This is a genomic window from Pseudoxanthomonas sp. SGT-18 (assembly GCF_003931645.1).
Lineage (GTDB): Bacteria > Pseudomonadota > Gammaproteobacteria > Xanthomonadales > Xanthomonadaceae > Pseudoxanthomonas.
Genome location: NZ_RRYJ01000007.1, coordinates 55,486 through 166,936, shown reverse-complemented (window position 1 = coordinate 166,936; position 111,451 = coordinate 55,486). Strand labels below are relative to the sequence as shown.

Below are 111,451 nucleotides of genomic sequence, written 5' to 3'. Positions count from 1 at the left end.
TGGCGCGGCGCAGGTGTCCGATGCCCGGGCGTCGCAGGGAGGCGCCGTCCGGAAACTGCACGCCAGGCAAGGCGTCAGTGCAGTTGGCCGTCCGCGCCGCACAGGGAGGTGCGGCCGGGCGGCATCTTTTCGCTTGCCTTGTCCGGTGGGGAAGCACCGCCGGGCTGCGATCCGCTGCCATGCGCAGCCGGTGCTGCGGCACAATCGGCGCATGCCCAATTTCGGTCCTGCCCGGCACCTGCCGGCCCACGAGTACGTCCGCGAGCGCTGGCACAACGGCGCCGGCTGGACCCGCCGCATCCTGCGCCTGCCGGCGGAGGGCAACTGGGACCTGAGCCTGTCGATTGCCGATATCGAGGAGGCAGCGGCGTATTCGTCCCTGCCGGGCGTGGAGCGCGAGCAGGTGCTGCTGTCCGGCGACGGGCTGCGCCTGGAATTCGCCGATGGCGGGCAGGCGACCCTGCTGCCGCCGCACCAGCGGTTGCGCTTTGCCGGCGACCGGGCCGTCACCGGGATCCCGCTGGATGGCCCACCCGTGCGCGCCTTCAACGCGATGTGGCGCCCGGACGTGCTGGAGGTGGACCTGCTGCACCGGCCGCTGGTGGGCGGCATGTTCTGCTTCTGCGATGCCGCCACCGCCTGGGCCGTGTACCTGCTGGGCGGGCGGGCGCGGGTGGGCGCGGACGGCGTGGAGTTCGACCTGGAAACCGGCGACAACGCCTGGCTGGCCGCGCCCGCGCGGCAGCGCTTCCTGCTGGACGGGGCTGGCGAGGCCTTGCTGCTGCGCGTGCGCCGGGCCGGGGCCGCGGCGGCGGCTCAGTAGACGTCGCGGCGGTAGCGTCCCTGCTCGCGCAGGGCGTCGCGCCGTTCCGCGCCCAGGATCGTGGCCAGGGCCGTGTCCACGGCGGGGGCCATGGTGCCGGCACTGCCGCAGACCAGGATGGTCGCGCCCGCGTCCACCCAGGCGGCCAGTTCGGCGGCTGCGGCGCGCAGGCGGTCCTGCACATAGGCGCGGTCGCCCTCGCGGGAGAAGGCCAGGTCCATCCGTTCCAGCCAGCCCGCCTCCTGCCAGCGGCGCAGCTCGTCGCCGAAGAACAGGTCGCAGGCCGCGTTGCGTTCGCCGAACAGCAGCCAGTTGCGGCGCGCGCCGGCGGCGATGCGCGCGGCCAGGTGCGCGCGCAGGCCGGCGATGCCGGTGCCATTGCCGACCAGCACCAGCGGGCGGTCCGCGGCCGGCGGGTGGAAGCCGGGGTTGCTGCGCAAGCGCAGGTCCACGGTCCCGCCCACGGGGACGTGGCGGCACAGCCAGCCGCTGCCCAGGCCGGGCGTCCCGTCCTGGCGGTACATCTCGCGCACCAGCAGCTGCAGCCGGCCCTCGGCCGGGATCGAGGCGATCGAGTATTCGCGGTGCGGGAGGCGCTGCAGGCGCGCGGCCAGGGCCTGCGGGGCCAGCCCGCGCACGCCGTCCGGATCGGGCAGCACGCTGCGCGCAAGCAGGCCGGCAAGCGGCTGCGGACCATCGCCGGCGTCCACCTGCGCGGTGCCATCCAGGCCCGTGGCCGCCAGCCACGCGGCGACCTGCTGCGACGGATGGCCGGGGCCGATCTCGGCGATGTCGCCGGGCTGCCAGGCCGGCAGCGCGCCGGAGGCCGGCTGCAGCGACAGCGCATGCACCGGGCCGCCCTGGCTGCCGGGGTTGAGCAGCTGGCGCGCGGCCAGGCGCCACGGGTGGTAGGCCGGTGCGCTCCAGTCCGCGGCCGCGGCATCGCCGCCGATGCGCGCCACCTCGTCCTGCCAGCGGCGCAGCGCCGCCTCGTCGGCGTTGTCCACCTCCACCCGGTCGAACAGCGGGAGCGCGCCGCGGTCGCGCAGCCACGCGTCCAGCTGGCGGCCGAAGCCGCAGAACGCGGCGTAGTTGCGGTCGCCCAGGGCCAGCAGCGCGTATTCCAGGTGGGCCAGGTCGCGGTCGTCCATCCGCCGCAGGAAACCCAGGGCATGGTCGGGCGGATCGCCCTCGCCGGTGGTGCTGGCCACGAACAGGGCACGGCGGGTCGCGGCCAGTCGCGTGGCGTCGACCTGGTCCAGGGGCAGCACCACCACTTCGCGACCGCCCGCGCGCAGCATCGCGGCGCTGCGCTCGGCCAGCGCGGAGGCAAAACCCGTCTGGCTGGCCCAGGCCACCAGCACCGCATCGCCGCCGGTGGAGGCCGCGCTCGCCGGCGCCGCGGACCTGCCGTTGCGCAGGCAAAGCGCGGTGGCCAGCAGCCAGGCGGCGGCGATGGCGGCCGCCAGCCAGCGGCGGTCCGCGGACGGCGCGGCCGGCCACCAGTCGTCGCCATGCAGCGGCAGCAGCAGGCACGCGCCGAGCAGCAGCAGGGCCAGCAGCGCCAGCTGGCCGAACAGCGCGGTGCGGCTGGAGCCGGAGGCGGGATTCATGCGGCCAGGTGGCGGCGGAATGCCGGGGTCATCGTTTCCACCGGGCCGGCGGGGGTGCGGCTGACGAAGCGCGCGGCCAGGCCGTGCTCCCCGGCGAAGTGCAGTCCGGCCTCGGCGCCCATCACGGTCAGCGCGGTGGCCCAGGCATCGGCGTGCATGGCGTCGGCGGCCACCACGGTGACCGCGGCCGCGGCCTGGTGCACCGGCGCGCCGCTGCGCGGGTCGAAGGTGTGGGAATAGCGCTGGCCGGCGTGCTCGAAGTGGTGCCAGCGATCGCCGGAGGTGGCCACTGCCGCGTCCTCCAGCGCCAGCACCCGCGGCGGCAGCTGCGCCACCGGGGTCTCCAGGTCGGGTTCGGCTTCCACCAGCACCTGCCAGGCGTTGCCGTCGGGCTTGCGGCCGTAGGCGCGGATCTCGCCGCCGACTTCCACCATGGCCGCGGCCACGCCGCCGGCACGCAGGCGCTCGGCCGCCAGGTCGGCACCGAAGCCCTTGGCGATGGCGGAGAAGTCCAGGGCCAGGCCGCCAGGCTGCAGCAGCTCGCGGCCGCCGGCGCGGCGTTGCAGCCGCTGCCAGCCGGTGCGCGCACGGGTTTCGGCCAGCAGCTGCGGCGGTGGCACCCGCGGCGGCCGCCCGCCGGCGCCGAAGCCCCACAGTTCCACCAGCGGGGCGACGGTGGGATCGAACGCGCCGCCGCTGGCCCGGGCCACGTCCAGGGCCGCCTCCAGCACCCGGGCGAAGGCTTCCGGCAGCGCCTGCCAGCTGCCGGCCGCGGCGCGGCGGTAGCGGCTGATGTCCGAATCCGCTTCCCAGGTGCTCATCTGCGCCACCACCTCGTCCAGCGCGCCCTGCACGATGGCGTGCAGGGCGTGCAGGTCGGTGGAGGCGCGCACGGCCACGCGCGCGCTCCAGGACGTGCCCATGGTCTGCCCGCCGAGGCTGGCCAGGCCCGCGGCGGCAGCCGGCTGCGTGGTGCCCATGGACCGGCGCTTACTGCGGCAGGACTTCCAGGGTCGCCACGTACACCAGGCGGCGCTTGCTGGCCTTCGGCACGCGGGTGTTGCCGTCCTCGGTCGACGCTTCCAGCCAGTAGCGGCCCGGCTGCGGGAAGGTGATGGCGATGCTGCCGTCCTGGCCGCTGGTCGCGCGGATCTCTTCCTGGGCGTTGCGGTAGCGGGTGTCGCCGCGCACCACCTCGACCTCCAGGCCGGCGGCCGGCTTGCCGTCGACGTGCAGGACGAACTTCGCCTCCTCGCCGGCGAACAGGTCGTTCGGATGGGTCACCGGCACCAGCTCCAGGCCCTCGCCCAGCGGCCTGATGTCGGTGGTGCGGCCGTTGGTGACGAAGGTCTCCACCCGGCCGAGGGTCTCGGTGACCTGCACGTTCCGCGCGTCGGCCGGGATCTTCGCCGCCAGCTCCTCGGGCCTGGCGTTGCGCAGGAAGCCGCCGCGCGGCGCGCCCTGGCCGGTCACCGGCTTGCCCTCGGCCCTGGCCTTCGCCTTGGCCGCCAGGCTCTCGGCGGTATCCCAGCTGGCCGACACGCCGCGGTTGACGTTGGCGATGCGGTACGTGCCTTCCTGCTGCAGGTGCAGGTCGAAGGTGCTGCGGTACTTGCCGGTGCTGGCGTTCTGCAGCGGCACCTGGCTGCCGTCCGGGGCGGTGGCGACCACGTTGTCCAGGCGCATCGGCACGTGGTCGGGGAAGAACAGCTGGTTGGAGACGGCGGCGTCGAAGGTCACCCACACGTCCTGGCCGGCGACCGTGGCCTGCGAGGGCACGAGCCACTGCTTGTGCGCGGCGGCGGAGAAGGGCAACGCCAGCGCCAGGGCGAGGACGAACGCATGTTTCTTCATCGTTGGGCTCCTTGGATTCACTTGATCGCCAGGCTGACCGCGCCGAGCTCGCTGCTGCCCTGGGCCTTGCCGGACTGGGCGCCGCGGGCCGGCCAGGTAAAGGGGATCTTCAGCAGCTCGCGGCCGCCGACTTCGCGCACCGCCTCCACCACCAGGGTGTATTCGCCGGCGGACAGCTTCTTCAGCTGCGGCGCGTTGGCGTCGACCCTGATCGTGTGCCTGCCGACCGGGCGGGTCGGGCCGGTGACGCCGTCCACCGGCAGGTCGAGGTTGCGCCCCGACTTGCGCCACCACTGGCGCAGGTCCGGCAGCCACTTGGTGCCGTGGCCCTCGGCGGTGTCCTTCAGCTGGTACCACACGGCCAGATCGGCCGCGGCCTTGCCGTCGGCGCCCTCGATCCACACCGCCACGTAGGGGCGGTGGTACTCGGCCACGTTGAGCTTGGGAATCTCCACCGAGACTTCCAGCTCCGCGGCGTAGGCCGGCAGGGTCAGCAGCCCGGTCACCGCGAACAGCAGCTTGGCGCGCATCGGTCGTACCTCGTCAATGGATGAAGATCAGGATCAGCAGCAGCGGCACCACCAGGCCCAGGCCGACCAGCGGCCAGGTCATGCGCCGCTGCCGCGCATGCAGGTGCAGCAGGAACAGGCCGGTGACGCAGAACACCAGGCAGGCGATGGCGAACACGTCGATGAACCAGCCCCAGGCCGGCCCGGCGTTGCGGCCCTTGTGCAGGTCGTTGAGGAACGAGACCAGGCCGCGCTCGGTGCGCTCGAACTCGACCTCGCCGGTGGTGCGGTCGATGCTCAGCCAGGCATCGGCACCGGGCGAGGGCATGGACAGGTAGGCCTCGTCCTGCGACCACTCCGCCGGCCGCCGCCCCGCGCCGACCGACAGTTCCTCGGCCAGCCACGCGGCCACCGCCGGAGGCAGCGGCGCGTTGCCTTCCTCCGGCGCGTCTGCCAGCGCCTGCAGCAGCGGTTCCGGCAGGCGTGCGCTGCGGTTGTCGACCTGCGGCGCGGCCTCGATGCGCGCGGCGTGGTTGAGGGTGATGCCGGTGGCGGTGAACAGCAGCATGCCCACCAGGCACACCGCCGAGCTGATCCAGTGCCACTGGTGCAGCGTGCGCAACCAGAAGCCGCGCCTGCGCTGGGCGGTCACGGGGTCGTTGCGGGTCGGAGTTGCGGGCACGTCTGCAGGGGGTCGGGGAAGGCAGGGGAGTATAGCGGTCGAGAACGATTCTCATCGGTTAACGCTCGCGGGGCCGGATGGTTGACCCAGGCCCCGCCCGCTCAGAACTGCACGTTGAGGCTCATCCAGACGCTGCGGGCCTTGTCCTTGTTGTTGTAGTCGTCCAGGTACAGCACCTCGTTGGTGCCGTCCTCGTACACGCCGTCGCCATCGAGGTCGCGGAACTCGGTGGCGTAGGTGGTGAAGTCGCGGTCCAGCAGGTTGTTGATGCGGGCATTGAGCGTCACCGCCTCGCTGATCCGCCATGCGCCGCCCAGGTGCAGCACGGTGTAGTCGCGGTAGTACAGCGGCTCCTGGGTGATGGCGTGGAGGCCGCGGTAGCGCTTGCCGCGCGATTCGGCCGCCAGGAACAGGCTGAGCGCATCGCTGACCTGCCAGTCGAAGGTGGCGTTGGCCATGTGCCTGGCGCTCTCGCCCAGCGGCAGCCCGGCCTGGGCGCCGCTGCGCTGTTCGCTGTCGGTCCAGGTGTAGTTGCCGCGCAGGGCGAAGGCCTCGCCGACCTGCCAGCGGCCGGCCAGCTCGGCGCCCTGGATCACCACCTTGTCGATGTTCACAGTGCGGGTGCTGTTGGCGTAGCCCAGGCCGGCGTATTCGCCGGTGTCCGAGCAGGCCAGGGCCAGGCCGTTGCCGCAGGGCTGCGAGGAGATCTTGTCGTCGAAGGTGTTGCGGAAGACGGTGGCGTTGAAGTCGTGGCCGTCCGGGTGCTGCCAGTAGGCGGCCAGCTCGTAGCTGGTGCTGGTTTCCGGCTGCAGCGCCGGGTTGCCGAACATCGGCGAGGTGCCCTGGCCGCCGAAGCCGACCACGCCGTCGTACAGCTGGGTGGTCTTGGGCGTCTTGAAGCCGGTGCTGGCGCCGCCCTTCAGCGTCCAGGCCGGGCTCACCGTGTACACCGCGTACAGGCGCGGGCTGACGTGGCTGCCGAACACCTCGTGGTCGTCGTAGCGGATGCCACCGGTCAGCGAAAGCCGCTCGACCGGCTTCCAGGTGTCCTCGGCGAACAGTGAGTGCATGTTGTGTTCCTGCCTGCCGCCCGGGCGTCCGGCCTCCATGCCGAAAACGCCGTCGGTCAGCTCGCCGCGCACGACCTGGGTGCCGACCACGGCCACGTGTTCGCCAGCGGCCTGGAACGGGATGTCGAGCCTGGCGTCGAGGGTGTACTGGCTGCTTTCCAGGGTGCGCGGCGGGCGCGGCAGGTAGGCCAGCAGCTGCCGGTACTGCTCCGGCGAAAGGTTGGCCTGCATGATCGCCAGCTTCTGCGCTTCGGACTGGTTGTTCCAGGCATTGGCGTTGCGGAAGCCGATCGCCGCACCCGGGGCGCAGTAGCCGCCGGCGCCGACGCTGCCGCCCAGGTTGGTGCAGGCGGCGTTCCACAGCTGCTGCAGCTGCCGGCGCTCGGCCACGGTGAAGGGCAGGGTGCGGCCCCTGTTGTCGGTCTCCACATAGGCCAGCGAGACCAGGCTGGTGCCGAAGGACCAGCTGCCCTCGTGGGTCAGGGCCCAGCTGTCGCGGGTGAATTCCTGGGTCGGGGCGTATCCGGCGCGCGGTTCGATGCGGCCGTTGTTGCCGATGCGCAGCATCGCCCCGTGGTTGTCCACGGTGCCGACCGGGTATTCCTCCACGCCCTCGTCGTTGGTGCGGATGGCGTTGTCGTATTCCTGGCGCGAGGTGTCCACGTCCAGGGTGAGGCCCTGGCTGTCGGTCGGGGTCCAGGCCAGGCTGATGCCGCCGGCCTTGTTGGTGTTGTCCACCGTCTTGCCGCCGCCGCCGAAGCCGAGGGCGCGGCTGTGGCGCTCGCCGGACGGATCGGTCACGTCGCCGTAAACCGGGTTGGAGGCGTCGCGCCGGTACCAGCTCCCGCGCACGGACAGGTCCAGTTTGCCGGGCAGCAGCGGGCCGGTGAGGTGGAAGTCGGCGGTGGAGTCGTCGCCGTAGGCATGGTCGGTCTCGAAGGTGCGGCCCAGGGTCAGCGAGCCAGCCCAGGTGTCCAGGCCCTTGCGGGTGATGATGTTGATCACCCCGCCCATGGCGTCGGCGCCGTAGAGGGTCGACATCGGGCCGCGGATCACCTCGATCCGCTCGATCGCGTCCAGCGGCGGGATGTGGTTGAACTGGTTGCCGCCAAAGTTGTTGGGGTAGATGTCGCCGTGGTTGTTCTGGCGGCGGCCGTTGATGAGGACCAGGGTGTAGTCCGGGCCCATGCCGCGCATGGAGATCGTGCCCTGGCCGGTCTTGTCGCGGGTCTCGCCGATATCCACGCCTTCCAGGTCGCGGACCGCGTCCAGCAGGGTGATGTAGGGGCGGCGGGCCAGGTCCTCGCGGGTGATGACGCTGATGCTGGCCGGAGCGTCGACGATCTTCTGCTCGAAGCCGGTGGCGGTCACCACGACGGCGTCGAGGTCCTTGGCCGCCGGCGCGGGGGCCGGATCGGCCAGCGCCGCGGGAGCGGCCAGGATCGCGGCCATGGCCAGGGGCAGGGTGGCGGGACGGGACGGGAGCAGTCGTTTCGGCATAAGGGTGGTCTGGTATGTGCCTGGGTGGGCGCATGCCTGGGCGCGGCCGGGACGGCCCGGTGGCGCGTGGGTCTGCAGGAAATGGGGGAGGCGGCCGCCCGGGACGGGTGGCGCCGGGGCATCAGGCCGTGGGCGGGGCCTGGCCGGGGTGCAGGGCCAGCGCGGGATCCGGGTGCGCGGGTCCGGCCGTGCTGGCGGCGGCGGGGCAGGGGCCGGCGGTGCGCGCACGCGCGACGGCCAGGCCTGGCCACGGCAGGGCGGCAGCGTCGCCGGAGACGGTTTGCGCGGAGCCGGTCGGGCGCGGCTTCCTGGCCGGGGCGCGGCGGTGCTCGCCCCGGGTGTCCGGGACGTCCGGGGCGGCAGCGACAGCGTGTACCGAAGGGGCGTGGTGCGGGGGAAGGCTGGCGTTGCCCGGGCGGAGAAGGAGGCCGGTGGCCAGCACCAGCATGGCCAGCAGCACGGTCAGCACCGCCACGGCCGCCGATCCGCTGCGCGGATGCGGCGGAGCCGCCACGGACGGGCGGGCCTGGACGGAGTGCTGGAGCCTGTTCACACATTTCCCCGATGCGCGGCCCTGGGCCGACCGCGGCATCTTAAACGGGAATGGTTCTCAAATGCAACGGAAAACGGGTCCCGTCTGGCTCAGGTTTCGGCCCATTGCCGCAGCAGGTTGTGGTACACGCCGGTCAGCTGCAGTACCGCGGCCTGGTCGGCGCCGCTGCGGCGCAGGGCCTGGATCGAGCTGTCCAGCTCGAACAGCAGGCGGCGGCGGCCGTCGTCGCGGACCATGCTCTGGATCCAGAAGAACGAGGCCAGGCGCGCGCCACGGGTCACCGGGTTGACCTGGTGCAGGCTGGTGGACGGGTACAGGATCAGGTCGCCGGCCGGCAGCTTCACCTCGTGCTCGCCATAGGTATCGCTGACCAACAGCTCGCCGCCGTCGTATTCCTCCGGGTCGCTGAGGAACAGGGTGCAGGACACGTCGCTGCGCAGCTGCTCGCCCTGGCCCAGGTCCATCACCGCGCCGTCGACGTGGAAGCCGTAGGTGCCGCCGCCGACGTAGCGGTTGAAGCGCGGCGGCAGGTACTTGAGCGGCAGTGCGGCGCTGAAGAACAGCGGATGCTTCGCCAGGGCGGTGAGGATGGTCTCGCCCAGCTCGCGTCGCAGCGGCGAGAACTCGGGCAGCTGCTCGTTGCGCTTCACCTGGGCGCCGAGGTGGCCGACGGTCTCGCGGCCGTCGGTCCAGTCGGCCTGTTCCAGCTTGCGCCGGAATCCGGCGACCTGGTCCCTGGTCAGGACTTCGGGGATATGCAGCAGCATGGCTTACTCCGGTGCATGGGCCGCGACCAGTGTGCGGATTTCGGGATGGGGCGAGGTGGCCAGCTCCGGCCGGATGCGTTCCAGGAACGCCGGGCTGCCATCGGCCAGGGCCTGGCGCAGCAGGGCCACCGCGGCGGCGACCTCGCCCTGATGCAGCAGGATCGAGGCCAGGTTGGCCTGGCCGCGGAAATCGCCGGCCTCTGCGGCGCGGCGGTACCAGTCCAGCGCGGCCTGCGGGTCCGCCGGCACCACGCGGCCTTCCTCGAGGTAGCGGGCCACCAGGTTCATCGACTTGGCATGGCCCAGCGCGGCGGCGCGCGCGTACAGGGCGTATGCGCCGGCTTCGTCGCGGGGCAGGCCGCGGCCGGTGGCCATCAGGTTGGCCAGATTGTACATGCCCCAGTCCAGGCCCAGCCCGGCCGCGCGCCGGTACCAGACCGCGGCCAGGGCCGGGGTGGCGGGCGTGCCTTCGCCCAGCTCGTGGCAGCGGCCGAGCATGTTCATCGCCAGGGCGTCGCCGTTGTTGGCGGCCACCTGGTACCAGAGCACGGCCGCCTCCGGGTCGCGCGCGGTGCCGCGGCCTTCCACCAGCATCTGCGCCAGCAGGGTCTGCGCCGCCACCGTGCCGGCCCTGGCCAGGCGGGCGACCTCGGCAAAGGCCTGTTCCGGGGCGTCCTTCAGCAGCCCGGCCAGGGCTTGGGCGTCGAAGGCGGGCGGTGTGGCGCTGGCGGGAGGCGTGTCCATCGGACGGGGGGCGGCAGGTGGCCTGCCGCCCCGCGGGCATCAGAACTTCACGCTGAAGGTCAGGGTCGCCGCGCGGCCCGGCGCGATGCTGGCGTAGTGCGAGGCGTAGGCGCGGGTGAAGTACAGCTCGTCGGTCAGGTTCTGCAGGTTCAGCTGCAGGGTGTAGCGCTGGCCGAAGGCATAGCTGGCCATGGCGTCCCAGCGGGTGTAGCCGGGGATCCACTTGCTGTTGGCCACGTCGCCGTACTGCTTGCTGGAGTAGGTGGCGCCGCCGCCGATGGTCAGGCCGGAGGCGAAGCTGTAGGTGGTCCACAGGTTGGCACTGTGCTCGGCCACGTTCGGGAACACGTTGCCGTTGTACGGCGAGGGCACGTAGACCCCGCCGGGACAGGTGCGGCCAGGCACGGCGCAGACGTAGCCGTTCTCCACCAGTTCGGCGTCCATCCAGGTGTAGCCACCGGACACGTTCCAGTTGTCGGTCAGCCTGCCGTTGAAGCCCAGCTCCACGCCGTCGACTTGCTTCTTGCCGGCGTTCTGCGTGGTGCCGCTGGCGACGGTGATGCGCGCGTTGTCCATCACCGTGTGGAACGCGGCCGCGGTAAGCGACAGGCGGTCGTCGAGCAGGTTCCACTTCAGGCCCAGCTCGATGTTCTCGCTTTCCTGGGGCTTGAGGTCCTGGATCGCGGCGCTGAGGCCGTCGGAGCCGTCGCCGCCGTCCATGCCCGGGGGCGTGGACGAAGTGCCCCAGGACAGGTAGATGCTGCCGTTGCGGGTCGGCTTGAACACCACGCCGGCCTGGTAGTTCAGGTAGTCGGATCCGTGCCGCAGCACGGTCGGCGCGGCGTTGGCCGACGGGGTGACCTGCACGGTCCGGAAGTCGTCGTAGCGCAGGCCCAGGTTGAGCAGCCAGGACGGCGAAAGCTCGATGGTGTCGAACAGGTAGAGCGAGGTAGTCTCGGTGTCCTGGCGCACGTCCAGCGCGCGGTTGCTGCGGGTCACCGTCTGCCCGGCCGACCAGGGGTCGTCCGGGTTGGGATGGCGGAAGTCGGTGCAGTTGTAGCCGGTGGCCGCGCCCGTGGTCGGGCAGCTGGTGTCGCCGGTCAGGAAGTTGTTGGTGCCCGGCGCCAGGATGTAGTTGCCGCGGCGCGTCTTCTCGTCGCTGTACTCGATGCCGGCGCTGTAGCTGTGGGCCAGCGCGCCGGTGCGGAAGCTGCCGGTCAGGCTCAGCTGGTCGGCCAGGGTGCGGGTGGTGGTGTCGCGGCTGTTGGTGCGGCGCCACAGGGTGCCGTACAGCAGCGGGTTGCCCTTGCTGTCGTCCGGCTGGGTCCACAGGTAGTCGTTGCGGGTCTCGCCGTAGCGCAGGACCTGGCGCAGCTTGTGCCCGCCCAGGGCGAAGCTGGCGTCGACCGTGGTGATGTCGGCGCGGGTGCGCTGGAAGTCGCGGTCCTTCAGGCCGTAGTAGTTGCTGCGGTCCGGGACCAGCGGGCGGCCGTCGCCGTTGAGCACGGCGTTGGCGCCGGACAGCGGGTTGGAGTACGGGAAGCCGCCGGCGTCGGGCAGGTCGTCGGTTTCCAGGTGGTAGTGCGACAGGATCAGCTGGGCGTCGCCGTTGAGGCCGAAGGCGAGCGAGGGGGCCACGCCCCAGCGCGAGACGTTGGCCGCGTCGCGGCCAGGGATGTCGGCATCGTGGCGCATCAGGTTCAGGCGCGCGGCGCTGCCTTCGCCGATCTGCACGTTGGCGTCGACCGTGCCGCGGCGGTAGCCGTCGCTGCCCACGCCCAGGCCGATGCTGGTTTCGTCCTTGAGCCTGGGGGTCTTGCTGACCAGGTTGATGCTGCCGCCGCCGGAGTCGCGGCCGCCGTAGGCCGAGCTGGGGCCCTTCACCACCTCGACCTGCTCGAGGTTGAACACCTCGCGGGTCTGCGAGCCCACGTCGCGCAGGCCGTCGATGAAGGTGTTGCTCTGCGCGTCGAAGCCGCGGATGAAGGGGCGGTCGCCGGTCGGGTTGCCGCCTTCGCCGGCGCCGAAGGTGATGCCCGGCACCAGGCGCAGGGCGTCCTGCAGGCTGGTGGCGCCGGTCTGCTCCAGCAGGCCCTGGGGAATGATCGAGACCGACTTGGGCGTGTCCACCAGGTCGGCGGTGAACTTGGACGAGGACGGGTTGAACCAGCTGCCGCGCACGTCGACGCGGTCCAGGTCGGTCGCGGCCGGTTCCGGGTTGGCATCGGCCGGGGTGGCGGCCTGCGCCGGCACGGCGAGCATGGCCAGCGAGGCGCCGGCCAGGACCGAGGCGCCGGGCAGGGCGGAGGTGGAACGTGGGACCGGGTGCTTGCGGGACTTGATGTAGGACACCGATGGATCCTTGGGGACAGGGGGTGGCAGGACGCGCATGGCGGCGGTACGCGGAACGGGTCGGTACGCACCGGCTGGCGGCGGCTGCCGGAATCGGGGAGGGAAGCGGATGGCGCCTGCCGCGGGGCGACCGGCGGTGCGGGCGCGGGCAGTGCAGGCTCAGGCCTGCTGGGGTGGCGCGCCGCCACGCGGTGGCCGGTACCACGGCCGGCTGGCGGCCGGGAACCGGGCCGCGGCCGCCGGTACGGCCCTGGCCGGGGGCGTGGGGGAGGCGGAAGGCTGAGGCAGGGCGGCCGGCTCAGCGCCGGCCGGGTCCGCCACCATGGCAACCGGGAGTGGCGGCAGCAGGCCCGGATCCCCGCCGTGCGCGGGGGCGTGCATGCAGGCGCGCACGAGCAGCGCCAGGGCATGGGCCTGCGCCTGGCCCGCGCTCGCGGCAGCCGCGGCCATGAGGATGGCGGCCAGCACGCCGGCGCGGGCCAGCGTGCGCAGGGGGCGGCAATGGGACTGGATGCGGCGCAAGAGGGCGGGACCGGGAAGGTTGTCCCGCCATCTTAATGAGATTAATTCCCATTCACAAGGTGAATAGGCGCGATCGTCAGCGGTCGTCGCGGGTCCAGATGCCGGTGGCGTCCAGCTTCACCGGGAACTTGGGGACCGGGGAGTAGGCCGGGGCGCACAGCGCGCGGCCGTCGCGCAGGTCGAAGCGGGCGCCGTGCAGCACGCACTCGATGCTGCCCTCGGCCGGATCCACCGAGCCGGCGGACAGCTCGTAGTCCTCGTGGCTGCAGCGGTCCTCCAGCGCGTACAGCTCGCCGTCGAGGTTGACCACCAGGATCGGGGTATCGGTGACTTCGTCGAACACGGTGCGCATCTCGCCCGGCAGCAGCTCGCCGGGGGCGCAGACGAAGGTCCAGGTCTCGCTCATGCCGCCACCCCGGCGTGCAGCGGCTTCTCCAGCACCTCGAAGCGCAGGTCGTCGCGCAGCGGGATGCCGAAGCGCTCGTCGCCGTAGGGGAAGGGCTTGTGGATGCCGGTGCGGCGGTAGCCGCGGCGCCCGTAGTAGGCGATCAGGCTGTCGCGCACGTCGATCACGGTCATGCGCATCACCGGCAGGTCCCAGTCCTCGCGGGCGATGCGCTCGGCCTCGGCCAGCACCGCCTTGCCCAGGCCGCCGCCCTGCAGCTCCGGGCGCACCGCGAACATGCCGAAGTAGCCGGCGCCGTCCTCCTCGGCCACGTGCGCGCAGGCCAGCAGCGCGCCGCCGCGCTCGGCCAGCAGCACGATGCTGCGCGGGCGGGCGAGGTCGGTGGCGAGGACGTCCGGATCGATGCGCGGGCCGTCCAGCAGGTCGGCCTCGGTGGTCCAGCCTTTGCGGCTGCTCTCGCCGCGGTAGGCGGAGGTGACCAGTTCGACGATGGCGGGGATGTCGGCGTGGGTGGCGTGGCGGAAGGTCAGTGCGTCCATCCGCGCATTCTAGGCCGGGGCGTGCCGGCCGGCAGCCCGCGGGCGGCCGTGCGCGGCGGCCCGGCGGACGGAGCAACGGGCCGGGCGCCGCCGCTCAGGCGAGCAGGCGGCGGGTCTTTTCCAGCGCGGCGACGAAACGGTCGATCTCCTCGTGCGTGTTGTAAAACGCCAGCGAGGCGCGCAGGGTCGCGGCCACGCCGTAGTACTGCAGCAGCGGATGGGCACAGTGCTGGCCCGAGCGCACGGCCACGCCTTCCAGGTCCAGCAGGGTGGCCAGGTCGTGGGCGTGTGCGCCCTCCACGAGGAACGAGATCACCGCGGCCTTGCCCGGCGCGGTGCCGAAGATGCGCAGGCCCGGGATGGCCTGCAGCGCCTCGGTGGCGTGCGCCAGCAGTTCGGCCTCGCGCGCGGCGATCGCGTTCATGCCGATCGCGTCGAGGTAGTCGATGGCCACGCCCAGGCCGACGAAGCCGGCGATGTTGGGGGTGCCGGCCTCGAACTTGTGCGGCGGGTCGTTGAACACCGTGCCGTCGAAGCTGACCTCCTTGATCATCTCGCCGCCGCCGATGAACGGCGGCATCGACTCCAGGTGCTCGCGCCGCGCCCACAGCGCGCCGGTGCCGGTGGGGCCGCACATCTTGTGGCCGGTGACGGCGTAGAAGTCGCAGCCGATGGCGGCCACGTCCAGCTTCAGGTGCGGCGCGGCCTGGGAGCCGTCGACCACGGTGACGATGCCGCGGCGGCGCGCCTCGCGGCAGATCTCGCGCACCGGGTTGAGCGTGCCCAGCACGTTGGATACGTGGGCCACGGCCAGCAGCTTCACGTCCGGGGTCATCGCGCGGTACAGGCCGTCCAGGTCGAGGCTGCCGTCGGGCAGGATCTCGGCGACCTTGATCTTCGCCCCGGTGCGCTGCGCCACCAGCTGCCAGGGGACGATGTTGGCGTGGTGCTCCATGCGCGACACCAGGATGGTGTCGCCTTCCTTCAGCCGCGGCAGCGCCCACGAGTACGCCACCAGGTTGATGGCGAAGGTGGTGCCGCTGCACAGCACGACCTCGTCGGCGCGCACGTTGAGGAAGCGCGCCAGGCGCGCGCGCGAGGCCTCGTACGCCTCGGTGGCCTCGGTGCCAAGGGCGTGCACGGCGCGGCTGACGTTGGCGTTGTGGCGGCGGTAGAACTCGTCCTGCGAGGCAACCACCGGCAGCGGCTTCTGCGAGGTGTTGGCATTGTCCAGGTACACCAGCGGGTGGCCGTGGACCTCGCGCATCAGCAGCGGGAAGTCGGCCCGCACCCGCTCCCAGTCCACCGCGCCGGGGTGGCCGGGCAGGGCAGCGTCGTGCACGGCGGAGATCCCGTTCATGCCGCCACCCCGCCGCCCAGGGCAGTGGCCAGCGCCGCGTCGAGGCGGTCCAGCAGCAGCTGGCGCAGGCCCTCGTCCTCCAGCGCGCCCAGCGGCTCGCGGCAGAAAGCCACGGTCAGCAGGCGCTGCGCCTCGGCCAGCGGCACGCCGCGCGAGCGCAGGTAGAACACCGCGTTGGCGTCGAGCTGGCCGACGGTGGCGCCGTGCGCGGCCTTGACCTCGTCGGCGTCGATCACCAGCACCGGCTGGGTGTCGACCTCGGCGTCGGCCGACAGCAGCAGGTTCTTGTTGGACAGGCTGGCGTCGGTGCCGTCGGCGCCGGGGCGGATGTTGATCCCGCCGTGGAACACCACCCGGCTGCGGCCGTCGGCGATGCCGCGCCAGAGCAGGTCGCAGGCGGTGTCGCGGGCGATGTGCTCGATGCCCAGGCGGGTGTCGACATGGCGGCGGCCGCTGCCCAGCAGCACGCCGTTGGCGGTCAGGCGGGCGCCGTCGCCCTCCAGGCGCACGTTGAGTTCGTTGCGGCTGAGCCCGGCGCCCAGCTCCAGGTCGAAGCGGCGGTACTGGGCATCGCGCGCAAGCACCGCGTCGATGCGGGCGAAGCGGGTGGCCCGGGCGGCGTCGGCCTGGACCCGGGCGTGGCGGACCAGCACGCGCTTGCCAGCATGCAGGTGCAGCACGTCGTTGGCCAGGTGGGCGTGGTCGCCGGCGCCGAGCTGGTGCTCGACGATGTCCAGCGCCGCGTCGTCGCGCAGGTCGATGAAGTGGCGCAGGTGCCAGGCGCGGTCGCCGTCCTGCGGCACGCCCACGAACACCAGGTGCAGCGGCGCGGGCAGGCGCACCCCGGCGTCCAGCCGCACCACAGCGCCGTCCTCGGCCAGGGCGGCGTTGGCGCGGGCGAAGACCTCGTCGCGGCGCTCGTAGCGGCGCAGCAGGAAGTTGGCGTCGCGCGGCTGCCCGCGCTCCAGTACCTGCGACAGCGCCTCCACGCTGGCGCCGTCCGGCAGGCCGGACAGGTCGCTGCGGGCGGCGTCGAAGCGTCCGTTGGCGAACACCAGGCGCGGGGCGGGAATGCCCTCGACCAGTGCCGGGTCGAACGCCGGCGGGGTGGTATCGGCGGGCGCGAAGCTGCGGCGCTCCAGCGCGCGCAGCGGGGTGTACTTCCAGGCTTCCTCGCGCGGGCCGGGCAGGCCGTCGGCCAGCAGCGCCTCCAGCGCGGCGCGGCGGCCCGGGCCCAGTTCCTGCGCCTCCGGCGCGCGCAGGGCATCGAAGCCCTGGCGGAACGATTCCAGCAGCGCGGCCATTACGCCACCCGTTCCGGGGCGACCCGGTCCTTGAGCCAGGCGTAGCCGTGCTTCTCCAGTTCCAGCGCCAGTTCCGGGCCGCCGGTCTGGACGATGCGGCCGTCGGCCAGCACGTGGACCACGTCCGGCTTGATGTAGTCCAGCAGGCGCTGGTAGTGGGTGATCACCAGGAACGAGCGCTCGGCGGTGCGCAGGGCGTTGACGCCGTCGGCCACGGTCTTGAGCGCGTCGATGTCCAAGCCCGAGTCGGTCTCGTCGAGGATCGCCAGCTTCGGCTCGAGCACGGCCAGCTGGAAGATCTCGTTGCGCTTCTTCTCGCCGCCGGAAAAGCCCTCGTTGACGCCGCGGTGCAGCAGTTCGTCCTTCAGGTGCAGCACGGCCAGCTTCTCGCGCACCAGCTTGAGGAACTGCATCGAGTCCAGCTCGTCCTGGCCGCGCACCTTGCGCTGGGCGTTGAGCGCGCTGCGCAGGAAGTAGGTGTTGTTCACGCCCGGGATCTCCACCGGGTACTGGAAGGCGAGGAACAGGCCGGCGGCGGCGCGCTCCTCCGGCTCCAGTTCCAGCAGGGCCTGGCCGTCGAACTCGACCGAGCCGGCGGTGACCTCGTAGCCGTCGCGGCCGGCGAGGATGTTGCCGAGCGTCGACTTGCCGGCGCCGTTGGGGCCCATGATGGCGTGCACCTGGCCCGGCTTCACCTCCAGCGAGAGGCCCTTGAGGATTTCCTTGCCGGCGACGCTGGCGTGGAGGTTTTCGATCTTGAGCATGGGATTGGGGATTCGGGATTGGGGATTCGGTATTCGGGATTGGATCCGGAAGGCGCCGGGGGCCGGAGGAAGGGGACACTCGCGCGGTCCCCGGCTCCCCGGATCGACCCCCGGAAGCGGCGGCCTCAGCCGACGCTGCCTTCGAGCGAGACTTCCAGCAGCTTCTTGGCCTCCACCGCGAACTCCATGGGCAGCTCGCGGAAGACCTGCTTGCAGAAGCCGTCGACGATCAGCGAGACCGCGTCCTCCTCGGAGATGCCGCGGCTGCGGCAGTAGAACAGCTGGTCCTCGCTGATCTTGGAGGTGGTGGCCTCGTGCTCGACCGTGGCGCCGGGATTCCTCACCTCGATGTAGGGGAAGGTGTGGGCACCGCACTGCTTGCCGATCAGCAGGCTGTCGCACTGGGTGTAGTTGCGCGCGCCGTCGGCGTTGCGGTCGACCTTCACCAGGCCGCGGTAGGTGTTCTGGCCGCGGCCGGCGCTGATGCCCTTGGACACGATCTTGGACTTGGTGCGCTTGCCGACGTGGACCATCTTGGTGCCGGTGTCGGCCTGCTGGCGGTGGTGGGTCAGGGCCACGGAGTGGAACTCGCCCACCGAGTCGTCGCCCAGCAGCACGCAGGACGGGTACTTCCAGGTGATGGCCGAGCCGGTCTCCACCTGGGTCCAGGTCACCTTGCTGCGCGCGCCGCGGCATTCGGCGCGCTTGGTCACGAAGTTGTAGATGCCGCCGCGGCCTTCCTCGTCGCCCGGGTACCAGTTCTGCACGGTCGAGTACTTGATCTCCGCGTCGTCCAGCGCGACCAGCTCGACCACCGCCGCGTGCAGCTGGTTTTCGTCGCGCATCGGCGCGGTGCAGCCCTCCAGGTAGGAGACGTAGGCGCCTTCCTCGGCCACGATCAGGGTGCGCTCGAACTGGCCGGTGTGGCCGGCGTTGATCCGGAAGTAGGTGGACAGCTCCATCGGGCAGCGCACGCCCTTCGGGATGAACACGAAGCTGCCGTCGGAGAACACCGCCGAGTTGAGCGCGGCGAAGTAGTTGTCGCCGTGCGGCACCACGCTGCCCAGGTACTTGCGCACCAGGTCCGGATGCTCGCGGATGGCCTCGGACATCGAGCAGAAGATGATGCCCTTCTCGGCCAGCTCCTTGCGGAAGGTGGTGCCCACGGAGACCGAGTCGAACACCGCGTCCACGGCCACGCCGGCCAGCTTGGCGCGCTCGTGCAGCGGCACGCCGAGCTTGTCGTAGGTCTCGATCAGCTCCGGCGGCACCTCGTCCAGCGACTTGTACTTCGGGCCCTTGGGCGCGGAGTAGTAGCTGATGGACTGGAAGTCGATCGGCGCGATCTGCAGCTTGGCCCAGTTGGGCATGGGCATCTGCAGCCAGCGGCGGTAGGCCTCAAGGCGCCATTCGGTCATCCAGTCCGGCTCCTCCTTCTTGGCCGAGAGCTGGCGGATGACGTCCTCGTCCAGGCCCGGGGGCAGGGAATCGGACTCGATCGGGGTGACGAAGCCGGCGTCGTAGCGACGGCCCAGGCGCTCGAGGATCTCGGCGTTCTGCGGCGCGGCTTCGGCGGTGGGGGTCTGCATGTCGGTGGCCATGGGGCTGCCTGGGGAATTCAGCTGGCTACCTGCACGGCGATCTGCCGGCGGGTGGCGGTGGAGGGGGGAGGAAGCGGGCGCAGCATCTGCGCCAGGGTCACGCCGCGCAGGGCATCGGCGACCACGTCGTTGATCAGGCGCCAGTTGGAGCGCACGCCGCACTGGTGGGCGATGCCGCACTGGTTGCTGCCGGCCTGGCTGCACTCGGTCATCGCCAGCGGGCCTTCCATCGCCTCGACGATCTCGATCAGGGTGATGCGGTCGGCGTCGCGGGCGAGGCGGTAGCCGCCGCGAACGCCGCGCAGGCCCTCGACCAGTCCGGCCTGGGCCAGCGGCTTGAGCAGCTTGCTGACGGTGGGTTGTTCCAGGCCGGAGTGCTCGGCCAGCTCGGCCGCACTGAGCACCTCGCCGGGACGGGAGGCCATGACGGTCAGGACGACCGTGGCGTAATCAGTCAGCTTGGTGACGCGGAGCATGGCAGAGGGCCGGGTGAAAACGTACCGAAATTGTACGCTTTCGCCCGCCCCGAGGCCAAGCCGGCACGGGTGGAACGCTTCAGCGCGGGTTGTCGGCGCCTGGCGCAGGCCCGGTCCCAGGTAGGGCGGGGGCGGCGCCTTCCCCGGCGGCAGTGCATCGGGGGCCGGCACGCCGGCCGCGCCGGGGCTGCGGAGGTAGCGGTAGATCGCGCGGCGGTCCTGCCCGTCCATGGCGCGCACGGCGATGTCCGGCATCATCGGACGGGTATGCAGGTGGGCGGGCTTGGGATGCGCGGCGGCATGGGCGAGAATCGCGTTCCAGTCGCCGCCCCGGAACGTCCATGCCCCGCAAGATCGTCGCCCGCAAGTCCCCCATCCACGGCAATGGCGTGTTCGCGGTGGAGCCCATCCGCAAGGGCGAGCGCATCATCGAGTACAAGGGCCTGCGCCGGACCCACGCCGAGGTCGACGCCGACAGCGCCGGCGACGTCGAGAGCGGGCACACCTTCCTGTTCACGCTCAACGACGACTACGTGATCGACGCCAACCACAAGGGCAACGACGCGCGCTGGATCAACCACAGCTGCGACCCGAACTGCGAGGCCGTGGTGGTCGAGCACGAGGGCGACGACCGCAGCAAGGACCGCATCTTCATCGAGGCGATCCGCGACATCCGCCCCGGCGAGGAGCTGACCTACAACTACGGCATCACCCTGGCCGAGCGGCATACGCCGCGGCTGAAGAAGATCTGGGCCTGCCGCTGCGGCTCGCCCAAGTGCACCGGGACCATGCTCCAGCCCAAGCGCTGAGGCGGGGTCACTCCGACGCCGGCAGCGCCGGGTCGCGGTCCAGCAGCACGTGGAGCTGGCCGTCGCGCACGCCGGCCGCTTCCACCTGCACCCCGCCCAGCAGGGCCGCCAGCGGCGGCTCGATGCGGTACACCGGCTCGCTGCGCGCGTAGTCGGCCAGCCAGGCGTTGAGCAGGCCGCGGGTGCCCTCGTCCAGGGCCAGGCCGGCCTGCGCGGGGCGGAAGTCCTCGATCGCCGGCTGCTCCAGGAAGAACGCCTTGCGCGCCGGGTCGTAGCGCAACGCGCTGCTCAGCTGCACCCGGCCGACCGGCGTGGGGGGGCCGCCGGCAGTGGCCGCGGCCAGGTCCAGGCCCAGGCGCATGCGCGTGCCCGGCGGCAGTTCCAGGCGCGGGTTGGACACGGTCAGTTCGAGCAGGCCGCCGAGGGCGCTGTGCCGTTGCGGGAACCGGCCCTGGAGGAAGGCCTGGGCGTCGGCCGCCTGCACGCTGACCTGGCGGCCCTCGAAACGGGGCGCGGCCAGCGCCGGCGGCAAGGCCAGCAGCGCGGCCAGCAGGACGGGAAGAGGGCGGGACAGGCGCATCGCGGATTCCTCGCGGATCGGAAGCACCATCCTGGCGCGGCGCGGTGAACCGGTCGTTAGCAGCGCACCGCCGGCGCGACGCTCAGCTCTCCTCGCGCGGATCCAGTCGCGCCAGCAGGCGCGACAGCGGCGCGGGCAGGCCGTCGAGCAGGCCATCGGCCACCGCCGGGTGGCGGCGGACGATGCCGTCGAGCAGGCGGGCGCCGATCACCAGGGCGGTGCGTTCGTCGGCGCTGAGGCCGGGGAGGCGCTGGTTGGACTCGATCACGCGCATCCAGTCGTCGCAGCAGGGCTGCTCGAACTCGATCGCGCAGCGCCCCTGGCACGGCAGTCCGCCGTTCTCCACCGGGGTCACGGTGATGCGGTAGCGCTGTGGGGATGAAGCCATTGTTGCGGGGTCCTGAAAGGGGTGTGGCCACGATAGGCCTGCCGCCACCCGGGAACGAGGCCCCTGGCCACGATGGACCGTTCCACCGCCTCAGCGCGGCGCTTGCCCCGCGCGCAGCCGCGGCAGCGGGTCGACCGCCCCGCCGCGGCCGTAGATCCCGTAGTGCAGGTGCGGCGGGGTGCCGCGCGCGTTGCCGCTATCGCCGACGCTGCCCAGCACGGTGCCGGCCTCGACCAGGTCGCCGGGTGCCAGGCCCGGCGCCCAGTCCTCGAGGTGGGCGTAGTAGTGGGATTCGTTGCCGGGCCCGCGCACCCAGACCTGGCGCCCGCCAAGGCCGCGCTCGCGCACCGCGGTGACGATGCCGCGGGTGGTGCTGGCCACCGGCGTGCCGCGCGGGGCGAAGATGTCCGCGCCTTCGTGGCGGCGGCCGGTGCCGCGCGGCGCGCCCCAGGTCGGAGCGATGCTGCCGGCGGCCACGCCCTGCACCGGGACCGGCAGCGCCTGTGGCGCCGGTTCGCGCGCCAGTTCAAGGGCCAGCCGCGCGCGCTGCACCGCCGGGTGCTGCCAGGCCCAGGCCAGCGCCAGGCCCAGCACGGACAGCCAGAGCAGGGTCCAGGCAAGGCCGGCCAGGCGCCGGGCGCGGGTGGGGCGGTGCGATCCCATGCGCCGAGCATGGCCCGGCGCGCGTGCCCGCAATGGCAAGGCCGGCGCCAACGAAAACGGGGCGGCCTTGCGGCCACCCCGTCGGAAGAAGCTGGTAAGCCCGTCGCGCCGATCAGGCGGCAGCGTCCTTGAGCTTCTTCAGCGGGCGCACCTTGACCTTGACCGTAGCCGGCTTGGCGGCGAACCACTGCTCTTCCTTGGTGAACGGATTGATGCCCTTGCGGCGCGGCTTGGCCGGGACCTTGACCGCGGTGACCTTGAACAGGCCCGGCAGGGTGAAGCTGCCGACGCCCTTCTTGCTGATCGCGCCGGAGACCGCATCCTCGACGGCGGCCAGCACGGCCTTGACGTCCTTGGCGACGACGCCGCTGGTTTCGGACAGGTGCTTGATCAGGGCGGACTTGCCCAGGACTTCCTTCAGCGGGGCGGCCTTCTTCGGAGCAGCGGCAGCCTTCTTCGGCGCAGCAGCCTTCTTCACTGCGGTCGTCTTCGCCGCTTTGGTCGCGGCCTTCTTGGCGGCCGGCTTCTTGGTGGTCTTCGCCATAAATTTCCTGTTCCGTACGTATTGGATGGTGGGCCGAGAGCATCGGCACGGCGAATGTAGGCGATGCGCGGGGCGTCGCCAAGAGGAAAAGCGCGGAAAAGCGGCAAAAAATGCCGCCTGGCGGACGGACGGAGCGCCCCGGGGCGGGTCAGCCCCCGGCCGGCGCCCCCGCGCGGCGGGCCTGCTTGCGCTCGGCGACCTTCTGCCCGGCCTCGCGCTCGCGCGCCGCACGCACCATTTCCCCCAGCCAGCCGGCCAGGACCTCGGTATAGGCCTGCTGCTCGGGCTTGCCGGAAAAGGCGTGGTCCGCGCCGGCGATGCGGCGCTTGGTCAGGGAGCGGGCGCTGGAGAACGCGGCGGCGTAGTTCTCACCGACCATGTGCGGCACGGTCTGGTCGTGCTCGGCCTCCACCAGCAGCACGTCGCCCTGGAAGTCGTGGCAGGCGCGCAGGGCGCGGTTTTCCTGCCAGGGTACGCGGCGGCGGCGGAACGCGGGCAGGTCGGGGTCGGCGTGCAGCTGGCGCTTGGGCAGCTCCCAGCCCTCGTCCTTGTAGATCGCCGGCGAGCGCAGGGCCAGCCAGCGCACCGGGCGCAGCCCGGTCAGCAGGGTGGACAGGTAGCCGCCGTAGCTGATGCCGACCACGGCGATGGCCGACGCGTCCACGTCCGGGCGCGCGGCGAACCAGTCGTAGGCGGCGACCAGGTCGGCCAGGTTCTGCGGGCGGCTGACCGTTTCCCACTGCGCCGCGGTTTCCTCGTGGCCGCGCAGGTCGAAGGTCAGGCAGACGCAGCCGATGCCGGCGATGCGGCGGGCGCGGCCGAGGTCGTGGTCCTGGCTGCCGCCCCAGCCGTGCACGAACAGCACGCCGGGCAGCGCGGGCGGCGGCGACAGCACGGTGCCGCGGACGACCTCGTCGTCGACCCTGATGTCGACCGGGTCAAGGCGGATTTCCATGGACCACAGCGTACTTCAGCACCGGTCCACGTCCTGCGAACGGATCGTGGAAGTGGACCTGCGCATGCGGCGGCGGGCGGTGGGCCAGGTCGTGGCTCTCGTGGCAGGAGGCGGTGAGCGCGCCGCGCGGCACGCGCCCGGACAGGAACGCGTCCAGCGCCACGACTTCCGCCGGCGAGGCCCCGCCCAGGCGCCAGGACTGCTCCAGCACGCCGCAGCGCCAGCGGCCGCGGGCGTCGCGCCCGGCGATGACGTCGTAGTTGCGGCGCGAGGCGTAGAAGCCCGGGTGCACCTCCGCCACCGCGGCGTCGTAGCGGCGCGCGCAGTCCAGGGCCTCGCGCTGGAGTGCGTCGCCGGCCACAGCCTCCAGCGCCTCGTAGCCGCCGGTGACCACCTGCAGGCGCGAGCCGGTGTAGACCTCAAGGCCCTCGCGGTCCGGGGCCTGCTGCTGGGTGCCCAGGTAGGACAGGACCAGGCCGGCGATGCGGACCTGGCCCACGCTGCAGGTGGTCGCCTCGACCAGGTCCTGCTCCAGCACCATGCCGTGCTGCTGCAGCTGCAGCAGGTCGAGCGCGGCCACCGCCTGTTCCAGGTGGTCGGGGTGCTCGACCCGCTGCTGCCCCTGGCCGCCGCGGGCCTGGGCCGGCTTCAGCCGGATCGCGCCGCCGCGCGCCAGCAGCTCGCGCCCGGCGCTGCCGGCCGAGTGCGGGCAGAAGGCGCTGAAGCCGTCCAGTACCACCGGGCGCAGGCGCTCACCCAGCTCCGCGCGCCAGCCCTCGGGGGCCGAGGCGCACTCGCGCGGCAGGCCGTGGGTGATCACCTTGCTGGCGATGAAGGCGTGCGGGACCACCCCGCCGAACAGGTCGTCCTCGCCAGCGATGCCCAGCCGAGCCGCCTGGGCGGCGGTAAGGGTGTCGTCGGGCACGAAGTAGGGGCGCAGCGCCGGCGGATGCGCGGGGTCGTACTCGCCGGCGTACTCCCAGCCGGCCAGTTCGGCCAGGCGCCGCGCCACCCAGGCCTGCGAGGCGCGTTCGTGGTCGCTGCGCGGCTGCCCGCCCGCGCACACCGTGACCACCGCGCGACGGCACCTGTTCGTGGGGGAAGGCATGCCGCTGGCTCTCCGCGGAAGGACGCAGGCAAGCTGCGGCCTTCGCGGTGAAACGGGCGCGAAGGATCGCCGCCCCGCTGCCACGGCGCGTGCGCGGGGTCGTGAAGCGTGCCTGTGTCCGTTTCCGGCGCTGGACCACGGGCACAAAAAAACCGGGGCATCGTTGATGCCCCGGCCCGACCGCGGCTGAGGGAGGGATCAGCCAGCGAGTGCGAACAACACGCCCCATGCCGGCAGCGTGGTCTGGCCGCCATCGATGCCGACCGCGGCGTAGCCGGGGATGGCCTGCGGCTGCCACTGGCCGTCCGGCAGCGACAGCGTGGTGGCGTTGGCGGAAAGGTTGAACGCGGCCAGCATGCGCTGGCCCTCGTGCTCGCGCACGAACGCCAGCACCGGCTCGGCGGTGTCCAGGAAGCGGATCGAGCCGCGCACCAGGGCCGGCTGCTGCCTGCGCCAGCGCATGAAGGCGCGGAACGCGTGCAGCACCGAATCCGGGTCGGCTTCCTGGCGCTCCACCGCCAGGGCGCGGTGCTCGTCCGGCACCGGCAGCCATGGCTGCACCGGGCTGAAACCGGCGTCGGGCGCGTCCTTCCACGGCATCGGCGTGCGGCAGCCGTCGCGGCCCTTGAAGGTCGGCCAGAAGGTGATGCCGTAGGGGTCGCGCAGGGCCTCGAACGGGACGTCGGCCTCGGGCAGGCCCAGTTCCTCGCCCTGGTAGATGCAGACCGAGCCGCGCAGCGAGCAGACCATCGCCGCCAGCATGCGCGCCAGCTGCGGCGGGGCTTCGGCGCCGCCCCAGCGGGTGACCGCGCGGCGCACGTCGTGGTTGGACACCGCCCAGCACGGCCAGCCCTCGGTCATTGCCGCTTCCAGGCGCTCGACCGTGCCGCGGATGTAGCCGACGCTGAAGTCGTCCACCAGCAGCTCGAAGCTGTAGCCCATGTCCAGGCGCTTGCCGGAGGTGTACTCGGCGGTGGTGGCCAGCGAGTCCTCCGAGGAGATCTCGCCCAGGGTCACCACGCCGGGGTACTGGTCCATCAGCCGGCGCAGGTCCTCGAGGAAGCCGATGTTCTCCGGGCGGGTGTTGTTGTAGTAGTGGTACTGGAACGCGTACGGGTTGTCCGGGCTGAAGCCGCGGCCCACGCGCTTATCCGCCGGCTTGGGCGGGTTGTCGCGCAGCTGCGCGTCGTGGAAGCAGAAGTTGATCGCGTCCAGGCGGAAGCCGTCGACGCCGCGGTCCAGCCAGAAGCGCACGTTGTCCAGCGTGGCCTGGCGAACTTCCGGGTTGTGGAAGTTCAGGTCCGGCTGCGAGGACAGGAAGTTGTGCAGGTAGTACTGGCAGCGGCGCGGCTCCCAGCGCCAGGCCACGCCGCCGAAGATCGACATCCAGTTGTTGGGCGGGGTGCCGTCTTCCCTGGCATCGGCCCACACGTACCAGTCGGACTTGGGGTTGTCGCGGCTCTGCCGGCTTTCCAGGAACCAGGGGTGCTGGTCGGAGGTATGGCTCAGCACCTGGTCGATCATCACCTTCAGGCCCAGGCGGTGGGCCTTGGCCAGCAGGCGGTCGAAGTCGTCCAGGGTGCCGAACAGCGGGTCGACGTCGCGGTAGTCGGCGATGTCGTAGCCGTAGTCGGCCATCGGCGACTTGAAGAACGGCGAGATCCAGATCGCGTCCACGCCCAGCGAGGCCACGTAGTCCAGCCGCTCGGTGATGCCCGGGAGGTCGCCGATGCCGTCGCCGTTGGTGTCGAGGAAGCTGCGGGGGTAGATCTGGTAGATGACGGCGCCGCGCCACCACTGGGTATCGGACATACGGGAATCATTACGGATGGGAAGCCGCACCGACGGGCGCGGCGGGGATGGAGGGCCGGGGTGGGCAATCCCTTGCCCGGGCCACCGGCGGTTCCGGTCGCGGCAGGGCTTGCCCGGCGCGCTTCCATTGGCCGCGGCTATGGTAGTGGCGCCCCCTCGCGGCCGAGCGGGGGCGCATACGTATTCATCGGGAGCGCCTTACAGCGGCACGAACCGCACGGCCTGGCCACCGCCGCGGCCCAGGCGCAGCTCCAGCACGTCGCCGGCGCCGACTTCGCGGGTTTCGTGGACGAAGGCGAAGGGCTTGTGCTCCCAGTCCGCGCCGTCGCCGTCGCGATAGATCTCGGCGCGATAGCGGCGGCCGGCATCGAGGAAGGACAGGGGCGCCTGCAGTACGCGCGGGGTGTCGTCGCCGACCGCGCCGAGGAACCACTCCTCGCCGCCGCGCGCCTTGCGTGCCAGCACCGCGTACTCGCCGACCGAACCGTCGACCATGCGGCTTTCCTCCCAGTCCACCGCCACGTCGCGGATGAACTTCAGCGCCTGCGGCTGCTTCGCGTAATGCTCGGGCAGGTCGGCGACCATCTGCACCGGGCTGTACAGGACCACGTACAGCGCCAGCTGCTTGGCCAGGGTGCTGCGCAGCTTCTGGCCGTTGCGGCCGACCAGGCTGACGATGCCCGGGGTGAAGTCCATCGGCCCGGCCAGCATGCGGGTGAACACCAGGGTGGCCTCGTGCTCCGGCGGGTTCGGCGGATCGGCCCAGGCGGCGAATTCCATGCCGCGCGCACCCTCGCGCGAGACCCAGTTCGGGTACGTGCGGCGCAGGCCGGTGTCCTTGATCGGCTCGTGGGCGTTGACCGCGATCTTCCGCTTCGCCGCGGCCTGGACCACGCGCAGGTGGTGGTTGCTCATCCACTGGCCCTCGTGCCACTCGCGCACCACCGGGCCGCCAGGCTGGTCCTGGCGCTGGATGTCACCGGCGTCGCAGACGTAGCCGGTCTTGACCACGTCCACGCCGTTGCGCGCGTACAGGTCGAAGGCCGCCTCCAGCTGGCGTTCGTAATGGCTGACCGCGCAGGCGGTTTCGTGGTGGCCGATCAGGTGCACGCCCTTGCCGGCGGCGTACCTGGCCAGTTTCGGCAGGTCGAAGTCCGGGGTGGAGCGGGTGAAGTCGAAGCCCCAGCCGTTGGCGAACCAGTTGCCGTCCCAGCCCGGGTTCCAGCCTTCCACCAGCACGCCGCGGAAGCCGTTCTTCGCGGCGAAGTCGATGTAGCGGCGGGTATTGGCGGTGGTCGCGCCGTGCCTGGGGCCGGTGCCCCAGGTCTCCTTCTCCAGGTGCAGCGACCACCACACGCCCACGTACTTGGCCGGCTTGAACCAGCTGACGTCGCCGATGGCGTTGGGCTCGTTGAGGTTGAGGATCAGGCTGGACTCGACCAGGTCACCGGCACGCTCGCCGATCTGGATCGTGCGCCACGGGGTGGCGAACGGGGTGGTGCGGTTCACCGCGCCGCCCTCGCTGGACGGGGTCAGCGCGGCGCGCAGCACGTTGCCGTCGCCACGGGCCAGGTTCATGCCGGCGTAGTCGACCAGCGCCGCCTCGTGGATGGAGACGTGCAGCCCGTCGCCGGTGCGCAGGGTCAGCGGCGTCTGCGCGGTGCCGATCTCGCGCAGCGGGGTGCGCGAGTACAGGTATTCCTCGCGGTTCCATTCGAACGCGGGGATCCACCAGGCGGTGGTGTTGTCCGCATCGGCCAGGGCGAACTCGGTCAGCTCCTGGCGGATGCGCACCTGGCGCGGTCCCGGCTCGGCCGGGAACTCGTAGCGGAAACCGACGCCGTCGTCGTAGACGCGGAACACCACGTCGATCCGTCGTGGCGGCTGGCCCGGCTCGGCCGGACGCTCGGCGAAGCGCGCGCGCAGCTCGTTGTAGTGGTTGCGGGTCAGGCGGCGCTCGCCCCAGGGCTGCTCCCAGGTCTCGTCGAAGCTGCGGCTGGAGTGGTCGATCAGCTCCAGGTTGCGCTCCAGGCGGCCGTCGCCAAGCAGGAAGCCCAGGCGCGAGGAGGCGATCACGGGCTTGCCACGGCGTTCGACGCGGTAGGCCAGGCGGTCCTCGTGCTGGGCTTCGATGGTCACCGCCAGCACCTGGCCGGGGGACTCGATCCGTGCCAGGTCGCGGGCGTGGAGGGGCAGGGCGGCTGCTGCAAGGAGTAGCAGGGCGAGCAGGGCGCGGGGGCGGCGCGGGAGACGTCGTGCGGGCATGGGGGCTTACTCCAGGACGTAGACGAGGACGGTGCGCGGCGGCACGGTGAAGCGGCCGCGCGCGGGTTCGTGGCCTGCTTCGCGCACGCGTGGATCGGCGGCGTGCGGGCCGCGCTGCAGCGGATGCAGGCGCCAGCGCTGGCCGCGCAGCTCCGGCAGTTCCAGTACCTGCGCCTGCGGCGAGGCATTGAGCAGGTAGAGGATGCCGGCGAAGCCGGCGCCCGGATGGCCGCGGCCGTCGAGCAGGCCGGCGACCACCAGCGGGTTCTGGCCGGGGCCGCTATTGGGGAAGCTGAGCCGGCGCGCGACCTCTTCGGCGGTGCGCAGCCGGAACAGGCTGGAGCTGGCGCGGATTGCCAGCAGCTCGCGCAGGGCGGCGCGGGCGAAGGCGATGTCTTCCGGGGCCGGGCGGATGGAGGGATCGGCCAGGCGCGGCGCGATCCACGGCCAGTCGGCTTCGTTGCCGCTGGCCGGCGGCAGGCCGCTGCCGAAGAAATTGTCCCCGCCGCTCCAGTCGATGCGGTTGAACCAGTCGCCGGAGTCGTAGCTGTTGCGGTCCATGGACTTGGAGCGCAGCAGGTCGATGCCGGCGTGGAAGTAGGCCACGCCCTGGCTGAGCGCGGTGGTGGCCATGCCCAGCACCTGCACCCGCGCCCGCTCGCTGGCCGGCGTGCCGGCGGGCAGGCGGTAGGCGTTGAGGTCGTAGAGGGTCTCGTTGTCGTGGTTCTCGACGTAGTTGACCACCTCGCCCGGTGCGTGGGCATAGCCGGCCGGCTGGCCGTTGTAGTCCACCTCGTGCAGCGGGCGGGGGCCGTCGACGGTATCCAGCACGTAGTCACGCAGGGTGCCGGCCAGGCCGGCACGGACCAGGTCGGCTGCGCGCAGCAAGGCGGCGCGGCTGGCCGCCGGGTCGCCGCCGGCAGTGGCCTCGTTCGGCGCGTAGCCGAGGCCGTTGAGCCAGCCCTGGCGCGCCAGCTTGTCGCGGCCGCTGTCGCCCGGGCCGCCGCCGCGCAGGGCATCGCGCGCGCGGTCGCTGAAGGTGCCGATGCCGCTGCCGCCCAGGGACAGCTGCGAGGCCTGGACGAAGCGGGCGCCATCGGCCACCTCGCCGAAGTTCCAGCCCTCGCCGATCAGCGGCACGTGGCGGCCGGCGACGGCGTCGACCCGGCGCTGCAGGGCTTCCATCGCCGCGCGCGGCTGGTGGCCCATCAGGTCGAAGCGGAACGAGTCGATCCGGTAGTGCCGCACCCACAGCCCGGCCGAGTCGATCATCAGCCGCGCCATCATCGCGTGCTCGGTGGCGGTGTTGCTGCAGCAGGTACTGGTCTCCACCGTGCCGCTGGCGTCGAGGCGGTGGTAGTAGCCGGGCACGATGCGGTCCAGCACCGAGCCGGGGTCCTGGCCGGCGGCATAGGTGTGGTTGTAGACCACGTCCATGCCCACGCGCAGGCCCAGGGCGTGCAGGGCCATGACCATGGCCCGGAACTCGCGGATGCGCACCGCGCCGTCGGACGGATCGGTGGCGTAGCTGCCCTCGGGCGCATTGAAGTGGAACGGGTCGTAGCCCCAGTTGAAGCAGTCGCGCGCGGCTTCGGCCATCACCGCGGCCTGCTGCAGCGGGCTGTCCGCCGGTGCATCGGGCACCTGCGGGGTGGTGCAGCCGGCTTCGGGCACGGAGGCGAAGTCGTACACCGGCAGCAGGTGCACGTCGGTCAGGCCGGCCCGGGCGAGGGCGCGCAGGTGGGCCATGCCGGCGCTGCCGGCGGCGGTGAACGCCAGGTAGCGGCCGCGCAGCGGTTCCGGCACGGTGGCATCACCGATGGAGAAGTCGCGCACGTGCAGTTCGTACACCGACATGTCCACCTGCGCCTGCAGCGCGGGCGGGCGCGGGGCCTGGTCCCAGCCGTCGGGCTTGAGCGCCGGGTCGTCCAGGTCGGCCACGTAGCTGCGGCGCGAATCGGTGCCGAGGCTGGCCGAGTACGGATCGGTGACGCGGTTGCGCACCAGGCCGGTGCCCGGCACGTACACGTCCACCAGCCAGGTGTAATAAGCGCCGCGCAGGTCCTGCGGCAGGCGCGCGGTCCACATGCCGGTGGCCGGATCGGCCGCGACGGCCACGCGGCGGGTGGCCGCGGCATGGTCGCCGGGGTACAGGCACAGCGAGACCTCGCGCGCGGTCGGTGCCCATACGCTGAAGCGGGTGCCGTCCGGCGCGGGGTGCGCGCCGGGCATCGGCGCATCGACCGCGGCGGCATACAGGTCGTCCAGTGCGCCGGGCAGCTGGATCCGGGTGGCGTCCAGCACGCGGCCGCGCGGGTCCTCGCGCACCAGCAGCAGGGCCTGGCGGTAAAGCGCGCGCAGGGCCTGGTCGTCCAGGTCCAGGGCCAGGGTGGCGCCGGGGGCGACATGGCGGAAGCGCCGTGCGACCGTTTCCGCCACGGTGGCGCCGGCCAGCGCTAGCTGGCCCTCGGCGCCGCGCACGCGCTGGCCGGGGATGGCCTGCGGCAGCACCTTGCCGTGGTAGAGGCGGTAACGGCCAGGGTCCGGGGCGCCGGGCCAGCGCAGGGTGCGCCGGTCCAGCCAGATCGCGCGTGCGTCGGGAACGGTGCCGGCCTCGGCGGCGAGGACCACGGCCTCGCCGGCGTCGCAGGCTGCGATGGGCAGCACCGCCGCATGCGCGGGCAGGGCGGCAAGCAGCAGGGCACAGCCGCCGGCCGCGCCAAAGGCATGGAACATGGCGCGCACGGTGCGCCGCCGCAGGCTTCGTAGCATCGCCCCTCCCAGAACGCTCCGCGTCCACGGCAGCCGGCCGCGGCGCGAGGGGCCGCACTATCCCACGGGTGCAGTGCAGCATGGGCGCGCATGCCGATGAATACGTATGCATGCGCTGTCCGACGCGTACGGCCGCCGCCTACCATGCCCCGGTACCGCCGGCCGGCGGATCGCGACGCAACGGTTCCCGGAGGGGGGATACAGCGTGATTGAACGCAAACCACGCCTGTCGTTCTGGCAGATCTGGAACATGTGCTTCGGCTTCCTGGGCATCCAGTTCGGGTTTGCCCTGCAGAACGCCAACGTCAGCCGCATCTTCCAGACCCTGGGCGCGGACATGGAGCAGGTGCCGGGGCTGTGGATCGCCGCACCGCTGACCGGCCTGCTGGTGCAGCCGGTGGTGGGCTATCTCTCCGACCGCACCTGGACCCCGCTGGGCCGGCGCCGCCCGTACTTCCTCGCCGGCGCGGTGCTGGCGACCCTGGCCCTGTTCTTCATGCCGCACTCCCCGGCGCTGTGGATCGCCGCCGGCATGCTGTGGATCCTCGATGCCTCGATCAACATCTCGATGGAGCCGTTCCGCGCCTTCGTCGGCGACCAGCTGCCACAGGAGCAGCGTGCCAGCGGCTATGCGATGCAGAGCTTCTTCATCGGCGCCGGCGCGATCATCGCCAGCCTGCTGCCGTGGCTGCTGGCCAAGGCCGGAGTGGCCAATACCGCGGCTCCGGGCGAGGTGCCGGATACCGTGCGCTACGCGTTCTACGTCGGTGGCGTGGTGCTGCTGGGTGCGATCGGCTGGACCGTGCTGCGCACCCGCGAATACGCGCCGGATGAACTGACGCGGTTCGAGCAGGCCGAGCCGCCCGCGGAGCAGGCCACTGCCGCAGTCCCGCCTGCAGGCCCGCTGCCGGCGCTGGCCTGGCTGGCCGGCGGCCTGGTGCTGGCGGCGCTGATCGCGGCCAACGGCTGGGACCGCATGCTCTACGTGCTGGCCGGCATGGCCGCGGCCTACGGCGTGCTGCTGCTGGTGGCGCGGGTGCTGCCGGCCGGGAGCATGCTGCCGGCCATCGCCGCCGACCTGCGCGCCATGCCGCGCACCATGCGCCGCCTGGCCGTGGTCCAGTTCTTCTCCTGGTTCGCCCTGTTCGCGATGTGGATCTACACCACCGCGGCGGTGGCCGGCACCCACTTCGGCAGCAACGACCCGACCTCGGCCGCCTACAACGAAGGCGCCAACTGGGTCGGCGTGCTGTTCGCGGCCTACAACGGCTTCGCCGCGGTGGCGGCCATCGCCATCCCATGGCTGGCCGCACGCATCGGCCTGCGCGGCACCCACGTGCTCAACCTGTGCCTGGGCGCGCTGGGCCTGCTGTCCTTCCTGTGGGTGCGCGATCCGCAGTGGCTGCTGCTGTCGATGGTCGGCGTGGGCTTCGCCTGGGCCTCGATCCTTTCCCTGCCGTACGCGATGCTGTCCGACAGCCTGCCGGCGGCCAAGATGGGCGTTTACATGGGCATCTTCAATTTCTTCATCGTGATCCCGCAGCTGGTCGCGGCCAGCCTGCTGGGCTTCCTGCTGCGTGCGCTGTTCGGCGGCCAGCCGCTGTGGGCCCTGGCCCTGGGTGGCGCCAGCCTGGTGCTGGCCGCGGCCTGCGTGCTGGCGGTGCCGCGCACCGCGGAGGCGCGCGCATGAATCGCTTCCTGCGCAAGGCCCTGCTGGGCACGGCGCTGGCGGTCGCCGCCGCACCGGCCTTCGCCCAGTCCATCTACGGCACCCGCGAACCGTTCGCCAGCGAGGCGGTGTACTTCGTGATGACCGATCGCTTCGTCAACGGCGATCCGGCCAACGACCACCGCGACCAGGGCGGCGAGCACCACACCTTCGACCGGCCGCTGGAGCCCTGCGACGGCGTGGTCGGCAACGTCGGCTACCTGGGCGGCGACTTCCGCGGCCTGCTCGACAACGCCGGCTACATCGCCGACATGGGCTTCACCGCGGTGTGGATCACGCCGATCGTGGACAACCCGGACCAGGCCTTCACCGGTGGCGACCCGATCACCTGCGACGGCTTCCTCACCGACCAGGGCAAGACCGGCTTCCACGGCTACTGGGGCGTCAATTTCTACCGCCTGGACGAGCACCTGCCCAGCGAGGGCCTGGACTTCGCCGGCCTGACCGCCGGCCTGCGCGGCCATGGCCTGAAGACCGTGCTGGACATCGTCGCCAACCACGGTTCGCCGGGCTGGACCATGCCGGTGCCGCAGCCGCAGTACGGCCAGATCTTCGACGCGGAAGGGCGCCTGGTGGCCGACCACCAGAACCTGCCGCCGGAACGGCTGGACCCGGCCGGCAACCCGCTGCACGCCTTCTACAACGACAAGCCCGACCTGGCCCAGCTGGCCGACCTCGATGCCGACAACCCGGCGGTGATGGACTACCTGGTTGGCGCCTACCTGCAGTGGATCGGCCAGGGCGTGGACGCGCTGCGCATCGACACCATCCGCCACCAGCCGCTGGCGTTCTGGAAGGCCTTCACCGACCGCATCCGCGAGCGCCACCCGGGCATGTTCATGTTCGGCGAATCGTTCGACTACGAGGCGGCCAACATCGCCCAGTTCACCCGCCCGGAGAACGGCGGGGTGAGCGTGCTCGACTTCCCGATGAAGAAGGCCATGGACGAGGTATTCTCGCGCCAGGCCAGCGCCGGGTTCGAACGCCTGGCCGAAGCGCTGTACCTGGAGGACGGCCCGTACGCCAACCCGTACGAGCTGGCCACCTTCTACGACAACCACGACATGCCGCGCATGGACGCCAGCGACGAGGGCTTCATCGACGCGCACAACTGGCTGTTCACCGCACGCGGCATCCCGGTGGTCTACTACGGCTCGGAGACCGGGTTCATGCGCGGCCAGGGCGAGCACGGCGGCAACCGCGCCTACTACGGCGTGGAGAACATCCAGGCCGCCCCCGCGCACCCGATCCACGCCAGCCTGCGGCGCATCGCCAACCTGCGCAAGGCCTCGCCGGCGCTGCAGCGCGGGGTGCAGCTGAACGTCGAACTGCAGGGCGACAGCGCGGTGTTCTACCGGGTCTACGAGGACGCCGGCCAGGCCCAGACCGCCCTGGTCCTGCTCAACAAGGGCGACCGTCCGCGCACGGCGACGGTCACCCGCATGCTCCAGCCCGGGCGCTGGCGCGACGGCTTCAGCGGCCAGGAGGTCAGGGTCGGGCGCAAGCTCCGGGTCGAGGTGCCGGCGCACGGCGTGCGCGTGTTCCTGTACGACGGCCCGGTGACCCGCGCCGACCTGCGCCAGGCCGCGCTGAAGGCCACGCCGCGGCAGTAAGCAGGGCAGGGGCGCCGGTTGCCGAGCGCCCTGCGGCGGTGCTCAGCCGGGCCGCCGGCTGGACTCGCGCAGCACCAGCCGCACCGGCAGCCGCTGGCTCTCCACCGGTTCGCGCTGGATCAGCCGGATCAGGCTGTCCACCAGTACTTCGCCGGCCTGCTTGGTGTCCTGCTGCACGGTCGACAGCGGCGGCTGGGCGAAGCTGGCCATGGCGATGTCGTCGAAGCCGACCACCGCCACGTCCTCGGGCATGGCCAGTCCGTCCTCGCGCAGGGCCTTCATCGCGCCCAGGGCGATCAGGTCGCTGGCCCCGAACACGCCGTCGAAGGACTGGCCGGCGTCCAGCAGGGCGCGCGCGGCCTGGTAGCCGGACTGCTCGGTGGTGATGGCATCGGCCTGCAGCTCCGGTTCCGGCTCGATCCCGGCCTCGCGTAGCGCAGCCTGGTACCCGCGCCAGCGCTCGCGGAACTCGGGGTAGTGCTCGGAGGCGTGGCCGAGGAAGGCGATCCGGCGGCAGCCGCGTTCCAGCAGGTGGGCGGTGATGTCGTGCCCGCCCTGGAAGTTGTCGCAGCCGATCGACACCCCCGGCTCCCCGGGCAGGGCCGCGCCCCAGCGCACGAAGCGGGTGCCCTGTTCGACCAGCTGCTGCAGCCGCGACTGCGATTCCAGGTAGTCGCCGTAGCCCAGCAGGATGATGCCGTCGGCCTTGTGGCTGTCGGCGAAGTCCGCGTGCCAGTTGGTCGACAGCTGCTGGAAGGAGACCAGCAGGTCGTAGCCGCGCCGCGCGCAGGCCCGGGTGATCGACCCGAGCATGGAGTGGAAGAACGGGTTGATCAGCGAGTCGTCCGGGGTCGGGTCCTCGAAGAACAGCAGGGCCAGGGTCCCGGACTGCTGGGCGCGCAGGTTGGAGGCGTTCTTGTCGACCTTGTAGTTGAGCTCGCGGGCAATGGCCAGGATCCGGCGCCGGGTCTCGGGGTTGACCGACGGGTGCCCGCGCAGGGCGCGCGAGACGGTCGGCTGGGATACCCCGGCCAGGTGGGCGATGTCGAGGGACGTGGCCTTGCCCCGGATGGTCATGCGAAACCGGCTCCTCCGAGCCCGGAACGGTGCTGCAACGGCGGGACATGATGCCACGGGGCCCGCCACTACGTCCGTCCGCCCGGCTGCGATAGAATCGGGGGCCTCGCCGCCGGCACGGTGCCGGCGCGCCCCAGGACAAGGTGGCCCGCGGAAGACGCCGGCCGAGCGTGCGACATGAGCACTACCACCGCCTACCGCTGACCGCCCCCCAGGCTGCCACGTCTGCAGGCGCCTGGTGGCGCTTTTTTTGCGGTTCGTGATTGGTGATTCGTAGTTGGGGATTCGAAGCGGCCGCCCTGGCCCCGGTCCCGATGCCATCCCAATCACGAATCACCAATCACCAATCACGGCTTCTTCCCCAATGATCACCATCACCCTCCCCGACGGCAGCCAGCGCCAGTTCGAAGGTCCCGTCACCGTCATGCAGGTCGCGCAGTCGATCGGCGCCGGCCTGGCCAAGGCCACGGTCGCCGGCCAGGTCGACGGCAAGCTGGTCGACGCCTGCGACGTCATCGACCACGACGCCACCCTGCGCATCATCACCCCCAAGGACGAGGAGGGCGTGGAGATCATCCGCCACTCCTGCGCCCACCTGGTCGGCCACGCGGTCAAGCAGCTGTACCCGGACGTGAAGATGGTGATCGGCCCGGTGATCGCGGAAGGGTTCTACTACGACATCTATTCCGAGCGCCCGTTCACCCCCGAGGACCTGGCCGCGATCGAGCAGCGCATGCGCGAGCTGATCGCCCAGGACTACGACGTCATCAAGAAGATGACCCCGCGCGAGGAGGTCATCGAGGTGTTCAAGGCCCGCGGCGAGGACTACAAGCTGCGCCTGATCGAGGACATGGGCCCGGAAGTGACCCACATGGGCCTGTACTACCACCAGGAATACGTGGACATGTGCCGCGGCCCGCACGTGCCCAACACCCGCTTCCTGAAGGCCTTCAAGCTGACCCGCATCTCCGGCGCGTACTGGCGCGGCGACTCGAAGAACGAGCAGCTGCAGCGCATCTACGGCACCGCCTGGGCCGACGAGAAGCAGCTGAAGGCCTACATCCAGCGCATGGAGGAGGCCGAGAAGCGCGACCACCGCCGCATCGGCAAGCAGCAGGACCTGTTCCACCTGCAGGAAGAGGCCCCGGGCCTGGTGTTCTGGCACCCCAAGGGCTGGGCGGTGTGGCAGGTGGTCGAGCAGTACATGCGCCGCGTCTACCGCGAGACCGGCTACGGCGAGGTGCGCTGCCCGCAGATCCTGGACGTGACCCTGTGGAAGAAGTCCGGCCACTGGGACAACTACCAGGACAACATGTTCTTCACCGAGTCCGAGAAGCGGACCTACGCGGTGAAGCCGATGAACTGCCCCGGCCACGTGCAGATCTTCAACCAGGGCCTGCACAGCTACCGCGACCTGCCGATCCGCTACGGCGAGTTCGGCTCCTGCCACCGCAACGAGCCCTCCGGCGCGCTGCACGGCATCCTGCGCGTGCGCGGCTTCACCCAGGACGACGGCCACATCTTCTGCACCGAGGAGCAGATCGAGTCCGAGGTCCGCGCCTTCCACCAGCAGGCGCTGAAGGTCTACGGCGACTTCGGCTTCGACGACATCCAGGTCAAGATCGCCCTGCGCCCGGACAACCGCCTGGGCGACGACGCCACCTGGGACAAGGCCGAGGAGGCCCTGCGCTCGGCCCTGCGCGCCTCCGGCGTGGAGTGGCAGGAGCTGCCGGGCGAGGGCGCGTTCTACGGCCCGAAGATCGAGTACCACCTGAAGGACGCCCTGGGCCGCACCTGGCAGCTGGGCACGGTGCAGGTGGACTTCATGATGCCGGTGCGCCTGGGCGCCGAGTACGTGGACGAGCACAGCCAGCGCCGGCACCCGGTCATGCTCCACCGCGCCATCGTCGGCTCGATGGAGCGCTTCATCGGCATCCTGATCGAGCACCATGCCGGCGCCTTCCCGGCCTGGCTGGCGCCGGTCCAGGCGGTGGTGATGAACATCACCGACGCCCAGGCTGAATACGTGAACGAGGTTAGGAAAAGCCTTACAAATCAAGGCTTCCGGGTCGAGGCTGATTTGCGGAACGAAAAGATCGGCTTTAAGATCCGCGAGCACACGCTGCAGCGCGTGCCGTACCTGCTGGTGGTCGGCGACCGCGAGAAGGAGAACGGCGCCGTGGCGGTGCGCACGCGTACCGGCGAAGATTTGGGCACAATGTCCGTGTCCGCCTTTGCCGATACCTTGCGTTCGCAGCAGCTGGCGTAAAAACAGATGCGTGCCGGCCCCGCGCCGGCACGTGGCCTAGACCACCCCCGGAGACTGGAATATCAGCACCCCCGAGAAGCAAAACCGGAAGAACCACGAGATCCGTGTCCCGCGCGTGCGCGTGATCGGGTCCGATGGCGAAATGATCGGCGTCCTTTCGCGCGATGAGGCCCTGCGCCTTGCCGAAGAGGAGGACCTGGACCTGGTCGAGATCCAGCCCAACGCGGATCCGCCGGTCTGCAAGATCATGGACTTCGGCAAGTTCAAGTTCGAACAGCAGAAGCGGGCCAGCGAGGCCAAGAAGAAGTCCAAGCAGGTCGAGATCAAGGAAGTGAAGTTCCGCCCGGTCACCGACGAGGGCGACTACCAGATCAAGCTGCGCAACATGCGCCGCTTCCTGGAGGATGGCGACAAGGTCAAGGTCAACATCCGCTTCCGCGGGCGCGAGATGAGCCACCAGGAGCTGGGCCGGCAGATGGCCGCCCGGATCGAGGCCGACCTGGGCGAGGACATCGTGATCGAGTCGCGGCCGCGCCTGGAAGGCCGGCAGATGGTCATGATGATCGCGCCGAAGAAGAAGTAAGCCGCGACGCGGCAGGGGGGCGGCCCGGTGGCCGACCCCGGCGAAGGGCGCCCCATGGCGCCCTTCGCCGTATCCGGTCCTGGCGTTGCCACGCCGGCGGCCCCATCGTGCTCCGGTTGGCCGGGCCTGTGCTGGCCGGTGCCGGCCGGAAGCAAGCCGGCGGCCTGCCCGGGCGGTGCCGCCGGCCTTCCGTTGGCCTGCGCACGGCTCTTGCGCCCGCCCGGCGAAACCCGCTGATTTGCAAAAGGAAAGCCAGCCGGGGCATAATGCGCGGCTCCGGTTTGCCGGAGGGCTGGCAACAGCTACAGGACCCGTCGCGGTTTCCCCTGGGGACTCAGCGACTTACCGACCGGTATGGGCAAGGATGGAAAGCGCGGGGCAACCCGCCGCCCGTGCCAGTGACAGTTCCCATCAAGGACATTCGCAATGCCCAAGATCAAGACCAACCGGGCGGCGGCCAAGCGTTTCCGCAAGACCGCCTCCGGCAAGTACAAGGCCGGCCACGCCAACCGTAGCCACATCCTCACCAAGAAGGCCACCAAGCGGAAGCGCAACCTGCGGCAGACGAACCACGTCCGCGCCGAGGATGCCGGCCGCCTGGACCGCATGCTGCCGTATCTCTGAGGAGGACTGAACAATGGCACGAGTCAAGCGTGGCGTGCAGGCGCGCCGCCGTCACAAGAAGGTCCTGAGCCAGGCCAAGGGTTACTACAACGCCCGCCGCAAGGTCTTCCGCGTCGCCAAGCAGGCGGTCATCAAGGCGCAGCAGTACGCCTACATCGGCCGCAAGCAGAAGAAGCGCAACTTCCGTTCGCTGTGGATCACCCGCATCAACGCGGCTGCCCGCGCCAACGGCCTGAGCTACAGCCGCTTCATCAACGGCCTGCTGAAGGCCGGCATCACCCTGGACCGCAAGGTGCTGGCGGACATCGCCGTGCACGATGCGGCCGGGTTTACCGCGCTGGCGGAGAAGGCGAAGAGCGCTCTGGCGGCATAAGTTGCGAACCGCACCGGGCCCGTCCGCGGGCCTGGCGCCGGTCACCGCATGCATGCATGGGGAAGGGCGCAAGTCCTTCCCCATTTGTTTTTCCGAGGGCCCGTTTTCCATGAGCGATATCCAAACCCTGGCGGCGCAGGCGCTGGCCGACATCGCCGCGGCGCAGACTCCCGAGGCGCTGGAGGCGCTGCGCGTGGGCCTGCTGGGCAAGCAGGGCGCCATCACCGCCCAGCTCAAGCAGCTCGGCGCGTTGCCGCCGGAGCAGCGCAAGGCCGCCGGCGAGGCGATCAACCGCGTACGCGACGAAGTCTCGACCGCGCTGTCGGCGCGCCGCGCGCTGCTGGAGGAGGCCGCGCTCGACGCGCGCCTGGCCGGCGAGGCGGTGGACGTGACCCTGCCGGGCCGGCTGGCCCAGCGCGGCGGGATCCACCCGATCTCCCGCACCCTGGAGCGGATCGCCACCATCTTCGGCAACCTCGGCTACGAACTGGCCGACGGTCCGGAGATCGAGGACGACTGGCACAACTTCGAGGCGCTGAACTTCCCGCCGCACCACCCGGCGCGCGCCATGCACGACACCTTCTACTTCGGCGACGGCCACCTGCTGCGCACCCATACCTCGGGCGTGCAGGTGCGCTACATGGGCGACCACCGCCCGCCGTTGCGCATGATCGCCGCCGGCAAGGTGTACCGTTCCGACTCCGACCAGACCCATTCGCCGATGTTCCACCAGGTCGAGGGCCTGCTGGTCGACGAGACCTCGACCTTCGCCGACCTCAAGGGCACGCTCTCCGAGTTCGTGCGCGCCTTCTTCGAGCGCGACTTCCAGATGCGCTTCCGCCCGAGCTACTTCCCGTTCGTGGAGCCGGGCGCGGAGGTCGACATCGCCTGGCAACAGCCGGACGGCAGCGTGCGCTGGCTGGAGGTGCTCGGTTGCGGCATGGTCCACCCCAACGTCCTGCGCAACTGCGGGATCGACCCGGAGCGCTATACCGGCTTCGCCTTCGGCCTGGGCGTGGAGCGTTTCGCCATGCTGCGCTACGGCGTCAACGACCTGCGCGCCTTCTTCGAGAACGATGTGCGGTTCCTCAGGCAGTTTGCCTGAGGGCCGTGACTGGTGATTGGTAATTGATCCGGAAAGGCGTGTACGGCCAGCCGGCCACGCAGGATCAGCAACAGGGCCATCACCGTCGCGGCACTTCCAATCACGAATCACGAACCACGAATCACGGCACCCCATGAAATTTTCCGAGAACTGGCTGCGCAGCCACGTGTCGACCCTGGCCAACCGCGACGCGCTCGCGGCGACGCTGACCGCCATCGGCCTGGAGGTCGAGGAAGTCACCGCACTGGGCGACGGCCTGGCCGGCGTGGTGGTCGGCCGCATCGTGGAAGCCGTCCGCCATCCGGAGGCCGACCGCCTGCAGGTGTGCAAGGTCGACATCGGCAACGGCGAGCCGCTGCAGATCGTGTGCGGCGCGCCCAACGCGCGCGTCGGCCTGGCCGCGCCGCTGGCGACGGTCGGTTCCAACGTCGGCGGCATGTCGATCAAGCCGGCGAAGCTGCGCGGGGTGGAGTCGTTCGGCATGCTCTGCTCGGCGAAGGAGCTGGGCCTGGACGCCGACGCTTCCGGCCTGCTGGAACTGCCGGCCGACGCGCCGGTGGGCGTGCCGCTGGCCGGGTACCTGGGCCTGCCGGACGCCAGCATCGAGATCAAGCTGACCCCCAACCGCGCCGACTGCTTCAGCGTGCGCGGCATTGCCTACGACGTGGCCGCCGCGCTGGGCAGCGAGGTGGCGCCGATGGACAACGCGCCGGTGCCGGCCGCGACCGACGCCACCGTCGAGGTCGCGCTGGAGGCCGGCGAGCGCGTGCCGCGCTTCGTCGGCCGCGTGATCGAGGGCGTGGACCCGGCGGCGCCGACCCCGGTGTGGATGGCCGAGCGCCTGCGCCGTTCCGGCGTGCGCCCGATCAGCCTGCTGGTCGACGTCACCCAGTACGTGATGCTGGAGCTGGGCCAGCCGATGCACGCCTTCGACCTGGACAAGCTGGAGGCGCCGGTGGTCGTGCGCCCGGCGCGCCAGGGCGAGACCCTGCAGCTGCTGGACGGCCGCGAGGCCACCCTGGACGGGGAGTTCCTGGTCGTGTCCGACAGCCGCGGCGGCCGCGGCGCGCGCGCCGTGGCGGTGGGCGGCATCATGGGCGGCGAGGCCACCAAGGTCGGCGCCAGCACCACGCGTGTGTTCCTCGAGGCCGCGCACTGGGTGCCTTCGGCCATCATCGGCCGCAGCCGCCGCCTGGGCCTGCACACCGACGCCGGCCATCGCTTCGAGCGCGGCGTGGACCCGGAACTGCCGCGCACGGCGATCGAGTACGCCACGCGCCTGATCCTGGATATCGCCGGCGGCCGTCCCGGTCCGGTCACCGAAGCCACCGTGCCCGGCGCGCTGGCCGCGTCGCAGCCGATCGCCCTGCGCCGCGCGCGCATCGCCCGGGTGCTGGGCACCACCATCGCCGACGCCGAGGTCGAGCGCATCCTGCGCGCGCTGGGCATGCAGGTGGTCGCCACCGGTGAGGGCTGGCAGGTCACCGCGCCCAGCCGCCGCTTCGACATCGCGATCGAGGAAGACCTGGTCGAGGAGCTGGCGCGCATCCACGGCTACGACCGCATCCCGGCGACCATTCCCGCCGGCCCGGCGCGGGTGGCCGCGCCCAGCGAGGGCGTGCTGCCGGAAGGTGACCTGCGCCGCCACCTGGTCGCGCGCGACTACCTGGAGGCGGTGTGCTTCGCCTTCGTCGACCAGAAACTGCTGCAGGCCTGGGGCTGCGAGTCCGGCACCGTGCCGCTGGCCAATCCGCTCAGCGCGGAGCTGGCGGTGATGCGCCCGCGCCTGCTGCCGGGCCTGGTCGACGCGCTGGCGCGCAACGCCGCGCGCCAGGCCGGCCGCGTGCGCCTGTTCGAGCTGGGCCGCGTGTTCGTCGAGGCCGATCCGGGCGACCGCCAGCCCGGCGCGCCCCTGCCGGCGCCGCGCGAGACGCGGCGCATCGCCGCCGTGGCCTGCGGCGAAGCGGTGGCCGAACAGTGGGGCCTGCAGGCGCGCCCGGTCGATTTCCACGACCTGAAGGGCGACCTGGAATCGCTGGCCGCCCTGGCCGGCGCGAAGCTGGCGTTCCGGCCCTCGGGCGCGCCGTTCGGCCACCCGGGCCGCAGCGCCGATGTGTACCGCACCGACCTGGAGGGCGGCGAGGTCCTGCTGGGCTGGATCGGCCAGCTGCATCCGCGCCTGGCGAAGGCGCTGGAGCTGGACGTGGACGCCTACGGCTTCGAGCTGGACCTGGAGCCCCTGCAACAGCGCCCGCTGCCGCGCGCCCAGGCCCTGTCCCGCTATCCGGCCGTGCGCCGCGACCTGGCCTTCGTGGTCGCCGAACAGGTGGCCTGGGCGGAGCTGGCCGCCAGCGTCCGCGAGGCCGCCGGCGAGGTCCTGCGCGACCTGCAGCTGTTCGACCGCTATCAGGGCCCGGGCGTGGAATCCGGCTTCAAGAGTCTGGCTATGGGCTTGATTTTGCAGGACAACACGCGCACTCTCACGGACCAGGACGCCGATGCCGTGGTCGCGCGCGTGGTCGCCGCACTGGGCAACAACCACGGCGCGAGGATCCGCGGCTGATACGGGAACAAGGGACATGGCACTGACCAAGGCGGAGATGGCCGAGCGTCTGTTCGACGAAGTCGGCCTGAACAAGCGCGAGGCGAAGGAATTCGTCGACGCGTTCTTCGACGTGCTGCGCGAGGCGCTGCAGGGCGGGCGGCAGGTGAAGCTGTCCGGCTTCGGCAACTTCGACCTGCGCCGCAAGAACCAGCGCCCGGGCCGCAACCCCAAGACCGGCGAGGAGATCCCGATCTCCGCGCGCACCGTGGTCACCTTCCGCCCCGGCCAGAAGCTCAAGGAGCGCGTGGAAGCCTTCGCGGGAGTGGCGCCGAATGCTTGATCCGGGCAGCAACCGCGAGCTTCCGCCGATCCCCGCCAAGCGTTACTTCACCATCGGCGAGGTCAGCGAGCTGTGCGACGTCAAGCCGCACGTGCTGCGCTACTGGGAGACCGAGTTCCCCAGCCTCAGCCCGGTCAAGCGCCGCGGCAACCGCCGCTACTACCAGCGCCACGACGTGCTGATGGTCCGCCAGATCCGCAGCCTGCTGTACGAACACGGCTACACCATCGGCGGCGCGCGCCTGCGCCTGGAAGGCGAGGGCGCCAAGCAGGAGTCGGCGCTGAGCAGCCAGATCGTGCGCCAGGTGCGCATGGAGCTGGAGGAAGTGTTGCAGCTGCTGCGCCGCTGAACGCGGACTCGCGGTTGCGCCGGGCAACCGGTATAATCGCCAGCCCGCCATGGCGGGAAGCTTTCCCGGGGTATAGCGCAGCCTGGTAGCGCACTTGTCTGGGGGACAAGTGGTCGTCGGTTCGAATCCGGCTACCCCGACCAAATTCAGGTACCCGAAAAGCGGCTGCCGGCAACGGCAGCCGCTTTTCGTCGTGGCCCCCGCCGCGCCACGGCAGGCGCCGGGGGCCAGGCGCGATCAGGAGCGCGGGCGGTCCCTGTGGTGGCAGGGAAGCCCTGCGGCACCTTGCCGTCCTCGTCCAGGAACTCGAGCGAGGGCGCTGCGTCGGGACCGGGTTGCATCCTGATCCGCGGGCGGCCCTGCTTGTCGGCAAGGACCACCGGGGAAGAGTCACCCGGAGTGCGGCCGACGAACAGCCGTCGGCTCTGGTGGCCGCCGGCCTGGCGCCACTTTGCAGCCAGCGCGTCGCGCTCCGGCCCGGGTGGCAGCCTGCTGGAGGCTTCCTCCGGTGGCTACCGGGGCCGGCAGGCACTCGCCGTTGGCCGGCACCAGGGTACGCGACCCATCGGCGTTGGCCATGTTGATCCGTTCCACGGTGATCCCGGTGAACTCGGCCTTGCCCTTGCGGTCTGATGCGCCAGTGAGCGCCACGGCGACGGCGACCACGGTCGTGGCGGCCAGGCAGCGCCTGGGCAGGCGGTTCTGTGCGGGCAGCTGCGCGACGGACTGCTGCATCGATCCTCCATGTCGGTGGTTGGGCGCCGACCGCGGCGGCCGCCGCGGGGGCCGACCGCGCATGAGCGTGGGTGCCGGTGCGTGACTCAAGTGCTGCTGGGCGGCGTGGACGGTATCCCGGCATGGCGCATGGCCGCGGCCGGGCGGGTTTTCGAAGTTCAACCATGGAGGGATTCGGATGCGACGCATGCTGGGCTGGTGGATGTCATTCCTGCTGGGGGCGGTGCCCGGCGCGGCGATGGCGCAGGCCGAACCACCCGTGCCGCTGGATGGCGACGGGGAGGTGGTGGACATGGCTCCGGTGCTGGTCGCCGGTGTCCAGCCCGGTCCGGGGCTGTGGCGGGTCAGCAAGGACGACCATGTGCTCTACATCCTCGGTACGCAGTCGCCGCTGCCGCGCGACATCGACTGGGACGCGCGCGAGGTGCGCGAGGTACTGGACGAAGCCGGCGCGGTGCTGGGCTCGCCGGGCCTGTCGGTCGACGCCGATGTCGGTTTCTTCCGCGGCCTCACCCTGGTGCCATCGGCGATGAAGGCGATGCGCAATCCCGGCGGCGCCACGCTCGACAAGGTGCTGCCGCCGGAGCTGTACGCGCGCTGGTTGCCATTGAAGCAGCAGTACATGGGGCGCGACCGCGGGGTGGAGAAGAAGCGCCCGCTGATTGCCGTATATGAGCTCTACAAGGCCGCGCTGGACCACAGCCGGCTGCGCCAGGGTGGTGTGGTGGGCCCGGTGCTGGCCAAGGAGTTGAAGGCGCGCGGCCTGGAGTCCACCTCGACCGTGCTCGAGCTGAAGATCGAGGACCCGCGCCAGGCCCTGGCCGACTTCCGCGGCGAGGCGCTCAAGCCGCAGGACCTGCAGTGCTTTGCCGCCACGCTCGACGTGATCGAGCAGGACCTGCCGCGGATCGCGGCGCGTGCCAACGCCTGGGCGGTGGGTGACGTGGCCGCGCTGCGGGCGATGCCGCGCAACCGCCGGCAGCTGGCCGACTGCATGGATGCCTGGGTGCAGGCCGAGGCCGCGCGCAAGCGTGGTTTCACCGACATCGAGGCCCGGATCCGCGAGCGCTGGCTGGCCGCGGTGGAGAAGGCGCTGGCCGGGCACAGGGTCTCGTTCGCCACGATGAGCATCGACACCCTGCTGTACGACCGCGAGGGCTATCTGGCAGCGCTTGCCGCGAAGGGCTACCGCATCCAGGCGCCGGACGAGCTGGTGGAGGGTGACGGGGAATCGCCGTCGGAAGAGGCGCCGGAGGCTGCGGCCACCCGCTGATACGGCAACGGCCGCTTTCGCGGCCGTCGTCGGCACCCGACCGGCATCGGGAAGGCCAGGGGGCCGGGGCCCCTTCCGGGATCAGCCGCCCGCTGCCAGCGGCAGGATGCCCACGCCCGCGGCCAGCTGCGGCCAACGGCGCAGCACCGAGGCGCGGATGCCGGCGGCGTCGATGCCGGCCTCGGCCAGCAGGTCCTCGCGGCTGGCGTGGTGCTGGAACGCGTCCGGCAGGCCCAGCTGCAGCACCGCCATGGCGATGCCTTCGGCGTTGAGCAGCTCGGCCACGGCCGAGCCGGCGCCGCCGGCGACCACGTTGTCCTCGATGGTCACCAGGCCGTCGTGGCTGCGCGCCAGTTCCAGCACCAGGTCGCGGTCCAGCGGCTTGATGAAGCGCATGTTGGCCACGGTCAGGTCCAGCTCCGCGGCCACCTCCTCGGCGGCCGGCACGGTGGCGCCGAACGCCAGCAAGGCCACCTTCTTGCCCTTGCGGCGCAGCTGGCCGCGGCCGATCGGCAGGGTCTCCAGGGCCGGCTCCACCGCCACCCCGGGGCCGGTGCCGCGCGGGTAGCGCACCGCGGCCGGGCCGGGGTAGCGCAGGCCGGTGGTGAGCATCTGCCGGCACTCGTTCTCGTCGGCCGGGGCCATGACCACCATGTTCGGCACGCAGCGCAGGTAGCTGAGGTCCAGGTTGCCGGCGTGGGTGGCGCCGTCGGGCCCGACCACGCCGCCCCGGTCGATCGCGAACAGCACGTCCAGGTTCTGGGTGGCCACGTCGTGCACCAGCTGGTCGTAGGCGCGCTGCAGGAAGGTGGAGTAGATCGCCACCACCGGCTTGGCGCCCTGGGTGGCCATGCCGGCGGCCAGGGTCACCGCGTGCTGCTCGGCGATGGCCACGTCGAAGTAGCGCTGCGGGTATTCCTTCGAGAAGCGCACCAGGCCCGAGCCCTCGCGCATGGCCGGGGTGATGCCCATCAGCCGCGGCTCGGCGGCGGCCATGTCGCACAGCCAGTCGCTGAAGACGTCGGTGTAGGTGGGCTTCTTCGCGCCGGGCTTGGCGACCAGGCCCTTGGCCGGGTCGAACGGGCCGACCGCGTGGTAGCCGATCTGGTCGCCCTCGGCCAGCTCGTAGCCCTTGCCCTTGGTGGTGATCACGTGCAGCAGCTGCGGGCCCTTGAGGGTCTTGAGCGTGCGCAGCGCGCCGAGCAGGGTGGGCAGGTCGTGGCCGTCGATCGGGCCGGTGTAGTGGAAGCCCATTTCCTCGAACAGGGTGGAGGGCACGAACATGCCCTTCCAGTGCTCTTCCCAGCGCTTGACGAAGCGCGCCGGCGGCTTGTTCTTGTCGCCCAGCAGCTTCTTGCCGCCCTCGCGGATCCGGTTGAAGGTGGCGCTGCCGGTCATCCGGCCCAGCATCTTGGTCAGGCCGCCAACCGCCTCGGAGATCGACATGCGGTTGTCGTTGAGGATCACCAGCAGGTTCGGCTCCTCGTCCATGCCGCCGGCGTGGTTGAGGGCCTCGTAGGCCATGCCGGCGGTCATCGCGCCGTCGCCGATCACCGCCACCACCTTGCGGTCGTCGCCGGCCTGTTGCAGGGCGATGGCCATGCCCAGGGCGGCGGAGATCGAGGTGGAGGAATGGCCGACGCCGAAGGTGTCGTACTCGCTTTCCTCGCGCTTGGGGAACGGCGCGATGCCGTCCTTCCGCTTGACCGTGTGGATGCGGTCGCGGCGGCCGGTGAGGATCTTGTGCGGGTAGGTCTGGTGGCCCACGTCCCACACCAGCTGGTCCACCGGCGTCTGGTACAGGTAGTGCAGGGCCACGGTCAGCTCGACCACGCCCAGGCCGGCGCCGAAGTGGCCGCCGCTGCGGCCGACCGACTCGATCAGGTAGGCGCGCAGTTCCTGGGCGACTGCCGGCAGCTCGGCCTCGTCGAAGCGGCGCAGGTCCGCGGGCGAGTCGATGCGCGCGAGGCGCGGGTAGCGTTGGGAGTCGATCATCGGGGCCGGAAAACCGTACGGTGGCCCATTTTCCTCCCCGGGGACGTGACGGGGCAAGCAAGGCTTGCGCCGCGGCCCCCGGTGGTGGGCCGGGCGGGACTAGACCGGACGCCGCGAACGGCGCGGCAGCTGCGCGCGCAGGAAGGCCATCTGGTCGGCCAGGATGTTGCGGTTGGACAGGATCAGGTGCTCGATCCAGCTCGGGCGGTAGGGCACGGCCAGCAGCGGCATGTTGGCCTGGTGCGGAGTGCGGTTGCCCTTGCGCGAGTTGCACTGGAAGCAGGCGCTGACCACGTTCTCCCAGATGTCCAGCCCGCCGCGCGAAAGGGGGATGACGTGGTCGCGGGTCAGCTGCGGCCGCGGGAACTGCTGGCCGCAGTACAGGCACAGGTAGGAATCGCGCGCGAACAGGGCGGCGTTGGACAGCGCCGGGGTGGGATCCAGCGCCCGCGCCCGGGCGTGGCCGCGGGTGGCGATGATCGGGTGCAGCTCGATCACGCTGCGGCTGCCGGTGTCGCGGTTGACGCCGCCGTGCACGCGCATGCACGGCTGGCCCAGGGTCCAGGCGACCGCGCCGCGTGCGTAGAGGCAGGTCGCGTCCTGCCAGTGGATCCAGTCCATGGCCCGGCCGTGGGCGTCCAGCGAGAGCACGCGCGGCGCGTTGGCCAGGCCGCGGAGCGAAGGGGACGCGTCCGCCGGTACCGGGGTCCCGGCGAAGATCGGATCAAGCATCGCCGTATCCGTCTCCATCGGGTTCCAGCTTATACCCGAAAGATGACGGTCGGGGTCAAGCCCTCAGCGCAGCACGCCCTGCAGGCCGGGCGCGGGATTGAGCGAACTGCGCGCATCCAGCTCGAAGCTGCGCGGCTTGCTGGCCTCCTCGGGCGTGGCGCTGACATTGCCCTGCAGGCGGTAGGACAGGGCGCGGCGCCCGGCCAGCGCATCGGCCACCGCCAGGCGCGCCATCGGTTGCGGGCGCAGGGTGGCGCGCACCGTGTCCGCGGCGGAGGGGCCGATGGAGATGGCGGGCGTGGCCTCGAGGGTGCCGGCCTCGTGCTCGTCCACGCTGACCGCCAGCGAAACCCGCTCGAAGCGCATGGACATGCTGCTGTAGTTGTGCAGGCGCAGGTCCACGGTCCAGCTGCCGTCGCTCTCCACCGTCAGCTGCTGGATCGAGGCGGCCGGCGCGGACACGCGCTTGACCTTGCCGCCGCAGCCGGCGAGCAGGGCCATGGCCAAGGCCAGGGCAAGGACCGGAAGGAACCGTCGCGGGAAATTCATGCCGCCTCCATCGTGTGGGCGGCTGATATTACGGGGTTTGCGCATCGTCTTCGCTGTCCCCCGGGGCCTGGCCGCCATGCAGCGGCGCGGCCACCACCAGCTCGGAGAGGTCGTAGCCCATCCGTTCGGCCGCCGCCTTCAGCCGCGCGAACAGCATCGCGTCCATCGACGGCTCCCGCGCCAGGATCCACAGGTACCTGCGCCCGGGCTCACCGACCATCGCCCACTGGTAGTCCGGATCCAGCGCCAGCACCCAGTAGTCGGCCCAGACCAGCGGCAGCCAGCCCAGCCAGTCCGGGGCGAAGCGCACCTGCAGCCGTGCCGGGTGGCCCTCGACCTGGCGCGCCACGCCATCGGCCGCCAGGTATTCGCCTTCCCGGGTGCGGCAGGCGTTGCGCACGCCGATGCGGCCATCGCTGCGCAGGGTGTAGTGCGCGGTGGCGTCGCTGGCACAGCGGCGCTGGTGCGAGACCGGCAAGCGCGCGATCTCGTGCCAGTGGCCGGCGTAGCGGGTCAGGTCCAGGGTCTCGACCGGCACCACCCGTGGACGTTCCTGGGCCAGGGCGGGCACCAGGCCGGCGCACAGCAGCAGCGTGGTCAGGACGAGGAAGCGCATGCGGTCTCCTGGGGCGCGGCTGGGCCGGATGCTAGCACCGACGCCGCAAGAGGCCGTTGTTGCGCTGCCGCGCGCGGAGGTGCCTCGCGCGGCGCATTCGGCGCCGCTGCCGGGCGCGTGGGCGCACGTCCCCATGCCGTGGTGGTTGCCGGGGGCACGCCGGCCCGGGCCGGCGTCGGCGAAGCCCTGCGCGGGCAGGTGCGCGCAGGCCGTGGCGCAGGGCGCCGCGCTGCCCTCCCGGGCGGATGCGCTGGCCTCAGTCGAGGCGGACCCGCCGCGGGTGCCGGCCGTAGTGGCGGACCTCCACTACCAGCGGAGGCCCGGCGCGCAGGTGGTGGGCCACGGCGAGGGTGCGCGCCAGTTCCAGCGCCTTGCCGATGGATGGAAAGGAAGTAATGGGGTGGTCGCCGTCGAACAGGACGCACCCCCTATGGTCCTTCTGAACGGTCAGTCGTCTGCAGTCCATGCGACAGGGCCCCCTCCGCTCCCCGCGGTCTTGCCGTCCCCTGCACCGGCGCACTTTGCCGCCTCGCCGTGGGCCTGGCAATCAGGGATCGGCGAGGCGGCGTATAGGAAAAGCGGCCACGCGCCGCCATCCTGGTGGCGCTAGTCCCGCGCCTCGATCCGGGCTTCGCGCAGGGCGTCCCCGGCCTGCCGGAGCGCGGCGGTGTCCAGTGGGCGGATGGTTTCGATCCGGCACGGGACCCGGCCCACCTGGCCGACCATCGGGCCCAGCGGCAGGACGCTGTCGAAGCGCGCCTGCACGCGCGAGCCGGTGCTGGTGAGGGACAAGGCGGTGGCATGGCGCAGGTCGTTGCACGGGCCGGCCAGCTCCAGCAGCCAGGCCTCGCGCGGCCGGGTCCAGACCACCAGCGCCTCGTCGCCCAGCGCGTTCCAGCCGTTGAGCTGGCCGGGCAGGTGGAAGCCGGCCACCGGCTCGCCCGCGTGCGAACGGTGCAGTTGCAGGCGTTCGGCGTCGCTCATGCGCGGGGTGCCGGCGCAGGCGGAAAGCAGGGCCGTGGCCAGCAGGGCCGCAAGGCATGTCCGTTTCCGTTTCATTGCAAGCTCCGCAAGTGGACGTAACCCCATCATGGCGCAGGCCGCGGATGCGGCAAGGGCGGGGCCGATGCACGTTCATCGAACGGGATGCTTGTCGGATCGCGAAAGGCCCGTTATGATGCCGCCCCTCGCAGCGGCCAAGCCGCAGCGCAGATGGCCGGGTAGCTCAGTTGGTAGAGCAGGGGATTGAAAATCCCCGTGTCGGGGGTTCGATTCCCTCCCCGGCCACCAGTAATATCAAGGGCTTGCAGAGATGCAGGCCCTTTTTCTTTGCGCCGCCGTTGTTCTGTTTGCCGTTCATTTGCCGTTTGCCGATTCCATCCCCGGATCAAGCCGCCATCGGTTCTCCGTCGTTGCTCTGCTGCAACACGTTGGCAATCCATGCGAGGACTTCGGCTTCCGACCAGACGGCGATGGTGGGCGACACCTTGCGCTGCTTCGGAAAGGTGCCGTCCGCCATCTTGGCGTAGATGGTGGAGCGTGCCAGTCCGGTAAGGCGCTGGACTTCCTTCAAGCGGATCAGGCGCGGTGCGGTGCTGTTGGTGGCGGTGCTGTGCATTGGGTTATCCAGAAACGACAAGGCCCGCCGACAGGTGGACTGCCAGCGGGCCGAGGTGGTGGTAGTGGGTAGGGGGTGGCGTGCGATGGATCGCGCGCCGTGTCAGGTGTGACGGTGAAGGCTCCGGGCGACTCGATCGGTCTACCGGGGCGCGCCTTGTCGTGCTGCTGTGGTGCGACCGGGGGTACGGGGGGGGGTGATGCCGGGCCGCGTCATCCCTACAAATGCCCTCACGGAAATCTGCTGCGGACCTTTTTGGGGTGAAGGCCCGCCGACAGGTGGACTGCCAGCGGGCCGAGGTGGGATGGTGAAGGCTGCCGGGGACTCGGTGGCCTACCGGGTGGCCTGTGGATGCCGCTAGGGCCGCGCAGAAGCGCGCAGAAGCGCCGGACAGCACCGGGGAGCTACCCTTGTAGCGGGCACCCCTGTAGATGCGCCTCTGCGGGCTTTCTGCGAGGGATCAGGACCGACCGCCGCGGGAGGGATCAATCGCGCGGATCAGGAACGCCGCGAGGCAGAACAGCCGTTTCTTCATGCGCGGGACCGAGGTGGTCGAATGATCGCCGAGGTGAACATCGGTTGGACTGTAGTTCCCCTTGGTGGTGAATACCAATGAACAGTCCCCTACAGTACCCCTATAGATATACTGTAGATATCCATTTTACCATGCCTGTCAAGGGGGGCAGGGACAGGGTGGTCTTCCCGCCGTGGTCTATTTCCCCGGTCCTAGCTGCTGCGGCTGCTAAGGATCAATCGGGCGATGGCTTCCCCGCTGCCCAGCCATCGGCGTTCCCTACAGGCAGGCCGCCGTCGGCCCTCCCGATGGTGACGGTCGTCCAGCGGTTGCCCTTGCGGCTCGGGGTGCGGCTGTTTCCCCTTTGAATGACGACTAAACCCCGCCGGGACCGCGCAGGGCGCTTCGTGGCCGTCCGGGGGCGGTCTTTCGGCAAAAGTGACTGCTATACCCCGCCGCCTTGTGAATCAATGGGTTACGCCGCTCCCTCCCGCCTTGGCAATTCATCCGCCCACGTCACGAATTCTTTTGGGTAGGCTTCGGTCCGCTGCGGCCAAAAAGACAGATCGGGCCGCACGCGCAAGCAAGAAATCAGCAACACGAGGTCACGCCTATGTCCTGCCTGTATCGCCTTTCCTTCCGCCTTCCCTTCACTTCCCGCGTTCTGTCCCTGCTGCCCGCGCAGGGGCCGAATCAGCATGGCTTCTGGATCGACCGCCTGGGTGACCACTGCACGCTGGTCGGCCTTGGTCGCGTGGTGCTGTACGTGGAGCGCGCCGAAGGCGCACCGCTGCTGCGCTTGGCGTGAGGTTCGGCGGGGCCGGCGCTGCCAGTCTCGCAGGTGCACCTGTCCCTGCGGCGGCGCTGCCGGTCCCCGCCTACGTCCTCGCGCGCTGTGGCGCGCTGCTGCCGACGCCTGCGCCCGTCCACCAGGGGGGCAGGCATCGGATACGAATAGGGCCGCATTGCGCGGCCCTTGGTGTTCTTGGTGGTGCCGTGGCGCGCCGTGGTGGCGCTACGCGGCGGCCGCTCCCTGCTTCGGGTGCAGGGGTACCACTTGGGCGCTATCGCCCGTCACAAGCCGGTATAGGGCCTCTAGGGCGGCTCGCTTTTCGTCCAGGTAGTCGTGGCGGTCATAGTGGCGGGACTGGACGCCACCGAGGCCGTGCGATTGCAGTTGCGCCCGCACGTCCGAATGGATGCCAAGGTCCGCCAGTCGCGTTTCCACGGTGCGCCGGATGTCGGCTATGGAAAACTCTCCGCCAGGTAGTTCCCCGGCCTCTTGCATGGCCTGCATGACGGCACGGCAACGCACGTAGGCGGTGGACGTGACCATGCCGGACTGGCCTGCGGTGACGGTGAACAGGTAGTCGCCGACGCGCTCGGGTGCCATCGCGTGCATGGCTTCGATGGCGGCGGGAATCAGCGGGACTACGTGTTTGCGTGGTGCGCTGCGCCTGCCCTTGGAATCCCATAGCGTCAGGGTGCAGCGGTCGCTGTCATAGTCGGCGACGGTGGCGCGTGCCAGTTGTTCAAGACGCTGCCCGCCCGTCAGCAGGTGGAACCGCAGACAGGCTGCGTCGTGGTCGGGTAGTGCTTCGATGCGCCGCCAGTAGGCGCGCAGTTCCGACACCGACAGCGCGCGGTGGCGTGCGTTGTTCGCGCCTTCGATGGTGCCGAGGTCGCGCGCTGGATTGGTCCTGATGCGCAGCGCGCGCAGGGCAGGGGTGGCGCTGGCGGTGGTCCGCGCCTTCACGCCTGCCGTGTAGGCCGATTGCAGGTAGGACCGCACCTTGGCGGCTTCGCGCAGCTTCCCGTCATCCGTCAGCCGCGTAAGGATGGATAGCAGGTCATCGGCGGTCAGGTCATCCGCCGGGGTCGCCCACAAGCGCGGCCACGGTTCGGCAATGTGGCGCTGGATGGATGCCCGGACGGCGGACGCGCTGGACTTGCCCTTGGCTTCCAACCAGTCGGCATAGGCGGTCATCAGTGCGCCTAAGGTGGACTGTTGGCGTTCCTGTTCGGCCTGTGCGGCCTTTTCGGCGGCTTCCCTCTCCCGGCGTGCTTCTCGTTCCTCTGCTTCGAGGATGGCGCGCAGGTCTTTGTCGCCTGCCTTGTACCGTGCGGATAGTTCGCCGGCCCGTGCGCGCGCTGCTTTGAGTGATAGCGGGCCGCCTGTGCCTTCCCATTCCCCAAGCGGCATCGGGTCGCGTTCTCCGTCCGGCTTGGTGTAGCGGAAGTAGAACAGGACGCGGCTATCCCGACCGCTTCCGCTGCGGTATGCGGTCAGTGTGCCCGCGCCGCGCGCTCCCTTGTCGGATGCCCACTTGCCGGGTTTCAGGCCGACCAAGGCGTTATGCGTCAGTGCTGCCATGAGGGAATCCCCGTTGTTTGCCGTTGGGGAAGCATAGCACGCTGTTTGCCGTTCGTTTGCCGTTTGTGGATGGCGTCCCTTGGAAAGCACTGGACAGCTTAGGACGCTGATTTTAAGTAGTTTCAGTCACTTACTGTCTGATTCTGGAAATCGTTGGATGGCCTGAAACGGCAAAATCCATGATTGAAAATCCCCGTGTCTGGGGTTCGATTCCCTCCCCGGCCACCATCCTTCGGAAGCCTGCATGGGCTTCGCCGCAAACGGACCTTCGGGTCCGTTTTCTGTTTCCGGCTTCCGCCAGGCCGCGCCGATGGCCCGGCCGCCACGCACGCCTCGCGCCGCGGTTAAAGGAATCGCTCCGCGCGTCGCTATCCCGGTAAGCGGACTGTCCACCGACGGCCACGCATGTGCCCGTGGTTGCCGACGCATTCTTCATGGGCTGCGCGCGAGCATCGGGTCCGCGGGCTGCAGATGGCGCCCGTCCGTACCGCCCGGTACCCTGGAATGCCGAGCGCGTTGCCGCGCGTGTAGGTTTTTTCCTACCCCACGACGCAAGGTTTCCCGACTTACAGGCTTTGCCGGATTTGGCATCCTTCGCGTGCCCCGGCAGTTACGGCATGCGAAGGACAGGATGACCGCTCTGCAAGGACCAGGCCACCGGCAGGACGCCGGGCCGGGGCATTAACAGGATCCGCGCCGCCAGGGCGCGGTTTTTGTTTGTGTCGCCGCATGGCCCCGCGCGACGCGGAGCGGGCGCTCAGCCTGCCGAAGGCGGCACGTAGCCGGCCGGCTTCTCGGCATCGCCACCGAACAGGAACTTCTCCATCTGCTGCTCGAGGAAGGCGCGGTGCTGCGGGTCGCGCGGCGACAGCCGGTTCTCGTTGATCAGCATGGTCTGGTGCGCCAGCCAGGCGTTCCAGGCGTTCTTGCCGATGTGGGCGTGGATGCGCTTGCCCAGCTCGCCAGGCCAGGGGATGAAATCCAGGCCCTCGGCCTCGCGTTGTTCGTACTGGCAGAAGATCGTGCGGGACATGGGCGTTGGTCGCTTCAGAGTGAGTCGAGCAGCTTGCGGATGGGCGCGGGCAGGCCGAGTCCGGCCAGTTCCGCCCACGCCACCCAGCGCTGGGCCTCATTGTCGCCCACGCGGGCGCGCGGGGCGACCTTGCGCAGGCGCATCGGCTGCAGGTGCAGGCGGTAGTGGCTGAAGGTGTGGACGATGGCCGGCAGGGCCTCGGCGGCGTCAAAGTCGCCGTCCAGCTCGCGCCCGAACCATTCGCGCAGCTCGGCCTCGGTTTCCGCCTGCGGCAGGGTCCACAGCGAGGCCCAGATCCCGGTGGACGGGCGCCGCTGCAGCAGCAGGCGGCCCTCGGCATCCTCCAGCAGCAGGGCGATTGCCTCGCGTTCGGGCAGGGTCTTGCCCGGGCGCGGGGTGGGCAGGGCGTCGACCAGGCCTTCGCGCAGGGCGGTGCAGCCGCCGGCCAGCGGACAGGCCAGGCAGACCGGAGCGGCGCGGGTGCACTGGGTGGCGCCGAAATCCATCTGCGCCTGGGTGTAGTCGGCCATGCGTCCGGCCGGGACGTGGCGCACGTGGTCGGCGGCCAGCGCCCACATCCGTTTCTCCACCGCCGGCGTGCCGGGCCAGCCGTGGATGCCGTGCCAGCGCGCCAGCACGCGCTTGACGTTGCCGTCCAGGATCGGGAACGGATCGCCCCAGGCCTGGGCCAGGATCGCGCCGGCGGTGCTGCGGCCGATCCCGGGCAGGGCCAGCAGGGCCTCGAAGTCGCGCGGCAGCTCGCCGCCATGCAGTTCGACGCAACGCTGCGCGGCTGCGTGCAGGTTGCGGGCGCGGGCGTAGTAGCCCAGGCCGGCCCAGTGCGCCATCACCTGGTCGGTGGAGGCGGCGGCCAGGTCGGGCAGGGTGGGGAAGCTGTCGACGAAGCGCAGGAAGTACGGGATGACCGTGGCCACCTGGGTCTGCTGCAGCATGATTTCCGACAGCCACACCCGGTAGGGCGTGCGCGGGTGCTGCCAGGGCAGGTCGTGGCGGCCGTGGCGGTCGAACCAGGCCAGCAGCGGTGCGACGAAGCGGTCGGGCGTCTCAGCGGCCACGGCGCGGCTCCTGCGCGATGGCGCGCACGGCAGGGCAGGCAGGCGCCCGTCCCGCGCTCGCGGTCGCAGCGTGCATGCGCGGGCTCAGGCGCCCAGCGCCTCGGGCAGCAGCGCGTCGACGAAGGCGTCCGGATCGAACACGCGCAGGTCCTCCGGGCGCTCGCCGATGCCGGCGAAGCGGATCGGGATGCCGAACTCGCGCGCCAGGGCGAACACCACGCCGCCCTTGGCGGTGCCGTCGAGCTTGGTCACCACCAGGCCGGTCACGCCGACGGCGGCATTGAACTGGCGCAGCTGGTTGAGCGCGTTCTGGCCGGTGGTGCCGTCGATCACCATCAGCACCTCGTGCGGCGCGGCCGGGTCCAGCTTCTGCAGCACGCGCTTGATCTTGCCCAGCTCGTTCATCAGTCCGACCTGGGTGTGCAGGCGGCCGGCGGTATCGGCGATCAGCACCTGGGTGCCGCGCGCCTTCGCCGCCTGCAGTGCGTCGTAGGCCACCGAGGCGGCATCGGCGTTCTGCCCTTGCGCGATCACGGTCACGCCGTTGCGCTCGCCCCAGGCCTGCAGCTGGGCCACGGCCGCGGCGCGGAAGGTGTCGCCGGCGGCCAGCATCAGGCTGCGGCCTTCGTCCTTGAAGCGGCGGGCGAGCTTGCCGATGGTGGTGGTCTTGCCCACGCCATTGACGCCCACGGTCAGCAGCACGAACGGGCGGGTGGCCGGGTCGATCTGCAGCGGCACCGACACCGGCTTCAGCATCGCCACCAGCTCGGCGCGCAGCGCCGCCAGCAGCGCGGCCGAGTCGGCGAACTCACGCGCCTTCATGCGCTTGCGCAGCCCCTCCACCAGTGCGGTGGTGGCGGCGACGCCGACGTCGGCGGTGAGCAGGGCGGTCTCGATCTCGTCCAGCAGGTCGTCGTCGAGCTTCGGGTTGCGCGAGAACAGGCCGCCGATGCTGCGCGCAAAGGCGCTGTTGCGCAGGCGCTCGCGCCAACCCATGCGCCCGGGCGCGGCCGCCGGCTGCACGGCGGCGCCGCCGTCCACCGGCGTGCCGGCTTCGGCGGGCACCACGACGGCCTCGCCGGCCGGCGCCTGTTCCACCACTGCAGGGGCCACCGGGGTGGCGCCAGCCGCCGGGTCGACGGCATCGCCGCCGGTCGCCTCCGGCGCGGCGGGCACGGGTGCCGGGACCTCGGCGGGGGCTGCCGGAGTGGCGGCGTTCGGGGCCTGGGGGAACGCGGCGGCGAGCTCTTCGGCGCTGAAGCGGCTTCCGGATGGCGTGGCAGGGGCGCTTTCGGGCTTCTTTCGGCGGAAGAAACTGACCATTTCGCAGGGATGTCGGAGAATGTGCACATGCTAGCACCGCACCCCGTCACAGCTTCTGAAACCGGCCGCCGCCGGCCCCGTCCATGAGCCGCCGCATGCCGCCGCGTCCGGGTACCCGTGCCGCCGCCGCTCCCGGGGTGGTGCGGATCATCGGCGGCCGCTGGCGCGGCACGCGCCTGCCGGTGGCCGACGTCGCCGGCCTGCGTCCGACCTCCGATCGCGTCCGCGAGACCCTGTTCAACTGGCTGATGCCGGCGCTGCCCGGCGCGCGCGTGCTGGACCTGTTCGCCGGCAGCGGCGCGCTGGGGCTGGAGGCACTGTCGCGCGGTGCGGCGCAGGCGGTGCTGGTGGAGCGCGACCGCGACGCGGCCGCTGCGCTGCGCGCCAACGTGGCGCGGCTCGGCGCGCAGGCCCGGGTGGTGGAGGCCGATGCGCTGCGCTGGCTGGATTCGGCCGATGCGGCCGCCGCCGGCGCGGCGGACATCGTGTTCGTGGACCCGCCGTTCGCGGCCGGCCTGTGGGACGCGGTGTTGCAGGCGCTGCCGCGATCGATGGCCGCCGACGCCTGGCTGTACGTGGAAAGCCCTGCCGGCAGCGAGCCGCCGCCACCGCCGGGCTGGCACCTGCACCGCGAGCTGCGCACCTCGCAGGCCCGCGCGGCCCTGTATCGTGGCCGTGGCACCGGGGGCGCTGATACACTCGGCGGCGCCAATCCGGCCCCCTGAAGACGACCCGAACCGTGGCCCATCGCCGCATTGCCGTCTATCCCGGCACCTTCGATCCGATCACCAACGGCCACATCGACCTGGTCGACCGAGCCGCGCCGCTGTTCGAGAAAGTCATCGTCGGCGTGGCCGAAAGCCAGGCCAAGGGCCCGACCCTGCCGCTGGAGCTGCGGGTGGGGCTGGCGCGCGAGGCGCTGGCGCGGCACCCCAACGTGGAGGTGCGCGGCTTCGACACCCTGCTGGCGCACTTCGTGCGCGAGGTCGGCGCCGGCGTGCTCCTGCGCGGCCTGCGCGCGGTGTCGGACTTCGAGTACGAATTCCAGATGGCGAGCATGAACCGCCACCTGATCCCGGAGGTCGAGACCCTGTTCCTGACCCCGGCCGAGCAATACAGCTTCATTTCCTCGTCGCTGGTGCGCGAGATCGCCCGCCTGGGCGGAGACGTCTCGGGCTTCGTGACCCCGGCTGTGGCCGCGGCGCTGAAGGCGGCACGGCGGGGCGATGGTTCCCAGTGACTTTACGAACCCAAGGGAGGATTTCCTGATGAACAAGACGATGCGCGCGCTCCTGCTCGCCAGCCTGGTGGCGTCCCCGCTGCTGCTGGCCGGCTGCGGCAACAAGGAAGAGGCCGTGGCCAACGAGGCCACCGAGGCGAAGAAGCTGGCCGCCCCGGCCCGCGACGACGACGCCGGCTGGAAGGCCTACCTGCCGCAGGTGGTGCAGGAGAACATGGGCACCATCACCAACAACCCGTTCCTGTACTACCTGCCGCCGGAGTCGGATCCGGAGTTCGAGGCCAAGTACGAGCGCCAGGTCGAGGCCGCCACCACCGCGATGAAGCGCGGCGTGCAGAAGGGCAACCTGCTGGCCTTCGGCTCGCCGGCGTCCTCGCGCATGGCCGGCCTGATCGAGACCGCGTTCGCCGACGTGCAGCCGGACTCGCTGAAGGGCGTGCGCATCGTGTTCATCGGCGACGCCTCGGACAACCCGCGCGTGCATGCCGTGGTCGCGCCGACCGGTGCCGACTACGTCTTCGTCGAGGCCAAGTAATTTCCCCGAGCCCGGCCGCGGCCACGCGGCCGGGCGCCGGCGGGAAGGTCTCCCCGCCCACGCGGGGCCGGTGCCGCCAGGTACCCCGGCCATGACCCGGACCGCTGTGCGATGTCACTGAAGATCAACGAATTCTGCGTCAACTGCGATGTCTGCGAGCCGGCCTGCCCCAACCAGGCCATCTCGATGGGCGAGACGATCTACGTGATCGACCCGGCGCGCTGCACCGAGTGCGTCGGCCATTTCGACGAGCCGCAGTGCGTGGCGGTATGCCCGGTCGAGTGCATCGACCCAGACCCCGAACATCCGGAAAGCCAGGAGGCGCTGCTGGAGAAGCTGCGGCGCCTGCAGCGCGAGCATCCGGAACTGTATGCCCCGGAGGCTGCACCATGAGGCTGAGCGCGCGCCTGCTGGCACTGGCGTTCCTGTTCCTGTCCGCGGCCCCGGCCGCGCTCCTGGCCGCCGATGGCGGCGACGCGCCGCAGGCGGCGCGCCCGCCGGGCGCGGCCATCGCCAGCGCGCACGAGCTGGCCACCGCCGCCGGCTTCGAGGTGCTGGAGCAGGGTGGCAACGCGTTCGACGCGGCGGTCGCGGTCTCGGCCGCGCTGTCGGTGGTCGAGCCGATCAGTTCCGGCCTCGGCGGCGGCGGCTTCTTCCTGCTGCACGACGCGGCCAGCGGCCGCGACGTGTTCGTCGACGCGCGCGAGACCGCGCCGGCGGCGGCCACCCCCGAGCGCTACCGCGACGCCAACGGCAAGCTCGACCGCGACCGTTCCCAGAACGGTCCGTGGTCGGCCGCCATCCCCGGCCTGCCGGCGGGCCTGGTGCACGTGGCGGAGAAGTACGGCCGGCTGCCGCTGAAGACCAGCCTGGCGCCGGCGATCCGCCTGGCGCGCGAGGGCTTCCCGGTGTACGCGCGGCTGGAGCGTGGATACGCCGCGCGGCGCCAGGTGATGGAGCGCTATCCTGGCACCCGCGCCGTGTTCCTGGCCGGCGGCAAGCCGCCGGTGGAGGGCCAGCTGCTGCGCCAGCCCGACCTGGCGCGCACCCTGGAGGCGCTGGCCGAGCGCGGCTTCGACGGTTTCTACCGCGGCCCGGTGGCGAAGAAGCTGCTGGCCGGCGTGCGCGCCGAGGGCGGGCAGTGGACCGCCGAGGAGCTGGCCAGCTACCAGGTGCACGAGCGCGAGCCGCTGCGCTTCTGGTACCGCGGCTGGGAGATCGTGACCGCGCCGCCGCCGTCCTCCGGCGGCGTGGCCCTGGCGCAGATGCTGCAGGTGCTGGCCGGCTGGAACCTGTCCAGCCTGGACCCGGCGCAGCGCGCCCACCTGACCATCGAGTCGATGCGCCGCGCCTTCCGCGACCGCACCTTCTACCTGGGCGATCCTGGCTTCGTGCACGTGCCGGTGGAAGTGCTGGCCAGCCGCGACTACGCCGCCGGCCTGCGCTCCACCATCAATCCGCAGAAGGCCACCCCCAGCGACGTGTTCTCCGGCCTGCCCACGCCGCTGGAGGACGAGGAGACCACCCACTTCTCGATCATCGACGCCGAGGGCAACCGCGCCGCGGTCACGCAGACGGTGAACCTGCTGTTCGGCTCGGGCCTGGTGCCGCCGGGCACCGGCGTGCTGCTGAACAACGAGATGGACGACTTCGCCCTGCTGCCGGGCCAGCCCAACGCCTTCGGCGTGATGGGCTACGAGGCCAACGCGCCGGAGCCGGGCAAGCGCCCGCTCAGCTCGATGACCCCGACTTTCATGGTTTCGCCGGACCGCGTGGCGGTGCTGGGCACCCCGGGCGGCAGCCGCATCATCACCATGGTCCTGCTGGGCGTGCTCGGCTACGCCGACGGCCTGGACGCGCAGGCGGTGGCGGCGCTGCCGCGCTACCACCACCAGTGGCAGCCGGACGTGGTCGAGGCCGAGACCGGCGCCTTCAGCCCGGAGGTGGCCGCGCGCCTGCGCGCCATGGGCCACACCCTGGACCTGCCGGACGGCGAGGTCTCCAGCGGCGCCTCCAGCCACTTCTGGGGCAACCTGCAGACGGTGATGTGGGATCGCCGCGGCAACGCGCTGCAGGGCGGAACCGACCCGCGCAACCCGGTGGGCAAGGCCGAGGTGCGCCTGGTGCGCGCGGCCGAAGCCGTGCCCTGAGCGGGCGCGGCCGAGTTCCGGATTCTTAACGGATGCAGCGCTAGCATTCGTTCATGAAACTCTGGTCCATCCGCGGCAATTCGCAAAAACTCGACGGCGGCTCCATGTTCGGCAACGCGCCGAAGGCGATGTGGGAGAAGTGGGCCCGCCCCGACGAGCACAATCGCATCGACCTGGCCTGCCGCGCGCTGCTGGCCAGCCCGCTGAACGGCAAGACGGTGCTGTTCGAGACCGGCATCGGCGCGTTCTTCGAGCCGAAGCTGCGCGAGCGTTACGGCGTGCAGGAAGACCGCCACGTGCTGGTGGAATCGCTGCGCGCGGCCGGTTTCGAGCACGAGGACGTGGACGCGGTGGTGCTCAGCCACCTGCACTTCGACCACGCCGGCGGCCTGCTGGCGCCGTGGACCGAGGGCAGGGCGCCGGAACTGCTGTTCCCCAACGCCACCTACCTGGTCGGCGCCGCGCACTGGGAGCGCGCGCGCAACCCGCACCCGCGCGACCGCGCCAGCTTCATCCCCGAACTGCCGGCGCTGCTGGAGGCCAGCGGCCGCCTGGAGATCGTCGACGGGCCGTACTCGCAGGCGCTGGGCCAGGCGGTGCGCTTCAGCTTCAGCGACGGCCACACCCCGGGCCTGATGCTGGCCGAGATCCTCGGCCCGGAACTGGTCGACGGCCAGCCGCACGGCGGCGTGGTGTTCTGCGCCGACCTGATCCCCGGCCGTTCCTGGGTGCACCTGCCCATCACCATGGGCTACGACCGCAACGCCGAGCTGCTGATCGACGAGAAGCGCGCCTTCCTCGAGGACAAGCTGGCGCGCAACGTGCACCTGTTCTTTACCCACGACCCGGGCTGTGCCCTGGCCCAGGTGGCGCGCGACGAGAAGGGCCGCTACCGCACCATCCACGAGGTCGCCGAACTGGTCGCGCGGCCGCTGGGCGCACACAGCCTGGCAGCCTGAGCCGTCGCGCCGCATCCGCCGGCGGTCTACCGCCGCGCGCGCATTGCCGCTACCTTTCCGCCCGGGAGAAACGCCGCAAGGCAAAGGGGGAACGATGGAGGTAACGGCTTCGCGGCAGTGGATGCAGGTCTTGCTGGCCACGACACTGCTGGCGTTGGGGATCGGCTGCGACGCGGCCGGTCCGGGCGCGGCGCAGGCGCCGGTGCGCGCCAACCAGCTCGGCTATCCGCCGGCGGCCCGCAAGCTGGTGGTGGTGGAAACCTCCGCGCCGGCGCGGTTCCGGGTGGTGGCCGAAGGCCGGGACGAACCGCTGCTGCAGGGGCAGCTGCAGCCGGCCGGGCACTGGGAACCGGCCGCGCGCGACGTGGCCCTGGCCGACCTCAGCGCGCTCGCCACGCCGGGCCGCTACCGCCTGCTGGTCGATGGCATGGCGCCGTCCGACCCGATCGTGGTCGACGCCGGGGCCTATGCCGGCGTGGCCATGGGCGCGCTGAAGGGGTTCTATTTCCACCGCGCCAGCACGCCGCTGGCGCGCGGGCATGCCGGGCGCTGGGCGCGCAAGGCCGGGCATCCGGACGACAAGGTGCTGGTGCATGCCTCCGCGGCCTCGCCCGGGCGCAAGGCCGGCAGCCGCATCACGGCCCCGCGCGGCTGGTACGACGCCGGCGACTACGGCAAGTACGTGGTCAATTCCGGCATCACCCTGTGGACCCTGCTGGCGGCGTGGGAGCACTACCCGGAATTCTTCCGCGGCCGCGACGCCGGCATCCCGGAAAGCGGCGATGCGGTGCCGGACATCCTCGACGAAGCGCTGTGGAACCTGCAGTGGATGCTGGCCATGCAGGACCCGGCCGACGGCGGCGTGTACCACAAGCTGACCACGCTGCAGTTCTCCGCCATGGTGATGCCGCACCAGGACACCGCGCCGCGCTACGTGATGGCCAAGAGCACCGCCGCGACCCTGGACTTCGCCGCGGTGATGGCCATGGCCAGCCGCATCTACGCGCCGTACGAAGCGCAGTTCCCGGGCCTGGCGCGGCGCATGGCCGATGCCGCGCAGCAGGCCTGGGCCTGGGCCCTGGCCAATCCGCAGGTCGAGTACCGGCAGCCGGCGGACGTCGGTACCGGCGCCTATGGCGATGCCTACCTGGAGGACGAGTTCGCCTGGGCCGCGGCCGAGCTGTACCTGCTGACCGGCGAGCCCGGCTACTGGGAGGCATTCCACCAACGCGCCGGCGTGCCGGGCGTGCCCGGCTGGGCCGACGTGCGCGCGCTGGGCTGGATCTCGCTGGCCCAGCACCTGCCGCGGCTGCCGGACGACGCTGCCCGCGGACAGGTGCGCGAGGGCCTGCTGCAGGTCGCGCGCGGGCTGCAGGAGCGGGAGGCGCAGTCGCCGTGGAAGCTGGCCATGCGCGGCGAGGATTTCGTCTGGGGCAGCAACGCGGTGGTGCTCAACCAGGCGCTGCTGATGCTGCAGGGCTACCGCCTGGGCGGCGGGCGCGAATTGCTGGACGCCGCCCAGTCCCACCTGGACTGGGTGCTGGGGCGCAACCCGCTGGGCGTGTCCTTCGTCACCGGTTTCGGCCTGCGCACGCCGATGCACGTGCATGACCGCCTGTCGGCGGCCGACGGCGTGCGCGAGCCGGTGCCGGGCTGGCTGTCCGGCGGCCCGAACCCGGCGCAGCAGGACCGCCGCGACTGCCCGGTGTCGTATCCGTCGAAGCTGCCGGCGCTGTCGTGGCTCGACCACGAGTGCAGCTATGCCAGCAACGAGGTGGCGATCAACTGGAACGCGCCGCTGGTCTACGTGGCCGCGGCGGTGCAGGCGCTGACGCCGGTGGAAGAGTAGGGCGGATGCGCGGACGGCGGCCTGGTGGCCGCCGTCCCGGGTTTGCTGCATGGCCCGCGACGGGCCGGGGAGTGGCGCGCGAAGCCGCCGGATCCGGACGCCGGATCAGTCGACCCGGGTGCCGAAGATGCGGTCGCCGGCGTCGCCCAGGCCGGGCAGGATGTAGCCCTTGTCGTTGAGCCGCTCGTCGATGGCGGCGGTGTAGATCTGCACGTCCGGGTGCGCGACTTCCACCGCCGCCAGGCCCTCGGGTGCGGCCACCAGGAATATCCCGCGGATGCGGCGGGCACCGGCGCGCTTGAGCATGTCGATGGTGGCGATGAGCGAACCGCCGGTGGCCAGCATCGGGTCCAGGATCAGCACGTCGCGCTCGTCCAGCCGGCCGGTCAGGCGTTCGAAGTAGGGGACCGGTTGCAGGGTTTCCTCGTCGCGCTGCAGCCCGACCACGCTCACGCGCGCGGCAGGAATCAGGGCGAGAGCCCCAGGCAGCATGCCCAGCCCGGCCCGCAGGATCGGCACCAGGCTGATCTTGGCGCCGGCGATGCGTCGCACCTGCACCGGGCCGGCCCAGCCCTGGAGCGTCGCCTCCTCGGTGGCCAGGTCCGCCGTGGCCTCGTATGCCAGCAGGGTTGCCAGCTCGGTGACCAGTTCGCGGAAGCCCTTGGTACTCAGTTCGGCCGAGCGCAGCAGTCCGATCTTGTGCTGGACCAGCGGATGGTGGACTTCGACGGCTTTCATGGCGGGCCTGCAGGTATGGGGGCCTGGAAAGTCTGCAGCAAACGCGTCGATGCGGAAAGGCGAAGCCGGCGCTGCGCCGGCTCCACCCGGTGCGCGGCTCAGAACGCCATGCGCATCACCAGCTGGTAGCTGGGCCCGGCTTCCTCGGTCTCGAGCTCGTACTCGTCGTAGTCGCGGTCGAGCTGGTCCTCGAGGGTGTTGAACTTGTCGAAGAACTCGTCCTTGCTCGCGTCGAGCAGGTTGTTGGCCGACAGCCGCACCGAGAAGTTCCGGCCGAAGCGCTTCTCGACGAAGGCGTCCAGTTCCCCGCCGTACCGGATGATGGCTTCCTCGCCGAGGAACCGGGCGTAGGCGTCGCCCTGCCTGCGGTAGGTCAGGCCGAAGCTGGCGGCCAGGGCCGGCAGGTCCTGGATGAAACCGATGTTGAAGGTGCTCTTGGCCTGGTCGTTGAAGCGCCGCCGGCCCATGAAGTCATCGACCCGGGAGTCGACCCATGAGTAGTTCAGGAACACGCCGGTGTCGTCCATGCCGAACGCGGACAGCGGGGTGGAGAGGTCGAACTCGAAGCCGTAGACCTTGCCGTCGCCGACATTGGCCGAGGTGAACAACCAGCTCTCGGCCTCGAACGGGTTGGCGGCGATGGCTTCGGCCTCGCTGGCGTAGTCGCCGTCGTCGACCATGTCGGCGATGTCGTCCTCGTAGTCCTCGACCGCCGCCTCGCTGGGCGCGCCGGTGTTGACCAGCTCGATCAGGTCCTTGACGTCGCGGTAGAAGAAGTTCAGGCCCACCACGCCGCGCCGGCCCAGGCGGTGCTCGAAGCCCAGGTCGATGCCATTGGCGGTCTCCGGCTCCAGTTCCGGGTTGCCGATGTAGTCGTTGTCGCCGAACTCGCCGTCCAGCAGGCCCGGGATCAGCTCGTTGAAGTTCGGGCGCTTGACCGTCTTGGCCAGCGACAGGCTGATGCGGTCGGCATCGGTCACGTCCCAGCGCAGGTTCACCGAGGGCAGCAACTGGTCGTAGCTCTTGTCGATGCGGCCCTCGCTTTCCCCGTCTTCGATGTACTTCACCTGGCCCCGGGTGGTCTCGTAGCGCAGGCCGGCTTCCCAGGCGAAGACCTCGCCGCGGCCGCTGAGCATGACGTACGGGTCCACGCGCTTCTCCTCGATCACCGAGGCCACGCTGCCGTCCAGGGCGTAGTCGGCCGGGAAGGCCGGCGCGGCCTGGCCTTCCTCGTCGGCCTCCCATTCGTAGCTGGTGACCAGGCTTTCGCGCTTCTTGTTGCGCACGTCGATGCCGAACTGCAGCTCGGCCCGGCCGAGCGGACGGGTATGCGCCAGGGTGAAGCCGGTCTCGCTGTCCTTGGCGTCGATGGCCTCGGCCTCGTAGACGGTCTCGTCCCACTCGGCGCCGTCGATGCTCCAGGTCTCGTCCCAGCCGGCCGCATCGCCGACGTAGACGTGCTCGCCCTCGGTGGTGCCTTCGTAATCCTCGAAACGGGCGTGGTCCAGGCTCAGCCGGGTGGTGCCGCCAGCCATGTCGAAGCGGTAGTCCAGGCCGATGCCGTAGTTCTTCTGGTCGTAGGGATTCAGGCCCGGCACCCGCTTGTTCTCGACCTCGTCGTCGTCCACTTCCTCCTCGAACGACACCTCGGTCACGTCGCGGTCGGTCTTGACGTAGAAGGCGTCGACGCCGAAGCGGCCGGTCTCGCCGACCTCGGCGGTGTAGCTCAGGTTGGCCGAGTAGTCGCGGCCGTCCTTGACCTCGGTCTGGTCCTCCCAGCTGACCTTCTCCTCCATCGTGTCGTCGGTGAAGCGGTCGGAGCGCTTGAACTTGGAGCGGTAGCGGTCCTGGACGTTGACCCCGGCCAGCAGCCGCCCGCCGAGCGCCTCGAACGAGGTCACCGCACCGAAGGTCGGGTTCACCTCGCCGTCGTCCCAGCGGTTGGCGCCGATCCGCACGTAGCTGCCGTCGAACACGTAGGCGTCGCGCAGGACGATGTTGATCGCGCCGGCCATCGCGTCGCCGCTGCGGTTGGCGCTGGCGCTGCGCTTGATCTCGATGTGGTCGACCATCTCCGCCGGGATGCGGTCGACGTAGAAGGAGCGGTCGTCGCCGGCGCCGGGCACCTTCTTGCCGTTGATCAGCACCTGGGTGTAGCCGCCGCCCAGGCCGCGCAGCTGGGCGCCGTCGTACTCCATGATGTCGCTGCCGACGAAGCCCACGCCGGGCACCCGCTTGAGCATGTCGCCGACGGTGTTGGGCTCGAAGCGCTGGAAGTATTCCAGGTCGTAGACCAGGGTCGGTTCGATGTCGGGGGCGCGGTTGCGGTAGGCGATCTCGCCCTGGACCACGACCGCGTCCAACTGCTTGGGCTCGCCCGCGGCGGCGGCGGCCGGCCCCGGTGCCGGTGCCGGTGCCGGTGCCGGTGCCGGGGCGGCGAGCGCGGCGCATGGGGGCAGCAGGACCGCGCAGGCGAGGGCGCGCGAAAGGCAGATGGCGAGCGTGTTGCGTTTCATCGAAAGGAAGTTCCGTGGGGTGGTAAATGAACGGAACTTTCACCGCCGGATATGGCACCGGTGTGACACGTGGGCGGGCGATGACAGCGGCGTGTCGGTTCTCAGGATTGTCACAATCGTTTCATACGATGCGGCACCTGTCTTGGAACCATGCTGGGGAAACCATGAAGTTGCGCCTGTCTTCCTGCCTTTGGCTGGCTGCCATGCTGCCGCTGGCCGCCTGCTCGACTACGCCGACCGCCGCCGTGCCGGACCGCGAACCCGACCAGTACGATGCCGACGACGTCCTGCTGCGCGACCACCAGGTACCGCATGTGGTGGTGAAGGAAGCCTTCCTGACCCCGCCCACGCCGGAGGACAACATCGATTCGCCGGCCAGCTGGATCCAGGACGGCAAGCGGATGCTGGTCGCCAGCGCCAAGGCCACCGACCGGCTGGTGGTCTACGACGGCGACAACGGCCGGCGCCTGCGTACCGTCGGTGGTCCGGGCACGGGCCCGGGCCAGCTGCGCAGGCCCAACGGCGTGGCCACGATCGACGACCGCTACCTGTTCGTGGTCGAGCGCGACAACCGGCGGGTGCAGATGTTCTCCCTGCCGGACTTCGCGCCCCTGCTGAGCTTCGGCCAGGACGGGCTGCAGCAGCCCTACGGCCTATGGGTGCGCCACCGCGGCCAGGGCTACGAGGTACTGGTCAGCGACGCCTACATGGCCGGCGAGGACGCGCAGGGCGACGACATCGTGCCGCCGCTGGACCAGCTGGACCGGCGCTTCCGCCGCTACGAGGTGGTCCAGGCCGCGGACGGCTGGAGCGCGCGCGCCGCCGGGACCTTCGGCGACACCAGCGCCGCCGGCGCGATCCGGGTGCCGGAGTCGCTGTTCGGCGACGAAGCCCACGACCGCCTGCTGGTGGCCGAGGAGGACGTGCCCACCGGCACCCGCCTGCGCGAGTACGACCTGCAGGGCCGCTACCGCGGCCGCGACGTGGGCGCCAGCCAGTACCGGGCCCAGGCCGAGGGTATCGCCCTGCTGCGCTGTGCGGATGGCAGCGGCTGGTGGGTGGGCAGCGACCAGTTCGCCGACCGCACCGTGTTCCACCTGTTCGACCGCCGCAGCCTGGCGCACGCGGGCTCATTCGCGGGCGAGGTCACCGGCCTGACCGATGGCATCTGGCTGGACGAGCGCGGCGATGCGCGCTTCCCGCAGGGCGTGCTGTACGCCTCGCACCTGGACCTGGGGGTGGCCGCGTTCGACTGGCGCGACATCGCCGCCGCGCTGAAGCTGCCGGCATGCGCCCGCTGATCCGCTGCATTGCCGCCGGGCTGCTGCTGGCCGCCGCCTGCGCATCGCTGCAGGCCCGCGACGCCGCGCCCGAGCCGAACACCCAGGTCCCGAAAGGCGCCGCCTGGCACGCACCGACCGGCGCGCCGGACCGGATCGTCGCCTCGCCCCTGCAGCAGGCGGCTACCGGCTTCGCGGTGGCCTGGCGCACCGACGCCTCGGTACGCTCGCCCGCGCTGGAGATCGTGGTCGCCGGCGATTCGCCCGACATGGGCAGCCCGCGCCGGCTGCTGGCGAGCAGCACCCCCTTGCGGACCGAGAACGGGCTTGCGCACCAGCACCGGGCCGAGGTTGGCGGGCTGCAGCCCGACACCCTGTATGCCTGGCGGGTGCAGGGCGACCGCAGCTGGAGCGCCTGGTTCCACACCCGCACCGCCGCGGCCGCGGATGCGCCGCTGACCCTGTTGTACTTCGGCGACACACAGAACAAGAACCTGAGCCTGGGCACGCGAGTGCTGCGCGAGGCCATGCGCCACGCCCCCGACGCGCGCCTGGCGCTGTTCGCCGGCGACCTGGTCAACGGCGGCGACGGCGAGGACGACAACGAATGGGGCGAATGGTTCGCCTCCCTCGGCGCGCTGCCGACTTCGATGGTGGTCGCTCCGGCGCCGGGCAACCACGAGTACTTCGAGGAGTTCGAGGACACGCCGCAGGAACGTCGCGTGCTCGGCGCGCACTGGCCGGTCGTGTTCGCCCTGCCCGGCAACGGCGCGCCGGGTGCGCGCGGCACCAGCTACTGGTTCGACTACCAGGACGTGCGGGTGGCGGTGCTCGACGGCACCTCCGCCCTCGACCTGGGCACGGCCCGGGACCAGGCGCGCTGGCTGGACGCGGTGCTGGCCGACAGCCCGCGACGCTGGAGCATCGTCATGGTCCACCAGCCGATGTTCTCGCCGCGCCAGGACCGCGACAACGCCTTGCTGCGCGAACACGTGCTGCCGGTGCTGGAGCGGCGCCGGGTCGACCTGGTGCTGCAGGGCCACGACCACGTCTACGGCCGTCGCGGCGGGCTGCGGGCCGGCCAGGCGACGCCGCAGTACCTGGTCTCGGTGGCCGGCGCCAAGCAGTACCGGCTCTCGCCCGAGGCGCGCGCGACGATGGCGCCGGTGGCCGAGGACACCCAGCTGTTCCAGGTGATCCGGCTCGACGGCGCACGCCTGCGCTACGAATCGCGCACCGCGACCGGCCGCCTGTACGACGCCTTCGAACTGGTGCGCGAGGGCGGGGCGACCCGGCTGGTCGAGCAGGCCGACGGCCGCATCGGCGAGCGCGCCTGCGCCCGCGCGCGGACCCTCAAGGGGCGTGCCGACCGGTGCTGGGAGTGATGCGCCGCCGCTTCGCCGCCGGTCGAATCCACCCGTTTCCCCAGGAGCCGAACCCATGCACGTGCTGATCCGTCGCGTCGCCGCGGTGGCGCTGCTTTCCTGCCTGTCCTGGCCGGCTCTCGCCGGGCAGGAGCAGGCGCCCGTCCGTCATCCGTTGCAGGCGTCCCAGCCCAGGCAGGCACCGGAGGAGGTGTTGCTGGCGGTGGAGATCCCGGCCGGGAGCTTCACCAAGTACGAGATCAATGAGGAGGGCCTGCTGTTCGTCGACCGTTTCCAGTCGATGCCGGTGGTCTACCCGGCCAACTACGGCTCGATGCCGCGGACCCTGGCCGGCGACGGCGATCCGCTGGACGCGCTGGTGCTGACCCGCGAGCCCCTGCATCCGGGCGTGCTGCTCCGCTTCCGCCCGATCGGAGTGCTGCGCATGCTCGACAAGGGCGAGCACGACGAGAAGATCGTCGGCGTGCCGGTCGACAAGGTGGATCCGACCTATGCGCGGATCCGCGACCTGGCCGACCTGCCGGAGATCGAGCGGCAAAGGATCGAGGCGTTCTTCCGGATCTACAAAGACCTGCCGGAAGGCAGCAACCCGGTGCAGCTGTCGGGCTGGGGCGATGCGGCCGAGGCCAGGGCGCTGATCGGCCGGGCGCTGGAGCGGTACCGAGGGGAGTGAGGCGGCAACGGCAGGGCTTCCGGTTGCATGACTTCGGAGGGAGTCCGCCGTCCCGAGGGGCGCGCCGCATGCCCAAGGCACGGCGGCCCCTTCCCGAAGTCAGCGCTTGAGCCTCGTTTTAGCCCTTCAAGCGACTCGCGCCCTCAGGCGGCCGCCACCTGCTCCCGACGCGGCCCTTCGCGCAGGGCGCGGCCGACCATGGACACCAGCAGGTCCAGCTCGTCCTCGTCCATCGCGAAGTGCGGGGTGAAGCGCAGCGAGTTCTCGCCGCCGTGGATCACGTTGACCCCGTGCATGCGCAGCCATTCCTCGGTGGAACCGGCGCCATAGCACTTGAACTCTGGCGACAGCTCGCAGGAGAACAGCAGGCCGGTGCCCTGGACCTTGGTGATCAGCCCGCCCAGCTCGGCCTTCAGCGCCTCCAGCTTCTGCACGGCCTGGGCGCCGCGCTCGCGGATGTTCCGGCGCACCTGCGGGGTGAGCAGGCCCAGGGTGGCGCAGGCCACGTCCAGCGCGCGCGGATTGGTGGTCATGGTGTTGCCGTACACGCCCTTGCGGTACAGCGCGGCGGTATCGGCGGTCACCGCCAGCACCGACAGCGGGAACTGGGCGGCGTTGAGCGCCTTGGAGTAGGTCTCCATGTCCGGCGGATCGATGCCCTCGAAGCCGGGGTAGTCGACGATGGACAGCACGCCGTGCACGCGCAGGCCGGCCTGGATCGAGTCCACCAGCAGCAGGCTGCCGTGGGCGCGGGTCAGTTCGCGCGCGGCGTTGTAGAACTCCACCGGCACCGCGCGGCCCGGGTCGCCTTCGCCCATCACCGGCTCCAGGAACACCGCCTCGATGAACCAGCCGTTGGCCTGGGCGTCGGCGAAGGCCTTGCGCAGGGCGGCGATGTCGTACGGCGGCACCACCAGCACCGAATCCTCGTTGCGGTAGCTGGCCAGGTGCTGGCGGTAGGTGCGGCGGGTGGAGTCCGAATACAGCGCCGGGCGGTCGGTGCGGCCGTGGAAGCTGCCCTTGACCACCAGGCGCTTGATGGTGGCGCCGGCGTGGCGCGCGCCCGGATCGGTCTGCAGCTTGGCGTTGATGTCGACGATGCGGCAGGCCAGGCCCACGGCCTCGGAGCCGGAGTTGAGGCACATGAAGCGCTCGAACGGGCAGCCGCCGCGGCTGTGCCCGATCTCGGCGCGCAGCGCCTGGACGAAGCGGCGCTGCGAAGGGCTCGGGGTCATGATGTTGGCCATGACCTGCGGCCGGCCCATCGCCTCCAGCACCTCCGGCGGCGCGTGGCCGAAGCCGAGCATGCCGTAGCCACCGGCGTCGTACAGCACCGCGCCCTTGAGGGTCACCACCCACGGGCCGCGCGCGGCCAGGGCGACGTACGGGGTCACGCAGTCGTCGGCGTAGAAGTTGACGAAGCCTTCCTGCAGCGCGGCGATCTGGGCTTCCTCGTCCAGGTCCAACAGGTCGGCGAGGTCCTCGCGCTGGCGGGTGTATTCGGCGCCGGCGGCGGCGATGGCCGCGACCAGGTCCGGGTGCCCGGCGGCGAGGCGCTCCAGCGCGGCGTCATCCAGGCCGGTGGTCAGGCGGGTGCCAGCGTGGGCGCGCAGCGGGGCAAGGGGGGCGAGAACGGACATGGCAGGCCTCCGGTTCGGGCCGGGACGGCAGGGCGACAGGCTGTCGCTGGAGCCGGCCCCGGCGGGGCGGTGGTCGCCCGGCAGGATGCGCGGGGCGCGTTCACCCCCATCTTAAGGGGGCCGTATCGTCACTTGGCAGCGCTGATCAGGCGAATAAGCGGTAGGATTTCGTCGATCCGACGAAAAATGCTGTCGACATGAAACTATCTGTCGCCGACGAGCGCCTGCTGTCCCTGCTGCGCGAGAACGCACGCCAGTCCACCGCCGAGCTGGCGCGCCGGCTGGGGCTGTCGCGGACCACGGTGCAGAGCCGGATCGAGCGGCTGGAGAAGCAGGGGGTCATCCGCGGCTATTCGGTGCGGCTGGACGACGGCTACGAGCGCGACCGCATCCGCGCCCACATCCTCATCACCGTCTCGCCCAAGCGCATGCCGGCGGTGGTCAAGGCCCTGGCCGACATGCCCGAGGTGCGCGCGCTGCATTCGGTCAGCGGCGCCCACGACCTGGTGGCGCTGGGCGTGGCCGCCGACGTGGGCGCGATGGACGAGCTGACCGACCGCATAGGCGCGCTGGAAGGCGTGGAGCGCACCTCGTCCTCGATCATCCTGTCGACCAAGTTCGAGCGCTGAAGGCCGGCCGGGCGGGCGCGCGGCCGTACAATACCGGCCCCCCAAGCGCCGGCACTGCCTTGAAGAAGTCCGATTTCCACTACGACCTGCCCGAGGAACTGATCGCGCAGGCGCCCCTGGCCGAGCGCTCGGCCAGCCGGATGCTGGTGGTGCCGCCCGGCGAGGGCGACTTCGCCGACCTGCACGTGCGCGACCTGCCGGACCTGCTACAGCCCGGCGACCTGCTGGTGTTCAACGACACCCGGGTGATCCCGGCGCGCCTGTTCGGACAGAAGGAAAGCGGCGGCCGAGTCGAGATCCTGATCGAGCGCCTGCTGCCGGACGCGCAGGCGCGGGTGCAGATGCGCGCCAGCAAGTCGCCCAAGCCGGGTTCGCGGATCGTGCTGGACGGCGGCGGCCAGGCCGAGGTGCTGGGGCGCGAGGACGCGTTCTTCGTCGTGCGCTTCGAGGTCGGCGAGCCGCTGGAGCAGTGGCTGGCCCGGGTCGGGCGCCTGCCGCTGCCGCCGTACATCCAGCGCGAGCCGGACGCGGCCGACGCCGAGCGCTACCAGACCGTGTTCGCGCGCGAGGTCGGCGCGGTGGCCGCGCCCACCGCCGGCCTGCACTTCGACCACGCCCTGCTGCAGCGCCTGCGCGAGCGCGGGGTGGAGTTCGGCCACGTCACCCTGCACGTGGGCGCCGGCACCTTCCAGCCGGTGCGGGTGGAGGACGTGCGCGAGCACACCATGCACAGCGAGTGGCTGAACGTCGGCGCCGAGCTGGTGGCCCAGGTGCGCCGCACCCGCGCCGCCGGCGGCCGGGTGATCGCGGTGGGCACGACCGTGGTGCGCGCGCTGGAAAGTGCCATGCGCGATGGACAGCTGCAGCCGTTCGCGGGCGAGACCCGGATCTTCATCTTCCCAGGCTACAAGGTGCGCAGCGTGGACGCGCTGGTGACCAACTTCCACCTGCCGGAGAGCACCCTGCTGATGCTGGTCTCGGCCTTCGCCGGCAAGGAGCGGATCTTCGCCGCCTACCGCCACGCGGTGGAACGGCGCTACCGCTTCTTCTCCTACGGCGACGCGATGCTGCTGTGGGGCCTGAAGGACTGAGGTGGCGCCGGGGTCACAGCGGGCGCTTGCCCGGGTCGCCCTGGACCTCGCGCACCAGTTTCGGCACCAGGTAGCCGGACAGGCGCGCCGCCAGCTGCCGGTGCAGCGCGCGGGCGCGCTCGTCGTCGACCTCGAAGTGGGCCGCGCCCTGGATCCGGTCCAGCTGGTGCAGGTAGTACGGCAGCACCCCGGCGGCGTAGCCGCGCTCGCACAGCTCGGCCAGGGCGTCGACCGAATCGTTCACCCCGCGCAGCAGCACCGCCTGGTTGAGCAGCTGGGCGCCGGCGCGGCGCAGGCGCGCCAGGGCCTGGTCCACCGAGGCGTCGAACTCGTTGGCGTGGTTGGCGTGGACCACGAACGCCACCGGCCAGGGCAGGGCCGACATCCACTCCACGAAGGCCTCGTCGACGCGCTCCGGCAGCACCACCGGCAGGCGGCTGTGGATGCGCAGGCGGCGGATGTGCGGGATTGCCGCCAGCTGCGCGCTCAGTTCGGCCAGCTTGGGCGTGGCCAGCGACAGCGGGTCGCCGCCGGACAGGATCACCTCGTCGATGCCCGGATCGGCCGCGATCGCCGCCACCGCGCCGGCCCAGCCGTCGCGCGCGGCGGTCTCGTCGGCGTAGGGGAAATGGCGGCGGAAGCAGTAGCGGCAGTTGACCGCGCAGCTGCCGGTGGCCACCAGCAGGGCGCGGCCGCGGTATTTCTGGATCACGCCGTCGGCCTTCTTGGCCGCGCCGTCGCCGACCGCGTCCAGGGCGAAGCCGGGCACGATCCGCTCCTCGTCCACCACCGGCAGGACCTGGCGCAGCAGCGGGTCGTGCAGGTCACCGGGGCGCATGCGGGCAGCGAACCCGCGCGGCACGCGCATGGCGAACTGCGCCGCGGCGGCGTCGGAAATCCCGGCCGCGACCGCGTCCAGTCCGAGCATCGCCAGCAGCTCGCGCGGGTCGCGCACCGCCTCGCGCCACAGGCGCTGCCAGCGTGGGGTGGCGGGAACGGCGGCGGGGGCAGGCGCCGGCGCGGGGTCCGGCTGCATGGGCGTGGGGGCTGCGGGTATCATGTGCGGTCTGGAGGACGGCCCGCCGGCGACGGCGGGCGCCTACATTCTAACCGCCGCTTCCAACTGCCGGCCGCCAGGTGGCGGCCTCGCCATACCCAAGGAGTTCCCATGGCCTCTTACGGCATGAACGACGTCAAGAACGGGATGAAGATCCTGGTCAACAACGAACCCGCGATCATCACCGACACCGAGTACGTCAAGCCGGGCAAGGGCCAGGCCTTCACCCGCGTGAAGTACCGCCAGATCCGCACCGGCCGCGTGCAGGAAATCACCATGAAGTCGACCGATTCGGTCGAGGCCGCGGACGTCGTCGATACCGACATGCAGTACCTGTACAACGACGGCGAGTACTGGCACTTCATGCAGCCGGAGACCTTCGAGCAGGTCCAGGCCGACAAGAACGGCGTGGGCGATGCCGCCAAGTGGCTCAAGGGCGAGGAGCAGTGCGTGGTGACCCTGTGGAACGGCACCCCGATCCAGGTGACCCCGCCGAACTTCGTCGAACTGAAGATCGTCGAGACCGACCCGGGCGTGCGCGGCGATACCTCCGGCGGCGGCGGCAAGCCGGCCACCCTGGAGACCGGCGCCGTGGTCCGCGTGCCGCTGTTCGTCGGCCAGGACGAGGTGATCAAGGTTGACACCCGCTCCGGCGAGTACGTCTCCCGCGTGAAGTGACGATCCGGCCCGTGGCCGCCGCCGGCGGCCGCGGGCTTGCCGGATCGTCATCCCGGCGAAGGCCGCATCCGGCGCCTCTCGCCAGGCGCCCGCGACGCGGGCCCCGGATCGTCTTCCCCGCGAACGGCGCCGCCGCAGGCGGATGGCTTAGGCAGCGGGATTCCCGTGCCTTCCCGGGGCCCTGCGACGCGGGAACCCCAGGTTCCCGTCGTCCCGGCGCAAGCCGGAGCCAGTGGTCCTGGCTGGCACCAGGCGCGCAATCAGGCACCGACGGTGGCTTGCGGATCGGCTGCGCAGCTGCCCGACGGGCGCCAGTCCTTTGAAAGCCAATGGGCCCGGGTCTCACAGCCGTCCGGCTGCCGTGGGGCCCTTCGCCAGCGTGAAGCGACGTAGTGACGCATCCCGCCCGCGCTGGGATGATGTCCACCCGCAACAGGAATGAGTGAGCAGGAGCGCATGACCGATATTTCCCCCCAGGCCTGCGACCTTCTCATCGAAGCCGGCTGGGTCGTCCCGGTCGAACCGCACGGCGTGGTCCTGGAAGACCACGCCGTCGCCGTATCCGGCGGCAGGATCGTGGCCGTGCTGCCGACCGCCGAGGCGCGCGCGTGCTTCGCCGCGGCCGAGGTGGTGCAGCGCCCGGACGCGGCGCTGATCCCGGGCCTGGTCAACGCCCACACCCACAACCCGATGACCCTGCTGCGCGGCGTCGCCGACGACCTGCCGCTGATGACCTGGCTGCAGCAGCACATCTGGCCGGTGGAGGCCGCGGTGATCGGGCCGGACTTCGTCGCCGACGGCATGGCCCTGGCCATCGCCGAGATGCTGCGCGGCGGCACCACCTGCGCCAACGAGAACTACTTCTTCCCGGACGTGCAGGCCGCGGTCTACAGGAAGCACGGCTTCCGCGCCCTGGTCGGCCTGCCGGTGATCAATTTCCCCACCGCCTGGGCGCGCAGCGACGACGAGTACTTCGACAAGGCCGGCGAGGTCCACGACCAGTGGCGCGACGATCCGCTGATCGCCACCGCGTTCGCCCCGCACGCGCCGTACACCGTCAGCGACGCCAACTTCGAGCGGGTGCGGATGCTGTCCGACCAGCTCGACACCCAGGTCCACCTGCACACCCACGAGACCGCGCAGGAAATCGCCGACTCGCTGAAGGAATACGGCCAGCGCCCGCTGGCGCGGCTGGACCGCCTGGGCCTGGTCAACGACCGCCTGATCGCGGTGCACATGACCCAGCTGACCGAGGCCGAGATCCACCTGTGCGCCGAGCGCGGCGTGCACGTGGCCCACTGCCCCGAGTCCAACCTCAAGCTGGCCTCCGGCTTCTGCCCGGCCTGCGCCCTGCAGCGCGCAGGCGTGAACCTGGCGATCGGCACCGACGGCTGCGCCAGCAACAACGACCTGGACATGTTCGGCGAGCTGCGCACCGCGGCCCTGCTGGCCAAGGCCGTGGCCAACGACGCCACCGCCCTGGACGCAGCCACCACGCTGCGCGCCGCCACCCTCGGCGGCGCCCGCGCGCTGGGTTTCGGCGAGCGCATCGGCTCGATCGAACCGGGCAAGGAGGCCGACCTGGTGTGCGTGGACCTGTCGGCGCTGGAGGCCCAGCCGCTGCACCACGTGCTGTCGCAGCTGGTCTACGCGGTCGGCCGCCAGCAGGTGAGCGACGTGTGGATCGCCGGCCGCCGCAAGCTGGACGCGCGCGAGCTGGTGGACATCGACACCGCGGCCCTGATCGCCAACGCCCGCCAGTGGCGCCAGCGCATCGCCGCGCTCGGCCGCTGAATCCTGCAAACCGCGGCCGCGCCTCGCGCGGCCGTCGCGGCCGGCTGGCCTACAATGGCCGCCTCGCGGAGGAATGACGATGACGACCCACGCCGAAGCCGCCACCAGCGCCAACTACCACCAGGCCGAACTGGACAAGTTCGCCGCGCTGGCCAACCGCTGGTGGGACCCTGACGGCCCGCAGCGGGCCCTGCACGTGCTCAACCCGGTGCGCCTGGACTACGTCGCCAGCCGCGTGCCGCTGGCCGGCAGCACGGTGCTGGACGTGGGCTGCGGCGGCGGCATCCTCAGCGAAGCCCTGGCCCGCGCCGGCGCGCGCGTGACCGCCGCCGACCTGGCCCCGGAGCTGGTCAAGGTCGCGCGCCTGCACTCGCTGGAATCGGGCGTGCAGGTCGAATACCTGGTGCAGTCGGTGGAGGCGCTGGCCGGGGAACGCCCGGGCAGCTTCGACGCGGTGACCTGCATGGAGATGCTCGAGCACGTGCCGGACCCGGGTGCCATCATCGCCGCCTGCGCCAGGCTGCTGCGGCCCGGTGGCCGCCTGTTCCTGTCCACGCTCAACCGCACCCCGGCCGCGTTCGCGCTGGCCATCGTCGGCGCCGAGTACGTGGCGCGGCTGCTGCCCAAGGGCACCCACCGCTATGCCGACTTCATCAAGCCCTCCGAACTGGCGGCCTGGCTGCGCGATGCCGGCCTGCAGCTGGAGGACGTCAGCGGCCTGTTCTACGACCCGCTGCGCCAACGCGCGCGGCTGTCGCGGCAGACCTCGGTCAACTACCTGGCCTGCGCGGTGAAGCCGTGACGGCTGCGGTGGGGCAGGGCGGCGGGTTCCCGCCGGTGGCGCTGTTCGACCTGGACGGCACCCTGCTGGACAGCGCCCCGGACATGGTCGCCACCGCCAACCGCATGCTGGTAGCGCGCGGGCAGGGACCGGTGGATGCGGAGATGCTGCGCAAGCACGTGTCCAAGGGGGCGCGGGCCATGGTCTCGGTGCTGTTCCCGGATGCAGAGGGCGAGGCGCGCGATGCGCTGGTGGCCGAGTTCCTGGCGGTCTACCGCGAGGAGCTGGGCCGCCACAGCCGCCTGTTCGACGGCATCGAGCAGATGCTGGCCGCGCTGGAAGCCGCCGGTTCGCGCTGGGGCATCGTCACCAACAAGGCCGAGTACCTGGCCCGCGACGTGGTCGCCGGGCTGGGCTGGCAGGAGCGCTGCGCGGTGCTGGTCGGCGGCGACACCTACGCCGAGCGCAAGCCGCACCCGCTGCCGCTGCTGGAGGCCGCGCGCACGCTGGGCGCGGACCCGGCCGACTGCGTCTACGTCGGCGACGATGAACGCGACGTGCTGGCGGCCAAGGGCGCCGGCATGCCCTCGATCGCGGTGCTGTGGGGCTACCGCCTGGACGGCGAGGACCCGCTCACCTGGCGGGCCGACCGCGTGGCGGAACTGCCGCACGAACTGGTCGCGCCGGCCGCCTGGCCGCGCCGCTGACCCCACCGCCGGCGCCCGGCGCCGGCCCGCGGGCATGCCCGCCGGAGTTTCCATGAGCACACCCTCGGCCCTCGACAGTTTCCTGGACAAATGGCGGCAGCGCTGGCCGGAGTGGGCCGTGGCCGAGGTGTTCGTGCCGCAGGCCGAGCGCGGGCGCGTGCTGGCCTGGTTCGCCCTGCTGCAGGAATTCGACGACATCCTCAACATCGCCGGCGACCCGCTGCCGGCCGACGCCAAGCTGGGCTGGTGGGCCACCGAGCTGGCCGACTGGGCCGGGCACCGCTCGCGGCATCCGCTCGGGCGGATGCTGGAGCCGCTGCCGGCACCCTGGGAGCGGCTGGCCGCGGCGCTGCCGGACCTGGTCGCCGCCCGTGCCCGCGCCGCCGATCCGCAGGCCGCGCTGGCCGCGCTGCAGGGCTATGCCGCGGCGGTGGCGGAAGTGGAGGCGGTGGTGCTGGGCGGGCCGGCCGCGCGTCCGCAGCAGCTGGCGGCGCAGGTGCTGGCCTCGCGCCTGGCCGAGGTCGGGCAGGCGGCGGTGCCGCTGAGCCTGCTGGGCGGGGAGGGCACGGCGGAGGCCGAGCGCGCCCAGCGGCAATGGGCCGCGGCCCTGCTGCAGGACTGGCCGGCACGGGTGGCCGGTGCCGCGCCGCGCCGGATCTGGGCGGTGCTGGCCCGCGGCCGGCTGCGGCCGCAGGCAGCCGGGCGCCGCGCCCAGGCGCATCCGCTGCGCATCCTCTGGGATTCCTGGCGCGCCGCACGCGGCTGAACCGGCGGTACCGGCCGGCACACTCCGTCCCGCCGCCGCGGCCGGGCCGGCCGGCCCCAGCCGTTACAATGCACGGCAACGACAGTCCGGTCCTTCCCGCTTCCACGGCCATTCGACGGCTGCCGCCGCGGCCAGGCCGGATGCTTCCCCGAACTTCCCCAGCCCTCCCATGTCCCTTCCCGCTCCCGCTCTCTCCCGCGCCGGCGACCTGCTGCCGGACGTCGCCTACCAGCCGGCCGCGCTGGCCCGTCCGCTGGACTGGGTTGGCATGGAAGGCATCGCCATCCCGGTGCGCGTGCCCGACGGCGCCGGCGGCCATGTCCAGGTCGCGGCCCAGGCCGACCTGTCGGTGAACCTGCACCGCGCCGGCGAGCGCGGCATCCACATGTCGCGGCTGTACCTGCGCCTGCAGCAGGAGCTGGCCCGGCACGAGGTCACCCCGGCCGGCCTGCGCCACATCCTGCAGGACAGCGTCGAGTCCCAGGCCGGCCTGGCCACCCGCGCGCGCCTGCGCCTGCGCTACGATGCGCTGCTGCTGCGCCGCGCCCTGCGCAGCGACAACGCCGGCTGGAAGCGCTACCCGGTGGAGATCGAGGCGCTGCTGGAGGATGGTCACCTGAAGCTGGTGCTCGGATTCTCCCTGGAGTACTCCAGCACCTGCCCGTGCTCGGCGGCGCTGTCGCGCCAGGCCAATGCCGCGCGCCTGCGTGCCGACTTCGGCGATGCCGAGGCGCTGCGGGTGGAGGAGATCGCGCAGTGGCTGTCGTCCGAGCGCGGCATGGCGGCCACCCCGCATGCGCAGCGCAGCGAGGCCAGGGTCCGCGTGGAGCTGCGCCCGCAGTTCGACGAACTGCCGCTGGTGGCCCTGATCGACGCCCTGGAGGCCTCGCTGGGCACCCCGGTGCAGACCGCGGTCAAGCGCGAGGACGAGCAGGCCTTCGCCGAACTCAACGCCGCCAACCTGATGTTCTGCGAGGACGCCGCCCGGCGCGTGGCCTCGGTGCTGTCCGCCGACCCGCGGATCGAGCGCTACGAAGCCACGGTGTCGCACTTCGAGAGCCTGCACCCGCACGACGCGGTGGCCAGCGTGAGCGGCAGCGGCCCGGCCGCCTGATCCAGCGGTTGTACGTCCCTGCCGGCGCAGTCGCGCCAGGATGGCGGGCATGAAAAAGGGCGCGGCCGAGGCCGCGCCCTTTTCCGTTCCACGGCGGTCAGAAGTTGATGGTGAACCGGGCGTTGACGCCGGTGTCGACCGCGTCGTCCGACTCCAGGTGGCTCACGCCCAGCTCCAGCAGGCTGTTGGCCGAGGTACGCGCGGCCACGCCGAACTCGGCGAGCAGGGCGTTGTCGCGGATGGCCGGGCTGGACACCTCGAACGACTGGCCGCCGGCGAACGCGAGCTGCGCACGCTGGACCTGGTCGTCGGCATGGCGGTAGCCCAGGTTGCCGCGCAGGCTCAGCCAGCTCTGCTCCTGGTTCTCCGCCGACAGGTCGGCGCCGAAGCGCAGGCCCACCGTGGTCATGTCCACGGTGGCGTCGCCACCCCGGCCCGCCAGCGCCGCGGCGCCGCCGCTCTCGCTGAAGCCGTCGGTGCTGACTTCGACGCGGGCGTACTGCAGGTACGGCTCGATGCCGATGGAACCGGCATCGAAGCGGTAGCCCAGGTCGGCGAACAGCTGGCTGGTGTCGGCGTCGTAACGGCTGGACAGCGCGTCGCTGAAGCCGCGGTAGCCGGCCTTGCGGTCGATCTCCATCCGGTTCCAGCTCTGGCTGTAGCCGGCGGTCAGGCCGAGCGCACCCCACGCGTTGCCGACGTAGATGCCGGCGTGGCGGTTGCTGGACTCGCCGCGGGAACCACGCTCGCCCACGTTGAAGTCGCTGTCGCCGGCGCCGCCGAAGACGCCAACGCGCCAGCCGCCGAACACGTGGTCGACACCGACCAGGACCGCGTCGCTGTTGTAGCGGACCTCGGCGGCGTTGCCGTCACCACCGAAGTCACCGCCCTGGTGCTGGACCTGGACCCAGGCGCCGGTCGCACCCTCGGCCTGGCGGCCGAACGCGCCGCCGCCGGTGGCACGATCCAGTGCAGCGTCGCGGACCAGGCGGCTGCCTTCCAGCAGGACCTGGCGGGCGCTGGCGTGGACTTCGCCGCTCAGGCTGTCGAACGCGGCCGGGGCTTCGGCCAGCGACAGCTGGGTGGCGGTCAGGACCAGGGTGTTGCTGTCCGCCAGGACATCCACGGCTGCGGCGGCGGCGCGCTGGTTGGCGGTGGTGCCGGCGCTGGCCAGGGACGCACCGCGAGCCACGTCGATGCTGACCGTGTTGGCGGCCTGCAGCAGCGACAGCGACAGGAACGGCGAGATCGCCGAGCCATCGATGCCGGCGAAGCCGCCGGTGATGCCGCCCTCGGCCGACAGGATCTGGTAGGTCTGGCCCAGCACGTAGTCGTTGCCCGACAGGTTGCTGGCCACCAGGGTGCCGCCGTTGAGGGTGGCGGTGCCGGTGACGCGCAGCAGGTCGGCCTGGTCCGGCGGCAGCAGTTCGGCGATGAAACGTGCGTTGGCTTCCTGCACGTAGTTGCCGTCGATGGTCAGGGTGCCGATCGAGTTGCCCGGGGCGATGGTGCCTTCCACGCGGGTGTCGCCGAGGACGCCGCTGCCACCGATGGTGCCGTTGGCGCCGACGAAGGTCGGGGCGCCGCCGAAGCTGCCGTTGATCACGGCCACGCCGCCCAGCACGTCCAGCGGGCTGCCGGTGAAGCTGCCGTTGACCACCAGGGTGCCGCCTTCGACGCGGACGTCGCCGGTGAGGCTGTTGTCGCCGTCGAACTCGAGGATGCCGGAGGTGACGGTCGCGCCTGCGAAGCTGTTGTCGCCGGACAGGCGCAGCCAGCCGGCGCCGGACTTGGTCAGGCGGCCCGGGCCACCGATGTCGTTGGTCCAGTCGTCCCAGGCGCCGCCCTGCCAGACCTTGTTGCCGCCGGCGGCCACGTCCATGACCACGTTGGTGTCGACGCGCAGCAGGCCGTAGCCCTCGATCGCCTTCTCCAGGTTCAGCAGGCCCCAGCCGTAGATCTCGTCGACGCCTTCCTCGCCCAGGTCGGTGGCGGTGGTCAGCATGACGTCGCGCACCTGGGCGCCGGTCAGGTAGGGGAAGCGCTCGAACAGCAGGCCCAGCGCGCCGGTGACGTGCGGGGCGGCCATCGAGGTGCCGGAGTTCAGTTCATAGGCCGGGTCGCCGGTGCGGTCGCCGGTGACCAGGTGCAGGTTGCCGGCCTCGTCGAACTCCCAGTCGCCGAGCCAGTCGCCATCCTCGTTGCCCCGTTCGTCGAGCACGGTGGAGAGGATGTTCGTGCCGGGCGCCGCGATGCACCATTGTGCGGAGATGCCGCACTTCATCGAGCGGTTGCTGAGGGTGAGGTTCTCGTTGAGGTTCACCACGCTGACCCAGTACTGCTCGATCTCCGGGATGATCGCAGGCAGGGTGGCCGGCAGGGTCGGCTCCGGGCTCTGGGCCGGGGTCGGGATGATGACGTTGGTGTTGCCGGCGGAGAACACCTGGATCATGCCCGACTGCAGCGAGGCGTCGGCGATGGCCTGGTGGATCGCGCCGATGCGCGGGTCGGCCATCAGCAGGTCGTGGTAGGCCTCCGCCACTTCCGGGGTGTAGGCGTAGTAGGTGTAGCCCCAGCTGTGGTTCATCGCGCGCACGCCCTGCGCGATCGCCTGGTCGTACATGTGCTCGAACGCGCTGGCACTGGCGCTGGTGCCCAGTTCCAGGCAGTCGTTGAGGAAGATGCAGTCCAGGTCGACCACGGTCAGCGAGTCGTTGAACAGGCGCGCCGCGCTCAGGTCGGCGCCGAAGGCCACGCCGTGCATGCCATCGCCATCGCGGTTGGCGGCGATGGTGCCGGCCACGTGCATGCCGTGGGTATTGAAGTAGAGGAACGTGTTGTCCCAGAGGTAGTCGTTGGCCGGGTTGGGGAAATAGTCCTGCAGCTCCGGATCCCACCACTCGGCGATGATCGCGCTCTGGTCGCCGCGGGAATAGAAGCAGGCGTCAGGGCCGCCAAGCACGGTCGTGGAGCTGCAGCGCGTCCCATCCTCCAGTAGGTCGGCCATCTCCAGGCCGCGGTGGTCCTTGCCGGCGAATTCGGTGTGGTCGGCGAAGCTGACGCCAGTGTCCAGCAGGCCCAGCCGGATACCGGCGCCGCTGAGACCGCGCGCGTATGCGTGCTGGGCATTGATCGCGGCCAGGCCCCAGTCGCCCTGGAACTCCTCGTCGGCCCAGGATGCGGGGTCGCCCGGGTTGCCGGGCGTGACCGCCTGCCAGGTGCGGCTGAAAGCATCCTGCGGCAGCACGAAAGTGGCCGAACGTTCGACCTGCGGCCGCGTCATGCGGAACGCATTGGCAACCGCGGCCTTTGCCGCGTGCTGCTCCAGGCTGTCGAAGGTGGCGGCAGTGGCCGGCAGTGCGGCCAGGGAGGAGATTCCGGCAGCGATGGCAAGCGCCAAGGCGGAGTGTCCACGGGACCTGCGCCCACGGATCGGGAACTTCGTGTTCATTTGCTGTCCTTGTGCTGGGAAGCGCCACGGCATCGAGACCGTGCCCAGTGAAACTAGCTTTAGTTTGCGTTCAGGACAATGGCCTGCAAGCAATGCTTGCAGCGGGTTCGAAGATTCAAGGCGTTGCGACTTCGACCACCAGCTTCATCGGCGGCCTGTCCGGCGCTGTCACGCGCACGTCGTAACGGCCGGGCGTGGTCGGCGCCTGCAGCAGGACCCGTCCGTCGGTGGCTTCCGTGCGCGTGCCGAATGCCTCGACGATCGACCCGACAGGGACCTTCGCGGTGGCCTGGCTGCCAGGCTGCATCCGCGTCGGCACCACGATGCGGCTGCCAGGGACCTCGTAGCCTGGCTGGCCGGGGCGGGGGAGGTCCTTGCCGGGCGGCTGTTCGATGGGAGGTTTGCTGGCGATAGGTCCGCTGGTGTCGGGAGCGGTGGATGCAGCGCGCTGCGCTGGCGGAGCCGCGCAGGCGCAGGTGGCGGCCAGCAGTAGCGGACCGGCCATGCGGATGGCGGGCAGGGACCGGAGGGCAGGGCAGGGATGCTGGCTCATCCCGCTTCTGTACCAGAAGCGGGGGAGCGTGGCATCAAATCACATCTCCGCCGCGTGTGCGGTATGACGAACACGCCGCGCGCTGCGTTGGTGAACAATCAGCCCAGGAGCACTCAAGTACCAGCGACGGGCAACGTGCACATTGAACTGCGCCCGGCGTACCCGGGGACCGCGGTGGAGATGAACCCCCCGCCGCACGCAGCGCTGGTGAACAGCCAGCCTAGGGGCGCTCAAGCACCAGCAAGGGGTCGATGCGCACATCGAACCGCGCCCCGATGTACACCAAGATCCCAGGGATCGCGGTCTAGATGAACCCGCCGCTGCGCGCAGCGTTGGTGAACCACCTTTTTCAGGGGCGCTCCAGCACCAGCAGGGGATCGATGCGCACATCGAACCAGTTCATCCCCCAATGCAGATGCGGACCGGTCGCGCGTCCGGTCGCGCCCACCGCGCCAACGACCTGGCCCTGTTCCACCCGGTCGCCCACCTTCACGTCGATCCGCGACAGGTGCAGGAAGTTGGAGCTGATGCCAAAGCCGTGGTCCAGCAGCACGGTGCCGCCGGTCAGGTACAGGTCCGGGGCGGCGAAGGTCACCACGCCGGCGGCCGGGGCCTTGACCGGGGTGCCGTTGGGGGCGGCGATGTCCATCCCCGAATGCGGCGAGCCGGGCTTGCCGTTGTACACGCGCTGGTGGCCGAAGCGGCCGCTGATGCGGCCCTGTACCGGCCAGATGAAACGCTGGGCGAAGTCGGCGCGGTCGTCGTCGCGCTGGCGCGCGGCGGTGACCTGGGCCTGCTCGCGGGCGATGCGCGCGGCGATCTCCGGCGGCGGCTCGACCGTCTTCGGTGGCACTCCGTCCACCCGCTGCACTGGCCAGTCGCGCGGGCTGACCGCGATCCGCTCGACGCTGCGCACGCCATCCGGGCGCACCACCGCGACCTCGACCTGCCCGGCCTCGTCGCGGCCGATGCCAAACACCACGGTGCCGTAGCCGGTGGTGCGCAGGACCCGTCCGGCGTACTCGACCCGGCTGCCCGGCGGCACCTTGCCGATCACCATCGCGCCCTGCGGCACGCTGGCCGGGAACACCACCCGGGTGTCGTCCCGGGCGGGGGCGGGCAGGGCAAGCAGGAGCAGCGCGGCCAGCAGCGCCCGCCGCGCGGCACGCAGGACCGGCCGCATCAACGCTCGAACTCCAGGCGGCGGCCGGCGGGGGCGCCGACCAGCTCGCGGCCGTTCCACGCCAGCTGGCCGTTGACCCAGGTCGAGGCGATGCGCGAGCGGAAGGTGGTGCCCTCGAACGGCGACCAGCCGCACTTGGACAGCACGTCCTCGCGGCGCACGGTCAGCGGGCTGTCCTCGACCAGCACCAGGTCGGCCCAGTAGCCCTCGCGCAGGAAGCCGCGTTCGGCGACGTCGAACAGCCGCGCCGGGGCATGGCTGGCCTTCTCCACCACCCGGGTGATGTCCAGCCTGCCCTCGTGCACCAGCTCGATCGCCGCCAGCAGCGCGTACTGCACCAGCGGCAGGCCGGAAGGCGCCTGCAGGTAGGGCTTCTGCTTCTCCTCCAGGGTGTGCGGGGCGTGGTCTGTGGCCAGCACGTCGATCACGTCGTCCACCAGGGCCTGGACCAGGGCCTGGCGGTCGGAGGCGTCCTTGATCGCCGGATTGCACTTGATGAAGTTGCCCAGCCGCGCGTAGTCGGCGCGGTCGAAGCGCAGGAAGTGGATGCAGGTTTCGGCGGTGATCTTCTTGCGCACCTTGCCGTCGGCGCCCAGCAGCGGGCCGCGCTCGAACAGGGCCAGCTCGTCGGCGGTGGAGATGTGCAGCACGTGCAGGCGGGTGCCGTGCCGGCGCGCCAGCTCCATGGCCAGGCGGGTGGACTTGATGCAGGCCTCGCGCGAACGGATGTCCGGGTGCATGGCGGCGGTCAGGCCGTCGGCGCCGTACTTTTCCTTGAACTCGGCCATCGTGCGGTCGATGGTCGGGGTGTCCTCGCAGTGGGTGATGATCGGGGTCGGGGCCTCGCGGAAGATCCCGTCCAGGGTCTCCGGGTCGTCCACCAGCATGTTGCCGGTGGAGGCGCCCATGAACACCTTGATGCCCGGCGCGGCCTTCGGGTCCAGCGAGCGCACCGCCTCGAGGTTGTCGTTGCTGGCGCCCAGGTAGAAGCCGTGGTTGCCCCAGGCGCGGCCGGCGGCCGCGGCGTACTTGGCTTCCAGCGCCGCCGCGTCCAGGGTCGGCGGGTTGGTGTTGGGCATGTCCATGAAGCTGGTCAGGCCGCCGGCCACGGCCGCGGCCGACTCGCTGGCGATGTCGCCCTTGTGGGTCAGGCCCGGCTCGCGGAAGTGGACCTGGTCGTCGATCATGCCCGGCAGCAGCCAGCGGCCGGCCGCGTCCACCACCTGCTCGCCGGCGCGCGCCTGCAGGCCGCTGCCGATGGCCGCGATGCGGCCGTCCTCGATGCGCAGGTCGCCCTCGGTCTGGCGGCCTTCGTTGACCAGGCGGGCATTGGTGATGAGGATGGAGGGCATCAATGGTGTCCTTGGCAGGAATCGTGCGGGCGGTCAGGGACGGGGTCGTAGCCGCCCGGATGGAGGGGGTGGCAACGGCCGATGCGGCGGGCGGCCAGCCAGCTGCCGCGCAGCGGGCCATGCCGCTCGATCGCCTGCATCGCGTATTCAGAACAGCTGGGCACGAACCGGCAACGCGGCCCCAGCATGGGACTGATGAAGCGCTTGTAAAAGCGCAGCATCATGATGAGCAGGCGTGTGATCACCGCCGCATGATACCCGCCACCCCGTGAGGTTGCCGCCCGGGATGGGGTGGGCTATAAAGGCGCGCTTTCCCGCTGAGGCGGGGAAAACTTCGGAGGAACCTTCGTACGTGGCTGCCAAGAAACCCGTGAAGAAGGCCGCCAAGCCGGCCAAGAAGCCTTCCCCCGTTGCCAAGGCGACAGGGAAGACCGCCAAGCCTGCCGCCAAGAAGGTGGCGGCCGGCAAGGTCGCCAAGCCCGCCAAGAAGGCGGTGGCGGTGGCGGTGGCCAAGGCGACCAAGGCCGCCAAGCCGGCGGCGAAGAAGCCCGCCAAGGTGGCTGCGGTGGAGAAGGCCGCGGCGCCGGCGAAGAAGGCTCCGGCGAAGAAGGTGGCTGCCAGCAAGGCCGCGCCCGCGAAGAAGGCGGCGGCAACCCGGACCAGCAAGCCCACCACCAAGGCCGCGGCGGCGAAGACCACCGCCCGGCAGGCGACCCCGGCCAAGGCTGCCAAGCAGGCCCCCCGCAAGGTCGCCACCCCGGCTGCTCCCAAGCCGGCCAGCAAGACCAAAACCCCCGCCGCCAAGTCCGCCAGGACGACCGCACCCGTTACCGCGACCGCCCAGCCGGAAACCCGCAAGGTCCACCAGGCACCGGTCGCCGCAACTCTGCAAGACAAGCCAGTGCCCGCACCGAAATCCCCCAGTTCCAACGCTCCGGCCAAGCCGGTCCCGACTCCCCCGGGTACCCCGGGCAAGGTCGCCGTCGCCGTGGTGTCCAAAAAGCCCGAGAATGTGAGCCCGGCCCCCACCCGCAGGAAGGTCGTGGAATACAAGATCGACGAAGCCACCGGACGTCCCATCCTTCCGGAAGGCTACAAGCCCTCGCCCGACGAGGAGTACATGAACCCGCTGCAGCTGGAGTACTTCCGGCAGCGGCTGCTGCAGTGGCGCGCCGACCTGGTCGAGGAGTCCAAGCAGACCATCGAGAACCTCAAGGACGAAGTGCGCGACATCGGCGACGAGGCCGAGCGTGCCACCCGCGAGACCGAGAACTCGCTGGAACTGCGTACCCGCGACCGCTACCGCAAGCTGATCGGCAAGATCGACAGCACGCTCAAGCGCCTGGAGGCCGGCGACTACGGCTACTGCGTCGACACCGGCGAGGAAATCGGCCTGGAGCGCCTGGAGGCGCGCCTGACCGCCGAGCGCACCATCGATGCCCAGGAGCGCTGGGAGCACCTGCAGAAGCAGCAGGGCGAGTAAGCCCGCTCCCGCAAGCATGGCGACAAGGCCCGCCTCACGGCGGGCTTTGTTTTTCCAGTCCTCGCCGACGGGGTGGGCCGGCATGTGCGCGCGCCACTGCGCCCATGCCGCCGGACGCCCGCGTCCGGGGACGCGGGCCGGCGCTTCTCCAACGCCGCTGGCACCACGACCCTCACCTCCGCCCTGGAGCCGGACGCGGAGTCGCGCGATGCCATGCCCCGGTGCGGCGCGGCTCCGTCCGGAGTCCGCGGCACCCCACAGCGGTCGTCTCCGCCACCGCCGCACGTCACCTGACGGCGGCCCGGCAAGGCCGTCGGTCCTGTCGGGCCATGCGGGGTGCGGGTAGGTCAGAGCTTGCGCAGATCCAGCCGCCGCAGCCGCGGCGCCTTTACCGCGGTGGTGGCGACCACGCCCAGGGTGACGCAGCCGCCCAGTACCACCGCCGGGACCAGGCCCAGCAGGCGCGCCATGGAGCCGGCGTAGAACGCGCCCAGCTCGTTGGACGAGCCGATGAAAATGCCGTTGATCGAGGCCACCCGCCCGCGCATGCCGTCGGGGGTGACCAGCTGCATGATGGTCGAGCGCAGCACCACCGACACGCCATCGCAGGCGCCGGACAGCAGCAGGAAGAACGCCGACAGCCAGAAGTGCCGCGACAGGCCGAAGCCGATGATGCAAAGCCCGAACCCGGCTACCGCCCACAGCAACAGGCGCCCGGCGTTGCGCCCGGGCGCGTGCCGCGCCAGCACCAGGCCCACCACGACCGCGCCCAGCGCCGGGGCCGCACGCAGGATGCCCAGCCCTTCCGGACCGTAGTGCAGGATCTCGCGGATGAAGGCCGGCGCCAGCGAGATCGCCCCGCCGAACAGCACCGCGAACAGGTCCAGCGCCTGCGCGCCGAGCATCACCTGGTTGCCGAACACGAAGCGCAGGCCCTCGCCGATGCTGGCGAACACCGGCGCGCGCGGCCCTTCCGCCGGCGGCTCGTCCACCCGCAGCGCCAGCAGCACCGCGCCGGCGGCCATTGCCAGCACTGCGGCCACGCCGTAGGCCACCGTCTTGCCGGCCAGCCCGACCAGCACGCCGCCCAGCGCCGGGCCGCACACCAGTCCGCCCTGGAACACCACGCTGCCGATGCTGGCGCCGCGCGCGAACTGGGCGCGCGGCAGCACCCGCGCGAACAGCGCGGTGTACACCGGGGTGAGGAAGGCGCGGACCAGCCCGGTCAGGACGATGGCCGCGTAGATCGGCCAGGTGGCGCCCGGCGCGATGCGGCCGGCGGCGACCAGCATCAGCAGCACGGCCGTGGCGCACAGCCCGGCGGTGGCCAGCGCGCCCAGCCGGCGCTTGGGCAGGTGGTCGACCAGGTAGCCGGCGAACAGGGCCATGCCGATGTACGGCAGCACCTCGGCCAGGCCGACCAGGCCCAGGGCGAAGGTGTCGCGGGTCAGCTCGTAGACGTGCCAGCCGACGGTGACCGCGACGATCTGATAGGACAGGATCGCGAACAGGCGGTAGCCGAGCAGGATCCGGAAGCTGCCTTCGCGCAGCGGCGAACGGAGCAGGCTTTCCGGAGCCGCTTCCACCTCAGGCCTGGGCGCGCGCGGTGTCGCGGATGAAGGCCAGCAGCGAGGCCAGGCCGTTGCTGCGGGTCGGTGAGAGGTGCCTGGCCAGCCCGATGTCGGCGATGTAGTCCGGCTCGGTGGCCAGGATTTCCTCCGCCGGACGGCCGGAGTAGACCCGCAGGGCCAGGTAGATCAGGCCGGAGACGATGGCCGAGTCGCTGATCGCATGGAACTCCAGGCGATCGCGGTTGCCCTGCGGCACGATCCAGACCATCGACTGGCAGCCGTGCAGGCGGTGTTCCTCGGTCTTCCATTCCTCCGGGAACGGCGGCAGCTTGCGGCCCAGGTCGATCAGGTACTGGTAGCGCTCGGCCCAGTCGGCGAAGAACGCGAACTCGTCGCGGATGGCGGCCTGCGCCTCGGCGGCGGTGGGTTCGAGCGGGAAGGGGGTAGTGGTCACGGGTTTCTCGTTGATGGTGTGGCCGTCCATGGCGCGACGTGGCGGGCCTGGGATCGCACTGGCCGGTCATCCATGGCCGGACATCCGCAGGCGCGTCAGGCGCGCTTCCAGCGCACGCCCTGCGGCGTGTCCTCCAGCAGGATGCCTTCGGCCGCCAGCTGGTCGCGGATGGCGTCGGCGCGGGCGAAGTCGCGCGCCTTCTTGGCCGCGCTGCGCTCGTCCACCAGGGCCTGGATCCGGGCGTCGTCCTCGCCGGAGGCGCCGCGGTTGAACCAGGCTTCCGGCGCCTGCTGCAGCAGGCCCAGGGCCAGGCCGGCGCCCAGCAGCTCGGACTTCAGCCGCGCACGCTCGCCGGCGTCGGTCGCCTTGCGCGCCTCGCCGGCGATGCGGGCCAGCTCGGCCAGCGCCAGCGGGGTGTTGATGTCGTCGTCCAGCGCCGCCTCGACCGCGGCGGGGATCGCCGGCTGTGCGTCCACGCCGGCCAGGTCGCGCAGGGTGCCGTACAGCCGGTCCAGGGTGCGCACCGACTGCTCGACCAGGGCGTCGGACCACTCCAGCGGCTGCCGGTAGTGGGCCGACATCAGCGCGTAGCGCAGTGCCTCCGGCGGGTGCGCGCGCACCAGGTCGTGGACCTTCTCGATGTTGCCCAGCGACTTGCTCATCTTGGCGCCGCCGAAGTTGAGCATGCCGTTGTGCAGCCAGAAGCGGGCGAACGGCGCGCCGCCGTGGGCGCACTGGCTCTGCGCGATCTCGTTCTCGTGGTGCGGGAACTGCAGGTCGATGCCGCCGGCGTGGATGTCGATGGTCGTGCCCAGGTGGGCCTCGGCCATGGCCGAGCACTCGATGTGCCAGCCCGGGCGGCCGCGGCCCCAGGGCGAATCCCAGCCGGGCAGGTCGTCGCTGGAGGGCTTCCACAGCACGAAGTCGCCCGGGTCGCGCTTGTACGGGGCCACCTCGACCCGGGCGCCGGCCAGCATCTCCTCGGTGTCGCGGCGCGAGAGGCGGCCGTAGTCGGCGAAGCTGGCCACCGAGAACAGCACGTGGCCCTCGGCGGCGTAGGCATGGCCGGCCTCGATCAGGCCCTGGATCATCGCGATCATGTGCGCGATATGGCCGGTGGCGGTGGGCTCGATGTCCGGGGCGAAGTCGCCGGCCACGCCCAGCGCGGCCATGTCCTCGCGGTAGGCGGCGGCGAAGCGCTCGGTGATCGCCGAGATCGGCACGCCCTGTTCGGCCGCGGCGGCATTGATCTTGTCGTCCACGTCGGTGATGTTGCGCGCGTACTTCAGGGCGCCGTGACGCCGGCGCAGCAGCGCGGCCAGGACCCCGAACACCACCGGGCCGCGGGCGTTGCCGATGTGCACGTAGTTGTAGACCGTGGGCCCGCACACGTACATGGTGGGGCAGGCGGGATCGAGCGGCTGGAAGGCTTCGACCTGGCGCGTCAGGCTGTTGTACAGGCGCAGGGACATCGGCACGGGATACCGGGGACGAGCCGCGCATTCTAGCCTGCGGACCGGGTGGCCGGCCCGCGGCCGCCGCGGGGGCGCGGCGGTTCAGCGGCGTTCAAGGCGCGATCCCTACACTGGAGCCTCCGTTCGCCCCCCACTGGTACCAATGCGACTGTCGCTGCAAATCCCCGTGCTGTGCCTGGCCTGCTCGTTCGGGCTGGCTGCGGGGGCCCAGGAGCCGGACAGCCGCAAGGGCGAACAGCCCGAAGCACCGGTCCGGGTCGTTCCCGCCGAGAACGTCCGCTTCGATTACGCCCAGGTGCTGCGGGTGGAGCCGGTCTACCAGACCCTGCGCGCCACCCGCACCGAGGAGCGCTGCGACGACGTCCCGGTGGTGGAGGTGCGTTCGCGAGCGAGCAAGGCCGGCGCTGAATCCCCGGGGGTGCTGGAGCGGATGGTGGAGTCGGTCAAGGGCATGTTCCGCGAGGAGGCGCCGCGCGCCAAACCGGACCCGGCCCCGGTCTCGGCCACGCCCCGCGGCGGCGCCAACTGCCGCCTGGTCCAGGTCGAGCGCCAGTTCCAGCGGCCGATCGCCTACGACGTGGACTACGTCTACAAGGGCACCAAGTACCGCTCGCGCCTGGCCGAGGATCCCGGCAACCGGCTGCGGATCCGGGTCTCGGTGACCCCCTGGGTGGGCGAGCCCGCGCATTCCCCCTGAGGCGGCCTGCGGACTTGCACGCGCCGCAGGTGCGTGCGACCATCGCCGGCCCATGAATACCGACCTTCAGCCGCACGCTGCGAGCGCCGCCCGGATGGCCTCCGGGATGACCTCGCGTGCGCGCCGACCGGAATCCCACTTTTCCGCTGGGTGACCGGAGTGTCGTGCTGTCCGTTCGAGAACCCAGCCCCAGGCTGGGTTTTTTCGTTTCTGGCACGGCAACGGTTTCATGCGCAAAGGACTTTTTCCAGCTAAAGCATCACCCCACGCCGGCCCGCCGGCCACCACCGCAAGGGATCGATCGATGTCTCTCAAGCACTTCCTCAACACCCAGGACTGGAGCCGCCCGGACCTGGATGCGCTGCTCGCCGAAGCCGCCGCGTTCAAGCGCAACAAGCTGGGCAGCGAGCTCAAGGGACGCTCGATCGCGCTGGTGTTCTTCAACCCGTCCATGCGCACCCGCACCAGCTTCGAGCTGGGCGCCTTCCAGCTCGGCGGCCACGCCATCGTGCTGCAGCCGGGCAAGGACGCGTGGCCGATCGAGTTCGACCTGGGCACGGTGATGGACGGCGACACCGAGGAGCACATCGCCGAGGTGGCGCGCGTGCTGGCCCGCTACGTGGACCTGATCGGCGTGCGCGCCTTCCCCAAGTTCAAGGACTGGAGCTACGACCGCGAGGACCGCGTGCTCAAGGCCTTCGCGAAGTACTCGACGGTGCCGGTGATCAACATGGAGACGATCACCCACCCGTGCCAGGAGCTGGCCCACGCCCTCGCCCTGCAGGAGCACTTCGGCACCACCGACCTGCGCGGCAAGAAGTACGTCCTGACCTGGACCTACCACCCCAAGCCGCTGAACACCGCGGTGGCCAACTCCGCCCTGACCATCGCCACCCGCCTGGGCATGGACGTGACCCTGCTGTGCCCGACCCCGGAGTACATCCTCGACGAGCGCTACATCGGCTGGGCCAACCAGAACGTGGCCGAGAGCGGCGGCTCCTTCCGCATCAGCCACGACATCGAGGACGCCTACCGCGGCGCCGACGTGGTCTATGCCAAGAGCTGGGGCGCGCTGCCTTACTTCGGCAACTGGGAGCCGGAAAAGCCGATCCGCGACCAGTACAAGCACTTCATCGTCGACGAGGCCAAGATGGCCCTGACCAACAACGGCGTGTTCAGCCACTGCCTGCCGCTGCGCCGCAACGTCAAGGCCACCGACGCGGTCATGGACTCGCCCAACTGCATCGCCATCGAAGAGGCCGAGAACCGCCTGCACGTGCAGAAGGCGGTGATGGCCGCGCTGGTGCGCGGCCGGTGATTCGGGATTGGGGATTCGTGATTCGAAAGAGCGGGACCGGATCCCCCCTCCATTGCCTACTACTGATTTCTGAGAGAGACGCCCCCATGTCACAAGCTGCTTCCACCAATCCCGAATCCCGAATCCCGAATCCCGCGGCAGCCAGCCGCGACATCGTCCTGGCCTTCTCCGGCGGCCTGGATACCAGCTTCTGCGTGCCCTACCTGAAGGAGCAGGGCTGGAACGTGCACACCGTGTTCGCCGACACCGGCGGCGTGGATGCCGAGGAGCGCGCCTACATCGAGCAGCGCGCCGCGGAGCTGGGCGTGGCCAGCCATGTCACCGTCGACGGCGGGGCCGCGATCTGGAACGGCTTCGTCAAGCCGTTCGTGTGGGCGGGCGAGGGCTACCAGGGCCAGTACCCGCTGCTGGTCTCCGACCGCTACCTGATCGTCGACGCCGCGCTCAGGCGCGCCGCCGAGCTGGGCACCAACGCCATCGCCCACGGCTGCACCGGCATGGGCAACGACCAGGTCCGCTTCGACCTGGCGGTCAAGGCCCAGGGCGACTACCGCATCGTCGCCCCGATCCGCGAGATCCAGAAGGAACACACCCAGACCCGCGCCTACGAGCAGAAGTACCTGGAGGAGCGCGGCTTCGAGGTGCGCGCCAAGCAGAAGAGCTACACCATCAACGAGAACCTGCTGGGCGTGACCATGTCCGGCGGCGAGATCGACAAGTGGGAAGCCCCGGGCGAGGGCGCCCGCGCCTGGTGCGCGCCGCGCAGCGCGTGGCCGGCCGAGCCGCTGCGGGTGACCCTGAAGTTCGTCGAGGGCGAGGCGGTGGAGCTGGACGGCAAGCCGCTGGAGGGCGCGAAGATCCTGGCCCGGCTGAACACCATGTTCGCCCAGTACGGCGTCGGCCGCGGCTTGTACACTGGCGACACCGTGATCGGCCTGAAGGGCCGCATCGTGTTCGAGGCCCCGGGCCTGACCGCGCTGCTGGCCGCGCACCGCGCGCTGGAGGAGGCGGTGCTGTCCAAGCACCAGAACCGCTTCAAGCCGGAAGTGGCGCGCAAGTGGATCGAGCTGGTGTACGAGGGCTTCTACCACGACCCGCTGAAGACCGACCTGGAGGCCTTCCTCAAGTCCTCGCAGGCCAAGGTCAACGGCGAGGTGGTGCTGGAGACCCGCGGCGGCCGCGTCGACGCGGTGGCCGTGCGCTCGCCGCACATCCTCAACGCCAAGGGCGCCACCTACGCCCAGTCGGCCGACTGGGGCGTGGAGGAGGCCGAGGGCTTCATCAAGCTGTTCGGCATGAGCAGCACCCTGTGGGCCGAGGTCAACCGCTGACGTGAGCGAAGCGGCCGCCCGCATCCTGGTACGCAGCGCCGGCATGGACGACCTGCCGGCGCTGGCGGCGCTGTTCGACGGCTACCGCGTGTTCTACGGGCAGCCGTCGGACCCGACGCGCGCGGCGGCGTTCCTGCGCCAGCGCCTGGAGCGCGGCGACTCGCACCTGCTGCTGGCGGTGGACGCGCAAGGCAACGCCCTGGGCTTCACCCAGCTGTATCCGCTGTTCACCTCGGTCGGCACCGCGCCGATCGAGCTGCTCAACGACCTGTTCGTCGCGCCGCAGGCGCGCGGGCGGGGCGTGGGCCGGGCGCTGCTGCGCAGGGCCGCCGAGGACGCGCGCAAGCGCGGGGCGGTGCGGCTCGAGCTGCAGACCACGGTCGACAACGCCACCGCCCAGGCGCTTTACGCCAGCGAAGGCTGGGCGCGTGCGGACGGCTTCATCGGGTTCAGCAAGGGATTGTGACGATGACCCGACTGCGCATCAGCAACGACCGCAGCGAACTGGACCTCGACCTGATCCACCGTTTCCTGTCACGGGAGGCGTACTGGAACGGCCTGTACGCGCAGTTCGGTTTCGCCGCGCTGGCGCGGCCGCAGACCCTGATGGAAATCCTCCGCCCGGACATCTACCAGTCCGCGGCCGCTTCCGCCTGACACACCGGCCCCCATGACCGACCTGCTCCAATCCACCCTCGCGCACCTGGAAAAGCTGGTGTCCTTCGACACCCGCAACCCGCCGCGCGCGATTGCCGCCGAGGGCGGCATCTTCGACTACCTGCGCGCGAACCTGCCCGGCTTCCAGGTGCTGCAGGTGGTGGACCACGGCGCCGGCGCTGTCAGCCTGTACGCGGTGCGCGGCAGGCCGAAGTACCTGTTCAACGTGCACCTGGACACGGTGCCGGACTCGCCGCACTGGAGCGCCGACCCGCACCTCATGCGCCGCCTGGACGACCGCGTGCTCGGCCTGGGCGTGTGCGACATCAAGGGCGCCGCCGCCGCCCTGGTGGCCGCGGCCAATGCCGGCGACGGCGACGCCGCGTTCCTGTTCTCCTCCGACGAGGAAGCCAACGACCCGCGCTGCATCGCCGCCTTCCTCGAGCGCGGCATCCCCTACGAGGCGGTGCTGGTGGCCGAGCCGACCATGGGCCAGGCGGTGCTGGCGCACCGTGGCATTTCCTCGGTGCTGGTGCGCTTCAAGGGCCGCGCCGGACACGCCTCCGGCCAGCAGGACGCGGCCGCCAGCGCATTGCACCAGGCCGTGCGCTGGGGCGGCCGCGCGCTGGACCACGTGCAGTCGCTGGCGCACGCGCGTTTCGGCGGCCTCACCGGCCTGCGCTTCAACATCGGCCGCATCGAGGGCGGGATCAAGGCCAACATGATCGCGCCGGAAGCCGAGCTGCGCTTCGGCTTCCGTCCGCTGCCGTCGATGGACGTGGACCAGCTGCTGGCCACTTTCGCCGGCTTCGCCGAGCCGGCCGCGGCGCACTTCGAGGAGACCTTCCGCGGCCCGAGCCTGCCCTCCGGCGACATTGCCCGCGCCGAGGAGCGCCGCCTGGCCGCGCGCGACGTGGCCGACGCCCTGGGCCTGCCGATCGGCAACGCCGTGGACTTCTGGACCGAGGCCTCGCTGTTCTCGGCCGGCGGCTACACCGCGCTGGTGTACGGCCCCGGCGACATCGCCCAGGCGCACACCGCCGACGAGTTCGTGACCCTGGACCAGCTGCGCGGCTACGCCGAGTCGGTCCACCGCATCATCAACGGCCCGCGCTGAGCGAACCCCTTTCCGCGCCGGCCCCGGGCCGGCCCTTCCTTCCCTCCGACATCCGACCGTGAACGTTCCCGCCACCCCGACCCAGATCCAGACCCGCCAGACCATCGTCCGCCTGCTGTCCAGCATGGCCAGCGCCAAGGAGATCAGCCAGTACCTCAAGCGCTTCTCCCAGGTCGACGCCAAGCGCTTCGCGGTGGTGAAGGTCGGCGGCGCGGTGCTGCGCGACGAGCTGGAGGACCTGACTTCCTCGCTGGCGTTCCTGCAGGAGGTCGGCCTGACCCCGATCGTGCTGCACGGCGCCGGCCCGCAGCTGGACGCCGAGCTGGCGGCGGCGGGGATCGAGAAGCAGACCGTCAACGGCCTGCGCGTGACCTCGCCGGAAGCGCTGGCGATCGTGCGCCGCGTGTTCCAGGCCTCCAACCTCAAGCTGGTCGAGGCGCTGCAGCGCAACGGCGTGCGCGCCACCTCGATCACCGGCGGCGTGTTCGAGGCCGACTACCTCGACCAGGCCACCTACGGCCTGGTGGGCGAGGTGAGGAAGGTCAACCTGGCGCCGATCGAGGCCAGCCTCAACGCCGGCTCGATCCCGGTGATCACCAGCCTGGGCGAGACCCCCAGCGGCCAGATCCTCAACATCAACGCCGACTTCGCCGCCAACGAGCTGGTGCGCGAACTGCAGCCGTACAAGATCATCTTCCTCACCGGCACCGGCGGCCTGCTCGACGAGAAGGGCAAGGTGATCGACTCGATCAACCTGTCCACCGAATACGAGCACCTGATCCAGCAGCCGTGGATCCACGGCGGCATGAAGGTCAAGATCGAGCAGATCAAGGACCTGCTGGACAGCCTGCCGCTGGAGTCCTCGGTGTCGATCACCCGCCCGGCCGACCTGGCCAAGGAGCTGTTCACCCACAAGGGCTCCGGCACCCTGGTGCGCCGCGGCGAGCGCGTGCTGCGGGTGGAGTCGTGGCGCGACCTGGATCTGGCGCGGATGAAGGCGCTGATCGAGTCCAGCTTCGGCCGCGAGCTGGTGCCGGACTACTTCGAGCGCACCGACCTGCTGCGCGCCTACGTCAGCGAGAACTACCGCGCGGCGGTGGTCCTGGTGCGCACCGAGGCCGGCACCTACCTGGACAAGTTCGCGGTGCTGGACGACGCCCAGGGCGAGGGCCTGGGCCGGGCGGTGTGGAACGTGATGCGCGAGGAAACGCCGGAGCTGTTCTGGCGCTCGCGCCACAACAACCAGGTCAACATCTTCTACTACGCCGAGTCCGACGGCTGCATCAAGCAGGAGAAGTGGAAAGTGTTCTGGTACGGCATCGGGGGCTTCGACCGGATCGAGCGTTGCGTGGCCCACTGCGGCACGCGCCAGCCCACCCTGGTCGGCTGACATGGCCGCGCCATCCCCCCAGGCCTGGCGCCACGCCGACGGAACGCTGCGCGATTCCGTCGTGTTCTCCATCATCGACACCGAATGGCCGGGGGTGCGCAGCCACCTCCGGTTCCGACTGGATTCGCACGCATGAGCAGGAAGTATTCCATCGGCATCGTCGGCGCCCGCGGGCATACCGGCGCCGAGCTGATCCGCCTGGTGGCGGCCCACCCGCAGCTGGAGCTGGCGTTCGTGTCCTCGCGCGAGCTGGACGGCCAGCGCGTGGCCGACCACAACGACGCCTACCAGGGCGAACTGCGCTTCGAGAACCTGGCCCACGAACAGGTCGCGGCCAAGGGCGCGGACGTGGTGGTGCTGGCGCTGCCCAACGGCAAGTCCGGCGAGATCGTCGCCGGCATCGATGCCCAGGCCCCGGACACCCTGGTGGTCGACCTGTCGGCCGACCACCGCTTCGACCCGGCCTGGTACTACGGCCTGCCGGAGATCACCCGCGGCGGCTACCAGGGCCAGAAGCGGATCAGCAATCCCGGCTGCTACGCCACCGCGATGCAGCTGGCGATCTGGCCGATGCTCGAGTACCTGGCCGGCCCGCCGCAGTGCTTCGGCGTGTCCGGCTACTCCGGCGCCGGCACCACGCCCTCGGACCGCAACAACCCCGAGCTGCTGCGCGACAACCTGATGCCGTACGCGCTGGCCGACCACATCCACGAGCGCGAGGTCTCCGCGCAGCTGCGGGTCCCGGTGGAGTTCATGCCGCACGTGGCCCCGCACTTCCGCGGCATCACCATGACCGTGAACATGTGGCTGGCCGAGCCGCTCAAGGCCGACTGGGTGCGCGCGCGCTACGAGCAGCGCTACGCCGGCGAGCCGCTGGTGCAGGTGCTGGAGCATGCGCCGTGGGTGAGCCGCATCGCCGGCCGCCACGGCGTGGAGATCGGCGGCTTCACCGTGGCCCCGGGCGGCAAGCGCCTGGTGGTGGTGGCCACCCTCGACAACCTGCTCAAGGGCGCGGCCACCCAGGCCATGCAGAACATCAACATCGCGCTGGGACTGCCCGAGCTGGCGTCGATCCCGGCCTTAAAGGAGAGTGCCCATGGCTGAGCTGCTGTGGCAGAAGCCCGGCGTGGCGGTGGACGCGCAGATCCAGCGTTTCCTCGCCGGCGACGACGTGGTCCTGGACCGCGAGTTCTTCCTGCACGACATCGCCGCCAGCACCGCGCACGCCGAGGGACTGCAGCGCATCGGCATCCTCTCGGCCGAAGAGCTGGAAGGGCTCAAGCGCGAACTGGCGATCCTGGCCGAGGACTTCCGCAGCGGCGCCTTCGTGCTCGACGAGCGCTACGAGGACTGCCACTCGGCGATCGAGTCGCGCCTGACCGAGCGCCTGGGCGATGCAGGTCGCAAGATCCACACCGGCCGCAGCCGCAACGACCAGATCCTGGTCGCCACCCGGTTGTGGCTGAAGGAGAAGCTGGCGCGGGTGGCGCAGCTGTCGCGCGAGGTCGCGCGGGTGGCGTTGGACCGCGCCGTCGCCGAGAAGGACCTGCCGATCCCGGGCTACACCCACATCCAGCGCGCCGTGGTGTCCTCGGCCGGCATGTGGTGGGCCGGCTGGGCCGAGGCCTTCATCGACGACGCCATCCGCGCCGCCGACACGCTGAAGCTGGTGGACTGCAACCCGCTGGGCACGGCTGCCGGCTACGGCGTCAACCTCAGGCTGGACCGCGAACACACCACCGCCGCGCTGGGCTTCGCGCGCATGCAGGTCAGCCCGGTGTACGCCCAGCTGTCGCGCGGCAAGTTCGAGCTGGCCGCGCTGGAGGCCCTCGGCAGCGCGACCCTGGACCTGCGCCGCCTGGCCTGGGACCTGTCGCTGTACACCACCGCCGAGTTCGGCTTCGTCGCGCTGCCGCCGCAGTACACCACCGGCAGCTCGATCATGCCCAACAAGCGCAACCCGGACGTGATCGAGCTGATGCGCGCCACCCACGCCAGCGTGGCCGCCGCGCGCACCGAGATCGAGCAGCTGCTGTCGCTGCCCTCCGGCTACCAGCGCGACCTGCAGTCCTCCAAGGGCGCGATCGTGCACGGCTTCGCCCGCGGCCTGGCCGCGCTGGAACTGCTGCCGGCGCTGCTGGCCAACCTGGAGTGGCGCGGGGACAAGCTGCGCGCGGCGATCGACTCGGGCATGTATGCCACCGACGTGGCGGTCGAGGCCGCGATCGCCGGCGTGCCGTTCCGCGAGGCCTACAAGGCCGCCGCGGCCAGCGCCGACACCGCGGGGCAGGGGCGCACGCCGGAAGGCAGCCTGGCCGCGCGCACCTCGCCCGGCGCGGCCGCGGACCTGCGCCTGGCCGAGCTGGAAGCGCGCTGGGCCGCCCTGTAAGGGGCCGGCTGGCGCAGTGGTAGACGCGGGCGGCGCGCCGTCCGCGGAAGTGCAACGACGGTTTGCCGACAGGAAGGACGCACCATGAAGCACTACCTCGTCATCGCCATGCGCCGCCCGGGCTTCGACCCGGCCGTGGTCGCGCCGCACCTGGCGTACCTGGACGACCTGGACGCGCGCGGCCTGCTGGCCGCTTCCGGTCCGTTCGCCGACGGCAGCGGCGGCGCCTACGTGCTGCGCGGGCTCGCCAGCCTTGGCGAGGCCCAGGCCGTCGCCGCCGCCGATCCGCTGGCGCTGACCGGCAGTTCCAGCCTGGAGGCGCGCGAGTGGACCCTGGCCGCGCGGGGCAAGGGCCAGGCATGAGCGACGCGGCCCTGTCCCTGCACCTGCAACCGCTGCCGGCCTGGCGCCGTGCCGTGCTGAAGGTCGGCAGCAGCCTGCTGGCCGCCGATGGCGGCGGGCTGTCGCCGCGCTTCGCCCTGGGCCTGGCACAGTTCGTGTCCTCCTCGGTGCTGGCCGGGCGCGAGGTGGTGGTCGTGTCCTCCGGCGCGGTCGCCGCCGGCCGCGCCATCCTGCCGCGCGCGGCCGAGGCCGGCGCCGCCATCGCCCAGCGCCAGGCGCTGGCCGCGCTGGGCCAGGCACGCCTGATCGAGCTGTGGCAGCGCTTCTTCGAGCGCCCGGTGGCGCAGGTGCTGCTGACCCACGACGACCTGCGCAACCGCCGCCGCTACCTCAACGCCCGCGCCACCCTCAAGGAGCTGCTGGCGCTGGGCACGCTGCCGGTGGTCAACGAGAACGACACCGTCTCGGTGGACGAGCTCAAGCTGGGCGACAACGACAACCTGGCGGCGATCGTCGCGGCCCTGATCGATGCCGACGTGCTGTTCATCGCCACCGACATCGACGGCCTGTACGACGCCAATCCGCGCGGCAACCCGCAGGCCCGGCTGGTGCCCGAGGTGGCCGAGCTGACCGCGGAAGTGCTGGCCATGGCCGGCGGCAGCGGCAGCGCCGTGGGCACCGGCGGCATGCGCACCAAGCTGGAGGCCGCGGCCAAGGCCGGCGCGGCCGGCATCGACACCGTGCTGTTCAACGGCCGCCGCCCGGAGGTGGTGCGCGAGCTGGTCCACGACCGCCTGCATGGCACCCGCATCCGCGCCGCGCGCAGCCGCATCGCCGCGCGCAAGTACTGGCTGCGGCACGCGCCGGTGGAGCGGGGGGCGCGGATCGTGGTCGACGCCGGCGCCGCCGCCGCGCTGGCGGCCAAGGGCGCCTCGCTGCTGCCCGGCGGCGTGGTCGCGGCCGAGGGCGAGTTCCGCCGCGGCGACATGGTCGAGGTGGTGGTGCGCGGGGACGGCGGCGTGCGCGCCGTGGCCCGCGGCATCAGCCAGTACTCGGCGGTGGACGTGGCCCGCATCGCCGGCCGCCACTCGCGCGACATCGAGTCGATCCTGGGCTACAACTACGGCGGCAACGTGATCCACCGCGACGACCTGGTGCTGCTGCCGGCCTGAGCCGGCGCCAGCCCCGGCCGGCGCGGCATGGCCCGGACCGAACCAGGAGCAGGGAACGACCATGAGCGACATCAAGACCCAGGCACTGCAGGCGCGCGAAGCCGCGCTGGCCATCGCCCAACTGTCCACGGAAGGCAAGAACGCGCTGCTGCGGGCGATGGCCGATGCGCTGGAGGCCGACGCGGCCGCTATCCTGGAGGCCAACGCGCGCGACATCGAGGCGGCGGTGGCCAAGGGCGTGGGCGCTGCCATGCAGGACCGCCTGCGCCTGGACGACAAGCGCCTGCAGGGCGTGGCCAACGCGCTGCGCGAGGTGGCGGAACTGCCGGACCCGGTGGCCCAGGTGACCCGCGCCTACGACCGCCCCAACGGCATCCACGTCGAGCGCGTGCGCGTGCCGCTGGGCGTGATCGCGATGATCTACGAGGCCCGCCCCAACGTGACCGCCGACGCCGCCGCGCTGTGCCTGAAGGCCGGCAACGCGGTGATCCTGCGAGGCGGCTCGGAGGCGATCCATTCCAACACCGCCATCGCCGCCGCGCTCAAGCGCGCCCTGCGCGAGGCCGGGCTGCCGGAGGCGGTGGTCACCCTGGTCGAGGACCTGCGCCGGGAAACCATCCTCGAGCTGATCCAGCTCAACGACATCGTCGACCTGGTGATCCCGCGCGGCGGCGAGGGCCTGATCCGGTTCGTGGCCGAGCACGCGCGGGTGCCGGTGATCAAGCACTACAAGGGCGTGTGCCACCAGTACGTGGACGCGCCGGCCGACCTGGGCATCGCCCTGGAACTGCTGGTCGACGGCAAGGTCTCGCGCCCGGCCGCGTGCAACTCGCTGGAAACCCTGCTGGTGCACGCCGACGTGGCCGCCTCGTTCCTGCCGCGCGCGGCGCGCGAACTGCGCGGGCGCGGGGTCGAGCTGCGCGGCTGCGAGCGCAGCCGCGCGATCGTGCCGGACATGGTCGAGGCCACCGAGGACGACTACGCCGCCGAATACCTGGACCTGATCCTGGCGGTGCGCGTGGTCGACGGCCTGGAGCAAGCCATCGAGCACATCCAGCGCTACACCTCCGACCACACCGAGGTGATCGTCACCGCCGACGCCAGCCACGCCGAGCGCTTCGTGCAGGCGCTGCGCTCGGCGGTGGTGATGGTCAACGCCTCCTCGCGCTTCTCCGACGGCGGCGAGCTGGGCCTGGGCGCGGAGATCGGCATCTCCACCACGCGCCTGCACAGCTACGGCCCGATGGGCCTGGAGGCGCTGACCGTGGAGCGCTTCGTGGTCCGCGGCGAGGGCCAGGTGCGGCACCCGGACCTGCTGGCGCAGGCGGACGAGTAGGCCTTACCAGCGGTCCTCGAGGTGGCCCGGGCGGCACGCCGCCCAGGCGCCGCACAGCATCAGCAGCACGCACCCGGCCAGGAACGCGAACGAGGCGCCCCAGCCGTGGCTGCGCGCGTGCAGCAGGCCGAACAGCAGCGGGCCCAGGCAGCTGAGCGCGTAGCCCACGCCCTGGGTGAAGCCGGACAGCGCCGCCGAGCCGGCCGGCGAGCGCGTGCGCAGGTTCACCAGGGTCAGCGCCAGCGGGAAGGTGCCCGGGCCCAGGCCCAGCAGCGACACCCACAGCACCGGCGCGGCCAGCGGCGCCCAGTACAGCCCGGCGAAGCCGGCCAGGTGGCAGCCCGCGCACAGCAGGGCGATGGGGTAGGGATTGCGCAGGCGCGCGGCCAGCGCCGGCATCACCAGCGCGCTGGCCAGGCCCAGGGCCGAGAACAGCGCCAGCATGGTGCCGCCGAACGCGGCGCTGGCGCCGGCCTCGACCATCAGCCCCGGCAGCCAGGTGAACAGTGCATAGGTCACCAGCGAGGTCATGCCGAACATCAGCGCCATGCCCCAGCCCAGGGCGGTGCGCCAGACCCGGCCGCGGGCGGCCGCCGGCAGTTCCGGCGCCGCGTCGCCGGGCCGCACCGCCGCCTCGTGCACCCGCGCCAGTTCGCTGCCGGGCTCGCGTTCGCGGCGCAGCACCAGCAGCCACGGCAGCAGCGCGGCCAGCGCCAGCAGCGTCCACAGGCCCAGCGACGCCCGCCAGCCGGCCGCGGTGGCCACCGGCACCGCCAGCAGCGCCGGCAGGATGGTGCCGACCTGCAGCACGGTGATGTACAGCGAGCTGAGCGTGCCCACGCGCTCGGGGAAGTAGCGCTTGACCAGTGGCGGCAGGATCACGTTGCCGATGCCCATGCCGGCCAGGGCCACGGCCGAGGCGGCCAGCAGGGCGGCGCTGGAGCCGCCCAGGGCGCGCCACAGCAGGCCGGCGCTGGCCAGGCCCATGGACAGCGCCGCGGTGCGTTCCAGGCCCAGCCGGTGCGCCAGGCGCGGGGTGCCGACGCCGGCGGCGGCGAAGGCGGCGGTGGGGACCATGCCCAGCAGGCCGGCGAAGGCCGGGCCGAAGCCGAACTCGCGGCCCAGCACGTCCAGCAGCGGGGTCAGCGAGGTGACCGCGGTACGCAGGTTGAACGCGGCCAGCACGATGCCGGCCAGCACCAGCGCGCGCCCGGAAGTCCTGGCCGCGCCTGCGGAAGGGGATGCATGCATGCGATGGCCTCGCGGCGGCTGCGGTTTTTCCGGATCCCGGAAAGCAAAAACCGGCGCGAGGCCGGTCTGCGTACCGCTTGAAGATTGGTCGGGGAGACAGGATTCGAACCTGCGACCTCTACGTCCCGAACGTAGCGCTCTACCAGCCTGAGCTACACCCCGACAGGGCGCGCATCATACTGGATATCGAAGCGGCTGGGCAAGGATTTCCCGAAAAATTTTTCACCTCACTCGCCGGGCTTGGCCGCGGTGGTCGGGGCGCCGGTCGCCGCGCGCCGCGCGAGCACCGCCTCGCGGTGCGCGATGTAGGCGTTGGCGGCCAGGATCACCAGCGCGCCGGCCAGGGTCCAGGCATCGATCGCCTCGTCGAACAGCAGCCAGCCGAACACCGCCACGATCGGCAGCTGCATGAAGCCGATCGGGGTCAGCGCCGAGACCTCGCCCAGCTTCAGTGCGCGCGTCCACAGCATGTGCCCGCCGGTGCCGAACATGCCGGCGGCCACCACCCACAGCCAGGCGGTGCCCTGCGGCCAGGTCCACACGCCCAGCGCCGGCACCAGCGACATCGGCACCCACAACAGGGTGGTCCAGATCACGATGCGGTCGGCCGGCTCGGTGGCCGACAGCTGCTTGATCTGGATGGCGACGATCGCCGACAGCAGCGCCGCCATCACCGCCACCAGGGTGCCGGTGCTGAAGCCGGTGGTGCCGGGGCGCACGATCAGCAGCACGCCGATGAAGCCCAGCACCACCGCGGCCCAGCGCCGCGCGCGCACGCGCTCGCCCAGCATCGCCGCCGCGGCGATGGTGGCGAACAGCGGGGTGGAGTAGGACAGCGAGATCGCCTGCGCCAGCGGCAGGTGGCCGATCGCCCAGAATCCGGCCAGCATCGAGCAGATGCCGACCAGGCAGCGGAACAGGTAGCGCGGGAAGTGCTGCGTGCGCAGCAGCCCGGGGCCGTGGCGCAGCAGCAGCGGCAGCGCCGCCAGCAGGCCGAAGAAGTTGCGGAAGAACGCCACCTCGAAGGTGTGCAGGCTGGCCGAGGCCAGCCGGATCGCCACCACCATCAGTCCGAACAGCGCGGTGCTGCCCAGCATCAGCAGCGCGGCACGCAGCGGTACCGGAAGCGGGCGGCGCGCGGAAGACATCAGCTTCCCCAGTCCGCGCCGACCAGGCGTGGCTCCGGTTCCAGCGCCACCCCGAAGCGTTCCCGCACCGAGGCGGCGATGCGCCGGGCCAGGTCCAGCAGCTGCAGGCCGGTGGCGCGGCCGTGGTTGACCAGCACCAGGGCGTGGCCGGCGGACACCCCGGCGTCGCCGTCGCGGAAGCCCTTCCAGCCACAGGCGTCGATCAGCCAGCCGGCCGACAGCTTGCGGGTACCGGCCGCGTCGCCGGGGAATACCGGCAGCGCCGGGTGCGCGGCGCGCAGCGCCTCGGCCAGCGCCTGCGGCACGATCGGGTTCTTGAAGAAGCTGCCGGCGTTGCCGACCCGTGCCGGGTCCGGCAGCTTGCGCCGGCGGATGCGGATCACCGCCTCGGCCACCTCGCGCGGGCCGGGCGCGGAGGCGCCCATGGCGGCCAGCTCGTCGGCCAGTCCGGCGTAGTCCAGGCGTGGCGCGGCGGTGCGCGACAGCTCGAATTCCACCGCGGCCACGATCCAGCGTCCGGGCTGGCGCTTGAACGCGCTGTCGCGGTAGCCGAAGGCGCAGGCGGTGCGGTCCAGCCGCACCCAGCCACCGGCCTGCAGGTCCCAGGCCTCCACCGCGGCGATGTGCTCGCCGACCTCCACGCCATAGGCGCCGATGTTCTGGATCGGCGCGGCGCCGACGCTGCCGGGGATCAGGGCCAGGTTCTCCAGGCCGCGCAGGCCTTGCTCCACCGACCACATCACCAGGCCGTGCCACTCCGCGCCGGCCTCGGCGCGCACGCGCACGCGCCCGCCGTCGTCGTGCAGCAGTTCCACCCGGCGGCCGCCCATCACCAGCACCGCGCCAGGCGCGTCGCCGGCGAACAGCAGGTTGCTGCCGCCGCCCAGCGGCAGCAGCGGCAGGCCGCGCAGCTGGTCCAGGACCAGCGCCTCGGGCAGGGTGGTGCTGTCGTTGACCTGCAGCAGCCAGGGCGCGCGAGCGGGCACGCGGAAGGTGTTGCGCGCGGTGAGGTCCGCGTCGCGGACCAGCTGGTAGAGAGCAGTCATGCCGGCGGGATCATGCGTCGGCGGTGCCGCGGCTGGGGGCTTCCTTGCGCCGGCGCATCGCCTCCACGCATTCGGCCACCAGCTCCGGGCCGCGGTAGACCAGCCCGGTGTAGCACTGCACCAGGACCGCGCCGGCGGCCATCTTGGCCACCGCGTCGGCCCCGGAGAGGATGCCGCCCACGCCCACCAGCGGGATCGACTCGGGCAGGCGCGCGCGCAGGCGGCGCAGCACGAAGGTGGCCTGGTCCATCAGCGGCGCGCCGGACAGGCCGCCGGCCTCCTGCGCATGCGGCAGGCCCTGGACCCGGGCGCGGTCGACCGTGGTGTTGGTGGCGATCACGCCGTCCACGGCCAGGTCGGAGAGCACCCGCGCGGCGGCGTCGATGTCGTTGTCGCTCAGGTCCGGGGCGATCTTGACCAGCACCGGCACGCGCTTGCCGTGCTGCGCGGCCAGCCGCTCCTGCGCCTCGCGCAGGGTGCCGACCAGGCGCCGCAGCGCCTGTTCCTCCTGCAGCTCGCGCAGGCCGGCGGTGTTGGGCGAGGAGATGTTGACGGTGACGTAGTCGGCCAGCGGGTAGACGCGTTCAAGGCAGTACAGGTAGTCGCTGGCGGCGTCCTCGTTGGCGGTGTCCTTGTTCTTGCCGATGTTGATGCCCAGCAGGCCGCCCTTGCGTTGCGCGCGCTCGACGTTGCGCACCAGCACGTCCACGCCGTCGTTGTTGAAGCCCAGGCGGTTGATCACCGCCTGAGCCGCCGGCAGGCGGAACATGCGCGGCTTCGGGTTGCCGGGCTGCGGGCGCGGGGTCACGGTGCCGACCTCGACGAAGCCGAAGCCCAGCGCCAGCAGCGCGTCGATGTGGGCGCCGTTCTTGTCCAGGCCGGCGGCCAGGCCGACGGGATTGGGGAAGGTCAGGCCCAGCACGCGGGTCGGCAGCGGTGCGCTGCGGCGCGCCAGCAAGGCGATGGTGCCGCTGGCATGGGCCAGCTCCAGCGCCTTCAGGCCCAGGCCATGGGCGCGCTCGGCGTCGGCGCCGAACAGGAAGGGCCGGGCCAGGGAATAGATCGACATCAGCCCACCGAGGCCAGCCAGGCCACGCCGCCCAGGAACAGGAACACCACCATCAGGCCGAGCAGGCCCAGCACCACCGGCGCCCAGCCCAGGGCCAGGCCGACCAGGGCCATGCCGTCGCCGTCGAGGGTGCCGCCGGAACGGCGGATCTCGGAACGGGCCATGTGCCCGGTGACGATGGCCACCAGCGAACCCAGCAGCGGCAGCAGCGTCCAGCCGAGCAGGCCAGTGACGAGGCTGGTGACGGCCAGGGGGCTGGTCTTGGGGATCTGGTTCATTCGGTTTCCTGGGTGGTTCGGGGCGGCCGTGGCGGCGCGCAGGGGCGATTATTCCAGAAACCCGCGGCGCCGCCGCGGTTCAGGGCATGCGCCCGGTGCGCAGGGCATGGGCCCAGTCCGCGCGGCCCAGCTCCGCGGCCCGGTGCGCAGCGGCCTGGTGGTCGTACTCCACGGCCACCAGGTCGGCGTGCCAGCCGCCCCCGCGCCGCTCCAGCACGGCGTAGCGGGCGTGCGGGGTGCCGGTGCCGGACTGGTGGCGCACCGGGTACTCCGTATCGAATGCCGGCAGGCCGACGCTGCCGGGATTGCAGGCCAGGCGGCCGTCGTCCAGGCGCAGCTGGCGCGGGGTATGCGAATGCCCGCACAGCACCACCGCCGCGCCGGCGGCGTCGGGGTGGTCCAGGCGCGCAGCCGCGGCGTGGGCGCTGGCCGCGACCAGCACCGGTGGGGCGATGTCGTCCAGCAGGTACTGCAGGTCGCTGCCCGGGGTGCCATGGCACAGCAGCACCTCGTCCAGGCGCAGGCGCGGGGGCAGGGCGCGGATCCAGTCCAGCTGCGCGGCGGTGAGCGCCTGGCGGGCGTGGGCGTCGGAGGGGGCCAGCCCGGCCGGGTCGCCCAGCAGCTGGCGCTCGTGGTTGCCGGCGATGGTGGGCAGGTCCAGGGGGACCAGCCGCTCCAGGGTCTCGCGCGGCCACAGCGGGCCGGAGACGATGTCGCCGAGGTTCACGGTGAGGTCGCAGCCGCGGCGGGCGATGTCGGCCAGCACCGCCTCCAGCGCGGGCAGGTTGCCATGGATGTCGGAAATGGCGGCGATGCGCATCTCAGTCCGGGGTGCCGACGAAGATGCGCGTGTCGTAATCGAAATCGACGCGGCCGTCCACCGCGGTGGCGGCAAACAGCCCGTCCAGCGCGGCCATCATCGGTGCGTGCCGGGGATGGCCGGGGCGCGGGGCGTAGGAGGAGGACAGCAGGCGCCCGCGCAGCGCCTCCAGGTCCAGCCGCTGCGAATGCGGGAAGCGGGCCAGGCCGCGCAGGCCGCGGCCGAACCAGCGGCGCATGTGCGCGTCGTCGCCGTAGCGCTCGGACACGCTGGTGTAGTCCAGCCCGTACTCGCGCAGCAGGCGCTCGTAGCCTTCCAGGAAGGGCGTGCCGGCCAGCCGGCGCGAGTTCCAGTACACCGCCACCAGCCCGCCCGGGCGCAGGATGCGGCGCCATTCCGGCTTCACCACCTGTTGGTCGAACCAGTGGAAGGCCTGCGCCGCCGAGACCAGGCCGACGCTGTCATCGTCCAGGGTGGTGGCCTCGGCGCGGCCATCGACCGCGCGGAAGCGCGGATGCTTGCCCAGCCAGTCGACCGCCGCCTGGCGCATGGCGGCGTTGGGCTCCACCGCGACCACCGGGTGGCCTGCATCGAGGAACAGTTTCGCGGAAATGCCGGTGCCGGCGCCGATGTCGGCCACCGGCCAGCCAGCGTCCACGCCGTGTTCCTCGCGCAGCCATTGCAGCAGCGCCGGCGGATAGCCAGGCCGGTAGCGGACGTAGTCGGCGACGCGGTCGCTGAAGCGGGTGGTGGGGCTGAGGTCTTCCGCCACTGGAACCTCCATGCCGGCTGCAACGGCCACGTGCCGGTTGCGGGGCGCGGCCCGGCCGGAATGCCGGAGCCGCGCGGTGCGACCGGCGGCGGCTTGGCCGCCGCCGGCGCGGGTGCCGCTTACAGGTCGAACTTGATGCCCTGGGCCAGCGGGAGGGCGTCGGAGTAGTTGATGGTGTTGGTCTGCCGGCGCATGTAGACCTTCCACGCATCCGAGCCGGACTCGCGGCCGCCGCCGGTGTCCTTCTCGCCGCCGAACGCGCCGCCGATCTCGGCGCCGGAGGTGCCAATGTTGACGTTGGCGATGCCGCAGTCGCTGCCGGCCGCGGACAGGAACTTCTCCGCCGCCTTCAGGTCCTGGGTGAAGATCGCCGAGGACAGGCCCTGGGGCACGCCGTTCTGCATCTCGATGGCCTCCTCCAGCGAGCCGTACTT

At 71.4% G+C, this 111,451-nt stretch carries 104 protein-coding genes, 3 tRNA genes and 1 pseudogene (1 of these 108 cut by a window edge); 48 read left to right on the top strand and 60 right to left on the bottom strand.

Annotation, left to right across the window (positions count from 1 at the left end):
• Window positions 1–211: 211 nt before the first annotated feature.
• Window positions 212–823 carry a HutD family protein gene (locus EIM47_RS11115; protein ID WP_125076923.1) on the top strand — a complete coding sequence of 204 codons (612 nt, stop codon included), beginning with the start codon at window positions 212–214 and terminating at the stop codon, window positions 821–823.
• On the opposite strand, the gene EIM47_RS11110 is transcribed toward EIM47_RS11115, so the two are convergent.
• From EIM47_RS11110 to EIM47_RS11030, 17 genes are all read right to left on the bottom strand, one after another.
• Window positions 817–2,436 (bottom strand): sulfite reductase flavoprotein subunit alpha, encoded by a 1,620-nt coding sequence (locus tag EIM47_RS11110; RefSeq protein ID WP_125076922.1) that lies wholly within the window; start codon window positions 2,434–2,436, stop codon window positions 817–819. The genes EIM47_RS11115 and EIM47_RS11110 overlap by 7 nt on opposite strands.
• Window positions 2,433–3,416 (bottom strand): FAD:protein FMN transferase, encoded by a 984-nt coding sequence (locus EIM47_RS11105; RefSeq protein ID WP_125076921.1) that lies wholly within the window; start codon window positions 3,414–3,416, stop codon window positions 2,433–2,435. The genes EIM47_RS11110 and EIM47_RS11105 overlap by 4 nt, the downstream gene beginning before the upstream one ends.
• A 10-nt stretch (window positions 3,417–3,426) precedes the next feature.
• Window positions 3,427–4,290, bottom strand: a complete 864-nt coding sequence (locus tag EIM47_RS11100; RefSeq protein WP_125076920.1) for a DUF4198 domain-containing protein — start codon at window positions 4,288–4,290, stop codon at window positions 3,427–3,429.
• A 17-nt stretch (window positions 4,291–4,307) separates the two neighbouring features.
• The gene (locus EIM47_RS11095; protein ID WP_019398132.1) at window positions 4,308–4,820 is read right to left on the bottom strand and encodes a DUF2271 domain-containing protein; all 513 of its coding nucleotides are present in this window, start codon (window positions 4,818–4,820) and stop codon (window positions 4,308–4,310) included.
• A gap of 13 nt (window positions 4,821–4,833) precedes the next feature.
• Window positions 4,834–5,481: a PepSY-associated TM helix domain-containing protein gene (locus tag EIM47_RS11090; protein ID WP_019398131.1), complete on the bottom strand. Its 648-nt coding sequence runs from the start codon at window positions 5,479–5,481 to the stop codon at window positions 4,834–4,836.
• 101 nt (window positions 5,482–5,582) lie between these two features.
• On the bottom strand, window positions 5,583–8,051 hold the full coding sequence (locus EIM47_RS11085) for a TonB-dependent receptor (protein WP_125076919.1): 2,469 nt from the start codon (window positions 8,049–8,051) through the stop codon (window positions 5,583–5,585).
• Window positions 8,052–8,172: 121 nt separating this feature from the next.
• A complete protein-coding gene (locus tag EIM47_RS11080; RefSeq protein WP_125076918.1) occupies window positions 8,173–8,526 on the bottom strand; it encodes a hypothetical protein in 354 nt (117 codons plus the stop codon).
• Window positions 8,527–8,693: 167 nt separating this feature from the next.
• The gene (locus EIM47_RS11075; RefSeq protein WP_125076917.1) at window positions 8,694–9,371 is read right to left on the bottom strand and encodes a Fe2+-dependent dioxygenase; all 678 of its coding nucleotides are present in this window, start codon (window positions 9,369–9,371) and stop codon (window positions 8,694–8,696) included.
• A 3-nt stretch (window positions 9,372–9,374) separates the two neighbouring features.
• A complete protein-coding gene (locus tag EIM47_RS11070; protein WP_125076916.1) occupies window positions 9,375–10,115 on the bottom strand; it encodes a tetratricopeptide repeat protein in 741 nt (246 codons plus the stop codon).
• 39 nt (window positions 10,116–10,154) lie between these two features.
• A complete protein-coding gene (locus EIM47_RS11065; RefSeq protein ID WP_240626218.1) occupies window positions 10,155–12,377 on the bottom strand; it encodes a TonB-dependent receptor in 2,223 nt (740 codons plus the stop codon).
• A 688-nt stretch (window positions 12,378–13,065) separates the two neighbouring features.
• Window positions 13,066–13,395, bottom strand: a complete 330-nt coding sequence (locus EIM47_RS11060; RefSeq protein ID WP_125076915.1) for a non-heme iron oxygenase ferredoxin subunit — start codon at window positions 13,393–13,395, stop codon at window positions 13,066–13,068.
• Complete coding sequence (locus EIM47_RS11055) at window positions 13,392–13,934, bottom strand: GNAT family N-acetyltransferase (protein ID WP_019397569.1); 543 nt, start codon at window positions 13,932–13,934, stop codon at window positions 13,392–13,394. Before EIM47_RS11055 ends, EIM47_RS11060 begins: the two co-directional genes overlap by 4 nt.
• Window positions 13,935–14,028: 94 nt before the next feature.
• Window positions 14,029–15,294 carry a cysteine desulfurase gene (locus tag EIM47_RS11050; RefSeq protein WP_125076914.1) on the bottom strand — a complete coding sequence of 422 codons (1,266 nt, stop codon included), beginning with the start codon at window positions 15,292–15,294 and terminating at the stop codon, window positions 14,029–14,031.
• Window positions 15,291–16,598 (bottom strand): Fe-S cluster assembly protein SufD, encoded by a 1,308-nt coding sequence (gene sufD / locus EIM47_RS11045; RefSeq protein ID WP_125076913.1) that lies wholly within the window; start codon window positions 16,596–16,598, stop codon window positions 15,291–15,293. The genes EIM47_RS11050 and sufD overlap by 4 nt, the downstream gene beginning before the upstream one ends.
• Window positions 16,598–17,362: a Fe-S cluster assembly ATPase SufC gene (gene sufC, locus EIM47_RS11040; protein ID WP_019397566.1), complete on the bottom strand. Its 765-nt coding sequence runs from the start codon at window positions 17,360–17,362 to the stop codon at window positions 16,598–16,600. The genes sufD and sufC overlap by 1 nt, the downstream gene beginning before the upstream one ends.
• A gap of 125 nt (window positions 17,363–17,487) precedes the next feature.
• Window positions 17,488–18,963, bottom strand: coding sequence for a Fe-S cluster assembly protein SufB (sufB, locus tag EIM47_RS11035; RefSeq protein WP_019397565.1), 1,476 nt, complete (start codon window positions 18,961–18,963; stop codon window positions 17,488–17,490).
• Window positions 18,964–18,980: 17 nt separating this feature from the next.
• Window positions 18,981–19,439, bottom strand: a complete 459-nt coding sequence (locus EIM47_RS11030; RefSeq protein WP_028915325.1) for an SUF system Fe-S cluster assembly regulator — start codon at window positions 19,437–19,439, stop codon at window positions 18,981–18,983.
• Between the two features lie 341 nt (window positions 19,440–19,780).
• Here EIM47_RS11030 and EIM47_RS11025 point away from each other — a divergent pair, with 341 nt between their 5' ends.
• Window positions 19,781–20,248 carry an SET domain-containing protein-lysine N-methyltransferase gene (locus tag EIM47_RS11025; protein ID WP_019397563.1) on the top strand — a complete coding sequence of 156 codons (468 nt, stop codon included), beginning with the start codon at window positions 19,781–19,783 and terminating at the stop codon, window positions 20,246–20,248.
• A gap of 7 nt (window positions 20,249–20,255) precedes the next feature.
• Here EIM47_RS11025 and EIM47_RS11020 read toward each other — a convergent pair whose 3' ends face one another.
• The 9 genes from EIM47_RS11020 to pulA all read right to left on the bottom strand — a co-directional run bounded on the left by EIM47_RS11020 (window position 20,256) and on the right by pulA (window position 31,335).
• The gene (locus EIM47_RS11020; RefSeq protein ID WP_164514588.1) at window positions 20,256–20,828 is read right to left on the bottom strand and encodes a DUF1439 domain-containing protein; all 573 of its coding nucleotides are present in this window, start codon (window positions 20,826–20,828) and stop codon (window positions 20,256–20,258) included.
• A gap of 82 nt (window positions 20,829–20,910) precedes the next feature.
• Window positions 20,911–21,216, bottom strand: a complete 306-nt coding sequence (locus EIM47_RS11015) for a DUF3861 family protein (protein WP_028915323.1) — start codon at window positions 21,214–21,216, stop codon at window positions 20,911–20,913.
• A gap of 90 nt (window positions 21,217–21,306) precedes the next feature.
• Window positions 21,307–21,879 carry a M23 family metallopeptidase gene (locus tag EIM47_RS11010; RefSeq protein ID WP_125076911.1) on the bottom strand — a complete coding sequence of 191 codons (573 nt, stop codon included), beginning with the start codon at window positions 21,877–21,879 and terminating at the stop codon, window positions 21,307–21,309.
• Between the two features lie 112 nt (window positions 21,880–21,991).
• On the bottom strand, window positions 21,992–22,423 hold the full coding sequence (locus tag EIM47_RS11005) for an HU family DNA-binding protein (protein ID WP_125076910.1): 432 nt from the start codon (window positions 22,421–22,423) through the stop codon (window positions 21,992–21,994).
• 148 nt (window positions 22,424–22,571) lie between these two features.
• On the bottom strand, window positions 22,572–23,378 hold the full coding sequence (locus EIM47_RS11000; protein ID WP_019397558.1) for an alpha/beta fold hydrolase: 807 nt from the start codon (window positions 23,376–23,378) through the stop codon (window positions 22,572–22,574).
• A complete protein-coding gene (locus EIM47_RS10995) occupies window positions 23,362–24,486 on the bottom strand; it encodes a DUF3182 family protein (RefSeq protein ID WP_240626216.1) in 1,125 nt (374 codons plus the stop codon). The genes EIM47_RS11000 and EIM47_RS10995 overlap by 17 nt, the downstream gene beginning before the upstream one ends.
• A 198-nt stretch (window positions 24,487–24,684) precedes the next feature.
• Window positions 24,685–26,298, bottom strand: coding sequence for an alpha-glucosidase family protein (locus EIM47_RS10990; protein WP_125076909.1), 1,614 nt, complete (start codon window positions 26,296–26,298; stop codon window positions 24,685–24,687).
• Between the two features lie 198 nt (window positions 26,299–26,496).
• Window positions 26,497–28,563 (bottom strand): glycoside hydrolase family 97 protein, encoded by a 2,067-nt coding sequence (locus EIM47_RS10985; RefSeq protein ID WP_125076908.1) that lies wholly within the window; start codon window positions 28,561–28,563, stop codon window positions 26,497–26,499.
• A 6-nt stretch (window positions 28,564–28,569) separates the two neighbouring features.
• Window positions 28,570–31,335: a pullulanase-type alpha-1,6-glucosidase gene (gene pulA / locus EIM47_RS10980; RefSeq protein ID WP_240626215.1), complete on the bottom strand. Its 2,766-nt coding sequence runs from the start codon at window positions 31,333–31,335 to the stop codon at window positions 28,570–28,572.
• A 208-nt stretch (window positions 31,336–31,543) separates the two neighbouring features.
• Between pulA and EIM47_RS10975 the strand changes: the two genes are divergently transcribed.
• Complete coding sequence (locus EIM47_RS10975; RefSeq protein WP_205948717.1) at window positions 31,544–33,025, top strand: MFS transporter; 1,482 nt, start codon at window positions 31,544–31,546, stop codon at window positions 33,023–33,025.
• The gene (locus EIM47_RS10970; RefSeq protein WP_125076907.1) at window positions 33,022–34,677 is read left to right on the top strand and encodes an alpha-amylase family glycosyl hydrolase; all 1,656 of its coding nucleotides are present in this window, start codon (window positions 33,022–33,024) and stop codon (window positions 34,675–34,677) included. Before EIM47_RS10975 ends, EIM47_RS10970 begins: the two co-directional genes overlap by 4 nt.
• A 42-nt stretch (window positions 34,678–34,719) precedes the next feature.
• On the opposite strand, the gene EIM47_RS10965 is transcribed toward EIM47_RS10970, so the two are convergent.
• Window positions 34,720–35,754, bottom strand: a complete 1,035-nt coding sequence (locus EIM47_RS10965; RefSeq protein ID WP_019397551.1) for a LacI family DNA-binding transcriptional regulator — start codon at window positions 35,752–35,754, stop codon at window positions 34,720–34,722.
• A gap of 364 nt (window positions 35,755–36,118) precedes the next feature.
• Between EIM47_RS10965 and thrS the strand changes: the two genes are divergently transcribed.
• The 9 genes from thrS (at window position 36,119) to EIM47_RS10920 (ending at window position 44,085) form a co-directional block, all read left to right on the top strand.
• Complete coding sequence (thrS, locus tag EIM47_RS10960) at window positions 36,119–38,023, top strand: threonine--tRNA ligase (RefSeq protein ID WP_028915316.1); 1,905 nt, start codon at window positions 36,119–36,121, stop codon at window positions 38,021–38,023.
• A 61-nt stretch (window positions 38,024–38,084) separates the two neighbouring features.
• Window positions 38,085–38,606 carry a translation initiation factor IF-3 gene (gene infC / locus EIM47_RS10955; protein WP_083852379.1) on the top strand — a complete coding sequence of 174 codons (522 nt, stop codon included), beginning with the start codon at window positions 38,085–38,087 and terminating at the stop codon, window positions 38,604–38,606.
• 426 nt (window positions 38,607–39,032) lie between these two features.
• On the top strand, window positions 39,033–39,230 hold the full coding sequence (rpmI, locus tag EIM47_RS10950) for a 50S ribosomal protein L35 (protein WP_010342861.1): 198 nt from the start codon (window positions 39,033–39,035) through the stop codon (window positions 39,228–39,230).
• Between the two features lie 13 nt (window positions 39,231–39,243).
• Entirely contained in the window at window positions 39,244–39,603 is a 360-nt protein-coding gene (gene rplT, locus EIM47_RS10945; RefSeq protein WP_019397548.1) for a 50S ribosomal protein L20, read from the top strand.
• A 109-nt stretch (window positions 39,604–39,712) separates the two neighbouring features.
• On the top strand, window positions 39,713–40,708 hold the full coding sequence (gene pheS / locus EIM47_RS10940; RefSeq protein WP_028915315.1) for a phenylalanine--tRNA ligase subunit alpha: 996 nt from the start codon (window positions 39,713–39,715) through the stop codon (window positions 40,706–40,708).
• Window positions 40,709–40,841: 133 nt separating this feature from the next.
• The gene (gene pheT, locus EIM47_RS10935; protein ID WP_125076906.1) at window positions 40,842–43,271 is read left to right on the top strand and encodes a phenylalanine--tRNA ligase subunit beta; all 2,430 of its coding nucleotides are present in this window, start codon (window positions 40,842–40,844) and stop codon (window positions 43,269–43,271) included.
• 16 nt (window positions 43,272–43,287) lie between these two features.
• Complete coding sequence (locus EIM47_RS10930) at window positions 43,288–43,593, top strand: integration host factor subunit alpha (protein WP_019398504.1); 306 nt, start codon at window positions 43,288–43,290, stop codon at window positions 43,591–43,593.
• The gene (locus EIM47_RS10925) at window positions 43,586–43,942 is read left to right on the top strand and encodes a MerR family transcriptional regulator (RefSeq protein ID WP_013534801.1); all 357 of its coding nucleotides are present in this window, start codon (window positions 43,586–43,588) and stop codon (window positions 43,940–43,942) included. The genes EIM47_RS10930 and EIM47_RS10925 overlap by 8 nt, the downstream gene beginning before the upstream one ends.
• Window positions 43,943–44,008: 66 nt before the next feature.
• A tRNA-Pro gene (locus EIM47_RS10920) sits at window positions 44,009–44,085 on the top strand.
• 247 nt (window positions 44,086–44,332) lie between these two features.
• Here the strand turns inward: EIM47_RS10920 and EIM47_RS10915 are convergent.
• Window positions 44,333–44,677: a hypothetical protein gene (locus EIM47_RS10915; protein WP_125076905.1), complete on the bottom strand. Its 345-nt coding sequence runs from the start codon at window positions 44,675–44,677 to the stop codon at window positions 44,333–44,335.
• Window positions 44,678–44,855: 178 nt separating this feature from the next.
• On the opposite strand from EIM47_RS10915, the gene EIM47_RS10910 reads away from it, so the two are divergent.
• The gene (locus EIM47_RS10910) at window positions 44,856–45,950 is read left to right on the top strand and encodes a TraB/GumN family protein (RefSeq protein ID WP_039731181.1); all 1,095 of its coding nucleotides are present in this window, start codon (window positions 44,856–44,858) and stop codon (window positions 45,948–45,950) included.
• Between the two features lie 81 nt (window positions 45,951–46,031).
• On the opposite strand, the gene dxs is transcribed toward EIM47_RS10910, so the two are convergent.
• The 6 genes from dxs to EIM47_RS10880 all read right to left on the bottom strand — a co-directional run bounded on the left by dxs (window position 46,032) and on the right by EIM47_RS10880 (window position 50,901).
• On the bottom strand, window positions 46,032–47,945 hold the full coding sequence (dxs, locus tag EIM47_RS10905) for a 1-deoxy-D-xylulose-5-phosphate synthase (RefSeq protein WP_125076904.1): 1,914 nt from the start codon (window positions 47,943–47,945) through the stop codon (window positions 46,032–46,034).
• A gap of 99 nt (window positions 47,946–48,044) precedes the next feature.
• Window positions 48,045–48,695, bottom strand: a complete 651-nt coding sequence (locus EIM47_RS10900; protein ID WP_019398499.1) for an HNH endonuclease — start codon at window positions 48,693–48,695, stop codon at window positions 48,045–48,047.
• Between the two features lie 45 nt (window positions 48,696–48,740).
• Window positions 48,741–49,226, bottom strand: a complete 486-nt coding sequence (locus EIM47_RS10895; RefSeq protein ID WP_037034935.1) for an LEA type 2 family protein — start codon at window positions 49,224–49,226, stop codon at window positions 48,741–48,743.
• Between the two features lie 28 nt (window positions 49,227–49,254).
• Entirely contained in the window at window positions 49,255–49,842 is a 588-nt protein-coding gene (locus EIM47_RS10890; RefSeq protein ID WP_125076903.1) for a lipocalin family protein, read from the bottom strand.
• A 256-nt stretch (window positions 49,843–50,098) separates the two neighbouring features.
• The gene (locus EIM47_RS10885; RefSeq protein WP_019398496.1) at window positions 50,099–50,308 is read right to left on the bottom strand and encodes a hypothetical protein; all 210 of its coding nucleotides are present in this window, start codon (window positions 50,306–50,308) and stop codon (window positions 50,099–50,101) included.
• Window positions 50,309–50,448: 140 nt separating this feature from the next.
• Entirely contained in the window at window positions 50,449–50,901 is a 453-nt protein-coding gene (locus EIM47_RS10880; RefSeq protein WP_125076902.1) for a DUF6491 family protein, read from the bottom strand.
• Between the two features lie 155 nt (window positions 50,902–51,056).
• On the opposite strand from EIM47_RS10880, the gene EIM47_RS10875 reads away from it, so the two are divergent.
• Window positions 51,057–51,132, top strand: a tRNA-Phe gene (locus EIM47_RS10875).
• A 97-nt stretch (window positions 51,133–51,229) separates the two neighbouring features.
• Here the strand turns inward: EIM47_RS10875 and EIM47_RS10870 are convergent.
• Complete coding sequence (locus EIM47_RS10870; RefSeq protein WP_125076901.1) at window positions 51,230–51,460, bottom strand: AlpA family transcriptional regulator; 231 nt, start codon at window positions 51,458–51,460, stop codon at window positions 51,230–51,232.
• Between the two features lie 1,127 nt (window positions 51,461–52,587).
• Here EIM47_RS10870 and EIM47_RS10865 point away from each other — a divergent pair.
• Entirely contained in the window at window positions 52,588–52,782 is a 195-nt protein-coding gene (locus tag EIM47_RS10865) for a hypothetical protein (protein ID WP_125076900.1), read from the top strand.
• Window positions 52,783–52,989: 207 nt separating this feature from the next.
• Here the strand turns inward: EIM47_RS10865 and EIM47_RS10860 are convergent, their stop codons facing one another.
• The 4 genes from EIM47_RS10860 to ftsY form a co-directional block, all read right to left on the bottom strand.
• A complete protein-coding gene (locus EIM47_RS10860) occupies window positions 52,990–54,348 on the bottom strand; it encodes an integrase (protein WP_125076899.1) in 1,359 nt (452 codons plus the stop codon).
• A 757-nt stretch (window positions 54,349–55,105) separates the two neighbouring features.
• Window positions 55,106–55,381 (bottom strand): oxidative damage protection protein, encoded by a 276-nt coding sequence (locus EIM47_RS10855; RefSeq protein ID WP_019398490.1) that lies wholly within the window; start codon window positions 55,379–55,381, stop codon window positions 55,106–55,108.
• 14 nt (window positions 55,382–55,395) lie between these two features.
• Window positions 55,396–56,457 carry an A/G-specific adenine glycosylase gene (gene mutY, locus EIM47_RS10850; RefSeq protein WP_125076898.1) on the bottom strand — a complete coding sequence of 354 codons (1,062 nt, stop codon included), beginning with the start codon at window positions 56,455–56,457 and terminating at the stop codon, window positions 55,396–55,398.
• A gap of 84 nt (window positions 56,458–56,541) precedes the next feature.
• Window positions 56,542–57,780: a signal recognition particle-docking protein FtsY gene (gene ftsY / locus EIM47_RS10845; protein WP_125076897.1), complete on the bottom strand. Its 1,239-nt coding sequence runs from the start codon at window positions 57,778–57,780 to the stop codon at window positions 56,542–56,544.
• 83 nt (window positions 57,781–57,863) lie between these two features.
• On the opposite strand from ftsY, the gene rsmD reads away from it, so the two are divergent.
• The 7 genes from rsmD (at window position 57,864) to EIM47_RS10810 (ending at window position 64,513) form a co-directional block, all read left to right on the top strand.
• A complete protein-coding gene (gene rsmD / locus EIM47_RS10840) occupies window positions 57,864–58,505 on the top strand; it encodes a 16S rRNA (guanine(966)-N(2))-methyltransferase RsmD (protein WP_125076896.1) in 642 nt (213 codons plus the stop codon).
• The gene (gene coaD, locus EIM47_RS10835; protein ID WP_037034931.1) at window positions 58,502–59,020 is read left to right on the top strand and encodes a pantetheine-phosphate adenylyltransferase; all 519 of its coding nucleotides are present in this window, start codon (window positions 58,502–58,504) and stop codon (window positions 59,018–59,020) included. Before rsmD ends, coaD begins: the two co-directional genes overlap by 4 nt.
• 28 nt (window positions 59,021–59,048) lie before the next feature.
• Window positions 59,049–59,555: a hypothetical protein gene (locus tag EIM47_RS10830; RefSeq protein WP_019398485.1), complete on the top strand. Its 507-nt coding sequence runs from the start codon at window positions 59,049–59,051 to the stop codon at window positions 59,553–59,555.
• Between the two features lie 111 nt (window positions 59,556–59,666).
• Entirely contained in the window at window positions 59,667–59,948 is a 282-nt protein-coding gene (locus tag EIM47_RS10825; protein WP_125076895.1) for a YfhL family 4Fe-4S dicluster ferredoxin, read from the top strand.
• Entirely contained in the window at window positions 59,945–61,705 is a 1,761-nt protein-coding gene (ggt, locus tag EIM47_RS10820; protein WP_019398483.1) for a gamma-glutamyltransferase, read from the top strand. The genes EIM47_RS10825 and ggt overlap by 4 nt, the downstream gene beginning before the upstream one ends.
• 53 nt (window positions 61,706–61,758) lie before the next feature.
• Window positions 61,759–62,664, top strand: a complete 906-nt coding sequence (locus tag EIM47_RS10815; RefSeq protein WP_026010496.1) for an MBL fold metallo-hydrolase — start codon at window positions 61,759–61,761, stop codon at window positions 62,662–62,664.
• A 94-nt stretch (window positions 62,665–62,758) separates the two neighbouring features.
• On the top strand, window positions 62,759–64,513 hold the full coding sequence (locus EIM47_RS10810; protein WP_125076894.1) for a glycoside hydrolase family 9 protein: 1,755 nt from the start codon (window positions 62,759–62,761) through the stop codon (window positions 64,511–64,513).
• 105 nt (window positions 64,514–64,618) lie between these two features.
• On the opposite strand, the gene upp is transcribed toward EIM47_RS10810, so the two are convergent.
• Entirely contained in the window at window positions 64,619–65,251 is a 633-nt protein-coding gene (upp, locus tag EIM47_RS10805) for a uracil phosphoribosyltransferase (protein ID WP_125076893.1), read from the bottom strand.
• 98 nt (window positions 65,252–65,349) lie between these two features.
• Complete coding sequence (locus tag EIM47_RS10800; protein WP_125076892.1) at window positions 65,350–67,767, bottom strand: TonB-dependent receptor; 2,418 nt, start codon at window positions 67,765–67,767, stop codon at window positions 65,350–65,352.
• Window positions 67,768–67,931: 164 nt separating this feature from the next.
• Between EIM47_RS10800 and EIM47_RS10795 the strand changes: the two genes are divergently transcribed.
• The 3 genes from EIM47_RS10795 to EIM47_RS10785 are packed head-to-tail and all read left to right on the top strand — an operon-like array spanning window position 67,932 to window position 71,105.
• Window positions 67,932–69,068 carry a phytase gene (locus tag EIM47_RS10795; protein WP_125076891.1) on the top strand — a complete coding sequence of 379 codons (1,137 nt, stop codon included), beginning with the start codon at window positions 67,932–67,934 and terminating at the stop codon, window positions 69,066–69,068.
• On the top strand, window positions 69,056–70,432 hold the full coding sequence (locus tag EIM47_RS10790; protein ID WP_125076890.1) for an FN3 domain-containing metallophosphoesterase family protein: 1,377 nt from the start codon (window positions 69,056–69,058) through the stop codon (window positions 70,430–70,432). Before EIM47_RS10795 ends, EIM47_RS10790 begins: the two co-directional genes overlap by 13 nt.
• Window positions 70,433–70,487: 55 nt before the next feature.
• Window positions 70,488–71,105, top strand: coding sequence for an inorganic diphosphatase (locus EIM47_RS10785; protein WP_013534880.1), 618 nt, complete (start codon window positions 70,488–70,490; stop codon window positions 71,103–71,105).
• 143 nt (window positions 71,106–71,248) lie between these two features.
• Here the strand turns inward: EIM47_RS10785 and EIM47_RS10780 are convergent, their stop codons facing one another.
• On the bottom strand, window positions 71,249–72,745 hold the full coding sequence (locus EIM47_RS10780) for an aminotransferase class III-fold pyridoxal phosphate-dependent enzyme (protein ID WP_125076889.1): 1,497 nt from the start codon (window positions 72,743–72,745) through the stop codon (window positions 71,249–71,251).
• A 197-nt stretch (window positions 72,746–72,942) separates the two neighbouring features.
• On the opposite strand from EIM47_RS10780, the gene EIM47_RS10775 reads away from it, so the two are divergent.
• Both EIM47_RS10775 and queA read left to right on the top strand, forming a co-directional pair.
• Window positions 72,943–73,374 (top strand): Lrp/AsnC family transcriptional regulator, encoded by a 432-nt coding sequence (locus EIM47_RS10775; RefSeq protein ID WP_125076888.1) that lies wholly within the window; start codon window positions 72,943–72,945, stop codon window positions 73,372–73,374.
• A 59-nt stretch (window positions 73,375–73,433) separates the two neighbouring features.
• Window positions 73,434–74,465: a tRNA preQ1(34) S-adenosylmethionine ribosyltransferase-isomerase QueA gene (gene queA, locus EIM47_RS10770; RefSeq protein WP_019398387.1), complete on the top strand. Its 1,032-nt coding sequence runs from the start codon at window positions 73,434–73,436 to the stop codon at window positions 74,463–74,465.
• 13 nt (window positions 74,466–74,478) lie between these two features.
• On the opposite strand, the gene epmB is transcribed toward queA, so the two are convergent.
• Window positions 74,479–75,525, bottom strand: a complete 1,047-nt coding sequence (epmB, locus tag EIM47_RS10765; protein WP_026010473.1) for an EF-P beta-lysylation protein EpmB — start codon at window positions 75,523–75,525, stop codon at window positions 74,479–74,481.
• A 108-nt stretch (window positions 75,526–75,633) separates the two neighbouring features.
• On the opposite strand from epmB, the gene efp reads away from it, so the two are divergent.
• The 6 genes from efp to folE2 all read left to right on the top strand — a co-directional run bounded on the left by efp (window position 75,634) and on the right by folE2 (window position 81,362).
• On the top strand, window positions 75,634–76,200 hold the full coding sequence (gene efp / locus EIM47_RS10760; protein WP_026010472.1) for an elongation factor P: 567 nt from the start codon (window positions 75,634–75,636) through the stop codon (window positions 76,198–76,200).
• Between the two features lie 456 nt (window positions 76,201–76,656).
• Window positions 76,657–77,994, top strand: a complete 1,338-nt coding sequence (locus EIM47_RS10755) for a TRZ/ATZ family hydrolase (RefSeq protein ID WP_125076887.1) — start codon at window positions 76,657–76,659, stop codon at window positions 77,992–77,994.
• A gap of 79 nt (window positions 77,995–78,073) precedes the next feature.
• On the top strand, window positions 78,074–78,796 hold the full coding sequence (ubiG, locus tag EIM47_RS10750) for a bifunctional 2-polyprenyl-6-hydroxyphenol methylase/3-demethylubiquinol 3-O-methyltransferase UbiG (protein ID WP_019398383.1): 723 nt from the start codon (window positions 78,074–78,076) through the stop codon (window positions 78,794–78,796).
• The gene (gph, locus tag EIM47_RS10745) at window positions 78,793–79,482 is read left to right on the top strand and encodes a phosphoglycolate phosphatase (protein ID WP_125076886.1); all 690 of its coding nucleotides are present in this window, start codon (window positions 78,793–78,795) and stop codon (window positions 79,480–79,482) included. The genes ubiG and gph overlap by 4 nt, the downstream gene beginning before the upstream one ends.
• Window positions 79,483–79,534: 52 nt before the next feature.
• Window positions 79,535–80,248, top strand: coding sequence for a squalene/phytoene synthase family protein (locus tag EIM47_RS10740; protein ID WP_028915299.1), 714 nt, complete (start codon window positions 79,535–79,537; stop codon window positions 80,246–80,248).
• Window positions 80,249–80,417: 169 nt separating this feature from the next.
• Window positions 80,418–81,362: a GTP cyclohydrolase FolE2 gene (folE2, locus tag EIM47_RS10735; protein ID WP_125076885.1), complete on the top strand. Its 945-nt coding sequence runs from the start codon at window positions 80,418–80,420 to the stop codon at window positions 81,360–81,362.
• A 97-nt stretch (window positions 81,363–81,459) separates the two neighbouring features.
• Here folE2 and EIM47_RS10730 read toward each other — a convergent pair whose 3' ends face one another.
• The 5 genes from EIM47_RS10730 to yidD all read right to left on the bottom strand — a co-directional run bounded on the left by EIM47_RS10730 (window position 81,460) and on the right by yidD (window position 88,146).
• On the bottom strand, window positions 81,460–84,762 hold the full coding sequence (locus EIM47_RS10730; RefSeq protein WP_240626214.1) for an autotransporter serine protease: 3,303 nt from the start codon (window positions 84,760–84,762) through the stop codon (window positions 81,460–81,462).
• 166 nt (window positions 84,763–84,928) lie between these two features.
• A complete protein-coding gene (locus EIM47_RS10725) occupies window positions 84,929–85,366 on the bottom strand; it encodes a hypothetical protein (RefSeq protein WP_125076883.1) in 438 nt (145 codons plus the stop codon).
• 349 nt (window positions 85,367–85,715) lie between these two features.
• Window positions 85,716–86,549: a M23 family metallopeptidase gene (locus EIM47_RS10720; protein WP_125076882.1), complete on the bottom strand. Its 834-nt coding sequence runs from the start codon at window positions 86,547–86,549 to the stop codon at window positions 85,716–85,718.
• Complete coding sequence (locus tag EIM47_RS10715) at window positions 86,549–87,901, bottom strand: dihydroorotase (protein ID WP_028915295.1); 1,353 nt, start codon at window positions 87,899–87,901, stop codon at window positions 86,549–86,551. The genes EIM47_RS10720 and EIM47_RS10715 overlap by 1 nt, the downstream gene beginning before the upstream one ends.
• The gene (gene yidD, locus EIM47_RS10710) at window positions 87,901–88,146 is read right to left on the bottom strand and encodes a membrane protein insertion efficiency factor YidD (protein WP_026010529.1); all 246 of its coding nucleotides are present in this window, start codon (window positions 88,144–88,146) and stop codon (window positions 87,901–87,903) included. The genes EIM47_RS10715 and yidD overlap by 1 nt, the downstream gene beginning before the upstream one ends.
• A 107-nt stretch (window positions 88,147–88,253) precedes the next feature.
• Here yidD and dksA point away from each other — a divergent pair, with 107 nt between their 5' ends.
• Window positions 88,254–89,384, top strand: coding sequence for an RNA polymerase-binding protein DksA (dksA, locus tag EIM47_RS10705; RefSeq protein ID WP_125076881.1), 1,131 nt, complete (start codon window positions 88,254–88,256; stop codon window positions 89,382–89,384).
• Between the two features lie 347 nt (window positions 89,385–89,731).
• On the opposite strand, the gene EIM47_RS10700 is transcribed toward dksA, so the two are convergent.
• The 3 genes from EIM47_RS10700 to cysS form a co-directional block, all read right to left on the bottom strand.
• On the bottom strand, window positions 89,732–90,970 hold the full coding sequence (locus EIM47_RS10700) for an MFS transporter (RefSeq protein WP_125076880.1): 1,239 nt from the start codon (window positions 90,968–90,970) through the stop codon (window positions 89,732–89,734).
• Between the two features lies 1 nt (window position 90,971).
• Complete coding sequence (locus EIM47_RS10695; protein WP_164514587.1) at window positions 90,972–91,409, bottom strand: SufE family protein; 438 nt, start codon at window positions 91,407–91,409, stop codon at window positions 90,972–90,974.
• A gap of 95 nt (window positions 91,410–91,504) precedes the next feature.
• Window positions 91,505–92,887 carry a cysteine--tRNA ligase gene (gene cysS / locus EIM47_RS10690; protein WP_205948716.1) on the bottom strand — a complete coding sequence of 461 codons (1,383 nt, stop codon included), beginning with the start codon at window positions 92,885–92,887 and terminating at the stop codon, window positions 91,505–91,507.
• A 139-nt stretch (window positions 92,888–93,026) separates the two neighbouring features.
• Between cysS and EIM47_RS10685 the strand changes: the two genes are divergently transcribed.
• The 13 genes and pseudogenes from EIM47_RS10685 to EIM47_RS10625 all read left to right on the top strand — a co-directional run bounded on the left by EIM47_RS10685 (window position 93,027) and on the right by EIM47_RS10625 (window position 104,633).
• Complete coding sequence (locus EIM47_RS10685) at window positions 93,027–93,581, top strand: hypothetical protein (protein ID WP_125076877.1); 555 nt, start codon at window positions 93,027–93,029, stop codon at window positions 93,579–93,581.
• A gap of 304 nt (window positions 93,582–93,885) precedes the next feature.
• A complete protein-coding gene (locus tag EIM47_RS10680; RefSeq protein ID WP_019398677.1) occupies window positions 93,886–94,899 on the top strand; it encodes an N-acetylornithine carbamoyltransferase in 1,014 nt (337 codons plus the stop codon).
• A gap of 86 nt (window positions 94,900–94,985) precedes the next feature.
• On the top strand, window positions 94,986–96,230 hold the full coding sequence (locus tag EIM47_RS10675; protein ID WP_125076876.1) for an argininosuccinate synthase: 1,245 nt from the start codon (window positions 94,986–94,988) through the stop codon (window positions 96,228–96,230).
• A gap of 1 nt (window position 96,231) precedes the next feature.
• Entirely contained in the window at window positions 96,232–96,696 is a 465-nt protein-coding gene (locus tag EIM47_RS10670) for a GNAT family N-acetyltransferase (protein WP_028915291.1), read from the top strand.
• Window positions 96,690–96,887, top strand: coding sequence for a hypothetical protein (locus EIM47_RS10665; protein ID WP_164514594.1), 198 nt, complete (start codon window positions 96,690–96,692; stop codon window positions 96,885–96,887). Before EIM47_RS10670 ends, EIM47_RS10665 begins: the two co-directional genes overlap by 7 nt.
• 13 nt (window positions 96,888–96,900) lie before the next feature.
• A complete protein-coding gene (locus EIM47_RS10660) occupies window positions 96,901–98,004 on the top strand; it encodes an acetylornithine deacetylase (protein ID WP_125076874.1) in 1,104 nt (367 codons plus the stop codon).
• A 58-nt stretch (window positions 98,005–98,062) separates the two neighbouring features.
• Window positions 98,063–99,394, top strand: a complete 1,332-nt coding sequence (locus EIM47_RS10655) for an acetylglutamate kinase (protein ID WP_125076873.1) — start codon at window positions 98,063–98,065, stop codon at window positions 99,392–99,394.
• A gap of 28 nt (window positions 99,395–99,422) precedes the next feature.
• Window positions 99,423–99,530, top strand: a pseudogene (locus EIM47_RS15965) (GNAT family N-acetyltransferase); the annotation flags it as partial.
• Window positions 99,527–100,498, top strand: a complete 972-nt coding sequence (gene argC, locus EIM47_RS10645; protein WP_125076872.1) for an N-acetyl-gamma-glutamyl-phosphate reductase — start codon at window positions 99,527–99,529, stop codon at window positions 100,496–100,498. The pseudogene EIM47_RS15965 and the gene argC, both read left to right, overlap by 4 nt.
• Entirely contained in the window at window positions 100,491–101,783 is a 1,293-nt protein-coding gene (argH, locus tag EIM47_RS10640) for an argininosuccinate lyase (RefSeq protein WP_125076871.1), read from the top strand. The genes argC and argH overlap by 8 nt, the downstream gene beginning before the upstream one ends.
• An 84-nt stretch (window positions 101,784–101,867) precedes the next feature.
• Window positions 101,868–102,146, top strand: a complete 279-nt coding sequence (locus tag EIM47_RS10635) for a YciI family protein (protein ID WP_125076870.1) — start codon at window positions 101,868–101,870, stop codon at window positions 102,144–102,146.
• Window positions 102,143–103,297: a glutamate 5-kinase gene (gene proB, locus EIM47_RS10630; RefSeq protein WP_028915285.1), complete on the top strand. Its 1,155-nt coding sequence runs from the start codon at window positions 102,143–102,145 to the stop codon at window positions 103,295–103,297. The genes EIM47_RS10635 and proB overlap by 4 nt, the downstream gene beginning before the upstream one ends.
• 61 nt (window positions 103,298–103,358) lie before the next feature.
• Window positions 103,359–104,633, top strand: a complete 1,275-nt coding sequence (locus EIM47_RS10625; protein WP_028915284.1) for a glutamate-5-semialdehyde dehydrogenase — start codon at window positions 103,359–103,361, stop codon at window positions 104,631–104,633.
• Window positions 104,634–104,636: 3 nt separating this feature from the next.
• Here the strand turns inward: EIM47_RS10625 and EIM47_RS10620 are convergent, their stop codons facing one another.
• The 9 genes from EIM47_RS10620 to EIM47_RS10580 form a co-directional block, all read right to left on the bottom strand.
• Entirely contained in the window at window positions 104,637–105,884 is a 1,248-nt protein-coding gene (locus tag EIM47_RS10620; protein WP_026010524.1) for an MFS transporter, read from the bottom strand.
• Window positions 105,885–105,969: 85 nt separating this feature from the next.
• Window positions 105,970–106,046, bottom strand: a tRNA-Pro gene (locus EIM47_RS10615).
• Between the two features lie 65 nt (window positions 106,047–106,111).
• Window positions 106,112–107,032 (bottom strand): DMT family transporter, encoded by a 921-nt coding sequence (locus EIM47_RS10610; protein WP_019398664.1) that lies wholly within the window; start codon window positions 107,030–107,032, stop codon window positions 106,112–106,114.
• Window positions 107,032–108,078, bottom strand: coding sequence for a UDP-N-acetylmuramate dehydrogenase (murB, locus tag EIM47_RS10605; protein ID WP_028915282.1), 1,047 nt, complete (start codon window positions 108,076–108,078; stop codon window positions 107,032–107,034). Before murB ends, EIM47_RS10610 begins: the two co-directional genes overlap by 1 nt.
• Before the next feature lie 10 nt (window positions 108,079–108,088).
• Entirely contained in the window at window positions 108,089–109,141 is a 1,053-nt protein-coding gene (locus EIM47_RS10600; RefSeq protein ID WP_028915281.1) for a quinone-dependent dihydroorotate dehydrogenase, read from the bottom strand.
• A gap of 5 nt (window positions 109,142–109,146) precedes the next feature.
• Window positions 109,147–109,425: a DUF4190 domain-containing protein gene (locus EIM47_RS10595; protein ID WP_019398661.1), complete on the bottom strand. Its 279-nt coding sequence runs from the start codon at window positions 109,423–109,425 to the stop codon at window positions 109,147–109,149.
• A 79-nt stretch (window positions 109,426–109,504) separates the two neighbouring features.
• Window positions 109,505–110,245: a metallophosphoesterase family protein gene (locus tag EIM47_RS10590; RefSeq protein ID WP_125076869.1), complete on the bottom strand. Its 741-nt coding sequence runs from the start codon at window positions 110,243–110,245 to the stop codon at window positions 109,505–109,507.
• Window position 110,246: 1 nt separating this feature from the next.
• Complete coding sequence (locus tag EIM47_RS10585; protein WP_205948715.1) at window positions 110,247–111,029, bottom strand: class I SAM-dependent methyltransferase; 783 nt, start codon at window positions 111,027–111,029, stop codon at window positions 110,247–110,249.
• A gap of 107 nt (window positions 111,030–111,136) precedes the next feature.
• A protein-coding gene (locus EIM47_RS10580; RefSeq protein WP_125076867.1) for an aldehyde dehydrogenase family protein crosses the window boundary here: on the bottom strand, window positions 111,137–111,451 show its 3' portion. The gene runs 1,218 nt beyond the window's last position; only the last 315 of its 1,533 coding nucleotides appear in the window; its start codon lies off the right edge, out of view; it ends in the stop codon at window positions 111,137–111,139.

What these genes read in the sequence shown, in the direction of transcription:
- EIM47_RS10880 (WP_125076902.1), bottom strand. Translation starts at nt 50,901, where the DNA reads ATGAAACGGAAACGGACATGCCTTGCGGCCCTGCTGGCCACGGCCCTG.
- EIM47_RS10995 (WP_240626216.1), bottom strand. Translation starts at nt 24,486, where the DNA reads ATGCCTTCCCCCACGAACAGGTGCCGTCGCGCGGTGGTCACGGTGTGC.
- EIM47_RS10620 (WP_026010524.1), bottom strand. Translation starts at nt 105,884, where the DNA reads ATGCATGCATCCCCTTCCGCAGGCGCGGCCAGGACTTCCGGGCGCGCG.
- EIM47_RS11085 (WP_125076919.1), bottom strand. Translation starts at nt 8,051, where the DNA reads ATGCCGAAACGACTGCTCCCGTCCCGTCCCGCCACCCTGCCCCTGGCC.
- rpmI (WP_010342861.1), top strand. Translation starts at nt 39,033, where the DNA reads ATGCCCAAGATCAAGACCAACCGGGCGGCGGCCAAGCGTTTCCGCAAG.
- EIM47_RS10925 (WP_013534801.1), top strand. Translation starts at nt 43,586, where the DNA reads ATGCTTGATCCGGGCAGCAACCGCGAGCTTCCGCCGATCCCCGCCAAG.
- EIM47_RS11095 (WP_019398132.1), bottom strand. Translation starts at nt 4,820, where the DNA reads ATGCGCGCCAAGCTGCTGTTCGCGGTGACCGGGCTGCTGACCCTGCCG.
- EIM47_RS10590 (WP_125076869.1), bottom strand. Translation starts at nt 110,245, where the DNA reads ATGCGCATCGCCGCCATTTCCGACATCCATGGCAACCTGCCCGCGCTG.
- EIM47_RS10720 (WP_125076882.1), bottom strand. Translation starts at nt 86,549, where the DNA reads ATGCGGCCGGTCCTGCGTGCCGCGCGGCGGGCGCTGCTGGCCGCGCTG.
- EIM47_RS10675 (WP_125076876.1), top strand. Translation starts at nt 94,986, where the DNA reads ATGTCACAAGCTGCTTCCACCAATCCCGAATCCCGAATCCCGAATCCC.
- EIM47_RS11015 (WP_028915323.1), bottom strand. Translation starts at nt 21,216, where the DNA reads ATGGCTTCATCCCCACAGCGCTACCGCATCACCGTGACCCCGGTGGAG.
- EIM47_RS10855 (WP_019398490.1), bottom strand. Translation starts at nt 55,381, where the DNA reads ATGTCCCGCACGATCTTCTGCCAGTACGAACAACGCGAGGCCGAGGGC.
- rsmD (WP_125076896.1), top strand. Translation starts at nt 57,864, where the DNA reads ATGAGCCGCCGCATGCCGCCGCGTCCGGGTACCCGTGCCGCCGCCGCT.
- argH (WP_125076871.1), top strand. Translation starts at nt 100,491, where the DNA reads ATGGCTGAGCTGCTGTGGCAGAAGCCCGGCGTGGCGGTGGACGCGCAG.
- dxs (WP_125076904.1), bottom strand. Translation starts at nt 47,945, where the DNA reads ATGATCGACTCCCAACGCTACCCGCGCCTCGCGCGCATCGACTCGCCC.
- EIM47_RS10685 (WP_125076877.1), top strand. Translation starts at nt 93,027, where the DNA reads ATGCGACTGTCGCTGCAAATCCCCGTGCTGTGCCTGGCCTGCTCGTTC.
- EIM47_RS11005 (WP_125076910.1), bottom strand. Translation starts at nt 22,423, where the DNA reads ATGGCGAAGACCACCAAGAAGCCGGCCGCCAAGAAGGCCGCGACCAAA.
- EIM47_RS10815 (WP_026010496.1), top strand. Translation starts at nt 61,759, where the DNA reads ATGAAACTCTGGTCCATCCGCGGCAATTCGCAAAAACTCGACGGCGGC.
- EIM47_RS10900 (WP_019398499.1), bottom strand. Translation starts at nt 48,695, where the DNA reads ATGGAGACGGATACGGCGATGCTTGATCCGATCTTCGCCGGGACCCCG.
- EIM47_RS10595 (WP_019398661.1), bottom strand. Translation starts at nt 109,425, where the DNA reads ATGAACCAGATCCCCAAGACCAGCCCCCTGGCCGTCACCAGCCTCGTC.
- EIM47_RS11110 (WP_125076922.1), bottom strand. Translation starts at nt 2,436, where the DNA reads ATGAATCCCGCCTCCGGCTCCAGCCGCACCGCGCTGTTCGGCCAGCTG.
- EIM47_RS11060 (WP_125076915.1), bottom strand. Translation starts at nt 13,395, where the DNA reads ATGAGCGAGACCTGGACCTTCGTCTGCGCCCCCGGCGAGCTGCTGCCG.
- efp (WP_026010472.1), top strand. Translation starts at nt 75,634, where the DNA reads ATGGCCTCTTACGGCATGAACGACGTCAAGAACGGGATGAAGATCCTG.
- EIM47_RS10965 (WP_019397551.1), bottom strand. Translation starts at nt 35,754, where the DNA reads ATGACCATCCGGGGCAAGGCCACGTCCCTCGACATCGCCCACCTGGCC.
- ubiG (WP_019398383.1), top strand. Translation starts at nt 78,074, where the DNA reads ATGACGACCCACGCCGAAGCCGCCACCAGCGCCAACTACCACCAGGCC.
- argC (WP_125076872.1), top strand. Translation starts at nt 99,527, where the DNA reads ATGAGCAGGAAGTATTCCATCGGCATCGTCGGCGCCCGCGGGCATACC.
- EIM47_RS10780 (WP_125076889.1), bottom strand. Translation starts at nt 72,745, where the DNA reads ATGTCCGTTCTCGCCCCCCTTGCCCCGCTGCGCGCCCACGCTGGCACC.
- EIM47_RS10885 (WP_019398496.1), bottom strand. Translation starts at nt 50,308, where the DNA reads ATGGACTGCAGACGACTGACCGTTCAGAAGGACCATAGGGGGTGCGTC.
- thrS (WP_028915316.1), top strand. Translation starts at nt 36,119, where the DNA reads ATGATCACCATCACCCTCCCCGACGGCAGCCAGCGCCAGTTCGAAGGT.
- EIM47_RS10825 (WP_125076895.1), top strand. Translation starts at nt 59,667, where the DNA reads ATGTCACTGAAGATCAACGAATTCTGCGTCAACTGCGATGTCTGCGAG.
- EIM47_RS11115 (WP_125076923.1), top strand. Translation starts at nt 212, where the DNA reads ATGCCCAATTTCGGTCCTGCCCGGCACCTGCCGGCCCACGAGTACGTC.
- EIM47_RS11105 (WP_125076921.1), bottom strand. Translation starts at nt 3,416, where the DNA reads ATGGGCACCACGCAGCCGGCTGCCGCCGCGGGCCTGGCCAGCCTCGGC.
- EIM47_RS11030 (WP_028915325.1), bottom strand. Translation starts at nt 19,439, where the DNA reads ATGCTCCGCGTCACCAAGCTGACTGATTACGCCACGGTCGTCCTGACC.
- EIM47_RS10910 (WP_039731181.1), top strand. Translation starts at nt 44,856, where the DNA reads ATGCGACGCATGCTGGGCTGGTGGATGTCATTCCTGCTGGGGGCGGTG.
- EIM47_RS10715 (WP_028915295.1), bottom strand. Translation starts at nt 87,901, where the DNA reads ATGCCCTCCATCCTCATCACCAATGCCCGCCTGGTCAACGAAGGCCGC.
- EIM47_RS10890 (WP_125076903.1), bottom strand. Translation starts at nt 49,842, where the DNA reads ATGCGCTTCCTCGTCCTGACCACGCTGCTGCTGTGCGCCGGCCTGGTG.
- EIM47_RS11050 (WP_125076914.1), bottom strand. Translation starts at nt 15,294, where the DNA reads ATGAACGGGATCTCCGCCGTGCACGACGCTGCCCTGCCCGGCCACCCC.
- EIM47_RS10915 (WP_125076905.1), bottom strand. Translation starts at nt 44,677, where the DNA reads ATGCAGCAGTCCGTCGCGCAGCTGCCCGCACAGAACCGCCTGCCCAGG.
- upp (WP_125076893.1), bottom strand. Translation starts at nt 65,251, where the DNA reads ATGAAAGCCGTCGAAGTCCACCATCCGCTGGTCCAGCACAAGATCGGA.
- EIM47_RS10990 (WP_125076909.1), bottom strand. Translation starts at nt 26,298, where the DNA reads ATGTCCGATACCCAGTGGTGGCGCGGCGCCGTCATCTACCAGATCTAC.
- EIM47_RS10775 (WP_125076888.1), top strand. Translation starts at nt 72,943, where the DNA reads ATGAAACTATCTGTCGCCGACGAGCGCCTGCTGTCCCTGCTGCGCGAG.
- EIM47_RS10725 (WP_125076883.1), bottom strand. Translation starts at nt 85,366, where the DNA reads ATGAGCCAGCATCCCTGCCCTGCCCTCCGGTCCCTGCCCGCCATCCGC.
- EIM47_RS10865 (WP_125076900.1), top strand. Translation starts at nt 52,588, where the DNA reads ATGTCCTGCCTGTATCGCCTTTCCTTCCGCCTTCCCTTCACTTCCCGC.
- EIM47_RS10870 (WP_125076901.1), bottom strand. Translation starts at nt 51,460, where the DNA reads ATGCACAGCACCGCCACCAACAGCACCGCACCGCGCCTGATCCGCTTG.
- EIM47_RS10985 (WP_125076908.1), bottom strand. Translation starts at nt 28,563, where the DNA reads ATGCCCGCACGACGTCTCCCGCGCCGCCCCCGCGCCCTGCTCGCCCTG.
- EIM47_RS10795 (WP_125076891.1), top strand. Translation starts at nt 67,932, where the DNA reads ATGAAGTTGCGCCTGTCTTCCTGCCTTTGGCTGGCTGCCATGCTGCCG.
- EIM47_RS10660 (WP_125076874.1), top strand. Translation starts at nt 96,901, where the DNA reads ATGACCGACCTGCTCCAATCCACCCTCGCGCACCTGGAAAAGCTGGTG.
- sufC (WP_019397566.1), bottom strand. Translation starts at nt 17,362, where the DNA reads ATGCTCAAGATCGAAAACCTCCACGCCAGCGTCGCCGGCAAGGAAATC.
- sufD (WP_125076913.1), bottom strand. Translation starts at nt 16,598, where the DNA reads ATGGCCGCGCTGCTGGAATCGTTCCGCCAGGGCTTCGATGCCCTGCGC.
- EIM47_RS10610 (WP_019398664.1), bottom strand. Translation starts at nt 107,032, where the DNA reads ATGTCTTCCGCGCGCCGCCCGCTTCCGGTACCGCTGCGTGCCGCGCTG.
- EIM47_RS11055 (WP_019397569.1), bottom strand. Translation starts at nt 13,934, where the DNA reads ATGGACGCACTGACCTTCCGCCACGCCACCCACGCCGACATCCCCGCC.
- EIM47_RS10895 (WP_037034935.1), bottom strand. Translation starts at nt 49,226, where the DNA reads ATGAATTTCCCGCGACGGTTCCTTCCGGTCCTTGCCCTGGCCTTGGCC.
- murB (WP_028915282.1), bottom strand. Translation starts at nt 108,078, where the DNA reads ATGACTGCTCTCTACCAGCTGGTCCGCGACGCGGACCTCACCGCGCGC.
- proB (WP_028915285.1), top strand. Translation starts at nt 102,143, where the DNA reads ATGAGCGACGCGGCCCTGTCCCTGCACCTGCAACCGCTGCCGGCCTGG.
- pheT (WP_125076906.1), top strand. Translation starts at nt 40,842, where the DNA reads ATGAAATTTTCCGAGAACTGGCTGCGCAGCCACGTGTCGACCCTGGCC.
- EIM47_RS10635 (WP_125076870.1), top strand. Translation starts at nt 101,868, where the DNA reads ATGAAGCACTACCTCGTCATCGCCATGCGCCGCCCGGGCTTCGACCCG.
- ftsY (WP_125076897.1), bottom strand. Translation starts at nt 57,780, where the DNA reads ATGGTCAGTTTCTTCCGCCGAAAGAAGCCCGAAAGCGCCCCTGCCACG.
- EIM47_RS10970 (WP_125076907.1), top strand. Translation starts at nt 33,022, where the DNA reads ATGAATCGCTTCCTGCGCAAGGCCCTGCTGGGCACGGCGCTGGCGGTC.
- EIM47_RS11020 (WP_164514588.1), bottom strand. Translation starts at nt 20,828, where the DNA reads ATGCGCCTGTCCCGCCCTCTTCCCGTCCTGCTGGCCGCGCTGCTGGCC.
- rplT (WP_019397548.1), top strand. Translation starts at nt 39,244, where the DNA reads ATGGCACGAGTCAAGCGTGGCGTGCAGGCGCGCCGCCGTCACAAGAAG.
- pheS (WP_028915315.1), top strand. Translation starts at nt 39,713, where the DNA reads ATGAGCGATATCCAAACCCTGGCGGCGCAGGCGCTGGCCGACATCGCC.
- EIM47_RS11000 (WP_019397558.1), bottom strand. Translation starts at nt 23,378, where the DNA reads ATGGAAATCCGCCTTGACCCGGTCGACATCAGGGTCGACGACGAGGTC.
- EIM47_RS10790 (WP_125076890.1), top strand. Translation starts at nt 69,056, where the DNA reads ATGCGCCCGCTGATCCGCTGCATTGCCGCCGGGCTGCTGCTGGCCGCC.
- EIM47_RS10785 (WP_013534880.1), top strand. Translation starts at nt 70,488, where the DNA reads ATGCACGTGCTGATCCGTCGCGTCGCCGCGGTGGCGCTGCTTTCCTGC.
- EIM47_RS11010 (WP_125076911.1), bottom strand. Translation starts at nt 21,879, where the DNA reads ATGGGATCGCACCGCCCCACCCGCGCCCGGCGCCTGGCCGGCCTTGCC.
- ggt (WP_019398483.1), top strand. Translation starts at nt 59,945, where the DNA reads ATGAGGCTGAGCGCGCGCCTGCTGGCACTGGCGTTCCTGTTCCTGTCC.
- EIM47_RS10585 (WP_205948715.1), bottom strand. Translation starts at nt 111,029, where the DNA reads ATGGAGGTTCCAGTGGCGGAAGACCTCAGCCCCACCACCCGCTTCAGC.
- EIM47_RS10680 (WP_019398677.1), top strand. Translation starts at nt 93,886, where the DNA reads ATGTCTCTCAAGCACTTCCTCAACACCCAGGACTGGAGCCGCCCGGAC.
- pulA (WP_240626215.1), bottom strand. Translation starts at nt 31,335, where the DNA reads ATGCTACGAAGCCTGCGGCGGCGCACCGTGCGCGCCATGTTCCATGCC.
- EIM47_RS10755 (WP_125076887.1), top strand. Translation starts at nt 76,657, where the DNA reads ATGACCGATATTTCCCCCCAGGCCTGCGACCTTCTCATCGAAGCCGGC.
- EIM47_RS10860 (WP_125076899.1), bottom strand. Translation starts at nt 54,348, where the DNA reads ATGGCAGCACTGACGCATAACGCCTTGGTCGGCCTGAAACCCGGCAAG.
- EIM47_RS11025 (WP_019397563.1), top strand. Translation starts at nt 19,781, where the DNA reads ATGCCCCGCAAGATCGTCGCCCGCAAGTCCCCCATCCACGGCAATGGC.
- EIM47_RS10930 (WP_019398504.1), top strand. Translation starts at nt 43,288, where the DNA reads ATGGCACTGACCAAGGCGGAGATGGCCGAGCGTCTGTTCGACGAAGTC.
- epmB (WP_026010473.1), bottom strand. Translation starts at nt 75,525, where the DNA reads ATGATACCCGCAGCCCCCACGCCCATGCAGCCGGACCCCGCGCCGGCG.
- EIM47_RS10625 (WP_028915284.1), top strand. Translation starts at nt 103,359, where the DNA reads ATGAGCGACATCAAGACCCAGGCACTGCAGGCGCGCGAAGCCGCGCTG.
- EIM47_RS10740 (WP_028915299.1), top strand. Translation starts at nt 79,535, where the DNA reads ATGAGCACACCCTCGGCCCTCGACAGTTTCCTGGACAAATGGCGGCAG.
- sufB (WP_019397565.1), bottom strand. Translation starts at nt 18,963, where the DNA reads ATGGCCACCGACATGCAGACCCCCACCGCCGAAGCCGCGCCGCAGAAC.
- folE2 (WP_125076885.1), top strand. Translation starts at nt 80,418, where the DNA reads ATGTCCCTTCCCGCTCCCGCTCTCTCCCGCGCCGGCGACCTGCTGCCG.
- EIM47_RS11100 (WP_125076920.1), bottom strand. Translation starts at nt 4,290, where the DNA reads ATGAAGAAACATGCGTTCGTCCTCGCCCTGGCGCTGGCGTTGCCCTTC.
- EIM47_RS11070 (WP_125076916.1), bottom strand. Translation starts at nt 10,115, where the DNA reads ATGGACACGCCTCCCGCCAGCGCCACACCGCCCGCCTTCGACGCCCAA.
- EIM47_RS11065 (WP_240626218.1), bottom strand. Translation starts at nt 12,377, where the DNA reads ATGCTCGCCGTGCCGGCGCAGGCCGCCACCCCGGCCGATGCCAACCCG.
- EIM47_RS10830 (WP_019398485.1), top strand. Translation starts at nt 59,049, where the DNA reads ATGAACAAGACGATGCGCGCGCTCCTGCTCGCCAGCCTGGTGGCGTCC.
- EIM47_RS11075 (WP_125076917.1), bottom strand. Translation starts at nt 9,371, where the DNA reads ATGCTGCTGCATATCCCCGAAGTCCTGACCAGGGACCAGGTCGCCGGA.
- EIM47_RS10800 (WP_125076892.1), bottom strand. Translation starts at nt 67,767, where the DNA reads ATGAAACGCAACACGCTCGCCATCTGCCTTTCGCGCGCCCTCGCCTGC.
- EIM47_RS10810 (WP_125076894.1), top strand. Translation starts at nt 62,759, where the DNA reads ATGGAGGTAACGGCTTCGCGGCAGTGGATGCAGGTCTTGCTGGCCACG.